This window comes from Sphingomonas sp. GW822-FHT03G08, from assembly GCF_058801135.1.
The window spans coordinates 1530746-1646088 of the sequence record NZ_JBXAMZ010000001.1; the positions used below are offsets into that span (position 1 = coordinate 1530746).

The following is a 115343-nucleotide window of genomic DNA, read 5'->3' on the forward strand; positions in this document are numbered from 1 at the left end:
CTGCCATTCCTGCTCGAGCCCGGCGAGCTCGCCGCGACTGTTGACCCCCGCAACCTCGATCGCATCGGTCTCGATGCCGACCGAGAAGCGGCCCTCGGCACGGGCGAGCTCGACCAGGTCGGTCAGGTAATATTCGCCGGCGGCATTGTCGTTCTTGAGCTGCGCGAGCAAGCGGAACAGGTCCGCCGAGCGCACGGCCATCAGGCCGGAATTGCAGAGGGTTACCGCCCGCTCCTCGGGCGTCGCGTCCTTGAACTCGACGATCTTGTCGAGCCGGCCGTCAGGGCCGACGATCACCCGGCCATAGGCGCCGGGATCGGCCGGGCGGAAGCCGAGCACCACCACGCTCGGATCGCCCTCGCCGTGAAGCGCGTCAATCATCCGGCGCATCGTTCCGGTCGTGACCAGCGGCACGTCGCCATAGAGGATCAGGACATCGCCCTGGAAACCGGCCAGCGCCGCCTCCGCCATGCGCACGGCATGGCCGGTGCCGAGCTGCTCGGCCTGCTCGGCGGTCTCGACACCGAGGGGGTGCACCGCGGCCTCGACCTGCTTCTTGCCCGCGCCGACCACCACGACCTCGCGCTCGGCACCCAGCGCCTTCACGCTGTCGATCAGGTGGAGCAGCATCGGCCGGCCGGCGATGGGATGGAGGACCTTGTGGGTATCGGACTTCATCCGCGTGCCCTTGCCGGCCGCCAGGATGATTGCTGCGATCGGTGCGGTCATTTTCCCTCCATTTACCCGTCCCCTGCCACGTTAGCCTTGCCAATTCCATAGGGCTGCTGGCAGGCAGCACCGCCATGGCTGATTTCCCCTTCGACATCGTCGGTTTCGACCTGGACGGCACCCTGATCGACAGCAGCACCGACCTGGTGGGCGCGACCAACCACGCCCTCGATCTGGCCGGGCGGCCGCTGCTCGACAAGGCTGCGGTGATGACCATGGTCGGGCGCGGCGCCAAGCATATGCTGGAGCAGGCGCTGGAGGCCTCGGGCGGCTATGACGAGGCGCTGATGGCGCGGCTCTATCCGGCGCTGCTCGAATGGTACCGCGACCATGTCTCCGAGCATTCGCGGCCCTTCCCCGGCATGATCGAGGCGCTGGACCTGCTGGCGGCGCGCGGCGCGAAGGTGGCGATCGTCACCAACAAGTTCGAATATCTGGCGGTGAAGCTGATCGACGAGCTGGGGCTGAGCGCACGCTTCGAGACAATCATCGGCGGCGACACGATGGGCAAGGGCAACGCCAAGCCCTCCGCCTTGCCGATCGAGGAGATGATCCGGCGCTGCGGCGGCGGGCGCGCGGCGTTCGTCGGCGACACGATCTTCGACACGCTGGCGGCGAAGAATGCCGGGGTGCCGAGCGTGGCGGTAAGCTTCGGCTTCCTGACCCAGCCGATCGAGGAGCTGGGCGCCGACGCGGTGATCGATTCCTTCGCCGAGCTGGTGCCGGCGCTGGAGCGGCTGGGACAACAGAATTAGGCGTGCACAATTCCCCTCCCTGCAAGGGAGGGGCTAGGGGTGGGTTAGAAAAGGTCGGGCTCGATGCCCGGCCTTTTCTTTTTACCGATGCCGTCTCGCTGGGCGCGCCCGGAAGGCCGGGCGCGCAACCCACCCCCACCCCCTCCCTTGCAGGGAGGGGAGCAAGAAGGAATCAGGTACGATTCTTCAGCTGGTGGAGCAGCACGCCATTGCCTTCGCTGTCCTCGATCACGCGCATCCGGCAGACGGGCGAGTGGATCAGGTCGGTCTTGAAGGTGACGCCCTTGGCCTCGAGATCGGCGCAGAGCGCGTCGAGGTCCTCGACCTCGAAGGCGATGGTGCCGCCGGAATCGGCCGAGGGCTTGTTGCCGGTGACCGTGGTGATGCCGAGGCAGCCGCCGCCGGGCAGGTCATATTCCACCCAGGGAATGCCATAGGCGGCGTTGCTCGCCGGCAGGCCGAGGACGTTCTCGTAGAAATTGCGGGCACGGTCGAGATCGATGACCGGGTACATGGTGAAAGCGACCTTGCGGAACATCGAAACCCCTCCTGCTGAACGCCGCGGAGGATAGGCTGCGATCGCCTACATCACAAGGATTTGTTCCCGTTTCGTTTCAATGCGTTCAGCCGACCGGGCGATAGCCCTTGCGGTATTTGGTCCAGAGATGGCGGGCGAGCATCGCCGGCGGCATGCGGAGCCAGTGGCTGCGGACATAGAAGGCCATGCGCAGCGGCCTGCGGGTCTGGCGGCCCCAGCCGTCACGCGCGGTGAGACGGCGGAGATAGAGGCGATCGGCCAGCCCAAGCCGCTGGTATTCCGAAGGAACTTCGGTGCCGTAGAGGGCATGGCTGAGGCGCAGGGCGCGGGCCATTTCACGGGCCAGGCCGTGGTGGCGGGCGCGCTCCAGCAGGCCTTCGGTGCCACCATCCCGTACCAGACAGTGAAAGTCCCAAAGGTTGCGCATTCCACCCGCCAGATCGCCGTCCGCCAGGAGATGGGCGACGGCGTGGACCAGCACATCCGGACGCGAAAGTATGCGCAGGCCGTTTTCGAGCGGTTCGCTGGCCGCGATCAGGCCGGCCGCGTCCGGGGTTATCTTCGCGGTCAGCGGCAGGATCGTGTGGTGGACGTCGATCATGCGATCCCGTTCATGATGGATCAGCGGGGGCAGCTCGTGCATCCAGCGGCGGTAATAGGCATCGTCATAGGGATCGGGCTTCACCCATTCCCAGCCGGCGGCCATCAGCGCGGCCTCCACCTCGCCAAGGCTCTCGCGCGGCACGAGAATATCGAGATCGCCGATATTGCGGCCCGCGCTCGGCGACAGGCCGGCGGCGGCAAAGGCGGTGCCCTTGAGCAGCACCACCGGCACGCCCAGCGGGGCGAGCGCGCGGCGGGCCATTTCGGCTTCCCAGAGCGCGGCCATGCGGACCTGCTCGGACGAGGCGAGCGCATCCTCGACCAGACGCTTTATCCGGACGGGTAGCACCAGGCCATGCAAACGGTGCGCGAGCGTGCCAGCCATCTGCTCGGCACGGGCCACGGCGAAGAGTTCGGTCCACTCTTTCGCCGAGAAGGCGAGCGAAGCGGAGGGCTCGCGGAGTATGGTCGCAAGGCGCCAGCCGGGGTTCATGCGAGCCCCTCGACCAGGGCAATGCCAGCTTCGGTGTCCGGATAGTCTATTGCGCGCGCCGGGACCGACTGGACGAGCCGGGTGAGCGCATCGAAACCGCGCTCCGCCAGGTGGACGTAATTGGTCGAGGCCTGGGTCAGCCGGACGAATGCTTCGCTGGGCAGCACCGGGCGCTCGGCGGTGTCGAAGCCGAAGCGCGGGAAGAGGATCAGCGTGGGTTGCGCGGGCTCGGCCATCGCGGCGATGGCGCGGGCATCGGGGACGAGATGGCGGATATCGCCCTTGGGCGTGCCGGCGAGCAGCGGCCCGAACCGGCCCTGCGGGTGCGCGGCCTGCGCCACGCCGATCGCTTCGTTCTTCAGGCTGATCAGGCGCGGAAAGGCACGCGCCGCACCGGTTCGCGGATCGATCAGTACGAACTCATCGCCCATCAGCCGCCAGCCCCGCGCCATCAGCAGCGCCGCGAGGGTGGACTTGCCGGCGCCGGAGATGCCGGTCATCAGCACCGCCTTCCCGTCCCTTTCGACTGCGGATGCGTGCAGCAGCAGGTAGCGCCGCTGGGCGAGCGCCATCTGCAGGTTCATCCCCATCTCGGCGGCGAGCAGGCCCTGGGCGAGCGGCAGCGGCGCGGCATCGGGAATGGTGAAGTCGCCGCCGATATGGACGGCCGGGCGAAGGAATCGGCGCCACGGGCGGGCGGCGAAGAGATGGACGTTGAAGTCCGGGATCTCGGGCTTCGGGTAATCGCGGTACAGGTCTTCGAGCGTGGCGATCGGCGCGCGCCAGTGGCTGCCGATGCGGAAGGCGGCGGGGCCGATCCGGAGATGGGCGATATGCCTCACAGCCGCTCGACCAGCCCGGCCTGGACAAGCTCGTCGAGGCGGATCGCCAGCGCGGCGGGATCGGCGTCGAGCAGGTCGTAGCGCTCGGTGAGGTTGGCGAGGAGCTGGTCGAGGGTCCGGGGCTCGGGGGTGAGCGCTTCGAGCAGCTCGGGTACCGGCGCGTCGACGACATGGGTGATGCCCGAGGCGCGGTGGTAGATCAGGGTGAGCGCGTCTAGGGGGACGATGCGGAGCGTCTCGGGCGCGGCGGCGCGGTAGAGGACCGTCATCTCACGCCCCATTCGTCATCCCGGCGAAAGCCGGGATCTCGTGCGGCTCCTTCCCCGCGCCTTCGCCTGAGATCCCGGCTTTCGCCGGGATGACGGGAACCGGGAATGCCACGGCCTCAGCCGCGCGGCATTTGCAGCGAGGCGAAGCAGGTGAAGCCGCTGGTGCCCGATTGCAGGCGGCGGATGTAATTGGTGTAGGCGCGGCTCTGCTCATAGGTGGTGCCGGGCAGAGTGCCGCCGTTGAGCGCGTTCTTGACCTCGGCCGCCTTGAACGGCCGGCCCGCCGCCGGGAAGGCGCCCTGGGTGCCCGCGGGGACCAGCTTGCCGTCGGCCGCGACATATTGGCCGGCGCGGCCCGGATCGGGGACCGGGATCTCGCAGTTCATCACCGAGGCATTGGTCTGCGCCAGCGCGGGGCGGATCGAGACGATCGCGGACGCACTCGCCGCGCCGAGCATCAGTGCGCGTCGGCTTGCCTTCGGACCCTGTGCTTCGTCTGCCATGATGCATTGTCCTGCGCCCGGTGGCGTTTCGCAATCGTAAATTGTGGGACAGGCCGTCCCAACACCCTCGTCATTCCCGCGGAAGGCGGGAATCCATTGCCGCTGCCGTCGCGGCTCCGTTCGAGAAGCCGGCCAGAATGGATCTCCGCCTTCGCGGAGATGACGGTGAAAAGGGGTGGGGATGACGAAGCTGGAGTGCGGGAACGATGGAATAGAGGGCGCATCGGCAATAATCGCGGCAATAATCGCGGGTGACGAATCTTCGCCCCGCCCCTAGTAAGGCGGCTCATGCCCTATTCCTCCGGTATCAAGGCGCTTGTGGCGCTCGGCATCGCTGCCGCGGGCGCGCTGGCGGGGCTGTTGCTCAACGGCGACGTGCAGACCAGCCTGATCATGCTGGTGTGCGGCGTGGCCGCCGTGCTGGTGGCGACGGCCGGTGGCGACCAGGACGGTCCGCCCGATGCCGCCCCGGCGGCGAGCGAGGATCCGGGCATTGCCGAAGTGCTCGATGCGATCGCCGAGCCGGTGCTGCTGATCGCCGAGCGCCGCGTGACCGCCGCCAATCCGCCTGCCCGCACCCTGCTCGGCCAGCATATCCTGGGCGAGGATGTTCGGGTGGCCATTCGCCACCCCGCCGCCGCCGAGCGGCTGATGAACCCGAGCGATCCGGGCAGCGCGGCACCGATCCACCTGGTGGGCCTGGGCACGCGGGACCAGCGCTGGGAGATGCGGGTGACGACGCTCGCCGACGGGCGGCGGATCGTCCATCTGGTCGACCGCACCGGTAGCTATGCCACCGAGCGGATCCGCGTCGACTTCGTCGCCAATGCCAGCCACGAGCTGCGCACCCCGCTCGCCTCGCTGCTCGGCTATGTCGAGACGCTGGAGGATGGCGCGGGCGAGGATCCGGGGCTGCGCGAGCGGTTCCTCAAGATCATGCACGGCGAGGCACGCCGGATGCAGCGGCTGATCGACGACCTGATCTCGCTGAGCCGGATCGAGGCGGAGAAATATCGCGCGCCCGACGATCCCGTCGCGCTGGGCGAGCTGATCGACGAAGTGTGTCTCGAGCTTTCGGGCGTGCCGCGCGCGGGCGATGTGGTGACCGAGATCGCCGAGGTGGCGCCGGTGCGCGGCGATGCCTCGCAGCTCAGCCAGCTGCTCCACAACGTCATCGGCAATGCGATGAAGTACGGCCGCGAGGGAACGCCGATCCTCGTCAGCCTGTTGCCCGAGGGCGATTCGATGGTGCGCCTCAGCGTGACCGACCAGGGCGACGGCATCCCGCCCGAGCACCTGCCCCGCCTCACCGAGCGCTTCTACCGCGTCGATGCCGGCCGCAGCCGGACGATCGGCGGCACGGGCCTGGGCCTCTCGATCGTCAAGCATATCGTCGAGCGGCACCGCGGGCGCTTCGACATCGCCAGCGTGGTCGGCAAGGGAACCACGGTGAGCGTGCTGCTTCCCTTGGCCGCTGTCATAAAGCCGTAACCGTACTGCAACAGAGGCAGGGCGAACCGCAGGGCGATTCTCGCCCCCTTCTTGCCGTTCCCGGGAGACGAGACATTTTCGGCAGGCTTGCACTCGTGGCGACCGCGCTGACGCTGACTGCCTGCAACGGCAACAGCGCGCGGGAGATCCGCGTGGTCGGCTCGTCGACGGTCTATCCCTTCACCACGGCGGTAGCCGAGGCGTTCGTCAACCAGGGCAGCGGGCACCGCGCGCCGGTGGTCGAATCGATCGGCACGGGCGCGGGGCTGAAGCGCTTCTGCGAGGGCGTGGGCTGGCAGTTCCCGGACATCGCCAACGCCTCGCGCCGGATCAAGAAGACCGAATATGCCGATTGCCAGCGCAACGGCGTGGGCGAGATCATCGAGGTGCAGATCGGCATCGACGGAGTCGCGCTGGCCGAGGCGAACAACGGCCCGAAGCTGACGCTCAGCAAGAAGGACGTGTATCTGGCGCTGGCGGCGCATCCGTTCGGCAAGGACAGCAACCCGGCGCGGACCTGGCGCGACGTGAACCCGTCGCTGCCCGCGATCCCGATCCAGGTGATGGGCCCGCCCTCGACCAGCGGCACCCGCGACGCGCTGGTCGAGCTGGTGATGGAGCCGGGCTGCGCCGAGGCCGATCCCGCCGTCCACGCGATGAAGGCGGCGAAGGACACCAGCCCGTACGACAATCGCTGCAAGCGCATCCGCGACGATGGCCCGTACATCGACAAGGGCGAGAACGATAATCTGATCGTCCAGGGGCTGGCGCAGAACCCCAATGCGATCGGCGTGTTCGGCTATTCCTATCTCGAGGAGAATGCCGACCGGCTGCACGGCGTGCCGATCGACGGAGTGGCGCCGAGCTATGCGTCGATCGCCGATGGCAGCTATCCGGGCGCGCGGCCGCTGTTCCTCTATGTGAAGAAGCGCCACCTGCGCGCAGTGCCCGGGCTGGCCGACTTCCTGAAGCTGTACGGCACGATGTGGGCGCCGGGCGGCAAGCTCTCGCGGCGCGGGCTGATCCCGGCGCCGGACGCGGTGCGCGCGCACGCGCTGGCGATCCTCGAGCAGCGCACGCCGCTCGATCCGGCGGGGCTGCACTGATGAACCCGCTCGCCCTCCTTTTCCTGATCGCCGGGCTTGGCCTGATCGGCTGGCTGACCGGCCGCGCCCGCGCCCAGCGGATCGATCGCGGCGGCGCCAAGCGGCTCCATTCGCTGCCCTCGCAGCATGGCTGGTATGTCGCGACCTGGGCGGTGCTGCCCGCCCTGCTGTTCGTCGCGGTCTGGGCCTCGCTCTCGCCGAGCCTGGTGCGCGACGCGGTGCTGGAGCATCCGGCGGCGAAGCAGCTGCCCCAGTTCGAGTTCGAGCGCGACGCGCTGCTCGCCGAGGCAAAGCGCGTGGCCGAGGACCCGGACGCCAAGGCGTTCGATCCGCTGGCCGCCGAGCTCGCCCCGGCGACCCGCGCGGCGGAGAACCGCTACAACTGGATGGGCAGCGCGATGGCGATCCTGCTCGCCTTTGCCGGCGGGCTGTTCGCCTGGTCGCGGATCCGCGCGCAGCTGAAGGCGCGCAGCCAGGTCGAGCGGATCGTGATGCTGCTCCTGCTGGTCGCCTCGCTGATCGCGATCCTGACCACGCTGGGCATCTTCCTGTCGCTGCTGTGGGAATCGCTGCGCTTCTTCGAGCAGGTGCCGATCACCGACTTCCTGTTCGGCACGCATTGGAGCCCGCAGGTGATCGAGGCGTCGAACCCCGGCAAGTCGCTGGGCGCGGTGCCGTTGTTCTGGGGGACCTTCTTCATCGGCGCGGTGATCGCGATGCTGGTCGCGATTCCCTTTGGCTTGATGAGCGCGATCTATCTGACCCAATATGCCGCCCCCCGGGTGCGCGCCTGGATGAAGCCGACGCTGGAGATGCTCGCGGGCGTGCCGACGGTGGTCTACGGCTATTTCGCCGCGCTGACCGTGGCGCCGGCGGTGCGCGACCTGGCGGTGCATCTCGGCATGCCCTTCGCTTCGTCCGAGAGCGCGCTGGCAGCGGGTCTGGTGATGGGCGTGATGATCATCCCGTTCGTCTCCTCGATGGCCGATGACTCGATCGCCGCGGTGCCGACCGCGATGCGCGACGGCAGCCTGGCGATGGGCGCGACGCACAGCGAGACGATCTCGCGGGTGCTGCTGCCCGCCGCGCTGCCCGGCGTGGTCGCGGGCGTGCTGCTCGCCGTATCCCGCGCGATCGGCGAGACGATGATCGTGGTGATGGCCGCCAGCGGCGCGGCGAATATCACGCTCAACCCGTTCGAGAGCGCCACGACGGTGACCAAGCAGATCGTCGACCTGCTGACCGGCGAGGCCGAGTTCGACAGCCCGAAGACGCTGGCGGCGTTCGCGCTGGGCCTGACGCTCTTTGTCATCACGCTGCTGCTCAACATCGTCGCGCTGCGCGTCGTGAAGAAATACCGGGAGGCCTATGAATAAGCCCGCTCCCGAGGCCGCGCCCGCGCGCGCGCCCACCGACTGGAAGACCGAGGCGATGCAGAAGCGCATCCGCCGGCGCTATGCGCGCGAGCGGCGCTTCAAGCTGTTCGGGATGATGGCGGTGATCCTGTCGGCCGCGTTCCTCGCCTTCCTGCTGTTCACCATGGTGACCAATGGCTGGCGCGGCTTCACCCGCACCGAGATCGCGCTGCCGCTCGACTTCCCGGCGATGGCGATGAAGATCGATCCCGCCCAGCTCTCGACGCCGGGCGCCAATCTGGCGCTGGCCGGGGCGGAACTGGAGGACAAGGTCTCCAACGCCGCGCTCGCCGCCTATGGGCCGCAGAGCGTGCCGGTGCTGTCCGATGCCGCCTGGCTCAAGGTGCGCGAGGCGCTCAAGGCCGATCCGTCGCTGCTCCATCAGAAGAAGCTGCTCTGGGTGCCGGCCTCGACCCAGGTCGAGCAGGGGCTGCGCGGCAATGACGCCGCCGCGGCACCGCTGGCACGCAAGCTCAATGCCGCGGGCAAGCTCCACACCGGGTTCAACGCCGGCTTCTTCAGCGAATCGGATTCGACCGATCCGGTGGCGGTGGGCATCTGGGGCGCGTTCAAGGGATCGCTGCTGACCATGGCGGTGACCTTCCTGATCGCCTTCCCGATCGGGGTGCTCTCGGCGATCTATCTCGAGGAATATGCCCCGAAGAACCGCTGGACCGACCTGATCGAGGTTTCGATCAACAACCTGGCGGCGGTGCCCTCGATCATCTTCGGCCTGCTCGGGCTGGCGGTGTTCCTGGGCAGCTGGAGCCTGTTCGGGATGCGGGTGGGGCCGCTGCTGCCGCGCTCGGCCGCCTTGGTGGGCGGCGTGACCTTGGCGCTGATGATCATGCCCGTCATCGTCATCGCCAGCCGCAACGCGATCAAGGGCGTGCCGCCGTCGATCCGCGACGCCGCGCTGGGCATCGGGGCGAGCCGGATCCAGGTGGTGTTCCACCATGTCCTCCCCCTCGCCATGCCCGGCATCCTGACCGGCACGATCATCGGCATGGCGCGCGCGCTGGGCGAGACCGCGCCGCTGCTGCTGATCGGCATGCGCGCCTTCATCGTCACCCCGCCGGGCGGCTTCACCGACCCCGCCACCGTGCTGCCCGTCCAGATCTTCCTGTGGTCCGACGAAGTCAGCCGCGGGTTCGTCGAGAAGACCAGCGCCGCCATCCTTGTCCTGCTGGTGTTCCTGCTCGCCATGAACGGGCTCGCCATCTATCTTCGCAACAAATTCGAGACCCGCTGGTGATGACCGACGCCCACCCTGCCCCGCACAAGATGTCCGCGCGCGGCGTCAGTGTGTCCTATGGCGACAAGCAGGCGATCCGCGACGTCTCGATCGATGTCGACATGGACCATGTCACTGCCTTCATCGGCCCGTCGGGCTGCGGCAAATCGACCTTCCTGCGCACGCTCAACCGGATGAACGACACCATCCCGAGCGCGCGGGTGACGGGCGAGATCACGCTGGACGGCGAGGACATCTATTCGTCGGACATGGACGTGGTGCAGCTGCGCGCCCGCGTGGGCATGGTGTTCCAGAAGCCCAACCCCTTCCCCAAGTCGATCTACGAGAATGTCGCGTACGGCCCGCGCATCCACGGGCTGGCGGCGTCGAAGGGCGCGCTGGACGGGATCGTCGAGCAGTCGCTGCGCCGCGCCGGTCTGTGGGACGAAGTGAAGGACCGGCTCTCCGACAGCGGCACCGCGCTCTCCGGCGGCCAGCAGCAGCGCCTGTGCATCGCTCGCGCCATTGCCGTGGACCCCGAGGTGATCCTGATGGACGAGCCCTGCTCGGCGCTCGACCCGATCGCCACCGCCAAGATCGAGGAGCTGATCCACGAGCTGCGCGGGCGCTACGCCATCGTGATCGTCACGCATAACATGCAGCAGGCGGCGCGCGTCAGCCAGAAGACCGCCTTCTTCCATCTCGGCCAGCTGGTCGAGTACGGCGACACCGACAATATCTTCACCGCGCCCAAGCAGGAGCGGACGAAGGATTACATCACCGGCCGGTACGGCTAGGAGTTAGCGTTATGTCGACCGGCCAGGAACATACGGTAAAGGCGTTCGATCAGGACATCGGGCAGCTGCGCGCGCTGATCTCGCAGATGGGCGGGCTGGCCGAGCAGGCGATCGAGGACGCGATGCTGGCGCTGTCGCGCGGCGATGCCGAGCTGGCCAACGAGGTGCGCAAGAAGGACAAGCAGATCGACGCGATCGAGGCCGAGCTGGAAAAGCTCGTCGTCCGCGTGATCGCGCTGCGCGCCCCGATGGCCGACGATCTGCGCGAAGTGATCGCCGCGCTCAAGATCGCCGCGGTGATCGAGCGGATCGGCGACTATGCCAAGAACATCGCCAAGCGCGTGCCGCTGATCCATGCCGAGGGCGAGGAGCGGATCGAGGTCGTCTCGATCCTGCCGTCGATGGGCCAGCTGGCCGCGGACATGGTGCACGACGTGCTCGACGCCTTTTCGGCCCGCGATGCCGAGGCCGCGGTGCGGATCTGCGCCCGCGACAACGCGCTCGACGATTTCTACGACTCGATCTTCCGGACGCTGGTGACGTTCATGGTCGAGAATTCGAAGACGATCAGCCAGGTGGCGCACCTGCTGTTCGTGGCGAAGAACCTGGAGAGGATCGGCGACCACGCAACCAATGTGGCCGAGATGGTCTATTTCGCGGCGACAGGCGAATACATGGCCGAGCGCGAGACCGGCGCGGCCGGGACGAACTGAGCGGATTGGGGAACATATGGCCCGAGTGAAGATGCTTCTCGTCGAGGACGACGCCGCGATTGCGGAACTGGTCGCCTATCATTTCAAGCGTGAAGATTATGAGGTGAAGCACACGCCCGATGGCGAGGAAGCTTTGCTCCTCGCCAAGGAAGCGACGCCCGACATCGTGCTGCTCGACTGGATGGTCGAGGGGCTGAGCGGGATCGAAGTGTGCCGGCGCCTGCGCCGCATGCCCGAGACGGCGAACGTGCCGATCATCATGCTCACCGCGCGCGGCGAGGAAGAGGATCGCGTGCGCGGGCTCGAGACCGGGGCGGACGATTACGTCACCAAGCCCTTCTCCCCGCGCGAGCTCGTCGCCCGGGTCGGCGCGGTGCTGCGCCGCGTGCGCCCGGCGCTGGCCGGCGAGGCGCTGACCTATTCGGACATCGAGATGGACACGGTGGGCCACAAGGTCCGCCGCGGCGGCGAAGTGGTGCAGCTGGGGCCGACCGAGTTCCGCCTGCTCAAGCACTTCCTCGAGCATCCGGGCTGGGTGTTCTCGCGCGAGCGGCTGCTCGACGCGGTGTGGGGGCATGACAGCGACATCGAGAGCCGCACGGTGGACGTCCACATCCGCCGCCTGCGCAAGGCGATCAACCATGGCAACCGGCCGGACATCATCCGGACGGTGCGCTCGGCCGGGTACGCGCTCGACGCGGGGAATTGAGGAATAGCCGTCATCCCGGCGAAAGCCGGGATCTCGTGCGGCTCTTTTCCCGACTCCTCACTTCGTCATTCCCGCGCAGGCGGGAATCCATTGGCACTGACGCGGCGCTTCTTTCGACAAGCCAGCCAGAATGGATCCCCGCCTGCGCGGGGATGACGGCGGGTGTGCGGAGGAGAGCCCTTCCACATGAACCCGATTTAACGAAACCAACCCCTCCCCCTCGCGTTGCTGGAACCGGGCGTAACGATCTCGCCCGGTTTCAGGAGACGCACCCCATGAAGCTCCTTGTCATGGCAGCCGCGCTGACGCTGGTCGCCGGCGCCGCGCAGGCACAGACTTCGGCGCAGAAGGCCGAATCCCCGACCAACAACGACGCGAGCAAGCTCGGCGGCTATGCGCCGGCCGCGCCGCTGTTCAGCACCGGCACCACGCCGCCGCCGGGCACCCAGGTGGTGTTCGTGCCGAGCACCCAGACGCCAACCCAGGCCTTCCCGCCGCCGGCACCGAAGGAAAGCTACCCGATCTGCAAGCGCGGCCAGTTCGACGGCTGCCGCCAGCGCGGCGGCTGAGCGCGGCCAAATCCCCTTTTTGCGGGATGGAATGTGCCGGGTGCGCAACGTCGCACCCGGCACATGCGTTTCGGGAGGGAAGCGGGTGGGGTGACAGAGAGGAATGCTCACAATGAAGTTCATGCTTTTGGCCTCGGCCGCCCTGGCGCTTGGTGGCACCGCCATCGCGCAGGACATGCCGCAGACCGCCCCGCAGACGGCGCCGGCCCCGACTCCGCCGGCACCGCCCGCCCCGCCGGCCGACGCACCGCCGCCGCCCCCCGACGCGCCTGCGGCGCCTGCCGACCCGGCTGCGCCGCCGCCGCCGGCGACCAACCCGCCGCCCGCCGCTCCGGCCGCGCCCGCTGCTCCGGAAACCACCCCGACGCCTCCGGCTCCGCCCGCGCCTCCGGCAGCTCCCCCCGCACCGTCGTCCCCGCCGGCGGCGGATGCAGCCACCGCCGCGGCGCCGGCACCTTCGGACCCGAAGAGCTATCCGCGCTGCTCGAAGACCATCAAGGATCATTGCCGCCAGTCGCGGTGATCTGTTTAGAACCGGCAGGGGCCTGATGCCTCTGCCGGTTCGTCCCTTGGGGAGAGTTGGACCCAGCAACAAGTTCAGGGTGACGGAGGGTGGGATCGCGGCGCATCCCTCCGCCAGCGGTTGTTGCGGCTTGTCTCCCCCTCCTCGCCCTGCCTAAGCTCTCCGCAAAGGAGAGACCTGCATGACCATCGACTTCAAGGACCGCGTAGCCATCGTCACCGGCGCCGGCGGCGGGCTGGGCCGTGCCTATGCGCTCGAACTGGCGAAGCGCGGCGCGAAGGTGGTGGTGAACGACCTGGGCGGATCGCGCGACGGCACCGGCCATTCGGACGCGGCATTGAAGGTGGTCGAGGAGATCGAGGCGCTGGGCGGCGAGGCGATGTCGAACGGCGGCAGCGTCACCGACTATGCCCACATGGTCGCGATGGTCGAGGCGGCCAAGGCGAAATGGGGCCGGATCGACATCCTGATCAACAATGCCGGCGTGCTGCGCGACAAGAGCTTCGCCAAGATGGAGCCGGAGGACTTCAAGTTCGTCGTCGACGTCCACCTGATCGGCTCGGCCAACTGCACCAAGGCGGTGTGGGAGACGATGCGCGAGGCGAATTACGGCCGCATCCTGATGACCGCGAGCTCGACCGGGCTGTTCGGCAATTTCGGCCAGGCGAATTACGGCGCGGCCAAGCTCGGCCTCGCCGGGCTGACCAAGACGCTGTACCTGGAGGGCGCGAAATACGGGATCAAGGTCAACACCATCGCACCGGTGGCGGGCACGCGGATGACCGAGGACCTGTTCCCCGAGGAAGCATTCAAGGCGTTCGCGCCTGAGAATGTCGCGCCGGCCGCCCTGTTCCTGGTGAGCGAGGACGCGCCGACCAACCAGATCGTCGGTGCCGGCGGCGGGGTAGTCCAGGCCGCCTATGTGACGCTGACCCAGGGCGCCAGGCTGGAAGCGCTGACGCCCGAGGCGGTGCAGGCGCAATGGGCGCAGATCACCGACCGGACGGGCGAGATCGTCCCCGGCTCGGGCAGCGAGCAGACGATGCTGATTTTGAGCCGGTTGCAGAAGGGCTGAGCTTTCCCCTTCCTTCGTCATTCCCGCGCAGGCGGGAATCCATTGGCTCTGACGCGGCGCTTCTTTCGAGAAGCCAGCCAGAATGGATCCCCGCCTGCGCGGGAATGACGAAATAGAGAGGAAGGGCACACCGCCTTACCGTATTGTTTCACTAACACACATATGGTATATCCTCCCCAACAGGAGGAGACTGCCATGTACAGCGAAAGCGATCTGGCCAGTGCCGTGGAAGCGGGGGCGCTTTCCCCCGCAGCCGCCAATGCGCTGCGCAATTACGTCGCCGAGCGCCGGTCGGCGCCCGCGGTGGACGAAGAGCATTTCAAGCTGCTCACCGGGTTCAACGACATCTTCGTGGCGATCGCCGCCGCGCTGATCCTGGTCGCTGCGGCGCGCATTGGCGCGTTCTTCGGCGAGATGCTGATCGGCCCGGGACCGGAGCCGCGGATCATCGGGGGCAACATGATCGGCGGCGGCCTCGCCGTGGCAGCATCGAGCTGGATGCTCGCCGAGTATTTCACCGCCAAGCGCCGGATGGCGCTGCCGTCGATCCTGCTGCTGTTCGGCTTTGTCGGCGGCGTGGGCGCGGCGCTGTCGGGCATCTTCGCCGCGAACCTGCCCTGGATCGAGGAGCAGCTGCACCTGGCCACCGACCTGCAGCGCCAGCAGGTCGGCGCCGGCGTCGCCGCGATCGTCGGCCTGCTGACCGCGCTCGCCACCTGGATCCACTGGAAGCGCTTCATGGTGCCGATCACGGTCGCCGCCGGCGGGCTGGTGATCGTCGGCATGGGCGTGGCGATCGTGCTCGCGCTGGTGCCGAACGCGAAGGACTGGGTGAACGAGATGCTGCTCGTCGCCGGCGTCGCGATGTTCTTCTTCGCGATGCGCTGGGACATGACCGACCGCGAGCGCCGCACGCGCCGCTCGGACGTGGCTTTCTGGCTGCATCTCGCCGCGGCGCCGCTGATCGCGCACCCGGTGTTCCACATGCTCGGCGTGTTCGACGGCGAGGTTACCGGCCCGGTCGCCGCGGTGGTGATCGCGCTCTACATCGCCTTCGCCTTCGTCGCGCTGGCGGTGGACCGGCGGGCGCTGCTCGTCTCCAGCCTGATCTATGTGCTGTGGGCGATGTACGCGCTGTTCCAGGCGACCGGTGCGGTCGAGCTGGCGGCGGCGCTGACCGCGCTGGTGATCGGTTCGGCACTGCTGCTGCTCTCGGCCTTCTGGCAGCCGGTGCGCCGCATCGTCGTCGGCCTGCTCGGCGGGCTGGAGGAGCGGCTGCCGCCGACCCAGCTGGTGACCGCCTGAGTTCCCTGGAGGCCCGGGGTTCGCGCCCCGGGCCGATACTCTCGATCAGGATATTGCATGATGCCCTGTCTGACGCTGGCCCTGTTGCTCACCACCCCCGCCCCGCAGGCGGATGCCCCGCTGGTCGAGCTGGTCGGCAAGTTCGTCGAGGCCGAGCGCGCCTATGACCAGGAGAAGATCGCCGACCTGGTGACCCAGGATTATGCCGAGGTCTCGCCGCTGGGCGATGTCGACACGCATGACGAATTCCTGGGCTTCTATGCCGCGGACAAGAAGCGGCCGGTGCCGGTGACCAGGCTGAGCGATCCGCTGGTGCGCGAATATCGCGATGCGGCCTCGATCATCGTGCGGCTGTCGTTCGACCTGCCGGGGGCCCCGGCGCAACCGCCACGGACCGTGTCGATGCGGGCGAGCTTCCTGGCGGTGCGCGCGGGCGGCACCTGGAAGATCGCATCGGCGCACTACACGCCGATCCGTCCGCCGGCGCCGCCTGCCCCGCCGCAGCCGCCTGCGCCCTGACCTTACTTGGGAGGAAGCGCGGTCCCCAGCCCTGCTTCCGACACCACTCCCCTCCCGTGCCCCCCGGGCGCGGGAGGGGTTTTTCGTTCAGGGCTGCTCGATCGCGGTGCCGGGACGCGCACTCATCGCGGTGCCGACCGAGGAGAGGACGATCAGGCACACCGCCAGCCACTGCACGCCGCTGAGCACTTCGCCGAGCAGCATCAGCCCCATCAGCGCACCGACCGCGGGCTCGGCGCTGAGCAGCGTGCCGAAGGTGTTGGCCGGGAGCCGGGGCAGCGCGATCATCTCGAGCGCATAGGGGATCGCGCTGGAGACGATGCCGACGAGCAGGCCGAGCATCAGCACCTCGGGCCGGAGCAGCGCGGTGCCGGCGTGGAGGATACCGACCGGTGCGGCGAGGCAGGCGGCGATCAGCATGCCCCCGGCCGCGGCGGCGGGCCCGTGCGCGGCGCCGGCATGGCGGCCGGTGAGGATGTACGCCGCCCAGCAGGCACCGGCGACCAGCGCGAGGGCAACGCCACGCCAGTCGAGATGCGCGGCGCCCTTCCAGATCGGCAGCAGCAACGCCAAGCCGAACACCGCCAGCCCGATCCACAGGAAATCGATCCTGCGCCGCGAGGTGAGCACCGCGACCGCGAGCGGCCCGGTGAACTCGACCGCGATGGCGATGCCGAGCGGGATGTAGGACAGCGCCTTGTAGAAGCTGAGGTTCATCACCCCGAGCACCAGGCCGTAGCCGAGCAGCGAGCGCCAGCCGGCGTCGAGCCGAATCCGCCAGGGCCGGAAGATTGCCGAGAGGATCACCGCCGCGAACATCAGGCGCAGCGCGGTGGCGCCTTCGGGGCCGACCAGCGGGAACAGCTTCTTGGCGAAAGTCGCGCCCATCGTCACCGACAGCAGCGACACGAACAAGGCGGACAGCGCGACAAGATCGATGCGCGGCGAAGCGGGCCGCGGGGCAGCGAAAGCGGACATCGGGACACTCGAAAATGCGGGGTGGTGGCTTCAGGATAGGGATTTGCCGCGATAAGGGCGGTTTATTTTGGCACTTATGCGATAAAGTTTATCGACCTAGGCTCGAAAAATGACGAAGATTGAACCGCTCGATTCGTTCGACCGCAAGCTGCTCGAGCTGCTGCAGGTTGATGTGCAGCAGCCGGTGGCGGCGCTGGCCGAGAAGGTCGGGCTTTCCGCCCCCGCCTGTTACCGCCGCATCCGGCGGCTGCGCGAGACCGGGGTGATCGAGCGCGAGATTGCGGTGGTGCATCCGAAGACTTTGGGCTGGCCGCTGTCGATGATCGTGCTGGTAACGCTGGAACGCGAAACCGCCGACACGGTGAGCGAGATGTTCGAGATCTTCCGCCGCGAGCCCGAAGTGATGGAAGCGTGGAACGTCACCGGCGACCATGACTTCGCGGTGCGGATCATCGCACGTGACATGGAGAGCTATGACGATCTGGTACGCCGGCTCTTCTCCGCCGACGAGCGGGTGCGGACGTTCGAGACTTTGGTGGTGATCCGCGAGACCGGGGGGATGAGCCCGGTGCCGGTGGGGTTTGGGGGGTAGCTGAGGCCAAGGCGCTCCGAGCCACATCCCTCGTCACCCTGAACTTGTTTCAGGGTCCAACGCGCCTCTAGCGATATCGCCGGTGGAGCGTTGGATGCTGAAACAAGTTCAGCATGACGGAGTCGCCCTATTCCTCCACGAGCTTCATCAGCCGGCGCTCGACCGGGGCGAGCACCGGGCCGAGCTCATGCCCGCGCTTGAGGATCATGCCGCTTTCGTTGACCAGCGCCCACATGCCCTGGCGGTTGCGCAAGGCGGGGCGCTTCTCGATGCGGAATTCGGGGCGCTCGGCGGCGCGGCGGAAAGCGGCGAAGATCGCGGCGTCGAGATCGAACGACATCGCATAGTCGCGCCAATGGCCGGCGGCGACCATGCGGCCATAGAGGTCGAGGATGCGGGTGAGCTCGGGACGCTCGAAGCCGACCTGGCCGGGGCGTCCAAGGGGGAGCGGGGTTACGGTGCCCATCTACGCGCTGTCGCGCTGCTCCCCTTCCGTCCGGCGCTCGGCGAGCACGGCGTCGAGCCGCTTGCGCATCGCCTCCAGCTCGCAGCGCATGATCTCGAGCTTCTGGGTCTGCGGATCGAACAGCTCGCTGCACGGCGTACCATAGGGCACGAAGCCCTTCTGCCACTTCTCCGCCTCGACCAATGTCGGCTTGGCCGGGATGCCGACCATCACCGCGCCGGGTGCGACATCCTTGGTGACCACGGCATTGGCGCCGATCCGGGCACGCTCGCCCACGGTGATCGGCCCGAGCACCTGCGCGCCCGAACCCAGGATCGCGCCGTCGAGCAAGGTCGGGTGGCGCTTGCCGGCCACGCCATTGTCCGGGCTGGTGCCGCCCAGCGTCACGCACTGGTAGATGGTGACGTCGTCGCCGATCTCCGCGGTCTCGCCGATCACGACAAAGCCGTGATCGATGAAGAAGTTGCGGCCGATCTTCGCGCCCGGATGGATGTCGATCGCGGTCACGAAGCGCGACCAGTGATTGACCACGCGGGCGAGGAAATAGAGGCGATTGCGGAACAATGCGTGCGCGATGCGGTGATAGCCGAGCGCCCACACGCCCGGATAGAGCAGGATTTCCGCGCGCGATCGCGGCGCGGGATCGCGCGCCTTGATCGAATCCAGATACGCCAACAGGCGCTGAAACATGGCCGGTCCCCTTTTATCGGGTGTCCACATAATAGCTAAACCCACGGAATTCCAGAATGGCCCATTCTGCGCTTGGCCGCACTAAAGCCGATGTATCTTGTTGGAACGTTCCGGTGCCGTCATCCATTCCATCCCGGCCCAACCTTCAAGGTGCGAATGATCTTTGGAATCGACCTGAGCCTCCTGCTGCCGTTCATCGCGGTGGGATTCGCCGCCCAGATGGTGGACGGCGCGCTGGGCATGGCCTTTGGCGTGATCTCCAATACCCTGTTGCTGAGCCTGGGGGTGCCGCCCGCGGCGGCCTCTGCCGGCGTGCACACGGTGGAGACCTTCACCACCGCCGTATCGGGCATCAGCCATGCGGTGCACAAGAATGTGAACTGGAAGCTGTTCCTGCGCATCGCCGTGCCCGGGGTGATCGGCGGCGGGCTGGGCGCCTATGTGCTGTCGAACATCGACGCCGGCACCGCCAAGCCCTTCATCCTCGCCTATCTGACCGCGATCGGCTTCTACCTGCTGTGGCGCAGCCGCCATTATCCGCCCAAGGAGAAGTCGCCCAAGATCGTCGAGCCGCTCGGCCTGGCCGGCGGCTTCCTCGACGCGGCGGGCGGCGGCGGCTGGGGGCCGGTGGTGACCAGCAACCTGCTCGTCCAGGGCGCCTCCCCGCGCACGACGATCGGCACGGTCAACACCGCCGAGTTCTTCGTCACCACGACGATCTCGGCGACCTTCATCACCCAGCTCGGCTGGGGCGCCTTCACCCTGGCGACGGTCGGCCTGCTGGTCGGCGGCGTGATCGCGGCGCCGTTCGGCGCGCTGCTCGCCAAGCGGGTGGAGCCCAAGACGCTGATGCTGATGGTCGGCATCGTGCTGACGCTGACCAGCCTGTACAATCTGTACCTGGCGGTGGGGCGGTAGGGTCTTCACTCCCCACCCTGGAAGGGAGGGGTCGGGGGTGGGTCGATGTACGCGATATGGCTGGGTTAAGCCTTAGGCGACAGTATCGCCCGGCTTCCACCCACCCCCAGCCCCTACCTTCCAGGGTGGGGAGCTTGAGACTTTACGCCTTCCTTACGCCCTCCCCCATCTTCCCTCTCGAAGCTTAACGCCGATCCGCCCCACACCCCCGCGCATGTGGGACAGCAGCAGGAACAGCCGCCACGGGCGGATACGGCGCATCGGCGCTCCCGAAACCGGATGGCAGCGGCGCTGGGGCCGGATCGTCGACTGGCTCGGCGCGCGGCGGCCGCTTGACCTGATCCTGGGCTGCATGATCGTGATCACGCTGATCTCGATGATCGCCCGCGCCGTCTGATCGGGTTTCCAGAAATACAGTCGATCAATCGATGCCGCTTGATCGATTAAAGCGATCACCCCGAACGGGCTTTCCAATTTCACATTGCAGTGCAGCGGCCCTATCTCGCCATTGCAACAACAACCCCCGTTCTGGAGGAATACCAAGCAATGGCTCTCATCGGCAGCACCATCAAGCCGTTCACCGCGCAGGCCTATAAGGAAGGCAAGTTCGTCCAGGTCACCGACGCGGACACGAAGGGCAAGTGGGCGGTGTTCTTCTTCTACCCGGCGGACTTCACCTTCGTGTGCCCGACCGAGCTCGAGGACCTGGCGGACATCTATCCGCAGCTCCAGAAGATGGGCGTCGAAGTTTATTCGGTCTCGACCGACACGCACTTCGGCCACAAGGCCTGGCACGACACCTCGCCGGCGATCGGCAAGATCAACTATTACATGCTCGGCGACCAGAACCACGTGCTGTCGACCAACTTCGACGTGCTCCGTGAGGGCCAGGGCCTTGCCGATCGCGGCACCTTCGTCGTCGATCCGGAAGGCGTGATCCAGCTGGTCGAGATCACCAGCGAGGGCGTGGGCCGCAACGCGGCCGAGCTGCTCCGCAAGATCAAGGCTGCGCAGTACATCGCCGCGCATCCGGGCGAAGTCTGCCCCGCCAAGTGGGAAGAGGGTGCCGAGACGCTGGCTCCGTCGCTCGACCTGGTCGGCAAGATCTGATCCCCCAGGCGCCCGTTAGCCCCCTTGCGGGCGCCCATGCGGCCCGGGACGGCAATCAACTTCTGTCCCGGGCCGTTTTGTATCTGAATTAGTGGAGTTTCTGCCATGCTCGACGCAAACCTGACCCAGCAGCTCAAGGGCTATCTCGCGAACATCCGGGAGCCGATCGAGCTGGTCGCCAGCCTCGGTGACGATGCCAAGTCGCGCGAGCTGGAGGAGCTGCTCAACGAAATCGCCGCACTTTCGGACAAGGTCTCGGTCGTCCGCACCGATGACGATAGCCGCAAGCCGAGCTTCCTGATCCACCGCACCGGCACCGATATCGGCGTGCGCTTCGCGGGCCTGCCGATGGGGCATGAGTTCACCTCACTGGTGCTCGCTTTGCTCCAGGTCGGCGGCCATCCGAGCAAGGCGGCGCAGGAGCTGATCGAGCAGGTGAAGAACCTGGACGGCGACTATGTCTTCGAGACCTATTTCTCGCTGACCTGCCAGAACTGCCCGGACGTGGTGCAGGCGCTGAACCTGATGGCGGTGCTCAACCCGCGCATCCGCCATACCTCGATCGACGGCGGGCTGTTCCCGGCCGAAGTCGAAGAGCGCAAGGTGATGGCGGTGCCGACCGTATTCCTGAACGGCGAGCCCTTCGCCAGCGGCCGCATGGAGCTGGAGCAGATCGTCGCCAAGATCGACAGCGGCGCCGAGAAGCGCACTGCCGCCAAGATCGCTGGCAAGGATCCGTTCGAAGTCCTGGTGGTGGGCGGTGGCCCGGCCGGTGCTGCAGCTGCGATCTATTCGGCGCGCAAGGGCATCCGCACCGGCATCGCCGCGGAGCGCTTCGGCGGCCAGGTGCTCGACACGATGAGCATCGAGAACTTCATCTCGGTGAGCCACACCGAAGGCCCGAAGCTCGCCGCGCATCTGGAGCAGCACGTCAAGGAATATGACGTCGACATCATGAACCACCAGCGCGCTGCGAAGCTGGTGCCGGCCCGGCATGAGGGCGGGCTGCATGAGGTCGTGTTGGAGAATGGCGCGAGCCTGAAGGCGCGCACCGTGATCCTTTCCACCGGCGCCCGCTGGCGGACGATGGGCGTGCCCGGCGAGGAGGAATATCGCAACAAGGGCGTGACCTATTGCCCGCACTGCGACGGCCCGCTGTTCAAGGGCAAGCGCGTGGCGGTGATCGGCGGCGGCAATTCCGGCGTCGAGGCCGCGATCGACCTGGCCGGCCTCGTCGCGCACGTCACGCTGATCGAATATGACAGCCAGCTGCGCGCCGACGCGGTGCTCCAGCGCAAGCTGGGCAGCCTGCCCAACGTCAAGGTCATCACCTCGGCGCTGACCACCCAGGTGGACGGCGATGGCGAAAAGCTGACCAGCCTGACCTACAAGGACCGCAACCACGGCACCGTGCATCAGGTCGAGCTTGAAGGCATCTTCGTGCAGATCGGCCTGGTGCCGAACACCGAGTGGCTGAAGGACGCGATCGCGCTGTCCAACCGCGGCGAGATCGAGATCGATGCGCGCGGCGAGACCAGCCAGCCGGGCATCTTCGCGGCAGGCGACTGCACGACCGTGCCGTACAAGCAGATCGTGATCGCGATGGGCGCAGGCTCGACCGCGGCACTCTCGGCATTCGACTATATGATCCGCCTGCCGGACGAGCTCAGCGAGGCGGCGTAACCTCTAAATCCTCCCCGAGCTTGTCTCGGGGAGGGGGACCAGCCGCAGGCTGGTGGAGGGGCGGCGAAGCCGGCGGTGTGCCACCGCCGCCCCTCCACCCCTCGCTTCGCGAGCGGTCCCCCTCCCCCAGCAAGCTGGGGAAGGATTTGTTTTATCGCCTGGCTCACTATATACCCGCCATACAATCGACACAGGCGATCAATGGCGCAGACCACCTACCTCCCCACGCTCAAGCAGCTCCAGTATCTCGTCGCATTGAAGGACCATGGCCATTTCGGCCGGGCGGCGGAGAGCTGCTACGTTACCCAGTCGACACTGTCGGCGGGCATCCGCGAGCTGGAGACGCTGATCGGCGTGGTGCTGGTCGAGCGGACGCGGCGGGTGGTGCGCTTTACGCCGCTGGGCGAGCGCATCGTCGACAAGGCGCGGCGCGTGTTGCGCGAAGCGGACGAGCTGGGCGACCTGGCCCGGGCCGCCGGGCGGCCGCTCTCCGGCGAGATGCGAATGAGCGTGATCCCGACGATCGCGCCCTTCCTGTTGCCGCGCATCCTGCCCAAGCTGCGCAGGGACTATCCCGACCTGAAGCTCTATCTGCGCGAGGAAACCAGCGGCCAGGCGTGCGAAGGGCTGCACCATGGCCGTACCGACTGCGTGCTGCTCGCTTTGCCCTATGCGTGCGGCGACGTGGAAACGGCGCCGCTGTTCGACGACCGGCTGTTCGTCGCCTATCGCGAAGGCGAGATGGATCCGAGCGCCTCGATCCGCCCGGCCGAGATCGACGAGACGCGGCTGCTGATGCTCGAGGACGGGCATTGCCTGAAGGAACATGCGCTCGCCGCCTGCAACCGGCCGGAGATGCGCGCCGAGGCGACGATGATGGGCACCTCGCTGCACACCATGGTGCAGATGGTCGACAATGGCCTTGGCGTGACGATGCTGCCCGAGATGGCGGTGGATTCGGGCATCCTCGACCACACCCAGGTGGCGGCGCGGCCGCTGGAGGCGGACAATGCCTCGCGGCGGATCGCCCTGGTGTGGCGCAAGGCTTCGCCGAGGGAACGGGACTTCCGGCTACTGGCGGACGTGCTGGCGGAGGCCCGGCCCTGACCTCCCTCTCCTTACGGGAGAGGGATTACCACTTGGCCGCAGCCGCCTCGTCGCTTGCCCGCGCTTCGACCCAGCTCGCATCCTCCCCCCGCCATTCCCGCTTCCAGAAGGGGGCGTCGGTCTTGAGCCGGTCGATCAGGTATGCGCAGGCCTCCAGCGCCTCGCGGCGATGCGCGGCGGCGGTGCCGATGAAGACGATACGCTCGCCCACCGTCATCCGGCCGACGCGGTGGAGGATCGTCACGCCGAGCAGGTTCCAGCGGTCCATCGCCGCCTCGGCCAGGGTGCAGAGCGCGTCCTCGGTCATGCCGGGATAGTGTTCGAGTTCGAGCGCGGTGATGCCGTCGCCGCCGCGGACCACGCCGGTGAAGCTCGCCACTCCGCCCGCGCCGCGCTCCTCGAGCGCCGCCAGCTCCAGTGCCAGCTCGATCGGCGCGGGATCGATCGAGACGCGGATCATCCGCCGGTCACCGGGGGGAAGAGCGCGACTTCCTTCGCTCCGTTCAGCGGCGTGGCCAGCGGCACGAAGCGCTGGTCGATCGCGGCGCGCAGCCTGGCCGGATCGGCAAAGGCAGCGGCGTGGCCTAGGCTGCGCGTGGCCAGCCAGCCGACCAGATCGGCAACCGTCTCCACCGCCTCGGGCGGGTCGACCTGCTCCTGCCCCACCCCCACGGCCTCGCGGACCCAGGCGAAGTAGAGCAGGTCCATCACGTGTCCATGTGCCGCAGGCCGACGCGCAGATAATCCCAGCCGGTGATCAGGGTGAGCGCGGCGGAGACCCAGAAGGCCGCCAGCGCCGCCTGCCACAGCCACGCATAGGGCAAGGCGCCGACCAGGATCAGCCCGCCGAGCGAGACCAGCTGCAGCGTCGTCTTCCACTTGGCGAGCCGCGATACGGGAAGCGAGACCTGGATGCCGCCCAGGAACTCGCGCAGGCCGGAAACGGCGATCTCGCGCACCAGGATCACCAGCGCGGGGATCAGGTGCAGGTCGGTGATCACTCCGCGGCCGGCGAGGATCAGCAGCACTGCGGCGACCATGATCTTGTCGGCGATCGGATCGAGGAACACGCCGAGCTTCGACACCGTGCCCTGGGCGCGGGCGAGATAGCCGTCGAAATAATCGGTGACGCCCATCAGGCAGTAGATCGCGAAGGCGATGCCGTAACCCAGCCGCCATTCCGGCCACCAGAGAAACGCCGCGAGCAGCGGCACCGTGATGATACGCGAGAGCGTAAGGATATTGGGCAGCGTCAGCATTTGGCAGGCTCTACCACCGCACTTACCCTTCCGTCATCCCCGCGGAAGCCAGTACCATCGACAGGCAAAGCCGTTCCCCGGCGAAAGCCGGGGCCCAGGGTAACAGAGCGACACGGTAGAGAAACCCTGTTCCCCGGCTTTCGCCGGGGAACAGCATGGCGGGAAGCAGCGTAGCCTACTTCACCAGCCGGAACCGGATCGCCTGGCCGCCGCCCGGCGCCAGCGCGAGGTCGAGCGTGTCGGCGCTCGTCACCATGCGCTTCTCGATCGTGTAGGCGACCGGCTTCTTCACATAGTCCGCATCCGCCGCATCGCGGTAGATCTGCGCCTCGTAGCGCTTGCCCGGCGCGAGGAAGTCGAGCTTCACCGGCAACACACGCGCCGTCTCGTCGGTGATCGCGCCGAGATACCAGTCGCTGCCCCCGCGCGGCTGGCGGGCGACGACGACATAGTCGCCGATCTCCGAAGCCAGCGTCCGCGTCGTTTCCCAGTCGGTCGGCACGTCGCGGATGAACTGGAAGGCGTCGAGATGCTTCTCGTAATTTTCGGGCAGGTCCGCCGCCATGTGGATCGGCGAATAGAGCACGACATATTCGGCGAGCTGTGCAGCGAGCGTCGACTGGTTGCGCTCGGTCAGCAGCGTCTTGCCATGCTCCAGGTCGAAGATGCCGGGCGTGAAGTCCATCGGCCCCGCGAGCATGCGGGTGAAGGGCAGGATCGTGAGATGCTCGGGCGGGTTGGTCGGGCGGCCCCAGGCGTTGAACTCCTGCCCGCGCGCGCCTTCGCGGCTCACCCAGTTGGGCCAGGTGCGGCGCAGGCCCGTGTCCTTGACCGGCTCATGCGTGTCCATGGTGATGTGGCGCTTGGCCGCAGCCTCGATCACCTTCAGGTGATGCTGGACCATGAACTGGCCGGCGAACCATTCCTTGCCACCCTCGCGATCGAGGATATCGCCCGAATGGCGGACATAGCCGGTCTTCACCGACGGCACGCCGACCTTGGCATAGAGGTCGAGCGCGTCCTCGAGCTGGTTCTCGTAATTCACCACCGCGCCGGCAGTCTCGTGATGGCCGATCAGGTGGACGCCCTTCGACCTGGCATAGGCCGAGAGCATCGGCAGGTCGAAATCCGGGTACGACTTGGTGAAGCTGAACTTGTCGCCATTGGCGATCCACTCGCCGTCCCAGCCCTGGTTCCAGCCTTCGACGAGCACGCCGTCGAACCCGTATTTCGCGGCGAAATCGATGTAGCGCTTCACATTGTCGTTATTGGCGCCGTGGGTCGGGCCGCTGCCCCAGGTGGTGCGGTTGAGATGCATCTCCCACCAGACGCCGACATATTTGCCCGGCTTGAACCACTTCTGGATATCCGGAAGCTTGCTCGGCTCGTTGAGGTTGAGCTCGATCCGGCTGTCGGCCAGCGCGCCGGGCGTGGTGCCGATCAGGATCGTGCGCCACGGCGTGGAGAAGGGCCCGGTCTTCTTCGCGCCGACGCCGTCGGGCCAGGGCATCAGCCAGGCGGTAAGCGTGCCGGCGCCATTGCCCTGGAGCAGCATGCTCGGGAAATCGACCAGCGCCGCTTCGTGGAAGGACAAATACAGCCCGTTGCCGCCCTTCAGCGTCAGCGGGGTCTCGGCCAGGGTGATGCGGCGCGCGTCGGTCTGGGTGTAGAGATATTCGTCGCGCTCCTGGCCAAGCCCTTCATACCACCAGGCCTGGTACGCGCCCTTCGTGCGGAACTGGGTGCGATCGGCGGTGACGCCGACCTGCTCGCCCGCCGGAATGCCGGCATAGGAATAGCGGAAACCTACCCCGTCATCGAAGATGCGGAAGGTGACCTGCATCGCCTTGTTGAGCGCGGTGTCCCCCGTGATCGTCACCGCCAGCTCGCTGTGATTGTCGCGGACCAGCCGCTGCTCGCCCCAGGGCTGCTCCCAATTGCTGTCCGAGGCCGAGCGGTGGGCATCGGTGATCGCACTGTAGCGCGCCGCCGGTTCCCCTGCGAAGCTGAGGCCCAGCGCCGAGGGAGCGATCACCACCGTGTCGCCGCGCTTCACTTCGTAGAGCGCCTGCCCGCCTTCGACCGAAACACAGACTTCGAGCGTCTTGCCCGGCGACTGGGCGCATTCCCGATCCGCCGCGAAGGCAGTGCCGGGAAGCGCAAGGGCAAGCAGGGTCACGAGGGTACGAGAGGTCATTCGGGGTCTTTCCTGTCGGGAAGTCATGATTGGGGAGCGGCGAGCCGGGCCAGCCAGGCGTCCTGCATGGGCTGGCGCAGCACCTGCTCGCGAACGAAGCCGAGCATGTGGCGGAACTGCGCCTTCACTTCCTCGGGCGGGACGCGATCGATCGCCGGCGGCCAGCTTTCGGGTTCGACGCCGTGGCCGAGGAACAGCGCGCGCCAGCTGTCGGGCGGGAGGTTCTCCTCCTCGAACGGCGCCAATTCGCCACGGGCGCGGAACAGCGCGATGGCATGGGCGAGATCGGGCGACACCTCGCACGCGCCCTGCCAGAAGGGGCCGGCATAGCGGGCGAGCGCGTAATGCGCGGACTGGAAGTCGCGCAGCCGGTCCAGCGCTTGCGGAGTGGCGTGGTTATAGGCGTCGCGCTCGGCAGCGAAACCGGCACTGGCCGGGAAGTCGGCGAGGAGCTGGACCAGGCTGACCTGCAGGCCGAGCAGGTCGAGGCCGTGAACCGGATCGAAACGTGCGCCGAGGGTGACCTGGTTGCCGGTCCAGGGTTGCGCGGGGCGCCCCGGATCGAGCGTGCGGATCACGGCGCCGGTGAGCGGCAGGCCGGCGGCTGTGGTCGCGGCGGCCAGCGCTTCGTCGTCACTGGCGTGCGCGCTCGACCAGACATGGGTGACGAAGGTCGCCGGGCGGCTCGGGTGGAGCGCGGTCCAGCCGGTGGGACCGGCTCGGTTCTCGGCATAGACCGGGAGATTGGCGAAGGCCGGGCCGGCGGCGGTCAGCACGCGGTCCGCAGGGAAATGCGCACGCCAGCTCAGGAAATCCGTGTCGAGCGCGCCGCCGGCATCGACGAACAGATCGCCCGTGAGCCGCCGTCCCTCGCCGAGATCGAGCGCGGTAATCGTCTCGCCCTGTCGCGCAGGGGTTACCGCGTCGGCGGCATGTACAATGACGCCGTGGCGGATCGCCGTCTCGCGCAGCAGCCGGGCATAGGCGATCGCCGGCAGGTGATAGCCATAGTCGCAGCGGCCGTAGCTCGCGCTCTGGTCGTCAGGCAGCATCAACCGCCCGTGTCGCGCAGCGGCGGCAGTGAGCGAGAAGTCGTCGAGCGGGACGCTCAGGCCATAGGCGCGTGCCTTGACCCAATGGGGGAAGAATTCGTCCTCGCCGATCCGGGTGCCGGCGGAGCCATAGGCGTGGAGGAAGGCGGGTTGCGACTGTGCCCCTACCGCTTCCGAAGCTGATCCCCGGCGAAGGCCGGGGATCTGGTTGGGCTCTATTGCGCTGGGCTCAAGCTCCACCAAATTCTGTCCAAGCGTCAGGCTTCCCCCCGTAGCCCGCAGCACCCCAGCCTCATCGATACGAAGCTGGGCATGCAGCGCCTCCAGCGCCGGGAAGGTGGCGTAGAAATCCACCGGCGCGAGCCCGCTCGGCAGTTCCACCGCCTCCACCCGAACACCCGAAGCCCCAAGCGCCCGCGCCAAGGCAGCCGCCGCCAGCCAGAGCGGCGCATCCCGCCCTACAACGACAACGGTGAACGCCCCGCTCATGCGACCACCGCCACTTCCCCCGCCGGGCAATAGCCGGCCAGGAAATCGGCATGCGCTGGCAACGCCGCGGCGTTGCTGGCGATCCGTTCGCGCAGATCGGAGAGGCGCTCTGCCACCTGATCGAGCGGCGCGCGGTCGGCCTGACGATCCCAGGCCTGGGGCATGATCCCCTGCCCCATCAGCACCGCCAGCCAGCTGTCGCGCGAGAACAGGCCAAGCTTGTAGTCGGGCGCGCGGCCGCTGGAGCGGAAGAGATCGATCTTGTGGGCCAGGCTGTCCGGCAACGCCATGTTCCGCACATGATCCCAGAGCGGTTCGCCGTGGCGCGCGTTGGCGGTGTAATGGAGCACCAGGAAATCGCGGGTCCGGTCGTAATGGATCGCGAACAGCCGGTTGAACTCGGCAGCCAGGCGCGGATCGATCGCGCCGCCGGGCCGGGGCATCAGCTTCGCCAGGTCGGTTACCGCCGCCTGGATCAGGAAGATGCTGGTCGATTCCAGCGGCTCGAGAAAGCCCGAGGACAGCCCGACCGCGACGACATTGCCTTCCCAGCCACGCTCCCGCCGCCCAGCCTGGAAGCGCAGCACACGCGGCTCGGCAAGCGGGGTGCCGTCGATCGCGCCGAGCAGCGTCTCGCGCGCCTGATCTTCCGAGCAGAAAGCGCTGGAGAAGACATAGCCATTACCGATCCGATGCTGGAGCGGGATGCGCCAGGTCCAGCCGCCGGTCTGGGCCGTCGAGCGCGTGAAAGGCGTGATGCCGGCCACGCTGGCGCACGGCACCGCCATGGCGCGGTCGCAGGGCAGCCATTCGCTCCAGTCCTGCCACGCCACGCCCATATTCTGCCCGAGCAGCAGCGAACGGAAGCCGGAGCAGTCGATGAACAGGTCGCCTTCGATCCGCGCACCCGATTCGAGCGAGACGCTCTCGACGAGCCCGGTCTCGGCGCCGCGCAAGACCTCGACGATCTTGCCCTCGATCCGCTGCACGCCGCGCTGCGTCGCCCAGCCACGCAGATACCGGGCGTAGAGCCCCGCATCGAAATGATAGGCGTAGGAGAAGGTCGAGCGGATCGAGCGCGGGTCCGGATCGGGCATGTCGAACACGCCTTCGCGGCACATCGCGGCGGCGAAGCTGTGCTCGGCGAATTCGCCAACCGGCTTGCCCGCCGCTTTCGCCCGCAGCCAGTGGTGCTGGAAGTCGAGCCCGCCCCAGCGTTCGCCGAACGTGCCGAAGGGGTGGACATAGCGCCCCCCGGGCCTGTCCCAGCCGACGAACTCGATGCCCAGCTTGAAGCTGCCCTGGGTGGCGGCCATGAACTCGGCCTCGTCGAGCCCGAGCATCGCGTTGAACTCGCGGATATGCGGCAGCGTCGCTTCGCCGACGCCCACCGTGCCAATCTCGTCGGACTCGATCAGGGTCAGCGCATAATCTGTCTCCGGCAGCAAGCGCGCCAGCCCGGCCGCGCACATCCAGCCCGCGGTCCCGCCGCCGACGATGACGACGCGCAGGGGCGCCGCGGATGTGCTCGAACTGGGCTGCATGCAATTCGCTCCCGAAAGAAATGGCGCCGCCGAATGAAGGAACGGCGGCGCCGAGGGGAGTTAGAACTTGAACCGGGCGCCGAACTGGAAGCGGCGATCGACCCGGCTCCAGTTTGCGTCGCGGTAGACAGGCTTGGCGCCGGGCGTCTTGCTCGTGTCGCCGAAGATCTGCTGCTGGAACACGCTGGTGGTGCCGAGCAGGTTCGATCCTTCGACCGACAGCTCGACCCATTTCGCCAGCGAGAAGCGCAGCGAGCCGTCGAGGAACCCGGCCGCCTTCTGGAACACCGGCAGGCCGATGCAGCAGTCGAGATTGTCGGTGAGGAAGCGCGAGCGCCAGTTATAGGCGACACGCATCGCGACCGGGCCCTTTTCGTAGAGCATCACCGCGTTGAACGTGTGCTTGGAGATGCCCGCCAGCTGGTGCGAGTCCATCACCACGCCGCGCCCGCCCGATGTGTCGAGGCCCGCGCCGAAGCCGCCGGTGCCGCCCGAGTCCAGCGCGCCCGCCGTCACCAGGTTCGAGTTGTTGATGCCCGACTGGTCGACGAACGTGTAGTTCAGCTGCGTACCAAGCCCGCTAAGCGCGCCGGGCAGGAAGTCGAAGAAAGTCTGGAAGGCAACTTCGAATCCCTTGAGCGTCCCCCCATCCTCGCCGTTGCGCGGGCCGCGCATCAGCACGGTCTGGGTCGAGTTGTTGTTGGTGAAGCTGCGATAGAACTCACCGTACGAGATGCTCGAATTGAGCTTCTTGTAGAAGCCGTCGATCGTGAACGAGCTGCTGCGGCCGAAATAATGCTCGAAGGTCAGGTCGAACTGGTCGGCCGTGATCGGCTTGAGCGCCGGGAAGCCCGATTCCGCGCGGAACACGAAGTTGTAGCCGGTGACCGTGCCCGCGCCGTTGCGGACGAGGTAGGGCGAGGTCGCCGAACCGTCGAGGATCGGTCCCTGGATCGATACGAAGTTGCGCAACAGGCCGAAGTCCGGCCGAGACATGCCCCGCGAATAGCCGAAGCGGATGAAGCTCTTGTCGTCGAGGCCCAGCCGCAGATTGAAGCTCGGCAGCCAGTTGTCATAGCTGGCCTCATAGGTGTTCGCCGTGCCGCCGCCGCTGGCGAAGGCCGCCACCGCCGGCGTGACGAAGCACATTGGGTTGACGATCCAGGTGGCTGGCAGCGTCGAGCCGCAGGGCTGGTAGTTGGTGAAGGTGGTGGTCAGCGGATAGCCGACGCTGCCGTCGGAATCGATGCTGGTGCGGACATAGCGCAGGCCGATATTGCCGCGGATATTCACCCCGCCGATATTCGCATTGTCACCGCCGAAGCGCAGCATCGCATAGGCCGCGGTGGTCTTCTCCTTGACGTGCATCACCTCGGACGGGAGGTAGCAGCCCTCGACCGTGGCATCGGCGCGGTCGCAGATCGGCTCCCAGCCCATCGGCGAACCGGTGGTCGAGCCGCTGACGCCCTGCACCAGCCGCGCGCGGTCCATCAGCGTGGCGCGGTTCATGTAGACCAGCGCCGGGTTGTCGTAGACGCCGCCATCGTAGAAGCCGTCGCCGAGCGTGACCGACTCCCACATGCCCGGGCCATAGCCCTTGAACGCCGGGTGGCCGGCGTTGCAGCTCGGATAGGCACCGCCCGTGGTGTTGTCGATATTGAAGCCCGGGCCGTTGCAGTTCCACGACGCCGCGACCGGCGACCAGTTGAAGGTCGAGTAGCGCACCGTCTGCGCGCGATCGGCATAGCGAACGCCTACCTTCAGCGAGTCCAGCCAGCCGCCCTCGTCGAAATCATAGCCGATATCGCCGCGGAACGCGGTCTCCTTGGCGTCATTGTCCTCCATGTGCGCCTGGACGAACGGCATCCAGTAATTGTGCGGGTTGGAGAGGCCGCCGGCGGCGTAGTTCACGTTCGAGCCCGGCAGCAGCTTCACATTGGGCGTGCCGTCCTTGTTCGTGCTGTACTGCACATTGGCCATCGAGCCGACGGCGACGAGGATGTCGTCATTGGTGGTGTTGGCCCAGATATGCTGCACGTCGAGGTTGACGTGGAGCTTCTCGGTCACGTCCCAGCTGATGTTGCCCGACAGGTCCTGGGTTCGCTCGCGGTGATCGAAGTTGCGCGCCTCGTTCTGGAAATAGAGGCCATCCTGCAGCGTCGAGCAGACCGAAGGCGCCGCGCAATTGTTGACGAAGGGCTGGCCCGGCACGGCCGAACCGGTGTTGATCGCTTCCTGGGTGCTGTCCCAGCTGCCGCGCCAGCTGCCATGCGCCTGGGTCAGCGTGCCCGACTGGAGCATGCCGTCCGGCCCGAAGACGAAGGCCGAGGTGCCCGGCGCCCGGCCGAGAACCGTGGTGGCGCGCGGGTTGAACGCCGGGGTGCCGAAGTAATTGCCGTCCAGGATCACGTGGCTGGCCCGCTCGAGCCAGGCATTGTGATACTCGCTGTCGTTATACTGGGCCGACATGCGGAAATTGCCCGCATTGTTCTCGTACTGCGCCGCCGCCGAGATGCCGCGCCGGGTGCGGTCGTAATCGACCTGCGAATAGCGGATGCCGTCGGGGATATAGGCCCAGCCGGTGCCGCCGAACGGATTGGCGGAGCAGTTCACGGTGCCGTTGGTCAGCACACCATTGCCCTGCGCATTGGTCGCGCCGGCCGAGCAATAGGTATCGATCTTGTCCATGATCACGTTTTCGGTGCGCGTCACGACATGGCTGCGGGCGAAATTGGCCATCAGGCCGAAGCGGCCGATCGCGGTGTCCCAGGTGTTCGAGATCAGGCCCGAGAACTCGCCGGTCCACTCCTTCGAACGGGTGCCATAGCTCGCCTTGGCGTTGCCGGCGACGACCAGCCCCTTCTGGTCGAACGGCAGGCGGGTGCGCAGATTGACCGTGCCGGCTAGGCCGCCTTCGATCATCTCGGCCGTCTGGTTCTTGTAGGCATCGACGCCGGCCATCAGCTCGGGCGAGATGTCGTTGAAGTTGAGCCCGCGATTGGCATCGGCCGAGAAGCTGTCGCGCCCGTTGAACTCGGTGCGGACGAAGGTGAGGCCACGGATCAGCACCGCGGTCGGCTCGCCCGAGGGGTGGGTCGAGTCCCCGGCTGCCTGCAGGCGCGAGGTGGTGATGCCCGGCACGCGCTGGAGCGCGCCCGCCACCGAGGTGTCCGGGAAGGCGCCGATATCGGTCGCGGTGATCGAGTCGACCACCGTGTCGGAATCGCGCTTGATCGTCTGCGCGCTTTCCAGTGCCTTGCGGACGCCGACGACGACGATCGCGCCGCTATCGTCCTCCTGGGTGGCTTCGGGTGCCGAGGCGGTCTGCGCCTGGGCAATGCCGGCCAGGCCCATCAGGGCTACGGCCGCCAGCGAGGCGCCGCCCCGCAACAAAGTGATCTGCTTCATCTTTCCTCCCTCCGTCGCGCCTTTGCGGCGCTGTTGCACGCGCGGCACCACGGGGCCCCTGCCCCGCAGCGTCGCTTCAGATTCCAATTCGGTGCTTCAAGGCGCGGATGCGCGAAACGCGCGCAGGGCAAGGCCCGACGCTGTCGCGCATGATCGCAAGCCGGCTATGCCGCGCTTCCCCCAAGACACCCTCCATTGTGCCGCCCCCGCTCTCCGGCGGGACCATCCACTTGCGAGCTGCCCGGCCCGGGAAGCTCTTTGCGTAACTTTGCGTAAATTGAGCAAAGCCGCAAGAGGGAAATTTTGCAGAATATTTCTGCCGATATCTTATTATAAAATAACAGTTTTATGCGGATTATCAGTGGGACGTGCACGAATTTCCGCAGCAGCGAACGAGTCGCGCGATGCAATTTTGTCTTGCAATTAATGCAAATTTTGCACAGCCTCGCGCGGCAATGCGAAGCACTGCAAAGCCTTGCGCCCGTGAGGGGCTGTCACCGGGAGCCGGTATCGGCGCTGCGTGGAAGCGTGAGCGCGAAGCCTGCCGCGACCAGCAGCGCCGCGGCGGCGAGGAGGAGCGCGTATTCGGCCTGCCCGTGGAAGACGCGGCCGACCAGCGGCCCGAGCATCGTCGAGGCGACGAGCTGGGGTATCACCAGGAACATGTTGTGGATGCCCATATAGACGCCGGCCTTGCCCGGCGGCACGCTGCCGGCGAGCATGGCATAGGGCATCGACATGATCGCCGCCCAGGCGAGCCCCACCCCGATCGTCGGCAGCCACAAAGCCACCGGATCGCCGACGAGAAGGAAACCGACCAGCCCCGCCGCGCCGAAGCACAGGCACAGCGCATGCGTCAGCCGCCGGCCGAGCCGCTCACCGATGCCGGGCAGCAGCAACGCGCCCAGCGCCGCGACGCCGTTATAGCCGGCGAACAGCACCCCGACCCAGTCGGCCGCTTCATTGTAGCCCGGCGAGGCCGGATCGGCGGTGCCGTAATGCCGGAGCGCCAGCGCGGGTACGGTGTAGATCCACATCGCGAACAGGCCGTACCAGGTAAAGAACTGGACCACCGCCAGCCGCTTGAGCACCGGCGGCATCGACCGGATGTCCTCGACGATCTCGAGCATCCCGATCGAGCTTCGGCCGAGCCGTCGGAGGCGGACGACCACGGCCTGGAGCAGCCCGAACAGGAAGCAGATGCCGGCGATGACATAGATCTCGCGCTTCCATCCGGCGAGCGCGGCAGCCCCGGCGACCCCCGCCCCGGCCAGCATCCAGCCGATACCGTGGCGCACCAGCGAAGCCGCGCGCTCGGGCGACAGCGTCACCGGCGGCATCGCTTCCTCGGGCAGCCGCGTCGGCGCCGGGCATTCGGGGGTGGTGACGATCGTCCAGCTCACCGCCACCAGCAGGCAGACGCCGCCGATATAGAAGGCGCTTCGCACCGATTGCGGCAGCAGATGCGGCTCGGGCTGGCCGCTCAGCCCTGCCCAATGGACCAGCATCCAGGGCAGTGCGGAAGCGAATACCGCGCCGATGCCGATGAAGAACACCTGCATCGCGAAGCCGGCGGTGCGCTGGCTCTCGGGCACCCGGTCCGCCACCAGCGCGCGGAACGGCTCCATCGCGATGTTGATCGATGCGGTGAGCACCCAGAGCATCAGGCTCGCCGCCCACAGGCTGGTGGCATTGGGCATCAGGAACAGCGCCAGCGCGGTGCAGACCGCACCGGCCAGGATATAGGGGCGCCGCCGGCCGAGCGGGCCGCGGGTGCGATCGCTCAGATGGCCGATGATCGGCTGGACGAGCAGCCCGGTCGCCGGGCCCGCGATCCACAATATCGCAAGGTCGTCGAGCTCGGCGCCGAGCGTCTGGAAGATGCGGCTGGTGTTTACGTTCTGCAGGCCCCAGACAATCTGGATGCCCAGCAGGCCGAAGCACATGTTCCAGATCTGCAACAGGCTGAGCCGCGTGACACGCGGCGCGGCGCCCGCGTCGCCAGCTTGCAATGCTCCCCCCTCACCGTTCTAATCTGGCCGTATTCGGCTCTCCTCAAGCTTGGGCACAATGGGCAGCAGTAGCAACAACAATACGACGCTGGAGGATCTGGCGAAGCTGGCCGGCGTGTCGATCTCGACCGTCTCGCGGGCACTCAACGATCATCCGCTGATCAGCGCGCGCACCAAGCAGAAGATCTGGGCGCTGGCACGCGACCATGATTATCCCTTCCGCCCCTATATGCCGGCCGCGCCGGTGGGGGCCGAGGGGACGATCGTGATCGTCACGCCGTTCATGCGCGGCCGGCCGCTGCCGCTCTCGCACCCGTTCTTCCTCGAGCTGCTCGCCAGCATCGGCGAGGCGGCGCGCGCCCGCGACTGCGACTTCACGGTGAGCCACACCACGCCCGCCAATTATGACGATCTCGTCGCCACCACCACGACCAGCCGGGCGAGCGGGGTGATCTTTCTCGGCCAGTCGATGCTGCACGACGCGTTCAACCAGCTCACCCAGACCAGCGCCAATTTCGTGGTGTGGGGCGCACAGATGGCCGGGCAGCTCTATTGCTCGATCGGATCGGACAACCAGCTGGGCGGCAGGCGGGCGACCGCGCATCTCGCCCGGCTTGGCCGCAAGGCGATCCTGTTCCTGGGCGGCACCGATCCGGAATCGATGCAGCGCAAGCGCGGCTATGACGAGGCGCTGCGCGAAGCCGGGATCGCGGCCGATCCCAAGCTGGTGGTGCCGGTCGATTTCGAGCTCGAATCGGCCGACGCGGCGGTGAGCCGGCTCTTGCGGCGGCACGTCCATTTCGACGGCATCGTCGCTTCGTCGGACCTGATCGCCCTGGGCGCCATCCGCGCGTTGCGCCGCGCCGGCGTATCGGTGCCGGGCGACGTATCGGTGATGGGCTATGACGACATGCTGCTCGCCCGGCTCTCCACCCCGGCGCTCAGCACGATCCGCCAGGACACGTTCGAGGCCGGCCGCCAGCTTGTCTCGCGCATCCTCGACCCTTCCCCCGATCCCAGCGCCGAGCGGCTGCCGACGGACCTGATCGTGCGAGAGTCATGCGGGGCGTAATCCAGTGAATTCCCCTCCCTGGAAGGGAGGGGAGCAGAGGGGAAACCGATTAACCGATTGCCGCCATGCATGCCGCTCGGCTATGCCCGCCCCAGATACAGCGGAAAATCCGCAACCAGAGGTGAAAGTTAGCTTATGCATGGTGCGGCGCTCGGTTTGATGCGGGAGCGCCGGTTCCTGCCGCTCTTCGTCACCCAGTTTCTCGGCGCGTTCAACGACAATCTGTTCAAGAACGCGATGATCTTCTTCGCGACCTATCAGATCTTCAATTCGGTCGAGGACGAGACCCGGTTCAGCGCAATCGCAACGGGCATCTTCATCCTGCCCTTCTTCCTCTTCTCCGCGCTCGCCGGCCAGCTCGCCGACAGCTACGACAAGGCGAAGATCATGCGGATCATCAAGGCCGCCGAGATCGGGATCATGCTGGTCGGCGCCTCGGGCATCTTCCTCAAGAATCTCGAGCTGATGCTGGTCGCGCTGGTCGGCATGGGCGTGCACTCGGCGTTCTTCGGCCCGATCAAGTACGCGATCCTGCCGCAGCATCTGAAGGAAGACGAAGTGCTGGGCGGCACCGGCATGGTCGAGGCCGGCACCTATATCGCGATCCTGTGCGGCACCATTGCCGGCGGCGTGATCAGCGCGAAGGCCGCGGCCTTCGCCGTGATCGGCGTGGCGCTTGTCGGCTGGCTGGCCTCGCAGCGCATCCCCTCCGCCCCGCCGCTGACCAAGCTCAAGATCGACTACAACATCTTCCGCGCCTCGTGGCGGCTGATCTCGGCTACGATGCACATCCGCCGGCTCTATCTCGCGATCATCGCGATCAGCGTGTTCTGGACGATCGCCGCGGTGCTCGGCGTGCTGTTCCCGCCGCTGGTGAAGAACGTGTTCCACGCCCAGAAGGACGTGGCGAGCGTGTTCCTCGGCATCTTCTCGGTGGGCATCGCAATCGGATCGGTGATCATCAACCGGCTGCTCAAGGGCCATGTCTCGGCCAAATATGCCGTGCGCTCGGTCCTCTCGATGATGCTCTTCGTGATCTGCTTCTACCTCACCGCGCGCTTCTGGCCGGTGCATGAGGGTCCGCTGCTCAAGACCGCCGAGTTCCTGTCGATGCCGATCGGCTGGGCAGTGCTGGGCACGCTGCTTGCGATCGCGACCACGGGCGGCATGTTCGTGGTGCCGCTCTACGCCTTCCTCACCACCACCGTCGAGAAGTCGCAGACCGCGCGGACCGTTGCGGCGAACAACATCGTCAATTCGGGCTTCATGGTGTTCGGATCGGTCGGCATCTTCGGGGTGAGCAAGATCCCCGGGGTCGGCGTGGCCGAATGCGTCCTGGTCGTGGTGCTGCTCTGCCTCGCCTCGGCCTGGTGCGCCAATCGCCTCTACAAGGCCGAGGACACACCCCACGCGCCGGACGTGCTGCCCTAAAGGGGCGGACGACCACCCTGCCTTTATCCTTCGTCACCCTGAACTTGTTTCAGGGTCGAACCCTCCACCAAGGATATCCCTCGTGGTGCCCTGGATGCTGAAACAGGTTCAGCATGACGAAGCGTTTCAGGCGATGAACGTGAAGAAGCAGACGAAGAAGGCAGTGAAGCTCAATGCGAAAAGCTTCACGTCGCTGTCGTCGCGCAGCTGGCGTTGCTGGGCCACCGCGCGGCGGACATAGCGGCGGAACGGATGGCGGCGGGGGGCATAGCCCTCAAGGACGAGCTGGCGTTGCATGGCCAGCAGTTAACGACTTCTTAACTTTTGCCGCCAGCGCCGTGTTTGGTTAACCCCTGTCCGGCTGCGGGACAGCTATTGGTTACCGGGACACCGGCCCGGTGCTCGCCCGTATCATCAGCTTGTGCTCCAGCGTCACCCGCGGCTGCGGCGCCGTCCCGGAAAGGATCAGCTCGGCCGCGGCGGCGGCAAGCTCGTGCACCGGCTGGCGGATCGTGGTCAGCGGTGGCCACACCGCGCGCGCCAGGTCCGAATCGTCGAAGCCGGCGATCGACAGCTGGCCCGGCACGTCGATGTCGCTCTCATGCGCCACCGCGAGCGCGCCCGCCGCCATGTCGTCATTGCCGGCGAAGATCGCGGTCGGCCGGTCCTTGAGCGCCAGCAGCTCGCGCGCGGCGGCCGCGCCCGAGGCGAAGTCGTTCTCCGCCGCCACCACCAGCGCCGGATCGAAGGCGATGCCATGCGCCTCGAGCTCGGCCTTGTACCCCGCCAGGCGATCGGCCGACGAGGCGTGGCTCTCGAGGCCGCGGATCATCGCGATCCGGCAATGGCCGAGCCCGATCAGGTGCGCGGTCATCTCGCGCGCGGCGGCGACGTCGTCCATCGCGGTCGACATGCCCGCTTCCTGGCGGATGCCCGGCGCGATCCGCGCATAGGGCAGCCCGCGCCGGTCGAGCTCGTCGAGCAGCGCCATCGCCTCGGTCACCGGCGGCGAGAGGATCAGCCCGTCGAGATGCGTTTCGTCGATCAGCGCCAGCACGTTGGAGACCAGGTCCGGCGACTGGCTGTCGATCGGCTGGAGCAGCAGCCGGTAGCCCAGCTCGGTGCAGCGCTGCTGCGCGCCGGTCTGGACGTGATAGATGTAATAGGGGCTGGGATTGTCGTAGAGCAGCCCGACCTGGAACGACTTGCGCCCGGCCAGCGTGCGCGCCGCATGGCTTGGCCGGAAGTTGAGCCGTGCCACGACTTCCTCGACGCGGCGGCGCGTCTCTTCGCTGACATGCTTCTCGTTGTTGAGCACCCGGCTGACGGTCTTGAACGACACGCCTGCGATCTTCGAGACTTCCTTGATCGTCGGACGACTGGACACAAGTTTTCCCCGCCGGGAAGGGCCCCGGCCCGCACCAGCCTTATTTGACAGCGCTGGCAGAGCGCAAGCACAGATGCAGCCGATGGCCGCGCCCCCGCCCCTTCCCGCCGCCGAGTGGATCGCCGAACGGCTCCGCCCCGGCACACGCCGCCCCTTCGTGCTGGGCATCGCCGGCGCGCAGGGCAGCGGCAAGAGCACGATCGCCCGCGCGCTGGCCGAGCGCTTCGCCTGCCCGGTACTGTCGCTCGACGACCTCTATCTGGACGGCGCCGAGCGCCGACACCTTGCCGAGACCGTCCACCCGCTGCTGCGCACCCGCGGCGTGCCCGGCACGCATGACGTCGCCGCCGGCCTTGCCGCGATCGAGGCGCTGGCGCATGGCCCCGCCCTGCTTCCCCGCTTCGACAAGGCCCGCGACGAGCCCGGCGCGCCCGAGCAGGTCCCCGGTCCGGCCGGGATGCTGATCCTCGAAGGCTGGTGCCTCGGCGCCCGCCCGCAAGGCGAGGCGGAACTTGACGAGCCGGTCAACGATCTCGAGCGCACCCAAGACCCCGACGGACGCTGGCGCCGCTGGGTCAACGCCCGGCTCGCCGGCCCCTATCAGGCACTATGGGCGCGGATCGACCAGCTGGTGTTCCTGCAGGCGCCCGGCTTCGAGATCGTCGCCGACTGGCGGATCGAGCAGGAGCGCAAGGCCGGCGGCCCGATGAGCGATGCCGAAGTCCGCCGCTTCGTCCAATATTATGAGCGGCTGACCCGCCACATGCTGCGCCACGGCGGCGCGTGGGCGGACCTTACGCTACGGCTCGACGCCGACCGCAGGCCCGATTTCGTAACCTAGATCAATCCCAACATGAAATTTGCGTAATATCGGGACTCTTCCCTCAGAATCTGCGTGCGCGTGAATGTTTCCGTCTATATTGGAAGCGGAGCTAACCGTCCGGAATCGAATAGAAACCACGGAAACAAAGAAACTCGGGGGTGTAGTTTGGCGTCGCAACCTGTTCGCGTACACCGTTACACGACCGCCCAGATCGACGCCAAGGATCGCCACGAAGTGTGGCTGAGCCATTGGCCGGGCATGACGCCGCTCTACCATACCGAGCCGCTCGAGCAGTTCCGCATCTCCAGCAGCATCGCCCAGCTCGGCGAGATCGCGCTGGTGTTCACCGACATCTCGGCCCAGCGCTGGCGCCGCGACAAGCGGCTGGTCGACATGGGCAACGACTCCATGGCGCTGACCGTCAACCTCGACGGCAAGGCGGCGGGCGTGGTCGGCAAGCAGGCACAGGACTGGGTGCAGATGCCCGGCTCGGCGGTCATCGTCGATCGCCAGCAGACCTCGATCCATGATTCTGCCGGCGGGCGCAGCATCTCGCTCAGCGTGCCGCGCCATCTGGCGATAGAGGCGGGGCTCGATGTCGCCAGCCTGCACGGTACGGTGCTCAATCCCGCCGAGATCGCGATGTTCACCTCGCACGCGATGCAGATACGCGAAGCCCTGCCCCGCTTCAGCGAGGAAGACGCGCCCAGGCTGGGCAAGTCGATGCTCGACGTGCTGGTGCTCGCGCTGAAGGGCGCCAGCCGCACCGAGGCGCCGGGCTTCCGCGAGGATCCCGCGACCCTGGTGCTGCGCGCACGGAACGAGGTCCAGGCGCATCTCGGTTCGCCCAGCCTGACCGTCAACAATCTCTGCCGCAAGCTGGGCGTGTCGCGCAGCACCCTGCACCGCTTGTTCGAAGCCGGCGGTGGCGTGCAGGCCTATATCCGCGACATGCGGCTGGAGGCCGCGCGCCAGGCACTGCTCAACCCCGAGAACCTCGAGCGGATCGGCGATCTCGCCGAGCGGCTCGGCTTCAGCGACGCCGCGCATCTGAGCCGGCTGTTCAAGGCGCGCTTCGGCGAAACCCCCAGCGATTGCCGTGCAAGGGCCGCGCTAACCCGTTGATGTCCCAAAGCGGGAGTTGTCCTCCCGTGCGACATCGGTCCAAATCGGTGAGACGGCTGTTCAACAGCAAAATCCCCATCTGGGACTAAGGGATTTCCCTATGTCTGCCGTGTGTCGCGTGGAGTCGGGGCGCACGGTCATTTGATTTCGGGGGCTTTTTCGAATGATCGATCGTGGCAATGGCGCGCGTGCGTCCAAGGCGGTTTCGGTGCGCGTGGGTCGTGAGGCGCTGCTCCGCAAGGCGCTGCTCGGCTCGACCGCGCTGATCGGCATCACGCTGGCAACGCCGGCGCTCGCCCAATCGACCAGCCCCGCCGGCGGCGGCACGATCTCGGGCTCGGGCACCTATACCGACGATACCGCGACCAATGGCGGCGTGATGGTGGACAACACCCAGAGCTCCGGCGTCACCATGACCGGCGTCACGATCGACAACACCACCGGCAACCCCAATGGCAGTGCCTACCGGCAGAACGCCGGGAGCGGCCAGAGCGCGGTCCTCTACACCGCGGGCGCCAACTCGCTGCGCAGCGACCAGAACGGCGCGGCGCTGTTCATGCAGGCCGGCGGCGGCAACCTGACCTGGGCGATCGGCCAGTTCGACACCAGCTCGACCACCGACCTGAACGCGACCTTCGGCGCCTATCTGGTCGCCACCGGCTTCATCAACGTCGTCGATTTCGGCACGGTCAGCAGCCTGCGCAACGTCACCGGCATCAGCGGCGACACCGGCATCTATGCGACATCCACCACCGCGACGGTGGACCTGTCGCTCAAGGCGCCGACGATCTCGGGCTTCGCCACCGGAATCAACGCCCTGTCCGCCACGGGCGCCAACGTCACCACCACGGGCGGCACGATTACCACGCTTGCCAACGGCACCGGCATCGCCGCTTCGGCCAGCAACGCCATCGCCGCCGTTAGCGTCACCTCGGGCTCCGCGATCACCACCAGCGGTACCGGCATCGGCATCAACGTCACGTCGAGCAACACGACCAACAGCGTCACGACCACGGCTGGCGGCACGATCAACGGCGGCAGCGTCGGCATCCAGATGAAGTCGGCGCAGTCCGGACAAACGAACACGGTGACGGTCGGCGCCGCGATCGGCAATTCGACCCGCCCGAGCGCGGGCGTCCTGTTCAACACCGCCGGCGCGATCGGTGGGCTCAACACCGTCTACGCGAATGCGGATATCCTGGCGGGCAATGGCAGCTACGCGATCGGATCGGGCTGGACCAACACCGACCTGGTGGTGAACGTCGCATCCGGCGTCACGGTATCGAGCCAGGGCAGCAGCGCGATCGGCGCCGGCCATGACGTCACCATCATCAACAACGGCACGATCAGCGCGACCGCCGCCGGCGGCACCGGCGTGCGCAATTCGCAGGGCCCCTCGACGGTCACCGTGACCAACAACGGCACGATGACCGCCGGCAGCGTCGTGGTCTGGGGCGCGGCGACGACCAACATCACCAATTCCGGCACCCTCACCGCGACGAACAATTCGGCGATCATCTCGGGCCGTGGCGGCACGATCACCAACAACGCCAGCGGCCACATCACCGGTGGCTCGGCCGCCAATGGCTGGGCGATCCGCTTCGACAGCAGCGCCTTCTCGCCGGGCCAGACGGTCAACAGCGACGGCCAGATCACCGGCGGCGGCGCCGGCGCGATCCGGATCGACGCGACCACCGCCTCGACGCTCAACCTCAACGCCACCTCGCAGACGACCGGCCTGATCAGTGTCCTCGGCAGCGGCGCGACCACCGTCAACCTCGCCGGCGCGCTTGTCGGCGACTATGACGGCAGCGGCTCCACCGGCGCCCAGAACTTCCGGCTCGGCGCCAACGGATCGATGCAGAGCGCGGATTTCGGCTCGGGCAACGACACCTTCACCTGGGCCGGCGGCGCCTTCAGCGGCACGATCGACGGCGGCACCGGCACGGACACCTTCGCGGTGGATGTCGGCTCGTCGACCAACAAGACGCTCGATCTCGTCACCGGCTTCGCCAACGTCACCAATTTCGATGCCTACAGCCTGGTCAGCGGCAACCTGACCCTGACCGGCAGCCGCAACGGCGGCGCGGGCTGGACCGTGGCGGGCGGCAACGCGACGACCTTCATCCTCAACGGCTCGCTGACCAACATCACGGGCACCGCCGTCACGCTTACCACCCCCGACCTGATGTTCGTCCAGTCGGGCGCGCAGCTGAGCGCGACCGGCGACGTCATCTATTCGAGCGCCACCGGCAACAACATCCAGAATAGCGGCACGATCACCTCGGGCACCGGCGCCTCCTCGGCGATCGCGATCGGCAGCGGCACGGTCGATAACTATGGCACGATCACCTATGCCGCCGGCGGCTCGATCACGACGCAGGGCAATGGCGTCCTCGCCAGCACCAACCAGCTGTCGCTGGGCAACCACACCGGCGCGACCCTGATCGGCCGCTGGGACGGCGCGCGCGCCAACAATGGCGCCTATATCGTCAATGACGGCCTGATCCAGGGCGACCGCTTCGCCGGCGTCGAGATCAGCGGCACCAGCGTCGTGCAGAACAACGCCACCGGCCGCATCTATGGCGCGACCGGCGAAGGCTCGGGCCTGCTGATCAACAGCGGCGCGGTGCAGGTCACCAATGCCGGCCAGATCGTCGGCGCGGGCACCGCCGGCATCTACAATGCCGGCAGCGGCCTACTCAGCCTCAGCAATTCGGGCACGATCGGCACCGGCACGCTCGACGGCTCGAACAACTATGTCCAGGGCGGCACCACCACGGCGATCCGCACCGGCACCGCCAACATCACCAATACGGGCACGATCCGGGGCGCATCGGGCGGCATCGCTGCCACCGGCGCGCTGACACTCGTCAACATCGGCATGGTCAACGGCGTCGGCACCGGCACGCTGGCCCTCAATGCCGTCGATGTCGGCGGCGTCGCGAGCATCCTCAATGCCGGCACGATCAGCGAAGGGACGAACTTCGCGATCAGCGCCACCGGCGGCGGCACCGTCACCAATGCGGTGGGCGCCTCGCTCGGCGGCGGCAGCGATGCGACCAACGGCTATGCGGTGTTCCTGAACGGCGGCACGACCTTCAACAACTATGGCCAGGCGGGCAGCGGCACCGGCGGCACCGTGCTGACCGGCAGCACCGGCGGCACGATCAATCTGTTCGCCGGCTCGGCCAGCGGCCGGATCACCGGCGGTGCGGGCAACGACACGCTGGCGATCTATACCGGCCAGACCAACGCGAGCGCGGTCACGCAGGGCTATACCAACGCCGTGACCGGCTCGGCCGGCACCGTGACGCTGCAGAGCAGCGGCGCGCTGGCGGCGGCGACCTATGGCGCGATCGACCTGGGCGGCGGCAGCGACACGTTGCAGCTGCGCGGCACCGGCACCGGCGCAGATGCAGGCAGCTTCTCGCTCGCCACCTCGACCGGCGCCGAGACGATCACCAAGCTCGACAGCGGCACCTGGACGCTCACCGGCGCGGCAGTGGTGCCCGGGATCACCGTCAATTCCAATGGCGGCACCCTGCTATTCCAGGGCACCAGCGGCATCGGCACGATCAACGCGAACGGCGGAATCGTGCTCGCCAACGGCGCCGGCGCTTTCGGCAGCGCGGTCGTCCACCTGCTCACGTCGAACGTCCAGTTCGGCGCATCGGGCGTCTATTCGAACAACTTCGTGCTCGACGTTCCCGCAGTGCTGAACGGCCAGCCGGCGGTGTTCGAGAACCTGTTCGGCGGCAACGCCATCCTGAGCGGCAGCATCACCTCGGGCAGCGGCACCAACGCCGCCGGCCAGGCGATCGGCGCGTCGCAGGCAGTTACCTTCGCCGGCATCGGCGGCAGCCTGTTCAACCTGACCGGCACCGGCAACAGCTGGACCGGCATCACGACGATCGGTTCGGGCGTGACCGTGCGCGGCTCGACCAGCGCGATCTCGGGCGGCAGCATCACCAACAACGGCACGCTCACCTATGCCCAGTCGGGCGCCAGCTCGAGCGGCAAGGTGATCTCGGGCACTGGCGCGCTCCGGGTAGAGAGCGGCCAGGTCACGCTGACCGGGTTCAACACCTATACCGGCGGCACCACGGTCGCCGGCGGCACCCTCCAGGTCGGCGATGGCTCCGCCAGCGGGCGCATCACCGGCGCGATCACCGTCGATTCGGGCGGCACGCTGATCTTCAACCGCACCGACAATTACGACTTCACCAGCGCGATCAGCGGCGCCGGCGACGTCCAGGCACTCGGCACCGTCTCGCTGAGCGGCGCGATCACCAACACCGGCAACCTCACCGTGGATTCGGCCACCGGCGGCCAGGTCACGCTGACCGGCGCGCGCAGCGGCGCGGCTGTCTCCGCCGTGACGCTGGCCGGCGTGGGCAACGTCCTGCGCGTCGGCCTCTCCGGCTCGGTCGCGGGCGGCCAGTATGTCGGCGTGCGCCTCGGCGGCACCAATGACGGCGTCGACAATTTCGGCGCGATCACCAACACCGGCACTGGCGGCGACAATGGCTATGGCGCCGCGATCGCCGTGGTCGCGACGAGCGGCACCAGCACGATCAACAATGGCTCGGCGAGCAACTCGACCGCGACGATCAGCGGCCAGAATGCCGGCATCAACCATGTCGCCTCGGGCGGCATCGTCGCCACCGGCGCGTTGAACGTGAACAATTACGGCCTGATCGCCGGCAATCTCTACAACGCGATCGAGAACCAGGGCGGCTCGGGCAACCTCTCGATCAACAACTACGGCACCGGCCGCATCGTCGGCCAGGGCAATGCCGGCGGCGGCAACGGCATCGGCATGGGCGGCGCGGGCACGCTCGGCCTGGACAATGCCGGCCTGATCGTCGGCCGCTCGAACGGCATCGCGACCGGCGGCACCGTCAACATCACCAACCGCGGCACGATCGCCACCGGCACGCTCTCGGGCGGCACCACCGGCACGCTCACCGCCGGCGGCGGTACCGGCATCCAGGCCATGGGCGGCACGATCACCAACCAGGCCGGCGGTGTGATCCAGGGCTCGTTCCTGAACGGCAGCGGCGCCGACACCAACGCGATCTCCTCGTTCGCGGCGACCACCGTCAACAATTCCGGCCAGATCCTCGGCGCGGCGCTCGGCTCGACCTCGACCGTGCGCGCCAATGGCGTCTATATCGCTAGCGGCCTCGGCACGGTGACCAACAATGCCACCGGCCTGATCACCGGCAGCTGGGACGGCGTCTATCTCGCCAGCGGCGGCTCGGTGACCAACACGGGCACGATCTCGGGCTATAGCGTCAACGGCATCGAAGGCGCCGGCACCGTCACCAACAATGCCGGTGGCCGTATCTTCGGCGGCGGCGTGGGCGTGAAGCTGGCCGCAGGCGGCACGGTGAACAACAGCGGCCTGATCGCCGCCGCAACCTATGACTCGCTGGCCAACACCTATACCGCGAGCACCGGCATCGGCGTGTCGCTCATCTCGGGCACGGTGATCAACCAGTATACCGGCACGATCACCGGCGCGACCGGCGTCAGCGCGACTGGCACGCTGAACTTCAACAACAGCGGCGGCACGATCATCGCGTCGACCAATGCCGGCCTGAACGTCGCGGGCACCAGCAACCAGCTCTTCAACTCCGGCACGCTCACCGGCGGCAGCAACGCCACCCAGGGCTATGGCGTGCGCTTCACCAGCACCTCGACCGGCAGCCTCAACAACCAGACCAACGGCCTGATCAGCGGCGGCACCGGCGGTTTCCTGGCGGGCGCCGCCACCGGCGTGAGCGTCGACAATGGCGGCGCCATCGTCGGCCTCGACAGCGGCAGCCGCGGCATCTACTTCTCGAACGGCAGCGCCATCGTCACCAACCAGGCGGACGGCGTGATCGTCGGCCAGGGCTGGGGCATCTCGGTCTCCGGTACCGCGAACATCAACAATAGCGGCTTCATCGGCTCGGGCACGCTGTCGGGCGGCACCACCGGCACCTTCACGGTGAACGGCACCGGCAACGGCGTGGTCTTCAACGGCGGCTATTTCAGCAACAACGTCACCGGCACCGTCACCGGCGGCAATTACGGTGTCGCTTCGGGCGGCACCACCGCGGCGAACATCGCCAACGCCGGCACGATCACCGGCGGCACCTATGCGATCTATCTGACCGGCAACAACGCCGACACGGTCAGCCTCTACGCCGGCTCGACCACCAATGGCGCGATCGCGCTCGGCAACGGCGACGACACGCTCAACTGGTATGGCGGCAGCTTCACCAGCATCAATGGCGAGGGCGGCAACGACCGCTTCGCCGCGACCGTCTCCGCCCCGGCGACGCTCGACCTCTCCACCCTCACCGGCTTCGAACAGCACAGCCTGAACGGCGGCGGCACGCTCACCCTGACCGGCACCCAGGCACCGACCGAAGGCGGCTGGAGCGTGAGTGGCAGCAATCTCGTGCTCGGCGGCACCGCGAAGCTCGAGATGACCGGCACGGGGGTGACGCTCGTCAACGCCGACGCAAGCCTGGCCGTCAACGCCGGCGGCCAGCTGATCGCTCATGACGCCTATGCCGTCGCCTCGTACACCGGCGGCGGCGTGACCAATGCCGGCCTCATCAAGTCGACCGGCAGCGGCTTTGACGGCGTGATCACCAATGGCGGCACCGTCGACAACCAGGCCGGCGGCCGGATCATCGCGGCGGGCAACGGCGTCACGCTGCAGGCCGCGGGCACCACGCTCACCAATGCCGGTGTCATCGCCGGCCAGGCCAATGGCGTGATGGGCAGCGACGACTATCAGACGCTGACCAACACCGGCGTCATCGTCGCGGGCACCGCCGGCGACAACGCCACCGCATATTGGCAGACCAATGCCAACCTCAGCACCGGCGACGGCGTCCGCTTCACTGCGGGCGGCTCGGTCACCAACGTCGGTGGCTATGTCAACGGCAACACCACCGGCATCATCGTGGGCGGCGCCAATGGCGTGACCATCTCGGGCGGCGCGGCCACGATCGAGAACTCGGGCACGCTCCAGGGCAATAGCGGCTACGGCATCTCGATCGACACCGCCGGCGGCGTGACCTCGACGATCACCAACCATAATGGCGGCGCGCTCGTCGGCGGCACCGGCTCCGCGCTGCTCTCGGGCGACGGTACGGTCAACATGACCAACGAGTACGGCTCGTACATGTACGGCAGCATCGTCTCGACCGGCAACGGCACCCGCAACATCGATCTGTCGGGCGTGGTCTATGGCGACTATGACGCCTCGTCGGGCGCGGGCGTCGACAATGTCATCTTCCGCGGCGGCTCGATCTACAACGCCAACCTTGGCGACGGCGACGACAGCTTCACCTATTTCGGCGGCACCATCAGCGGCATGGTCGACGGCGGCGCGGGCAATGACTGGCTGTACGCCGACTTCGGCGACGCCGGGACCAGCGTCTCGGTCAGCCTGGCCAACTTCATCGGCTTCGAGAATCTCGGCCTCGTCTCGGGCGACATGACCCTGACCGGCCCGAGCGCCAATCCGGGCCAGTCGATCAGCGCCGGCGTCCGCGGCATGCCCTCGGGCACCATCACCTTCGACGGCACCAGCGACCTGACCGGCGACATCTGGGTCAATGGCGGCACGATCCGCGCGGCGACCGCGGGCGCCTTCGGCACCGGCACGATCCACATGGTCGATCCGACCGCGGTGTTCGGCATGACCGGCACCTATGCCAACAATATCGACCTGCAGGCGGTGGACACGGTCAACGATCCGGCCGTGCTGCGTGCCGAGACCGGCGTCACCGCGACGCTGACCGGCGCGATCACCGAGAGCCTGGCCGGCCAGAACCTGGTCTTCCAGGGCAGCATGGGCTCGGGCTTCGTCCTCACCAACGCCGCGAACGACTGGACCGGCACCACCACCATCTCGGCTGGCGCCTCGCTCACCGGCACGTCCGACACGATCTCGGGCGGCGATATCGTAAACAACGGCCTGCTGACCTACAATCAGGCCGCCAACGGCACGGTCTGGCAGGACATCACCGGCACCGGCAACTTCGTGAAGACCGGCACCGGCGACCTGACGCTCGCCGGCACCAACAACTGGACCGGCACCACCACCGTCAGCGGCGGCACGCTGATCGGCACCACCGACAGCATCTCGGGCAGCAGCGTCACCATGTCGGGCGGCTCGCTCTACTTCCAGCAGGCGAACAGCGGCACCTTCGCGGCCAATATCTCGGGCAGCGACGGCGGCGTCTTCGTGAAGGGCCTGGCGGCGGGCAACACGCTCACCTTCTCGGGCAACACCAACTATGTGGGCAGCTTCACCGTCGTCGACGGCTCGGCGATCGCCTTCACCGGCTCCGTGAACAGCGGCGCCGGGGTCAGCGTCGCCCTTGCCGGCGCCGGCAGCAGCGTGACCAATTCGGGCACGATCACCGGCGTGCGCGCGATCGACGCGATGGCTGCGGGCACCAGCGTGACCAACCTCGCCGGCGGCACGATCGACGGCACGTCGGACAGCGCCGCGGTGTTCTGGAACGGCGGCACGCTCAGCAACGCCGGCACGCTCACTGCCTCGGGCAGCCTCGCCACGGTCTACATGGCGGGCGCGACGGGCAGCGTCACCAATGCCGCCGGCGGCAGCATCACCAGCACCGCGAGCACCGGCCTCAACATCTACACCGCCAGCTTCACGCTGGACAATGCCGGCCAGATCAGCGGCTTGACCGGCGTCTATGTCGGCACCGGCACCAGCGGCACGCTCACCAACCAGGCGAGCGGCACGATCACCGGCACCACCTATGGCATCCAGACCAACAGCGCGGGCCTGACGATCGACAATTATGGCTCGATCTCGGGCGGTTCGGCGACGAGCGCCTCAGCGGTCCGCGCAGCCGGCGCCAACGTCACCGTCATCAACGAAGCCGGCGCGACGATGAGCGGCTGGCGCGGCATCGTGACCACCGGCGCCGGCGCCACCGTCACCAACTATGGCACCGTCACCGGCATCGCCGACAACGCGCTGAGCCTCGATGGCGGCGGCACCGGCACCAACGCGCTGGGCGGCATCCTCAACGCCACCGCCCCCGGCGGCTGGGGCATCTTCGTCAACAACACCGGCACCGCGATCAACAACGGCACGATCAACGCCGATATCGGCATCGCCTTCGCCGGCAACGGCACCCACACCGCCACCAACACCGGCACGATCAACGGCATCAGCGCCGGCGTCGCGACCTGGACCGGTGCTTCGGCGGCGAGCCTGGTCAACAGTGGCACGATCGCGGCGACCACCGGCGCGGGCGTCAACTATGTCTCGGGCGGCTCGGTCACCAATTCGGGCACGATCACTGGCGGCACCGCCGGCTATGGCATCGCCACCACCGGCGCGACCACGATCACCAACCAGTCGGGCGGCAAGATCGAGGGCGGCCTCGGCGCGCTCTACCTGGACGGCGCCGCGGCGATCACCGTAAACCTCGATGCCGGCTCGACCACGATCGGCACGATCGGCTCGGTCGGCACCGGCGATCGCATCGTCAACATCAGCGGCACGCTGACCGGCAACTATGTCGGCGGCGACGGCGCCGATGCCCTCACCCTCGATACCGGCGCAGTCTTCAACGGCACGCTCAGCGGCGGCGCGGGCAATGACACGCTGGCACTGGTCGGCACCGGTTCGGGCACGCTCGGCGCCGTCACCGGCTTCGAAAGCGCTACCAAGTCGGGCACCGGCACCTGGACGCTGGCCGGCGCCAACGACGTCGCCAGCTGGACCGTCACCGGCGGCACCCTGGCCACTGGCGGCGCGATCGACAACGCCGCCTCGGTCAACCTGGCGGCCGGCGGCACGCTGCAGCTTACCGCCGACGAAGGCATCGGCACGCTCTCGGGCACGGGCACCGTCTCGCTGGGCAGCCACACGCTCGGCCTGCTGGCCGGCACCAGCAGCTTCGCCGGCGCCCTGACCGGTACCGGCAACCTGCTGATCGACGGCGCGAACCTGACCTTCGGCGGCACCGCCGGCTATACCGGCGTCACCCAGGTCAACTCGGGCAGCCTCACCCTGGCAGCCGGCGCGAGCTTCGATCCGGCCTCGACGCTGATCGTCGGCACCGCCGGCACGCTCGATCTGTCCACCATCGGCATGACGGTGTCGCAGGCGACGCTGAACGGTACGCTGAACGGCGCCGGCACGCTCACCGCCACCACGATCGCGCTGAACGGCGCGACCGTGAACGGCAACCTGTCGGGCGCGGTAGGCAACACCGGCGGCGTCTCGCTGCTGAACGGCACCATCAGCGGCGGCAATGTCTCGGTCACCGCAGGCACGCTGCGCCTCGGCGCCGCCAACCGCATCGCCGACACCGCCGAGCTCGGCGTGGCCCAGGGCGCAACCTTCGACCTGCAGGGCTATAACGAGACTGTCGCCGTCGCCGGCATCGCCGGCACGCTGGCGGGCACCGGCACCCTCACCGCCAGCCAGTACAAGCTGAGCGGCGCGACGGTGAACGCCAATCTCGGCGCGGGCACGCTGGTCAACCTGGCCGCCATCTCGACGCTCAACGGCACGCTGGCCGGCGACGCCGTGGTCCAGGCTGGCACGCTCAGCCTCGGCGCCTCGGATCGCATCGCCAATGGCGCCACGGTCTCGGTCGCTTCGCTCGCCACGCTCAACATCGGCGGCTTCAACGATACCATCGGTACGCTGGAGCTGGCCGGAACGCTGAACGGCACCGGCACGCTCACCGCGAGCCAGTACAAGCTGACCGGTGCGACGGTGAACGCCAACCTCGGCGCGGGCACGCTGTTCAACCTGGCCGATACCTCGACGCTCAACGGCATGCTGGCCGGCGACGCCGTGGTCCAGGCGGGCACGCTGAGCCTCGGCGCGGCGGATCGCATCGGCAACGCCAGCACGGTCGCGGTCGCATCGGGCGCCACCTTCAACATCGGCGCCTTCAACGATACCATCGGCACGCTGGCGCTGAGCGGCACCCTGGCCGGCACCGGCACGCTCACCGCGAGCCAGTACCTGCTCAGCAACAACGCCGTAGTGAACGCGAACCTTGGCGCGGGCACCCTGTCGAACCTCGGCGGCACCTCGGTGCTGAACGGCACGACGGCGAGCAACGTCTCGGTCCAGGCCGGCACGCTGCGCCTCGGCGCAGCCAATCGTATCGTTGATACGGCAACGGTGGCGGTGTCCTCGAACGCCATTTTCGACCTTGGCGCGAACAATGAAACGGTCGGATTGCTGGCACTTGGCGGCACCCTGTCGGGCACCGGCACGCTTACCGCGGCCGAGTATCAGCTCAGCACCGCCACGGTGAACGCCAACATCGGCGCCGGAAACGTCTACAACCTTGCCGGTACTTCGACGCTGAACGGAACGGTCGGTGCAGGCACGGTCGTCGTACAGGGCGGCACCCTGCGCCTCGGCGCAAGCGAACGTGTCGCCAACAATGCCACCCTCGGCGTCTCTTCGGGTGCAGTGTTCGACCTGGCGGGCTATACCGAGACCGTCGGCGGCCTGGCCGGCACCGGCACGCTGGCGCTCGGCGCCGGCAAGCTGGTCCTGTCGAACACCTCCGAGCAGAGCTTCGGCGGCGCGATCACCGGCACCGGCTCGATCGACAAGCAGGGCCTTGGCCGCCTCAATCTGGCGGGCACCTTCGCCACCACCGGTCGCTTCGACGTGACGGCCGGCACCCTCGCCTTCTCGGGCTCCACCCAGGGCGGCATCCGCGTTCAGGGCGGCACGCTGATCGGCTCGGGCACCGTGGCGGGCGCGCTGACGATCGCCTCGGGCACCTTCTCGCCGGGCGGCCTCAACGGCGCGCTGGGCACGGTCAACCCGATCGGCAGCTTCACCGTCGGCAGCCTCGTCGCCAGCGGCGGCAGCCTGCTCTTCGACTTCGGCGGGACGAGCTTCAACTTCGCCTCGGACAGCATCAAGGTGAACGGCACCGCGACGCTCTCGGGCGGTACGGTGGCGGTCAACGCGCTGACGTCGACGGCGAGCGACTATCGCTTCAACCAGCTCTACACGATCGTCCAGGCGAACAGCCTCACCGGCACCTTCGCCAATGGCAGCACCTTCGCCACGGTGGCGAGCAACCCGAACCTGAAGTGGCGCCTGCGCTACGATCTGGTTGCCAACTCGGTCATCCTCCAGGTCCAGAAGAACATGGAGTTCAACGACGGCGTGGCAGCGGGCGACACCAACACGCTGGCGGTGGCCAATGCGCTGAGCAACTCGACCACCGGCAATGCCTCGGACGAGTGGGCGGCGACGCTCAACACGATCACCGCACTCGACACCACGCAGCGGGTCGCGGCGTTCAAGAGCCTCAGCGGCGAGGCGCTCGCCGACATCTCGACGGCGACGATCTCGGCGAACAACCTGTTCACCGACCTGCTCCGCCAGCGCGTCGGCGACGGCAGCGATGCCCTGGTCGGCGGTGGCTTCGCCAGCTCGAGCCTGGCCGATGTCCGCACCACCGCCACCTCGGGCAACAGCTTCGCCAGCGCCCTCTCCGGCGCGACCCTGCCGGGCACCGGTGCGGGTGGCGACACCAGCCGCGGCGGCATCTGGGGCCAGGTCTATGGCGGCTACCAGAAGCTGCTTGGCGACAATGTTCATGCCGGAGTGGAGAACACCACCGCGGGCGTCGCCATGGGCGTGGAGACGAAGCTCGACGGCTTTACCCTCGGCGTTGCCGGCGGTGTGGCGCAGATCGACTCCGACATGAACAGCCGGGGTTCGACCGTCAGCGGCAACCAGTATCAGCTGGGCGGCTATGCCAGCTATGATGCCGGCAGCCTGTTCATCGCGGCCTCGGGCAGCTGGTATTCGGGCGACTTCGACAGCCGCCGCACGCTCAGCCTCGGCGGCACCACCAGCCTGGCCACCGGCGACATCAGCTCGAAGGGCTATTCGTTCGGCCTCACCGGCGGCGTCCGCACCGAGCTCGGCAACGGCCTGCGCCTCGCCCTGATCGGCAGCGCGAGCAAGGTCCATGACAAGCGCGACGGCTTCAACGAGAGCGCCGCGGGCGGCCTCGGCCTCCAGGTCGCCTCGGCCAGCCGTGACCTGTTCACGGCCTCGGGCGAGCTCCGTCTCGGCGCCAAGGTCAAGACCGGCGCCGGCGAGGCGATGCCCTGGGTCAGCATGGGCGTGCGCTACAATTCGGGCGATCTCGACACCCTCGGCGCGATGCGCTTCGCGGGTGCTCCGGCCGGCACGGGCAGCTTCGGTGTGAGCGGCGTGCGGATGGCACCGGTGCTCGGCACGCTCGGCGTCGGCATCGATGCCCGGGCCAGCAAGAATGTCCGCCTGGGCATCGCGCTGGAAGGTGCAGCCGGCGAGAACACCCGTGAGGGCCGCGCGTCGGTGCGGGTGAAGATCGGCTTCTAAGGGAGCTTCGGCGCGGCGCGCGGAGGGGTCTGGAATCCCGCTCTTCGCTGCCGTGCCGGCATCCGGCCTCTTTGGGGGGGGGCCGTGGGGGCCCGCGCAGGGGGACTGCGCGGGCCCTCTTTGCTGCCCGCCTTGTAGCCGTCTACGGCAACTGTTCCGTTGCGTAGGGCGCCGCGGTTCCCCCAACCGCAGCGCCCGGCCCTGAGGGGCAGAGAGCCCGCACCGAAAGGTCGTGCGGGCTCTCCCGCTACTTGTCGCCGTCGCCCTCGTCCTCGCCCTGATCGTCGCCCTCGAGATTCCGGGAAGGGTTCTGATCCAGCGAGAAGCCGGGTGCGACGCCGGCCCGCAGCGTCCTGAGGGCGTCGCTTGCATCGGCGCCCGATTGGGTAAGGGTGATCGCCAGCGTGCCGGGGATCACGGTGAGCAGGTAGTTGGCCGACAGCGCCAGCGTCCCCTGCCCGATCGCATAGCGGCCGACCTGCTCGCCCGCAGTCCGCGCCAGCGCACCGCCGAAGCTGTCGCCACTCACCACGGATCCGCCGGTGACGGCATAGGTGAAAGCGGGGTCGGGCTGGCCGAGAAGCTTGGTCATGTCGGCCACGGTCACCGTGACCGCACGGCGGGTGATGTCGGCGGTAACCGGCGTGCTCGACAGGGTGACGGTGTAGTTCGCCGCGTCCGCGCCCGAGAGCGCAAGGCCGCTCACCTGCACCGTGCGGCCGGTGCCGGCATTGGCATCGGCGAAGCGATAGCTCGCCGTACCGGTTACCGTGTCGCCCGAGATCAGCCCGGTCAACGCGATGCGGCCCGTGGCGGTGGTGGTGCCGTCATAGGTCCGGCTGTCCGCCGTGGCGGTGGCGCTGATCGCCTTGGGGGAGATCACGGCGCTGCCGCTGGCGGTGCCGCTGACCGTGTAGTTGGCCGCATCGGCGCCGTTGAGTGCCAGACCCGTGGCGGTTGCGGTGCGGGTGCCGGCATGCTTGCTGTCGAAGGCGATGCCCGCGGCAGTGACGCCAACCGTGTCACCCGCGATAAGACCGCTCAGGCCGAGCGTGCCGGTGGCGGCCGTGGTGCCGTCATAGACCCGCCCGTTCGCCGCCAGCGTGGCGGTGATCGCCTTGGCGAGGATATTGGCCAGCGCGGTCGCGGTAGTGCCGGTCAGCACATAATTGCCCGCGTCGCCGCCCGACAGGCCGATCCCGCTCGCGGTCACCGTGCGGCCCGTGCCCGCGTTCTTGCTGTCGAAGGCCATGCCGGCGCTGATCGCCGAGACCGCGTCACCGGCGACCACGCCGTTCAGCCCAAGCGCGCCGGTGGCGGCCGTGGTGCCGTCATAGGTCTTGCCGTTGGCCGACAGGGTCGCCGTGATCGACTTGGCCAAGATGTCCGCCAATGCCGTCGCACTGGTGCCGGTCAGCACATAATTGCTCGCATCCACGCCCGAGAGGCTGATCCCGCTAGCAGTCACCGTGCGGCCCGCGCCGGCATTCTTGCTGTCAAAGGCATAGCTGCCGGCCGCGCTCACCTGGTCGTTGCCGACCAGACCGCCCAGGCTCAGCGCGCCGGTGGCGGCCGTGGTGCCGTCATAGGTCTTGCCATTGGCCGACAGGGTCGCGGTGATCGCCTTGGCAAGGATGTCCGCCAGCGCCGTCGCGCTGGTACCGGTCAGCACATAGTTGCCCGCGTCCACCCCCGACAGGGTGATCCCGCTTGCAGTGACCGTACGGCCCGTGCCCGCATTCTTGCTGTCAAAGGCATAGCTGCCGGCCGCACTCACCTGGTCGTTGCCGATCAGCCCGCCAAGGCCCAGCGTGCCGGTGGCGGCGGTAGTGCCGTCATAGGTCTTGCCATTAGCCGACAGCGTCGCCGTGATCGCCTTGACCAGGATCTCCGCCAGCGCAGTCGTGCTGCCGGCCGAAAGGACATAGTTGCCCGCATCAGCGCCCGACAGGGTGATGCCGTTCGCCGTGACGAGATGCGTGCCGGCATTCTTGCCGTCAAAGGCCATGCCGGTGCTGTTCGCCGACACCGTGTCGCCCGCGATCAACCCGTTCAGGCTCAGCGTGCCAGTGGCGCCCAGCATGCCGTCATAGGTCTTGTCGTTGGCGGTCAGTATCGCGCTGATCACGCGCGGATCGATCACGACCGTGCCGGGCACGAAGGCGAAGGTGTAACCCATCTCCGAGCTGAGCGTGCCCAGCGAGCTATAGGCGAAATAGGTGCCGGCATCGCTGCCGACGCCGCTGATCGCTGCCGCGCCGCCATAGGCATTGGCGGCACTGTCGCCATTGACCAGACCGGTGATCGTCGTGGTGACGTTCGGCACGGTGCCATCATAGACGAGGTGCAGGCTCGACGGGGTGACCGTCAGCACCGGGCGATAGCCATAGACGAAGCGATTGCCTGCATTCGGCGCGGTAGCGAAGCTGCCGGTGCCGAAATCATAGGCGTCGCCATAATAGCTGGTCCCCGCCAGCCCGCCGAAATCGTTGAGCGGGTCGGAGGCGCCGGGATTGCCGCCCGTCTGGGCATAGACCAGCCAGCGGCCGTTCGAGGCGCTCAGCGCGCCTGCCCCGGCCAGGTTGGTGAACCGGCCGTCCGAGGCGAGCACGATCGCATCGCCCGAAGCGGCGGAGACGATGCTGCCATTGGGGCTGATTTCCAGCCCGCCATGCGAGGCGATCGTCACCGCGCCGCCATTGCCCTGGACGGGGCCGTCGATCACCAGCGAGGTGGCGTTGTTGAGCCTAAGGCCATTTGCCGAGAAGGCGGCAAGCGTGCCGATGCGGTTGTCACCACCCAGCGTCGCCGCGCCGGTCACATTGCCCTGCAGGCGATCGGCGACGATGTACCAGGCATTCTGGGTCAGCCCGCCTGTGACCTGCAGGTCAAGCACGCCGCTCACCTCGATCACGCCGTCGAGGCTGAGGCCCTGAAGGTTGCGCAGTGCGAGGTTGCCGTTGCCGACCGTCACGCTGGCCAGGCTGCCGATGTGCGAACCGGTCCCGCCATTGTCGAGATTGACGTTGCCGCCCATCGCGACCACGCCGAGCGTGCTGGCCGAGATGCCGGCGGCGTCGATGCCGCCCGCCACCGAGAACGACACGTCACCGCCGGTAACGGCGCCGACGCTCAGATTGCCCAGGCTGGCGCCGAGGGTGATCACGAAGTGGCCCGACACATTGCCCAGCGTCGTGTTGCCCTGGCCGCCGACGTTGATGAGGCCGGCGCTGGTGGTCAGGTTACCCAGCGCGAGCGTGCCGCCCGGCCCCTGCACCAAGAGAGCGCCCACCGCATCGATGTCGCCAGCCGAGAAATCGCCGGCCGCCACTGCGATCTGCACCGTGCCGCCCTCGATCGCGCCAAGGCCGTCGGCCTGATGAAGGTTGATCGCGAGATTGCCGTCCGCCTGGATGCTCGTGCCGCTCGCCAGCGACCCCGCGTTGCTGAAGATATTGGTGCCAACGACCGAAGCCGTATTGGCGGCGCCGAACTGCAGGTCCCCGCCCGAGACGAGCGAGAAGCTGTTGGTGCCGGTGGACGTCAGCTTCGCGCTGGCCAGCGTCAGATTGCCGCCGGCGTTCAGCGTGATCGCGTTACCTGCCTGCAGGTTACCGATGTTGAGCAAGCCATGCGACGCGTCGATGTCGATCGCGCCGCCAAAGGCGAAGTCGGTCGTGCCGAAGTCGAAATCGCCGACCGTGTCGGTGATGGCGAGCGAGCCCGTGTTCGCGCCACCGGAGGCCAGAGCATTGCCCGAGAAGTTGCCGGCGGTGACCGTATAGTTTCGGCCGACACTGAGCGTGTTCGAGATCGCGGCCGTGCCGGTGCCGGCATCGATCGTGACGTCGCGGCCCTCTGCCCATTGCAGGGCAACGCCCTGACCAATGGCGGTGACGTCGCCGGCTGCGGTCAGCGCCAGTCCGCCGGTGATAGCGCCGTCCCGCGCTTCAACCCGGATATCGCCCGAGGAATTGAGCGACCCGGTGGAATTGAGATCGCCATCGGTGTCGATGATCGTCACGTCGCCGAGGCGGGTGGCCCCGCCGAACAGCGAGGGGCTGAGCGTGAAGGTGCCGAAGTCCGCCGCGGTCAGCGCATAGCTGCCACCGCTGCTCTGCGCGTCCATGATGCTGAGCTGACCCGGCGTCGAGACGGTGATGTCGTTGCCACGCAGCAGGTTGATCCCGAGATCGCCTGAGGCGTTCGCGATGCTGACATCGCCGGCGTCGGCGGTAACGCGGTCGAAGACGCCGATCGCGCTGGTAAGGTTGACCGACACGTTGCCGCCAAGCGAGATCACCGTCGCGCCGCCGGTGAAGCACCCGCAGCCTCCCAGCGTTCCACCGACCTGGATATCGTTGCCGGCAGCCGCGAGCGTTCCGGCATCGGCGCCTAGCGTGACATTGCCCTGCCCCGTCAGAGTGAAGCCATTGCCTGCGATCACGCCGCGCACCGTGGCTTCGCCGCCTGCCACGAAATCGCTGAGGCCGCCGACCGAGATCTGGTTCATCGCCAGGTCGCCAAACGCACTGACGAACGCCACGCCCGAAGCGGTCAGGTTGTCGAGCGTGATCCCGCCATTGGTGCTCGACAGGTCGGCATCACCGCTCGAGCTGAGCGACGCCGCGCGGATCGTCGATCCCACGATCTCGATATACTGGCCGGAAAGGTTGCTGATCGCAGTAGTGTCGACGGTGCCGTCGGCCACCAGATGGATACCGTTCGCGGTGATCCCGGCGCCGCCCAGCGTCAGGTTGCCGCCACTGGCCTCGAGCAGGAGAACTCCGCCCCGGGCGGAATTCACGAAGATCGAACCCGCCCCGGTGATGGCGGTGGCGTCGCCAGCAAGCCCGGCAAGCGTGTCGATCGACAGGTTGCCATGCTGCACCTCGACCCAGGCCGTGTTGGCCTGAACCAGGTCCAGCGCCGCGGAATGGTCGAGATACACCCGGGCGCCGGTCGATCCGAGGATCGAGACGGTGCCGGTGGAGCCCGCCGCGCGCTCGAAATAATGGTCGCCGGTGATCGAAGCGTCATCGTCCGCGCCAAGTTTCGCCGCGCCGATAACGCTCTGCACGCTAAGGCTACCGGTCGCGCCGGTGAGCTTCGCCTGGCGCAGCGTGGCGTTGCCGAACAGCGAATAGACACTGATATCGCCGCCCGCACTGGCATTGCCGACCGTGGCGGCGCCGAACTGGGCCGACACGCTGGCGTTGGTGCCCGCCTCGATACTGCCGGTCACGTTGAGCGCCTGGCTGCTGCGAAGCGTCGCGCTGCCGCTATCGGCGATAGCCTGGAAGATCGTGAAGCTGCCGCTGGTGGCGGAGACGTCGAGGTCGGTCGCCGCGATCAGCTGGTAGACATCGGCCGAATTGGCGGTGCCCGTCACCGCACCGGACAGCGAGCGGATCGTGCCGTTGCTGAGCAGGCCGGCGACCGAGAAGTCGATGTCGCCGTCATATTCGAGCGTCGCGCCGCCCATGTCGAGCGCGCCCGTGGCGGTCAGCGCCCAGGTGCCGCCGCGCGTGCCGCCCGGCGCAAGCGCCGCGCCCGCGAAATTGCGGCCGGTGAGCGTATAGTCGTTGGCGACGAGCAGGAAATTGCGAACGTCGATCGTGCCTGCATTGGCGACCAGCGTGACATTGTTCCCGCTGAGGCCGCCGATGCCGATATTGGCGGCGCGGATCTCCACATCCCCGTTCGCGCCGAGTTGGACGCCGGTGTCGGCGTCGAGCGCGCCGGCCGCGATCTTGATCAGGATGTTCCCGGTCGCGCCGATCGAGGTCGGCAGGAAGAGGTTGCCGTTGTCCTGGGTGATGGTCAGGTTGACGATGCCGCAGCCACAGGGCGACAGCGCGCCCGCGTTGAAGCCGGCGCCGCTCCACAGCGTGTAGTCGCCGGTGACGGTCACCCCGGTCGCATTGACCGAACCCAGCACCGAGCGCAGCGAGACATTGCCGCCCGAAACGGTGCCCAGCATCAGGTCGCCCGTATTAACCTGGGCCTGGACCGCGCCCGAGACGGCGGCGACCGAGAGCGCATTGTTCATGCGGTAGAGATTGACGGTCGCGCCGCCCGCGCCCGCGTTGATCGCCGCGCTGCCCGTCCAGCCGTTGAACTCCAGGGTATTGTCCGCCGAGATGCTCGCCGGGCTGACCGCGCCGAGGGTCACGCCGCTGCCGCTGAACAGCATGTTGTGGTCATCGGCTTCGTTGTCGACACCGCTCGTGCCGATCGACGCCCCCACGATCGACACCGCCGTCGCCGCGGAGACCGCGATGTCGTCGCCGGCCCGGACGGTGAACAGGCTGACCGCGCCATTGTGGCTGGTCACCGAGACATCGCCGCCCGCGTCGATCGCCGAGGTGATCGAGACGAAGCTGTCCGCCTCGAGCGATAGGTTGCCGGCCGCGGTGACGGTGGGCGAGCCGATCGTCAGGCTGCCGCCTGCCACGGTGACGCTAGCATCGCCCGGGCTGGCGAGCGCGGTAAGGACGAGGTCGCCGACATTCCTGATGCCGATGTCGCCGGTCATGGTGCTCAGCGAGAGCGTGCCGAAACGGTTGTTGCCCAGCAGGCTGATGCCATTCCGCGCCGACAGCGTGGTCGAACTGGCGGTGATCGCCCCGCCCGACTGCGTGATCTGGCCGCCGGTCGAAGTCAGCTGGACGGCGTCGGCGACGATATCCGCGGTTATGTCAAAATCGGCTGCCTGCGAGAAGCTGAACAGCGTCGGGTCGATCAGGCCGAGGCGCAGGATGTCCTGGTTGGTGAGGACGACGTCGCCGATCGCCTGGATGTTGAGCGTGCCGGTGTGCAGCACGCCGGTGCCGCTGTTCTGGATCGCCGGCCCCGACGCCAGCGTGCTGATCAGCGAGATGCTGTGGCTGCGATCGGTCGTGACATCGCCAACGATGGTCAGCGAACGATCGGTTGCGACCGCGATGTCACCGTTCGTGGCGGTGATCGTGCCCAGCGCCGAGATATGGTTGGCGCCGGTCAGCAGGAAGTTGCCGGTGGCCATGCCCTCGATATTGGCGGCGCTGACGATCGAACCGCTGGCCTGGGTGACCGAACCGTTGCCGGCGCTGAGGAATACACCGCCCCCACCGCCCGCCTGGACGACTCCGGTGAGATCCACCGACGCGGCGCCGAGCCCGATATAGCCGCTGCCGGTCAGGATATCGCCGAAATGGCCGACAGTGTCGGTGCCGAAATTCAGGCTGATGTCGCCGGTGATGTTCTGGGCGCTGATCGTGCCGCTGATGGCGCTGTGCGCGCCGGAGGCGGTGATCGCGTTGTACGCGCGAAGGTACAGATCGCCGTCCACCACCGCACTGTTAAGATAGATGCCGCCCATCGAGGTGGTGACGCTGGCATCGCCGTTGAAGTTTAGATTGAGCTCGAGCTGGCTCGACGACGCAATGATGCCGGTCAGCGTCGCGGTGCCGGCACTGCCGGTGTTGCTGAGACTGATCATCTGCGCCCGCAGCGCGCCGTTCAGGCCCATGCCGAGCGCAAAATCGGTCGCCAGGCCCGAACGGACAAAGGCGATGCTGTTGGCGGCGTTGATATAGCCGGTGATCGCGGTCTGGCCGACGCCGACCGAGATATTGTTGCCGAACAGATAGCCGAGGCGGTCGATCAGATTGTCGCCGGTCAGTTCGATATCGTTGCCGGTGGCATCGACGTTGAGCAGGCTGGCCTTGACCGAGTCCGCGGTGATGCGGCCGACGGTGAGGTCGACCGTGCCGTTCACGGCCGAGATCAGGTTGCCGCCCAGGATGTTGGCGGTGGTGATGACCGTAATGCCGCCGTTCTGCGACACCAGCCGATCGATATAGTTGAAGGTGCCGCCGTTCAGATCGATGTTGCCAGCCGCGGTGACATCGACCGTGTTGGCGGTGAACAGAGCGCCGGGGTTGGATACGCTGCCGGTATCCGAATAGAGGCCGAACTTGCCGCCGACGACGCTGTTGCCGCTGGCCCAGAGCTCGATGTCGCCGACGTTGCGGAAGAGGAAATCGCCGCTGGTGGTGACCAGCCCGAGCTGATCGACCACATTGGCCTGACGCAGATCGGCGCTACCCGCATTGACCGCCAGCGACTGGGCGGTGATCCTGCCGCCGGTCTGGGTGATGCCCGCGCCGCCGTTCAGCGAGGCAGTGGTGCCGGCGGTGACGTCGCCGGTCAGCGCATAGGCGGTCGAGCCGTAATAGGTCAGCTCGGTGCCGGCACTGAGCTTGGCGAGAGTGCCGATCACATTGCTCTGGTTGAACGAGATCGAGCCATGCGCCGTCGCGGCGAGCGAGCCCCCGTTCATCACGCCCGACTGCCAGATATTGCCATTGGTCGAAGTCAGGTCGATCGCGCCGGTGGTCCCGGCATCGATCCCGCCGACGGTAAAGGTCCCGTCGTTCACGAAGGTCACGTTGTCGCCGCTCAGCGAGACGGTGCCGCCGGCATCGACAAGATTGGCCGCATCGAGCGTGACGTCGCCAGCAGCGTTGACGTAGAGCCAGCCCGCCTTGATCCGCCCCCCGGTCTGGTCGACCGCGCCGCCGGCATCGAGGCTGAAATAGCCGCTCGCATCGATGTTGCCGGTCAGCGCGACCGCGTCGAGGCTCTTGATCACGACGTCGCCGAAGCTGCTGCTCAGCGTGCCGAGCGCGGCGATATGGTTGGCGGCGCCATCAAGGGTCACACTGCCATAGCCGCTGGCATTAAGCAGATTGGCGGTGATCGAACCGGAGGTCTGGCGCACGAAGCCACCATTCGCGGTGCCGCCCAGCGTGACGGTGTCGCCGCGAATATCGCCCTGGATATCGAGCAGGCCCGACAGGATCGAGACGTCGCCGGTGGTCGTGGTCGCCCCGTAGACATAGCTCAGATTGCCGGTGATCGAGATGCCGGTCGCCGCCTGAAGCGTGACGCCGCCGCTGTTGACCGCACCGCCCGCCATCGAGATAGAGCCGTTCTGGCTGGTCAGGAAGGTCTGGAACATCCCGTTCTGGAGCGCACCCGCTATGGTGAAGCTGCCGTCGTTGACGAACTCGAACTGGTAGCCGTTGAATCCGCCGATCGAACTGACGTGACTGGCGGTGTTCAGGAAGACGCCGCCGCCGATCGGGTTCACGGTCAGGAGGTTGGCAGTGATGTTGCCGCCGCTGATGTCGCCGCCATTGTAGATCGTGACATTGTGGCTGCCGGCATCGATGGCGTCGATCTGCAGCGCCACGTCGTTGCGCAGGCTGAGGTCCGACCCGGTCGAGATCAGGCCGATGCGGCTGATCCGGTTGCCGGTGTTGTCGAGCACGACATTGGTGCCGGTCGCCGAGAAGGTGCCAGCAAGGATCGACGTGCCGGCGAGCTGAGTGACGCTGCCGGTATCCGAGATCATCTCGACGATGTGACCGGCAGCGCTGATGTCGCCGAGCGCAAAGTCGCCGGTGTTGCGGAAGCGCAGGTCCTTGCCGTTCGAGTTCAGCGTCGCATTGCCGACCTGGTTGTGATTGAGCAGGCTGATGCCGTTGGCGGCCCCCACGCCGCTCGTCGCCTCGAGGAAGTCGCTGTGGATCGCTCCGGTGCCGACCTGGGTGATGTCGCCGCCAGCGACAAGCTTCACCAGGTCGTGCGCGGTGATCTCGCCGTCGAGCGCCAGGCCCGTGCTGGTACGCAGCGAGAAGCCGTCGAGCGCGGTGATGGCGTTGAGCGTGCCGATCGAATTGAGCTGATCGAGCACGATGTCGCCGCCGACGGCGCTGGCAGCCAGCCGGTCGGCCGTGATCGCGACCGTCTGGGTGATGTCGCCGCTGTCCGCAGTGAGCGAGAGCAGGCCCGGCGCGTTCACCGTGCCGAGCAGGATCGCGTTCGCCGAGTGGAAGAAGATGTTGCCGACGTTCGAGGAGAAGGAACTGGCCGTGGTGCTGCCGACATTGTTGGCGCTGTCGAGCCGGATCAGGCCATAGGCCGACGAGGCGATGTTGCCGGCGGTGATGATGCCGCCGCTCTGGGTGAGCCCGCCGCTGGTCGAATCGAGCGTTACCTGCTGTCCCGCGGCAGTGACGTTGCCGGTGAGTTCATAGCCCAGGAAATTGTTGAACGAGATGCCGCCCGAAACTGCATTCGACAGCCCGGCGATCTCGCGGATGTTGTTGTTCGCGTGGAGCTGCACGCCGGTCTGGGCGCTGACGCCAAGCGATTGGGCGGAGATCATGCCGGCCGCGGCCTGGCTGACCGCGCCATTGAGCGACGTGAGCGAAACCGCCTGGCCGGTCGCGGTGATGCCGCCGTCGATGCGCAGATCGCCGCTGTTGGTCAGCACGATGCCGCCGCTGGTGCTGTTGGTCGCCTCGGAGATCGAACCGATCGTGTTGCCCGAGTTGCTGAAGTCGATGCCAGTCGCCGCCTGAAGCTTGACGTAACCGACACCCAGGGCAGTGGACTGAGTGATCGATCCGGTATCGGAGATCAGCGTCAGCAAACCCCCGCCGTAATAGAAGCTGAAGTCGCTGTTGGCGACGATGTCGCCCTGGTTACGGAACGCGATCGCGAGCCCGCTCGAGTTGAGATAGTTGCCGGTCGCGCCGACCTGGTTCGCCCCGACCAGGCTGATGTCGCCGCCCGTTGCCGAAATGCGACCGGCAACGATCCGACCGGTACCGCTCTGGGTGATCGCGCCATCGGTGGACAGGCCGATGCCGGTGGCGGCGGTGATCGTGCCGGCGCTCTGGTTGAGCGTGTGGCCGCTGAGCTCGATGCCGCCCGCTGCGGTGACGTCGCCGATGATGGCGAGGTTCGAGTTCGAGCCGTTGATCTGGATATCCTCGCCGCTTGTGACCGCGTCGAGGGTGTTGAGGCTGGTGAAGTCGAGATAGAAATCGCCGTTGGCGCTGCCGGTGAGCCGGTCCGCGCTGAGATAGCCGTTGCTGTAGACGGCGCCGCCCGAATAGAGCGCCAGCGTGCCGCCCACGGTGCCGTTGTTCATCGTGATGTCGGCGGGCGTGTGCACGGTCAGCGAGCCGCCGACCGACAGGCTCTGGGCGATCGTGGTGGCGAGCGCCGAGCGCAACGTCGCGTCGCCGGTGACGTTCAACCCGAAGGTGCCGACCAGATTGGCGTTGTCCAGGATCGCCGAGGCGTTGGTGCCGGTGGTCGTGACGTTGAGCCGGTTGGCGGTGATGACGTTGCCGGTCGCCTGGCTGAGGCCGTCTTCCGCGGTGATCGAGACGGTCTGTCCGGCGGCGGTGATGTCGCCTTCCAGGGTGACGTTGCCGAGCAGGTTGAGCGCGATGCCGCCGCTGCCGCTGTTGGTGATCGTGCCGAGATGGTTGGCGGCGATCTGCCCACCGGCGCCCGCCGCCGAGTAGATGCCGTTGGCAGCGGAGAGGGTCAGCGTGCCGGCCGAGGACGAGCCCGCGCCGGTGAAATTGATGTTGCCGCCCGAGGTGATCGTCGCCGCGCCGGTGGCGTTCAGCCGGAGGTTGAGGTCGCCATAGGACAGGAAGCTGCCGCTCCCCATCGTGATATTGGCCTGGCCGCCGACGATGTTGATGACATTGCCCATGTCGAGCGTGCCGGCGGTGTTCAGGTTCAGATTATAGGTGTTGATCACCCCGCCCGGGCCCTGGGTAATGCCGGCGGCATTGGTGATCGTGGTGGTGCCGCTGACCACGATGTTGCCGTTCAGGCCAAGCACCCCGGTCGACAGGTTTGAATTGGCGGCGAAGTCGCCGCCGTCGATCTGGATGGAATCGAGATTGTCGAGCGCGTTGGCGCCCAGCGTGGCGCTGCCGTTCATCAGGCGGAGCCGCAGATATCCACCGGTGATCGTGCCGCTGTCCTGCGTGAGGTCGCCGTCGCCGACGAAGAAATAGACATACTGGCCCGGCGCGGTCACATCGCCGGCGATGTGCATGTCGACATCGGAGGCGATGGCGATCCCGACATTGGCGGCGCTGCTGCTGTTGGTCAGGCCGTCGACGGTGTGGATCTGGTTGCCGATCTGGCTGAGCACCAGCCCATCGACCGCCGAGGCGGTGAGATGGTTGGCGATAACGGTCCCGCTGTTCTCACGGATCTCGCCGGCATCCGCGATGAGCGTGACATGGTCGCCGCGCACATTGCCGGCGATCTGGAAGCCGTTGATGTCGTGGAAGCGCACATCGCCATCGGCGGTGAGCGCGCCCAGCGTACCGACGTCGTTGGCAGCACCCAGCGTGATCGCGCCGGTAGCGCCGCCGGCGGTGGCATAGAGCGACGCGGCGGTTAGCGTGCCGCTGGTCTGGATGATCGCACCCTGCGCACCGAGCGTAAGCCTGCCGCCGACAGCGACGTTGTTGAGCAGGCTGAGCGACGTGCTGCTCGTCGTGATCGTGGCATCGCCCGAGGCGCTGAGAGCGCCGAGATAGGTGAAGCTGTTGGCGGCGTTGCCGAAGCTGATGGTGCCACGCTCCGCAATCGCGGACAGCGCGGTGGCGCTTATGGCGCCCGTCGAAGTGATCGAGCCATTGTCCGAGGTCAGCGCCAGGTTGCCGCCCGAGGTGAAGCCGCCGAGTGCGTCGAGATCGATCGATCCTGCGTTGCGCAGGATCAGGCCGCCATTCGTGGCGACGGAAACCGAGCTGCCGGCGCTGTTGAAGCTGTTCGCACCGTTGAAGATGATCGCGTAACTGCTCAGCGCGATGGTGTTGGCCACGACCCGGCTGGTGGTGCCGATCTGGCTCAGGTTGCCCACGCTGGTGAGGTGGACGTCGTCGCCGGTGATCGTGCCGCCGAACTGCGAGATTCCGCCCGTATTCGCCCGCAGGTCCACGGTGCCCAGCGTGCTCGTACCGGCGGTGACGTCGCCGAGGATCTGGAAGCTGTTGGCGTCGGTGAGCAGCACATTCCCCGACGTCGTGATCAGCTTGCTGACGCTGGTCACGTCCGTATTGAACGTGAGGTCGATCGCCCCGCCTGCGGTGAGCGACAGGTCGCCCGCCCGAATATAGGCTCCGAGCACGCCGCCCGCGGTGGTGACGACCGCGTTGCCCGTGGTGCTGACGGTGAGGTCGAGCGTGGAGGCGCCGGCATTGTTGAAGGTGACGGTGCCGCCGCCCTGCGACGTGCCACCGAAGCTGCTGAGGCTGTTGGCCTTGTCGAGCGTGATGCTGCCGGCCGCGCCGGTGAGCACGGTGTTGCCGGTCACGATGCCGGCGCTCTGGGTGATCGAGCCGATATTGGCGATCAGGCTGGCGGCGAAGAAGTTGCTGGTCGCGGTCAGGTCGATGCTGCCATCGGCGACCAGCGTGAAGCCGCTGTTGACCGAGGACGCGCCCAAATTGATGTCGCCGGCGGTGTAGACCGTGGCGTTGACTGCGGAAACGGTGAGCGTGTCGGCATCGACCTTGCCATGCGGCGTCGTGACGACGCCGACCGTGGTGGTGCCGGTGGTGATATTGCCACCGCTGGCGAGCGCGACGGTGCCGGGCGCGGTGATGTTGCCCTCGATGGCGAAGCCGTTGGTGTCCGCGATCCGGATGTCGCCGGTGGCGGTGGTCAGTCCGGTGAGCGTCGTGAAGTTGTTGGCCTGGGTCAGATTGATGCCGGTGGCGGCGTTCGCGATCAGCGTAGCGACCGCGATAGCACTCGTCTGGCCGATGCTGCCGGTATCCGACGTCAGCGTGAGCGTGCCGAAGCTGTTGGCGGTGCCCGGCAGCGTGATGCTGCCAAGGTTGCGGATCGTGACGTTCTTGCCGTTGCCGTGGCCGAAATCGAGCAGCTGACCGAAATTGTTCGCGCCGCCGAGCAGCAGGTCGCCGCTCGTGCCGGTGAACAGCCGGTCCGCGGTGATCGCGCCGGCGGTCTGGCTGATCCCCTGCGTGGCGTAGATATTGACGCCACCGCCGGTGATGTTGCCCGTCAGGGCGAGCAGCGAGTCACTGAAGATGTCGATATCGGTGCCGCCGGTGTTCTTGGCGGTCAGGGCGCCGAGCGAACCGATGTGATTGTTGCCATAGTTGAAGACGAGCTTGCCGTTGGCGGCAGTGGCGCTCAGCCTGTCGGCGTTGATCGGGCCGCCGATGATGTCGCCGGTATCGGAAATCAGCGTGGTGTAGTGGTTGCTGCCGGCCTGGTTGGCGGATCCGCTCATGTTGATCGTGCCGACCGCGCGCAGCGTCAGGTCATGGGTGACCGTATACGTGCTGATCGCGCTGATCTCGTTGGCGCCGATCAGCGACACATCGGTGGCGCGGAGGCTCAGGCCGTAATCGCCGGTCACCACCTTCGCGCGGGCGTCCTGGAGGACCGACTGGGCGGCATCGAGCTCGACGCTGTAACCGCTGATCGTGCCGCTGTACTGCTGGAGCGAGCCACCACTCGAGTTCAGGCGGACATAGTTGGAGCCGGTCCCGCCGCTTGCGGTGACATCGCCGTCGAGGTTGATGTCACCCTGGTTCTCGACGTCGATCGCACCGGCCGACGAGGTCAGATAACGATAGCTGCCGACATTGATGGTGACGGTCTGGTCGCTCAGATAGACACCACCGTCCGCGTTGATCCCCACCGAATTGGCGATCACGCTGTCGTTGTTGCCGGCGATGCCGCCGGCATCGACCGTCAGGTCGCCGGCCGTGTCGATCTTGAAGAAGATATCGGCATTGCCGGTGAGATTGATGGCGCCGCCGTTGCTCGAACTCGCCCAGACGATCGCATTGCCGGTGCTGTCGAGCGTGATGCTGTCGCGCGCGGTGGCGGTGACCTTGTTGGCCGTGATCGTGCCGCTGGCGCCGTGCCCGATCGTGCCGAAATTCGCCTTCAGCGTCGCGTCGCCGCCATTGGTGTTGAGCAGGCCGGCGACGGTGAGATTGCCGTCGGTATCGATCGCGAAATTGCCGTTGGTGGTGACGGTGCCGAGCTGGATGTTGTTACCCGCGACCAGATTGGCGCTGGTCGCCGAGACGTTGAGCAGGCCGCCCGCGACGACCAGACCGCCATTGGTGGTGATCGCCCCGCCCGAGGTGAGCGAAAGCGCACCGGCGGCACGCACCTGGCCCGTCAGGTCGAAGGCATTCGCATCGACGATGGTGACGCCGCCGCCCTGGCTGCGGATCGCGCCCAGATGGCTGATAGCGTTCCCTGCATAGTCGAGCACGATGTCGCCGGCTGCATCGGCCTTGAGCGTGCCGGCGATGAAGCGGTCGCTGAAGCTGGTCTGGCTGATCCCGCCCGTGTCCGAGATGAGCGAGACGGTGCCGCCGGGCGCTTCGATCTGATAGTCGAGCACGATCGCGCCGACATTGCGCAGCGTGATGTCGTGGCCGGTGCCGCTGTCGTATTGGTCGGTGTCGAGCCGCCCGACTACATCGATCTGGTTCGCCCCGGTCAGCGAGATGTCGCCATTGGTGATGACGTTGAGCCGGTCGGCATCGATGATGCCGCCGGTCTGGCTGAGCCCGGTATTGCCGTAGAGGCTGACGTTCCGGCCGGTGACATTGCCGGTCAGCACCATGCTGCCGTTGTTGGTGGTCAGCAGGATGGACTGGCCGGCAGTGATGGTACCGAGCGAGGCGATCGTGCCGGCGAGGCTGATCGAACCCGCCGCGCTCACGGTCAGGCGCGAGGTGTCGATACCGGAGTTGGTGCTGAGGATGTTCCCGGTATCGGAGATCAGGGTGAGCGCGCCACCCGTCCGATATCCGCCGGTCCCCCCGAGGATCGGACTGAGATCGATGTTGCCGAGATTGCGCAGCGTCAGGTCGCCGCCCACCGCAAGGTCGGTGAGGGTGGTGAAGTCGTTGGCCTCGCCCAGCGTCGTATTGCCGCCGCTGGTCAGCGACAGATTGGTGCCGTGCAGCGTGGCGCCGCTGCCCTGAGTGAGAGTGGTACCAGCCTGCAGCCCGATGCTGCCGCCGGTGAGCGTGGTGCCCGCGTTCTGGGTGAGGGCGCCGAATAGCGACGTCAGCGCAAGGGTATTGGAGCCCGCATTGATCGACTGGGTGACATTGAAACTGCCGGCATTGGTGAAGACGATCGGCCCCATCGTCGAAGCGAATGTGCCGAGATTGCCGACCTGGTTGTTGCGCCCGACGCTGATACCATTGGTCGCGGAGAGGCTCAGCGTATCGGCCGTGACAATGCCGCCGCCCTGGAAGATGTTACCTGAAAGATCGGTGATCGACACCGTCTGGCCCGCAGCATTGATGTTGCCGGCGAGCGTGAGCTGCGACGCGCTATAGCTGACAATGTTGATGCCGCCGCTGGTCGTGTTGGTAATCGTGCCGAGATTGAGGATGCCGTTGTTGCCGACAAGGGATGCGCCCGGCAGGTTGATCCCGGTGACCGCGCTCAGATTGGCCGTGCCCGCCGAGAATGAGCCGTTAATGCTCTGGGTGATCGCCCCGCCCGAACTCAGCGAGATCGTAGCGAAATAGACGGATTGGTCGATCAGGAGATCGGTGGTGGTGTTGAGCGAAAGCGCGCCGTTGCCCGAGGTGGCGATGAGCCTGTGGATCCGGTTCGCCTGGTTGAGCGTGACCGTGCTGGCGCCGGTGGTGATCACGCCGAGATAGTCGACGTCGATGATGCCGCCGCTCTGAGTGATCGACCCCGCACCGGCCGTGCGCAGCGAAACGCCCCCGGTGACAGCTGTGGTCGCGGTGATGTTGCCCGCGATGTCGAAGCCATTGGCGTCGCGATAGAGGATGCCGCCATTGGTGCTCGTCGCGCCGCCAAGCGTGGCGATGTCGTTGCTGGTGCTGCTGAGCAACAGGTCGCTGGCGCCGCTCAGGAAGAGCTGGTTCGCGCGGACATAGATGCCGGCGCCGGTGTTCTGGGTGATGCCGCCGGTGTTCGAAGTCAGCCGGAGCGCGCCGCCCGTGGCGTCGATCCGGCCGTTGAGAATGATGTTGCCATCGTTGCGGAAGGTGATGCTGTGGCCGCTGGTGAACAGATTGGCGTTGAGCCCGCTCACCGTGGTGACCGCGTTCGCCTGGTCAAGCGTGATGTTGTTGTTGGCGGTCGCGTTCAGCGTGTCCGCAGTGATCTTGGTGCCGGCGTTCTGGGTGATCCCGCCATTCATCGCGAGCAGAGTCACATTCGTGGCGGTGATGTCGCCGGTGAGGGCGAAGCCGGGGAGATCGGTGCCGATCTCGATGTCGCCGCCCGCGGTCATCGCACCGAGCGAGCCGATCAGATGACCGCCGCCGCCAAGCAGGATCGACCCGTTCAGCGCCGTGGCGGTCAGCTTCGTGGTGGTGACGACATTGCCGGCGCTGATGTCGCCGATGTCCGAGGTCACGGTCAGCGCACCGCCCAGGGTGGCGCCGCCGCCGACCGTAGGATCGAGATCGATGCTGCCCAGGTTGCGCAGCGTCAGGTCGCCGCCGATCGAGAGATCGGCGATGCTGGTGAAGTCGTTGGCCTGGCCCAGCGCCACATTGCCGCTGCTGGTGAGCGACAGCGCGCCGCCGTGCAGCGCCGCGCCGCTCGCCTGGGTGATCGCGGAGGCGCCGCTCAGCTTGATGATGTCGCCGGTGATCGTGCCCGAATTCTGCAGGATGCTCCCGCCCGAGGTCAGGCTGACGGTATTACCCGCGCCGCCTGCGGTGACGTCGCCATCGAGCTTGATGTCACCGTTGAGGTCGATGCTGATCAGGCCGTCATCGGTGCCGAGATGGCTGAAGCTGCCGATATCGACCGTGAAACCCGTGTTGACCAGGCCAATCCCGGTGCCCGCGGTGATCGACACCGAACTCGCGATCACGTCACCGGTGTTGCTCGCCTGCCCGCTGGTCTCGACGGTGAGGGTGCCGGTGGTGTTGGCCGCGAAGCCGAGATCGTTGTCGCTGCTGAGATGGATGGCGCCGCCACCGCTCGAGGTTGCCCAGAAATTGGCGAAGCCGGAGCCGACGAGCGTGATCGCGCCGGTGGCGTCCGCCGTCGTCGAAAAGGCCTTGATCGAGCCGCCATTGCTGGTGATCGCGCCGTTGGTGGTGGACAGCGTCAGGTTGCTGGTGCCGGTGTCGACCAGGCCGGTCAGCTCGATATTGCCGTTGCTGCCCAGGTAGAAATTGCCGCCGGAAACGGTCACCGCCCCCAGTTTGATGTTGCCCAGCACATCGAAGCCGGCACCGCCGCCCGCAGTCACTTCCAGCGTGCCGGCGGAAAGGTGGCCGGAGTTGGTGTTGATCGCCCCGCTAGTGCCAAGCTGGACCAAGCCAGGCGCACTGATGTCGCCGGCGATATCGAAGCCATTGCCTTCGACGAACATGATGTCGCCGCTGGCGGTGCTGAGCCCGCCCACGGTGGTGACGGTGTTGCCGACGCCGCCGCCATCGAGCCGCAGCCCGGTCGCCGCCTGCGCGATCAGCGTGTCGGCATAGATGCCGCTGCCCTGGCGGATGCTGCCGGCGTCGGAGATCAGCGTCAGCGTGCCGACGGTGATACCGTAGCTGTTATAGCGGAAGTCGCCGATCGCGCGGATCGTGACGTCCTTGCCGGTGCCCGCGGTGAGGTACGGGTCCTGGTAGCCCAGGTTGTTCGCACCACGCAGCAGCAGGTCGGTGGTCGCATGCGCTTCGAGATAATTGCTGGTGCTGACGCTGCCGCTGGCATGCTGGTCGATCGCTCCAGCCGTGGCATTGAGCGTGACGTCGTTGCCGGAGATCGTCGTGCCGGCACCCTGGCCGATCGACGTCCCGGACAGGCTGACATTGGTTCCGGCGACGACGTCGCCCGTCACCGAGAGCGCGCGGTTGGACGTGATTCCAATCATGCCGCCGGCGGCCACGGCGCCCAGCGAGTCGATCGCGCCCGAAAGGCCTATCGATCCCCAGGCCGAAGCGGTGATGCGCGATGCGGCGATGGCATTGGGGCTGATGATATCGCCGTTATCGGACGTCAGGTTGAGCTGGCCACCCGCGGTGTAGCCACCGCTCGACACTGGGGTGAGGTTGATCGTGCCGGCATTGCGCAGCGTCAGGTCGCCGCCGACGTGCAGGTCCTGGAGGCTGGTGAAGCTGTTCGCGCTGCCCAGCGTCGCGGTACCGCCGCTGGTGAGCGACAGGCCACCCGTCTGGACGAAGGCGCCGTTGGTCTGGGTGATCGTGCTGTCGGCGTCGAATATGATCGCGCTTGCGGTAATGCTGCCGGAGGACTGCTGGATCGCGCCGCTCCGCGAAGTGAAGCTCGCGGTGCCGCCATTCGCCTGCACGACGCCGCCGAGCCGGAGCACGCCGTCCATCGCGAGCATGATGTTGCCGTTGGCCTGCAGGTCCCCGAACGCGGCGTCACCGCCGTCGGAGCTGAGGTTGATCGCGCCGCCCGCGGTCACGTGCAGACCTCCGGCGATCAGAGCGTTCGTGCCCGAAGACGTCGCATCGCCCCCGACGGTGAACCGCGCGCTCGAGAAGGTGTTCACCTTGAAGTCGAGATTGCCGGTCGCGTTGACCGTGATGTTCTCGCCATCGGCGGAATTGGCCGTAAGGCTGGTGAAGCTGTTGGCCCCACGCAGGTCGATCTCACCAGCGGCATTGGCGACGACGGCGCCCCCGCCCGAGATGAAGCCACCGGTCTCGCGGATCGCGCCGGTGTCCGCAGTCAGCGAGAGCTGGTTGCCGAGCAGCATCCCGAACTCGTTCGACAGCGTGATGCCGCCGGTCGCGTGGACCGTCACCGCCCCTTGGGACTGGCCGTAGCCGATATTGGCGTCGCCATTGACCTTGAACGACCCGCCGCCGCCCAGGGACAGCTCCAGGCTGCCGGCGGTGATCGAGCCAGTCGTAGTATCCATGAAACCGCGCGCGCCGAGCGTGACCTTGCCGGGCGCGCTGATCGCGCCGGTGAGGATGACCCCGTCCTCATCGCCGATATAGGCGAGATCGCCCGTGACGGTGCTGAGCGCGCCGAGCTTGTCGACCCGGTTTGCACTGAACGAATTGAAGTTGATGCCCGTCTGCGCGCTGGCGGTGAGCGTGTCCGCCGTGATCACACCGGCGAACTGCCGGACATCACCATTGTCGCTGCGCAGATCGACAGTGCCGCCCGTCGCAGTCACATCGCCGCGCAACAGGACGCCGTCAGTGCCGAGCACGCTGACCGACGGCGCGACGAGCGCGCCGCCAGAGATCCCGACGAAGCCCGAGCCGGTGCCGGAAACCGGGGCCGCCACCGCGGCGGCGCCCACGATATTGTGGTTCGCGCTAAGCACGATCGCACCGGTTTCGTCGGTTACGGCAGTCGTGGCGGTGATTGTGCCGGTGCTGAGAATATTGGCTTGCAGCCCGGACTTCGAGACCGCCGCGACGAACACGCGGTTGCCGCTGATGTCGCCGGCCAGCGAGATTGCATCGGTGCTCGAAGTGCCGGCGCCGTCCGCCACTTCGAAGCTCAGCAGGTCCATGTCGTCGGTCGAGGTCGGCCGGAAGCTGATCTGGTATTTGGACGCCGAGCCGACGAGCACGTTGCCGCCATCCTGCGCCGAGATGCTCGATCCGGCCTCGGCGGTGACCACCGGCGCCACCAGCGCGATCGCACCACCGTGGCTGGTGATCTGCGCGCCGTTCTGCACGGTGATGTTGCCGGTCCCCGCCCCGGTGAAGCCGAAGCTGGTCGAGCTGCCGTCGAGGAAGCCGCCCGCGCTGCTGTCGGTCGCACGGTCCAGCCCCGCCGTCGTGACGAGCAGGCCGCCGGTGCTCACCCGGGCATTGGCACCGATCACCACGCCATTGGCGTTGTAGATCCAGATATTGCCGCCCACCGCCCCGCCGGTGGAGCCGATCGTACCGTTCAGATTGCCATTGATCGTGCTGCCCGCGCCGCCCACGCGGTTGAGCACGATGTCGCTGCGATTGGCAAAGACGAAGTTGGCGGTGTCGCCCGAATTGATGTCGAACTTGTCCCAGTCGATCACCGTGCGCGATCCGCCCAGCGTCACCGTGGTGGTGTTGGGCACCGACTGGTCGATCGTCGGCGTCGTGCCGTTGCTCTGCGCGGGCGTGGCCCCCTGGACGAGCTGCGCTTGCGCGGGTGCCGCCCAGACCGCGGCGAGCGCGAGCGCGCCGAATGCCGAGGTGGTGAACAGGCGGCGATTGGAGCGGCGGCGGGGAGCGGACATCTATCTATTCCTCAGAAGATCGAGGCGGTGAGGCTGACGAGGAAGCGGTCGCCGGGCTTGGGCGCGCCGGGGGCCACCCGGTCGAAGGGATGCGCCCAGGCGGCATCGACCGAGAACCACGGGCCGATCTGGGCGCGGACGCCGTAGCCGGCGGAACGCAGCGTCACCTGATCGGCGCCCGGCCCGATATTGGTCAGGCGCACGGCGTCGAGGAACGCATAGGGCCGGAACACCGATCGCTTGGCGAACTGTAAGGGCGCGGTACTGATTTCGAGCGAGGAGCCCAGCGCCCGGTCGCCCGAGGCGGCCGAGGGGTCATAGCCCCGGCCGATCGAAAGCCCGCCGGCGGCGAACTCCTCATAGGAGAGCAACGGCGTGTCGGTGTACTGCCAGCTGGTCGAGAGGCTGGCGGTGATCGGGCCGAACAGCCGGGCGCCGACCGACAGGTCCGCGCGTACCACCGTCGCATCCGGACGCCCGCCGAAGCGCGAGGCGACCTTGTTGCCGAACGGCGTCGCGCCCAGGCCGTTTATGCCCTTGCGGATTTCGAGGGAGCCGGTCGCCGCTACCGAGTGCGACGCCAACTCACGCGGGGCGAGATGGCCGTCGAGCTTGGCGAAGAACACGCGCAGCTTGTCGTCGGTCAGCGTGGCGACGCCCCCCCCGAACTCGACCTTCTGGTCGATCCATTCCAAGCCGCCCGACAGGCTCAAATTGTAGCGGCGATGGCGCAGCAGCGGATAGGTCAGCCTGGCATTGCCGGCGAAGCTGTTGCCGAGCAGGTTCAGCGGCTTGAGCGCCGCACCGGGACGGGTCCGCGCGAACGAGCCTGACAGGTCGAGCTGCAGCCCCTCCCCGCCCAGCTTCACGCTCTCGGTCAGCTGGATGACGCGCTGCTCGGGGCTGGTGATCGTGCCATAGCCGACGATGGTCGTGCGCTCGCCGAACGGCGTGAAGCTGTTGTAATCCACCCGCGCGGTGGCGAGGTCGCGCCCGATCGATTCCGAGCCGCCATTGTTCACCGAGAAGCTGGCGGTAACCGGCGTGCGCGAGATCGCGATGTCGAGGTCGACCGCCCCCTTGCCGCCCGGCGCCTGCTTGAGCGAGGCCTGGACGATCACACCGGGAATGTCGGAGGCGAGCAGCAGGTAGCGCTGGGCGACGTTGAGATCGAAGGGCGTCATCCCCTTCAGCTTGTCGAGATAGCGCTCGACCTGGCGCTGCGCCGGGCCGACATCGCCGTGATAGCTGACCGAGGAGACATGCGCCTCGGTGACCAGCAGGACCAGCTTACCGTCGGCGATCCGCTGCTCGGGGATCTCGACCGACGCGAGCACGCCGCGGCGCAGGTAGAGCGAGGCCACCCGGTCGCGGATCGTGCAGATCGTCGCCAGCGGCACTTCGCGCCCGATCAGATCGGCATAGGCCAGCCGCAGCCGATCGCCGGACAGTGCGAGCTTGCCGTTATTGCCCTGGAACACGACGTCGGTCAGCGTCACCTTGAGGTCGCTGCCGGCAAAGGGACAAGGCCCCGCTTCCATGTCGCGGAACAACTCGCCGCGCGGCGCCGCCGGGATCGGCGTCTGCTGGGCGGGGTTGAGCTGCTGGCGGTTGGGCAGCACCTGCGCGGCCGCCGGCATGGCGAGGACCGCCGCGCCAAGTAGCAGGGATGTGGCGAGCGCCTTCCGCCCGTAAGGGAGATGCTGCACGGCAACCTTCGGCATCGCTCGGCCTTTTTTTGTCTTGAACTGGAGAACCGGGAGGCCGCTCCACCCCACGACCCGGGCGAGCGATCCTGCGCGTGAATGGTACCGCAGGGCGGATTCTGCGTCTGTCGCTACAACTAGTGACAGCAGCGGAACGACGTCGCGGAACGTCAGACTCCGCGGCCTGGACCTGCGCATCGGCTGCGGTTCCGGGCCTAAGCCACGGTGAAGAAACTCCAATTCCATCGACGCCATCCCCCCGACGCGGTCCCGCGCGCACGATCCCGAGGGTGGTTGGGTAAGGAGGCCGATAGGGAGCGAATAGCTCCCATATGGGAGTATCCCTCAGACGAGTCGGAGAGTGGGGACCGACATGGCGAGGCGCACCAGATCCATCTGGCGGTGGCAGTCCGTCTTGGCCTGGATCGTCTTCAGGCGGGTGCGGGCGGTGGAGAGCTGGATGCCCAGTCGTTCCGCCGCTTCGCTCAGCGGCACGCCCGCGATGACCGCCTCGGCCAGCCTCTCTTCCGATGGCGACAAGCCGAAACGGCGCGCGATCCAGGCGACCGCGCCCGGCGGGGTATCGTCCGGATCGGAGACCACGAGGAGAACCTGCCCGGGAAGGCTGGGCAGGTTGAATTCGGCCGCACTGGAAATCGGCCACAGCATCGCGTGCAGCGCGCTTGCCCCGGCGCGGCGCGGCAACATCACCCCGCCTGGATCGTCCACCGCTCGAATCGGCGCATCCGCGCTCGCCCGGCAGGCAGCAAAGGCGGTTTCGAGCGCCCGGCTGCACTTGTCGTCGAAGCTGCGCGGTTGGCCGAACCGGTTGAGCACCAGGCAGTCGCCCCGAATGACCAACGCATCGGCGCGGCGGTTCATCGTCATCACCCGGCCGTCACGATCGAGCACGAAGGCGGCATGCATCCAGCCATCGAATACCGCCTGCTGGGCCTGGCCGGCCATGCGGCTGTCCATCAGCGTGCGCCGCAGCTTGAACGCGCGACCGAAATGCGGCGCGAGCAGGCGGAGCAGCTGCATCTGGTGGTCGCGCCGGTCCACATCATTCCGGCGGTCGGCGAGGGAAAGCGAAGCCCAGCCGCCGGGGTCCCGCTCCAGCACCATGCCGGTGCCATATCGGCCAACGCCATGCGGCAGCATGAAGTCGTTATAGTGCTCGGTCCGGAACAGCTCCTCGTCGCTGATGATCGCCTCGGTCCGCACCGGCTGGCCCACGCCGTTGCGGGGCACGAAGTCGACATAGGGGCTGGTCGAGAAATGATAGGCCGAATAGTCGCGCAGCGCCGCTTCGGAGAAGTTCGCCCGGATGTTCAGCGCCGCCGAGGGAACATGGCTCTCATGGCTGAACAGCGCGACCGTGATTTCGGGATAGATCGCCTCGATACGATCGACGAGGCTCTGCCACAGGCACGGGTCGAGCGCGGCCTCGTAGATACCGCCTACCAGTTCCGCGACGAGCATCGGCGTCAGAGGGGCCGGGCTTGGCATGGACGACTCATTCTCTTGCCTGACCTGGGAAACGGAAGGTTAACCCAGCCAGGGTTCCGGAACAAATTGTAACGAGCCCGAAATATTGAGTATGTCGCTATTTATAGGGACAAGGTCGGGGCGTATCCGATGATACAATCGCGAAAGCCGGGCGTGGCGACACGCCCATCCGATCGCCGCTCTGGCCGCGCCGCTGGAGGCGGGCCGCTTCAGGACGCCCGAATGGCCGATTCCACTCCGCCGCTGCTCAAGGTCGCGCTGGTGGAGGACGACATCGCCTTCCAGAACAGCTTCGCGGCAGCGGTGCGCAGCTCCGGTGACATGCATCTGGTCGGCATGGCGCATAATGTCGCCCAGGCGCGCAGGATGATTGCCGGCGATCCGCTCGACGTGCTGGTCGTCGATCTCGGCCTGCCCGACGGGTCCGGGATCGAGGTGATCCGTGCCGCGCATGATGCCTGGCCCGATTGCGGGATCATGGTCAGCACCACCTTCGCCGACGAGAAGCACGTCATTGCCTCGATCGAGGCGGGCGCGGCCGGCTACCTGCTCAAGGACAGCTCGGCCGAGAAGATCGCCGACGAGATCCGCGCGCTCCATGCCGGCGGCAGCCCGATCAGCCCGCGCATCGCCCGCCAGATCCTGCTGCGCTTCCGCCCCGCCGAGCCGGTACCGGCGGCTGCGGCACTGGCGGAAGTCACGCCGATCGCCAACCCGCTTTCTCCGCGCGAGCGCGAGGCCCTGGAACTGATCACCAAGGGCTTCAGCTATGACGAGATCGCCGAACTGATGCAGGTCTCGCGCAACACGGTGATGACCTTCGTCCGGCGCATCTATCAGAAGCTGGAGGTCACCTCGAAGGCCGAAGCCATCTTCGAGGCCCGCAACCATGGTATCCTCTAGGACCCTGCGCGCTATCCTCGTCTATACCGGGATAGCGCTGCTGGTGCTGCTCGCCTGTTACTACGGATCGCGCCCCCGGGGGATCCACCTGACCAGTGCCGATCTGCTGGTGCAGGACACGCTGGGCTATCCGCCACCCTCGCGCACTCAGGACTGGCGCGCGCTGCCCGGCCAGTGGCAACAGGTCCCCCTCCCCCATGCCCCGCGCCCGAGGATGGTGCCGGGCTCGGGCGATGCCGGCCTGCTGCCCACCCAGACGAGCTGGTATCACTTTACCCTCGGCCCGGAGCAGGCCGCACCGGCCGGCGCCTATATCTATGTCCCACGCTGGAAGACCGATGGCGAGCTGGCCATCTATATCGACGGACGGCTCTTCTATCAGACCCACGCCAATCTCCAGTGGAACGGCTCGAATCGCCCGCTGTGGATCCCCCTCGAGGAAGCGGCCGAGAGCACGCCGCCCAAGGACATATTGATCCGCATCCGCCATGTCCGCGGCATCGGCGGAGCACTCTCCACCCTGTGGATCGGCGACTATCGCCAGCTCGGCGCCGCTTACTACATGCGCGCCTTCTTTCAGGCCGAGCTGCCCTATATCAGCTCGGCGCTGTTCCTTGCGACTGGGGTGTTCGCCTTCCTGATCTGGCTGCGTTCGCGGCGCGAAACGCTCTACCTGCTCTATGCGGTGATGACGGTCGCGACCTTCCTGCGCGTGATGCACGCCTATATGGGGGCGGACCGCCTGCCGGTGTCCGACGCGTGGTTCGGCTGGATCACGGTCAACTCCGTGGGCTGGACGGTGCTGATCACCCACCTCTTCCTGACGGCCCTCCATCACCACCATGTCCGCGTGCTGACCTGGATCATCGCCCTGATGTGCGTGGGCTTCGGCGCAATCACCCTGCCGCTGTTCGAAGGCACGACCGACGCCACGATCATCTCGCCGCTTATGTACATCACCATGGTGGCGGTCGGCTCCGTCACCTTCGCCCTTCACATCCTCTGGAGCCGCCGGGCCGGTACGCTTGAGGGTGCCGGGCTGGCGATCTGCGGCCTGCTCTCGTTCATCCTCGGCGCGCGCGACATGCTGCTCCAGAACAACATCATCAACATCGAGAGCCTGTTCGTCTCCTTCTACGCCCAGATCTCGCTGATCATCGTCTTCTGCCAGATCATGCTGAGCCGCTATCTCAAGGCGATGAAGGCGGTGGGGGAAGCGAATGTCGTGCTCGTCCGCAGCCTGGCCGAGCGCGAGGCGGAGCTCACCGCCAGCCACCAGAAACTGCGCGAGGTCGAGCGCCGCGAAGTGCTGTTCCAGGAGCGCCAGCGGCTGATGCAGGACATGCACGACGGGCTGGGCTCGTCGCTCGTCAGCACGCTGCGCATGGTCGAGCATGGCCATATCGACGAGGCCGACATCGCCCAGCTGCTCAAGGGCTGCATCGACGACCTCAAGCTCACCATCGACTCGATGGAGCCGGTGGAGACCGATCTTCTCCTCCTGCTCGGCACGCTGCGCTTCCGCCTCCAGCCTCGTCTGGAATCGACCGGCATCCGCCTGCGCTGGGACGTACGTGACGTGCCGCCTCTCGGCTGGCTCGACCAGCGCCACTCGCTCCACATCCTGCGCATCCTGCAGGAGGCCTTCACCAACGTAATCAAGCATGCCGGGGCCAGCGAGATCATCGTCACCACCGGCGTACGGGACGGATGGGTATGCGTGGGCGTGGCCGACAATGGCCAGGGCTTCGACGTGGCGGCAACGGGCGCGGGCCGCGGCCTGGGTAACCAGGCGCGCCGCGCCGAGGTGATCGGCGGCCGGGTGGAGCTGCTGTCCGGACCGCAGGGTACCCGCTTTACGCTGCTGCTGCCGGTAGAGGGAGCGGCGCCGCAGCAAAGTGCCGCCCACTAAACGGAAGAAGGGGTTCCGGGCCGCAACCGCCGCTGATACCTCTGCCCCATGACCCAGACGGGATATGAAAGCCGATCGCTCCTGCGTATCGCCCGCGCCGGCGAACAGGGCCCGGCGGACCGGGACATCGCGGAGGAATGCCCGGTCGCGCTCGAATATCAGGGCATCGGCTATGCCGTGCTGATGGCGACGCCGGCCGACCTGATCGACCTTGCCTATGGCTTCTCCCTCTCGGAGCGGCTGATCGACCGGGCCGAGCAGATCCTCGATGTCGACAGCTTCCGGGCCGAGAAAGGCTTCATCCTGCGCATCCAGCTGGCGCCAGAAGTGGCGGGCCGGATCACCGATCGCGTCCGCCACCGCGCGAGCGATTCCTCCTGCGGGCTCTGCGGAATCGAGAATCTCGAACAGGCGCTGCGCCCGCTCCCACAGGTGTCGCAGCCCTGCCTGGCGGAAGACGCCGCATGCTTCGCCGCGCTTGCGGCGCTGCCCAAGCATCAGGTGCTCAACCACGCCACCGGCTCGGCCCATGCCGCGGCCGCCTGCTCGGCGGACGGAGAGCCCTGGCTGGTCCGCGAGGATGTCGGGCGCCATAATGCCTTCGACAAGCTGATCGGCGCGATGGCCCGCGCCGGGCGCGGCTGGGACGGCGGCTTCGCCTTGCTCAGTTCACGCTGCTCCTATGAGCTGGTCGAGAAGGCTGCGCTGGCGAACTGCCCGATGCTGGCGACCATATCCGCCCCCACGACTCTGGCGATCGATCGCGCCGCCGGGGCGAGGCTGCGCCTGCGGGTGCTGGTCCGCAGCGACGCCCTGCTGGCGGCCCATCCCTAGAGTAGCGGCAGCTTGGGATAGACCAGGAAGCGCGGCGCATCCGGCGAGACGCGGAGCCAGTGATCGGCATGCACCACACTGCTCAGGACATGCGAGCGCTGGTCGAGGCCGGTATCGATCCGCACGCGCCCTTCCGCATCGAGCATGCGCCGGCCGCGCAGGAACAGGGTGGTGCCTTCGCGCGGTTCCGCATTCGCCGAGACCAACTCAGCCGCCTCACGCGGCAAGCCGAGCATCCGCCGGACCGCCGCCATCACAAAGAAGCGGAAAGCGACGAATGCCGCCACCGGATTGCCTGGCAGGCCGAAATAGGGCCGCCCGTCAGGCAGTTTCGCGAACAGCAGCGGCTTGCCCGGGCGCATCTGGACACCGTGGAAGCATAGGGTCGCGCCCCGCGCCTCCAGTCCGGCGCGGACCAGGTCGACGTCTCCAACGGACACCCCGCCTGTCGAGATCACGATGTCCGCGTCGCCGGATGCGAAGACCGTGTCGAGCATCGCCGTCACCGCCTCATGCGTATCTGCCATCCGCCCCTGGAATCGCACCGGCAGGCCTAGGCTTCTCGCGGTCGCAAGGATCATCGGCGCGTTGCTGTCGATGACCTTGGCCTCGCCGGAGAGCGCCGCGGAGCTTGTGGCCAATTCGCTGCCGGAGGAGACAAGCACGATCCGGGGCATGCGCCGGACCGCGAGCCGTTCGATCCCACAGGCTGCCAGCGCGCCAATCGCGTCGGCGGTAATCAGATGGCCGGCACCGATCAGTTGGCCTCCGCGTGCCATGTCCTCGCCCCGGGTACGTACGTTGCGCCATTTGTCGATCGCCCCGCGAACCCGAAGGCGCGCACCTTCTTCGCTTCGTACAATCTCGCCGAGCTCCCGCACGAGGACTGCATCGGCCCCTTCCGGAAGCGGCGCACCGGTGCTGATCGGCACCGCGTGTCCCGCCGCCAAGGCATCCGCCGCGCTGCCGGCGGGCACGGGCGCTCCCAGCGGGAGATCGACGGGGAACTCCCGGGTCGCGGCCAGGACATCGACGCTGCGTACCGCAAACCCGTCCATCGCAGAGGCTGCGAACCGGGGTACGTCCAGCGCGGCAATCACGGGCTCGGCGGTGATACGGCCCAACGCGTCCGCTGCCGCGACGGTCTCCGAACCAAGCGGCGATACCATGCCCTCTATCATGTCCAGCGCGGCATCGACACTCGGCCGCGGGCGCCGTTCAGCCATTGCGCCCGGCCAGTCGCGCCAGGTCTTCCGGCGTGTTCACGTTGAGGATCGGCCGCTCGAGGCTGATGCCCCGCGCGCCGAGCCGCCGCGCCCAGCCGCGCATCGAGCGATCCTCGCCGGTCAGGTGTTCGTCCAGCATCTCGGCCATCGCGACCGGCCACAGCCCGATCACCGGCGCATCCTCGACAAAGGCAGGCGCGCCCGCCGCTTCCAGCCGCGCGCGCAAGTCGGGCGGCAGCAACGGCGCATCGCACGGCACACTAAGGACTGCGTCGAAGCCCTGCGCCGCGTGCAGTGCCGCGTTGATCCCCGCCAGCGGCCCAAGCCGACCGAGGGGGCGGTCCGCCAATCCCTCCGGCCCGCACAGCAGCAGGGCATCGACCTGCGGGGCCAGCGCCTCCCGCACCCAGTCGATCAGCGCGCGCCCCTCCAGCACTGCCGCTGCCTTGTTCGATCCAAAGCGCCGCGATTCGCCCCCGGCCAGGATGGCACCCGATATCCGCACGGCTAACCCGTAACGACGCGAACCGGGATCGACTTGGCGGCGGGCGTGCCGCTGATCCTGTCGTAATGATCCAGCGGCAGCAGCGGGTTGAGCTCGGGATAATAGCCCGCCACCGCACCACGCGGCATCGCATAGTCGAGCACGGTCAGCCCCTCCACGCGCCGGGCCAAGCCGTCGCTGCTGATCGTCTCCAGCGCGATCTTCGCGCCCGCCTCGAGCCCGCGCGCGGCACGATCCTCGGCGTTCATGAACAGCACCATCCGGTCGTTGTAGACCCCGCGATAGCGGTCGGAATAGCTGTAGATCGTCGTGTTGAACTGGTCGTGCGAACGCACCGTCGCCAGCCGCAGCATCTCCGGATCGTCGACCGGCGTGTCGACGTCCAGTCCCGGCAGGACGAGCATGTTCGCCTTGCCGTTCGGCGTCTTCCAGACGAGCCGGCGCGGCGCGACGTCGAGGTGGAAGCCCTTGGGATTGCGGATCTTCTCCGAGAAGGCCGCATAGATCTCCGGATAGACCTCGGCGATCTTGTCGCGGATCGCTCCATAGTCATGGATATAGCTCGCCCAATCGACCTTCGAGGCCGGCAGCGTCGCCATCGCCATGCGGCAGACGATCTCCACCTCGGGCATGCAGTCCGGGCTCGCCGGATCGAGCACCCCGCGCGACGCGGTGACGTTCGACATCGAATCCTCGATCGTCACGAACTGCTCGCCGGCCTCGGTCTCGATGCGCTCGGAACGCGCAACCACCGGCAGAATCAGCGCATCCTTGCCGTGGATCAGGTGCCCGCGATTGAGCTTGGTCGCGATCCCCACGGTCAGGTCGAGCTTGCGCATCGCGGCATAGGCGCGGTCGGTATCGGGCACCGCGCGGACGAAGTTGCCGCCCAGCCCGATGAACACACGGGCGGTGCCGTCCAGCATCGCCTCCATCGTCTCGACGGTGTGATGGCCATGCTCGCGCGGCGGCTCGAAGCCGAACACCTCGCGCACCCGGTCGAGATAGGCCTGGCTCGGCTTCTCGTCGATGCCGACGGTGCGATCGCCCTGGACGTTGGAATGGCCGCGAATCGGAGAGATACCGGCGCCGGGCTTGCCGAAATTGCCCTTGAGCAGCAGGATATTGGCGACCTGCTGGAGCAGGCGCGACGACAGCTGATGCTGGGTCAGCCCCATGCCGTAGCAGATCATCGTCGCCTTCGACCGGATATAGACCTCGGCGCAGCGCCGAATCTGCGCCTCCTCGATCCCCGAGACGCGGACAATCTCCTCCCAGTCCTGCGCCATCACATCGGCGCGCAGTTCGTCGAGCCCGACCACATGCTCGGCCAGGAAGGCGCGGTCGAGGATCGGTTCGCCCGCATCCTCGCGCTCGAACATCACCTTCATCATGCCCTTGAGGAAGGCGAGGTCACCGCCGATGCGGATATGGACGAACTCGCTGGCGATCGGCGTCGAGCCGAAGGTCGCCATCTGCACCACGTCCTGCGGCTCGGTGAACTTGATCAGCGCGCGCTCGGGCATCGGGTTGACCACCACGATCGGCACACCGCGCTTCCGCGCCTCGACCAGGTTGGTCATCATCCGCGGCGAATTGGTGCCGGTATTCTGCCCGATGATGAAGATCGCCTCGGTATGCTCGAAATCCTCGAGGATCACCGTGCCCTTGCCCACCCCGATCGCCGGCGGCAGGCCGCGGCTGGTCGGCTCGTGGCACATGTTCGAGCAGTCCGGGAAATTGTTGGTTCCGAATTCGCGCACGAAGATCGAATAGAGGAACGCCGCCTCGTTCGGGGTGCGGCCCGAGGTGTAGAATTCCGCGTGGTGCGGGCTGTCGAGCCGGCGCAGGTGATCGCCGATCAGCGCGAAGGCATCGTCCCACGATACCGGCACATAATGATCCGTCGCCGAATCATAGCGCATCGGCTCGGTCAGCCGGCCCTGCATCTCCAGCCAGTAATCGGACTGTTCGTTGAGCGCGGTGACGCTGTGCTGCGCGAAGAAATCGCGGGTGACCCGGAATTTGGTCGCCTCGTGGGCCAGCGCCTTGGCGCCGTTCTCGCAGAATTCGAGCGTCTTCTTGCACTCGGGATCGGGAAAGGCGCAGCTCGGGCATTTGAAGCCCCCGGGCTGGTTCATCGAGAGCAGCGCACGCGATCCCTTGGTGACGACACTCTGTTCGAGCAGCACCTTGGCGGTGGCCGCCGCCGCGCCCCAGCCGCCCGCGGGATGGTCGTAGCGCTTGTACCGTGGCTTGCTCTCGCCCATTCGCTTCACTCCGTCCCGCCCGGCATCGATGCTCTAGCACAGCTAGCCGATCGTGCGCGACCGAGCAGGAGAAACAAAGGTATGGGAATGTCGCGAGGAAGGAACGCGAGCCCAGCATCGCTGCGCCGGCCGCCCGGCACGGGGCGCCTCGCGGCGCGATCACATCATGCTGGAAAACAAGGAGGGAATGGTGGAGCCGAGGGGGATCGAACCCCTGACCTTCGCAATGCCATTGCGACGCTCTCCCAGCTGAGCTACGGCCCCATTTCCTCGGGAGACGGGCCCTCTAGATGGGCCCTTCGGGTCTGGCAAGGGCCTTTTTTCGACCCTTGCCATTTTCCCGGAAATTACTGCTCTTCGTCGTCGCCGCCGGTCTCGACGCCCAGGTCGTCGTCGCCGCCCAGATCAACGTCGTCGTCCGCCGAGGGCTCCTCGTCGTCGTCGCCGATGTCCAGATCCTCGTCGCCGAGATCACCGTCCTCGGTCTCGGGCTTCTCGCCGTCCTTCTTGACCATCTCGAAGGGAAGCGGCTGCTTCGACTTCAGGATGGGCTCCGGATCCCATGCAAAGCCGCAGTTGATGCAGGTGACGGGTTCGTCCTTGGTCAGATCATAGAAGCGCGTACCGCACTTCGGGCACGCGCGCTTGGTGCCCCATTCCGGCTTCACCATGTGTTGCCTCTTCGCCTTTCAAAATCTCGGATTTCGGGATGTTGTCCCGGAAAGTGGGGCGCGCCTTGCCATGCCGCAAGGGCGCTGTCAAAGCCGCGCGTTATGTCTACCGCCACGCCCCGCCCGCTCGCCGTCTCCTCCCGTGGTCCGCTGAAGGGCCGAGTCACCGTTCCCGGCGATAAATCGATCAGCCACCGCTCGCTGATGTTCTCGGCGCTCGCGGTCGGCGAAAGCAGGGTCGAAGGGCTGCTCGAGGGCGAGGATGTGCTGGCCACCGCGGCGGCGATGCGCGCGATGGGCGCGACGATCACGCGCGGCGAAGACGGCGTGTGGACGGTCAACGGAGTCGGAGTCGGCGGACTGCTCCAGCCCGAGGGTGCGCTCGACATGGGCAATTCGGGCACCTCGACGCGCCTGCTGATGGGGCTCGTGGCCAGCCATCCGATCACCGTGACCTTCACCGGCGACGCATCGCTCTCCAGCCGCCCGATGGGTCGCGCGATCGAGCCGCTCAGCCAGATGGGCGCCGAGATCACGGCCAGCCCGGGCGGCCGGCTCCCCTTGATGTTGCGGGGCATCAATCCCGCGGTGCCGATCACCTACACCCTTCCCGTCGCCTCCGCCCAGGTGAAGTCGGCCGTGCTGCTCGCCGGCCTCAACACCCCGGGCATCACCCGCGTCATCGAGCCGGTGCCGACTCGCGACCATAGCGAGCGCATGCTCAAGGGCTTCGGCGCCGAGCTGACCGTCGAGGACAGCCCCGAGGGCAAGATCATCTCGATTCGCGGCGAGGCGGAACTCAAGCCGCAGCACATCGTCGTGCCGGGGGATCCTTCCTCGGCAGGCTTCTGGATGGTCGCCGCCTCGATCGTGCCGGGCTCGGACATCACCATCGCCAATGTCTGCATGAACCCGACGCGCACCGGCCTGATCCAGGCCCTGCGCATGATGGGCGCGTCGATCGAGGCGGTCGATTCGCGCGAAGTCGGCGGCGAGCCGGTCGCCGACCTGCGTGTCCGCCATGCCCCGCTCAAGGCCATCGAGGTCCCGCCCGAGCTCGCCCCGAGCATGATCGACGAATATCCGATCCTGTTCGTCGCCGCCTCGGTCGCGGAGGGCCGCACCGTGGCGCGCGGCGCGCATGAGCTGCGCGTCAAGGAATCGGACCGGATCGCGACGATGCGCGCCGCGCTCGAAGCCAATGGCGTGGTGCTCGAGGAGTTTGACGACGGCCTGGCGATCACCGGCACCGGCGGCGCGCCGATCCCGGGTGGCGGCGCGGCGGTCTCGAAGCTCGACCACCGCATCGCGATGAGCATGACCGTCGCTGGCCTGGCCGCCGCCGCGCCGATCGCCATCGACGATGTCGCGCCGGTCCAGACCAGCTATCCCGCATTCTTCGACGTGCTGGACAGCCTGACCGCATGACCCCGATCGGCCGCCGCGCTTTCCTCGGCGGCCTCGCCGCCGGCGCGATCACCCTGCCCGCCTGGGCACGGATTGCCGGCAGCGATATCCGGTTCACGCCGGACCGGGAGCTGATGGTCCCGGTCGAGGGCGGCAGCGTCTATGTCCGGATCAACGGCGACCTCAAGGGCCCGCGCCCGCCGCTGATCTACGCGCATGGCGGCCCCGGCGGCGACCATTCGGGGCTCCTGCCCCTCACCGCGCTCGCCGGCGAGCGTGCGGTGATCCTGTGGGACCAGCTCGACAGCGGCCGCTCGGACGCCCCGCTCGATCCGAAGAACTGGCGGGTCGAGCGCTTCGTCGACGAGATCGACCGGATCCGCGACGCGCTCGGCATCACCCGCTGGCATGTCGGCGGCGGCAGCTGGGGCGGCACGCTCGCGATCGAATATGGCGCCCGCCGGCGGCCCGGCACCGCCAGCCTGATCGTCCAGTCCCCACTGGTCTCGACAAGAAGCTGGATCGCCGACGCCAATCTGCTCCGCGCGCGGATGCCGGCCGAAGTCCGCTCCACGCTGGAGAAGTGCGACACCGCCGCCCCGCCCCCGGAAGCGACCTGCGAGGCCGCGACCTGGGACTTCTACCGCCGCCACGTGATCCGCTCGAAGCGCGCCGACGGCATCGCCGAATACCGTGCCAGGGCACCGCGCGACGCCGGCGATACGCTCTACAACCGGATGTGGGGCAAGGCCGAGTTCGTCTCGACCGGCACGCTGCGCGACTATGACGGCGAGCCGCTGCTCGGGAAGCTGGATGGCCCCAGGACATTGTTCGTCTGCGGCGAATATGACGAGGCCCGGCCCGAGACCGTCGCGAAGTTCGCCGCGCGGGTGCCCGGCGCCACCTTCAAGGAAGTGATGGGGTCGGCCCATTCGATCCTGTCGGATCAACCCGAGGCCTATCTTGCCCTGCTGCGCGACTGGATGGCGCGTCACGACGGTATTTGATGCCGATTCATGTCCGAATCGCTTGACGCCGCGCCCGCGTGCCGCGAACGCTCGGGCATATGATCATCGCAGTCGACGGACCGGCAGCCTCTGGTAAGGGCACCATCGCGCGCGCCCTCGCGCAGCATTACGGGCTGCCGCATCTCGATACCGGGCTGCTCTATCGCGCCGTCGCCGCCACCGTGCTGCGCGAGGATCTCGATCCGTCGAAGGAAGCCGATGCCGTCTCGGCCTGCAGCTTCGAGGATTATCTGCTCGACGATCCCTGGCTGCGCACCGACGAGGTGGGCAAGGTCGCCTCGGTCGTGTCGGCGCACCCGCTGGTCCGCGCCGCGCTGCTCAATCGCCAGAAGAAATTCGCCCGCCAGCCCGGCGGCGCGGTGCTCGACGGGCGCGACATCGGCACGGTGATCGCACCGGACGCCAATGTGAAGCTGTTCGTCAAGGCGACCCCGATGATCCGCGCCCAGCGCCGCCATCTCGAGCTGCGCAAGAACGGCGTGCTCACCAGCCTCGACAAGGTGCTCAGCGACATCCGCGCCCGTGACGAGCGCGATTCCAAGCGTAGCGAGGCGCCGATGCTCCAGGCGCCCGACGCGGCCCTGCTCGACACCAGCTTCCTCTCGATCGACGCCGCCGTGCAGCGCGCGATCGCGATCGTCGAGAGCAAGACCAACTCGGCCGCCTGAGACCGCGCGATTCTGGTTAACGCCTTTATAACCATGACTGCTCAGTATTGTCCCGGAGGAACCCCGGGGGATTACCATGCAGATGACGGTGCGCGCGTTCGAGATCGCAGAGCTGCTCGACCAGGCGCCTGACGGGATCGAAGTCCTGTCGCTCGATTGCTTCGACACGCTGATCTGGCGCAACACCCATGCGCCGACCGACGTGTTCGCCGATATCGAGTTCACCGGCGGCGGCGTCGAGCCGCGCATGTGGGCCGAATCGCATGCCCGCAAGCGCGCCTATCTGCGTACCGGCGCCCGCGAAGTGGGCCTCACCGACATCTATCGCGAGATGCTGGGCAATGCCGACGACGCCGAGATCGAGGCCGCGATCGGCCGCGAGCTGGCGATCGAGGCGAATCACGCCTTCGCCTTCGCTCCCACCGTCGCGCTGATGCGCGAGGCCAAGCGCCGCGGGCTCAAGCTGATCCTCGTCTCCGACATGTACCTGACCGAGGCCCAGCTGCGCGCGCACGTCGCCGGTGCCGCGGGCGACGACGTGCTGGCGCTGGTCGATCAGGTTTTCGTCTCCAATGCCTATGGCGAGGGCAAGCGCGACGGGCTGTTCCCGCACGTGCTCGAGGCGCTCGGCGTCTCGCCCGACAAGATCCTGCATGTCGGCGACAATCGCGCCGCCGATTATGATTCCGCGATCGAGCATGGCCTGCATGCCGCGCATCTCGTCCAGTTCGACGCCGATGCCGCCGCGCGGCTGCGCATGGAGGCGGCGACCGCGCTGATGCTCGATCCGCAATGCGGCATCACTCGCCCCGTCGCCCAGCCCCACCGCGCCCAGATCGCGATGCGCCGCTCGGACGATCCTGCCTATATGCTCGGGCACGACATTGTCGGCCCGGGCCTCGCCACCTTCGCGCACTGGCTCAAGAACGAACTGGACGAAGCCAGCGCCAAGGCCGGCAAGCCCGTCCGCCCGCTGTTCGTGATGCGCGACGGCTATCTGCCCTGGAAGGTATTCGACGCGCTCTATCCGGAGATGGGCGCCAGCACGGTCGAGATCAGCCGCTTCGTCGCGCTGCGCGGCAGCATCGCCGACGAGAAGTTCCTCGACCATTATCTCGAGGAATGGACCGAGCGCCTGCCGGTCCGCTCGCTGGCGCGCCAGCTGATGCTGTTCAGCCACGAATATGCCAAATACGACAAGGCGACGGATGCCGACGCGGCCAAGGTGGAGCGCGAGGCGTTCGTGAAGTGGGTGCGCAAGGATCGCGACATCCAGCGCAAGATCTTCACCCGCCGCAACGCCTTCCTCAAGAAGATCGTCGCGCATCTCTCCGCCGCCGGCGTCGAGCGGGGCGATGCGGTGATGCTGGTCGATATCGGCTATAACGGCACGGTCCAGAACCTGCTGACCCCGATCCTCGCCGAGGCGATGAACGTCAGCGTCAGTGGCCGCTACATCTTCCTGCGCGAGAAGCGCCAGTCGGGCCTCGACAAGCGCGGCATGATCGATGTCCGCAACTTCGACTATCGCACGCTGCATGCGCTGTCGCGCTCGATCGTGGTGCTCGAGCAGCTCTGCAATGTCGAACAGGGCTCGACGATCGACTTCGATGCCGATGGCACGCCGGTGCGCGAGAAGACCGATGCCAAGGCCGCGAGCAACGCCACCCGCGGCGTGGTCCAGGCCGCGTGTCTCGACTTCGTCTCGGAAGCCGCCGGCCCCAGCCGCGTGCGCGCGCCCCGCGCCGACGACCTGGACAGCCGCTGCCGCGCCGCCGCCGCCAGCTTCGCGCGCCTGTTCTTCCTGCCCAATGCCGGCGAAGTCGGCGTCTTCGAGAGCTTCGATTTCGACTATAACATGGGCAGCGCCGCGTCGGTGACCCTGGTCGACAAGGGGCGCGGCCGGCATGGCCTGCGCCGTCGCGGCCTCACCTTCTACAACGATCAGCTGCCCCAGTTCATGTCGGCGGAGCTTCAGGCCCAGGGCCTGCCGGTCAGCCTCGCCAACTTCACCGCCTCGCGCTTCAAGCTCGATCTGCGCTCCACCGATTTCGAGGTCGGCGGCATCAAGGTGCCGGTGATCCTGGCCGGTGCCGCGCAGCAGGGGGTGATGGACTTCACGGCCTGGCCGACGGCCGAAGGCTATTATCACGTCCGCGTGCCGGTCGGCCCGCAGCGGCCGGTGGTCGCGGTGCAGCTCGGCCAGATCTGCGAATGGGTCCAGGTCGAGGAGTTCGGCTTCATGCCGCTCGAGGACATGTGGGACGGCAAGACCGCGTCCACCGTTCCCGCCCAGGCGACCGCGGACGCGATGGAGCAGATGAGCCCGGGCCTGTTCCGCGCTGGTCCCACCGGCGTGCTGATCGCAGCCCCGCCGGCGGGCACCGAGCCCATGGTATTGTCGCTGGTGTTCCGCCCCGTCGTCGCCCGCAAGGCAGCAGCGGAGCTGCGCGTGGCGGCCTGACCGGCCGCCCTCGCACTAGCGCCGGAGTTCCACCTCGCCTTCGCCCGGCTCGGTGAAGCCGCGCAGGATCTGCAGCATGCCTTCGGTGCCGAACAGCTGGTAGAGCGTGTTCAATCCCTGGGCGAGATCGCCGCCGAACTGGAAGGAGAAGCGGTCCATCCCGCACTCCGCCATTTCCACCGGTCCGCCGGAATAGTGCAGCCGAACGTCCTTGAAGCTGCAATTCCGGTAGGTATTGCCGTCCAGCGTTACCGTAACCCCTTCAAAATGCTCGTTCTCGTATACCATCTCGAATCCTTGCAACCTGGCCCCAAAGCCCGCACGTCGCATCCCGGCCGCTTCTCCGCAATGCTTGCGGATAAGGGCTGTTTCCGCTAAGGCGCGCGCGTCCGGCGGGCAGTGCCCGCGGAGGAAGGCGCGGAGAGTTGACTCTCACGCGCCCTTTTCGCTTTCACCGGCGGCTAGTCCTTCCTCCGCTTGCTCCTGCGCGACGGATGCCGCGATCGGCGATCGGCCGCCGCGGCGACTCTGGCCCAAAGACCGCCGGATCCAACCGGCTGGCCGGAAAAACATTGTTAGGAACTGAAACCCTTATGGCCACTACGGCAAATCCGAGCCGCGACGATTTCGCGGCTCTCCTCGAACAGACCCTCGGTCAGGCAGACGGCTTCGAAGGCCGCGTCGTGATCGGCACCGTCACCGGCATCGAGAACGACCTCGCGGTCATCGACGTCGGCCTCAAGTCCGAAGGCCGCGTGCCGCTGCGCGAATTCGCCGCGCCGGGCCAGAAGGCTGACCTCAAGGTCGGCGACGAAGTCGAAGTCTATGTCGATCGCGTCGAGAACGCGAACGGCGAAGCGATGCTCAGCCGCGACCGCGCCCGCCGCGAAGCCGCCTGGGACAAGCTGGAAGCCGAGTTCGCCAAGTCGGCTCGCGTCGAGGGCGTGATCTTCGGCCGCGTCAAGGGCGGCTTCACCGTCGACCTCTCGGGCGCGGTGGCCTTCCTCCCCGGCTCGCAGGTCGACATCCGCCCGGTGCGCGACGTCACCCCGCTGATGGACATCCCGCAGCCTTTCCAGATTCTCAAGATGGACCGCAAGCGCGGCAACATCGTCGTGTCGCGCCGCGCCGTGCTCGAAGAGACCCGCGCCGAGCAGCGTTCGGGCCTCATCCAGAGCCTGGCCGAAGGCCAGATCATCGACGGCGTCGTCAAGAACATCACCGATTACGGTGCGTTCGTTGACCTGGGCGGCATCGACGGCCTGCTGCACGTCACCGACCTGAGCTACAAGCGCGTCAACCACCCGTCGGAGATGCTGAACATCGGCGACACGGTGAAGGTGCAGATCATCCGCATCAACCGCGACACCCAGCGCATCTCGCTCGGCATGAAGCAGCTCGAGAGCGATCCGTGGGATGGCGCCGGCGCCAAGTACCCGGTCGGCGCGAAGCTGTCGGGCCGCGTGACCAACATCACCGAATATGGTGCGTTCGTCGAGCTGGAGCCGGGCATCGAAGGCCTGGTCCACGTCTCGGAGATGAGCTGGACCAAGAAGAACGTGCACCCGGGCAAGATCGTCTCGACCTCGCAGGAAGTCGAAGTCGTGGTGCTCGAGGTGGACGCCGAGAAGCGCCGCATCTCGCTCGGCCTCAAGCAGGCCCAGGGCAATCCGTGGGAAGCCTTCGCCGCTGCCCACCCGGTCGGCACCGAAGTCGAGGGCGAAGTCAAGAACGCCACCGAGTTCGGCCTGTTCATCGGCCTGGACAACGACGTCGACGGCATGGTCCACATGTCGGACATCGCCTGGGGCATCTCGGGTGAGGACGCGCTCAACCTGCACCGCAAGGGCGAGGTCGTTAAGGCCATCGTTCTCGCCGTGGAGCCGGACAAGGAGCGCATCTCGCTCGGCATGAAGCAGCTCGAGCGTGGTGGCGTTGCCGCTGCCGGTTCGACCGCCTCGGCCGATCGCCTCAACAAGAACCAGGTCGTCACCGTGGTCATCCTCGAAGTCCGCGACGCGGGCCTCGAAGTGCAGGTTGGCGAAGACGGCGCGACCGGCTTCATCAAGCGCACCGACCTCGGCCGCGACCGCGACGAGCAGCGTCCGGAGCGTTTCGCTGTCGGCCAGAAGCTCGACGCGATGGTCACCGGCTTCGATCGTTCGAAGAAGCCGACCTTCTCGGTCAAGGCGATGCAGATCGCCGAAGAGAAGCAGGCTGTTGCGCAGTACGGCTCGTCCGATTCGGGCGCGTCGCTGGGCGACATTCTCGGCGAGGCCCTCAAGGCCCGCAACGAGAAGAACTAAGACCTTTCGGAACGGGGAGCGGCAAAACCGCTCCCCGTTCTCGATTATTCCCGATTATCATAGGTTAATAAGCAATCTTCGCCTTGATGAAGATTGCTGAACGGGGCTAGAGAGTCCGTAAGGGATTGGTGTTCGCACGGAATCCGCATGTCCGTGTGCGCAAAGGGAGGGTTGCGGATGATCCGCTCGGAACTGGTTCAGTTGCTGGTGCAGGACAATCCGGGCCTCTCGGTCCGTGAGGTCGAGAAGATCGTGTCCGTCTTTTTCGATGAGATCGTCGGCCGCCTCCAGCAGGACGGCCGGGTCGAGCTCCGCGGCTTCGGCGCCTTTTCCACCCGCGCACGCGATGCGCGTACCGGCCGTAACCCGCGCACGGGCGAGACGGTCGAAGTCGACGCCAAGCGCGTCCCCTATTTCAAGCCTGGCAAGGAAATGCGCATCAAGCTGAACGTCTGACGCCGGGCGCCGGATGGCGCGCGTGCTTGACGATGCTTTGCGCATGCGCTTCGTGCGCCTGCACGATGCGGACGTGGCGGAACCGGTAGACGCCGGAGACTTAAAATCTTCTGCCCTTCGGGGCGTGCGGGTTCGAGTCCCGCCGTCCGCACCAGCGCTGAGCCAGCGTTCCCGCTACCCTAAGCGGGCCCCAAGGCCGGATTACCCCGACCGTCGCCTCGGCGACCATGATCGCATCGCCGGATCGGCGGGGGTTGGCAGCCCATGCGCGGCGCCATACACCAAGCATACCCCAGCCGGATCCATTCCCCGATGCGCCCAAGCTTCCTTGCCCTGCTGCCCCTGCTCGCGCTTGCGGCGTGTGGCGGCGGTGCGGGTCAGCGGCGCGACAACACCGTCGTGGTGGTGAGCGCCATCGGCAGCGGCAGCACGTTCGCCGATCCCGATACCGGCCCACTGGATCCCGCGCACCGCGTGCTGATGGGCGCGGCTGCGCAGGGACTGGTCCGCTTCGACGCCACCGGCCAGATCGAGCCCGGCCTGGCCGAGCGTTGGATCGTGATCGACGACGGCCGCAGCTACATCTTCCGGCTGCGTGACGACGCGACCTGGCCCGATGGCGAGGCCGTCACCGCCGGCGAAGTCGTCCGTGTCCTGCGCCGCGCCATTCAGCCGCGTTCGCGCAATCCGCTCGCCCCCTTCCTCGCGGTGATCGACGAGATCGTCGAGATGACTCCGCAGGTAATCGAAGTGCGGCTGAAGCGCCCGCGCCCGGACCTGCTCAAGCTGTTCGCCCAGCCGGAGATGGCCGTGTTCCGGCTCGACAAGCTCGATGGCAGCGGCCCGTTCCGCGCCACCCAGAACCGCGCGGGCGTGCTGCTCAGGCCCGTCCCCGAACCCGGAGATCCGGACGAGGCAGCGGCACCGCGCCCCCAGGAGACCCTGCAGTTCCGCGGCGAGCGCGCCTCGATGGCGCTCGCCCGTTTCCGGGAAGGACAGTCCGACCTGGTGCTGGGCGGCAGCTTTGTCGATTGGCCCCTGGTCGGCGTGGTCGGCATCGCTGGCCCGAATGTGAAGCTCGACAACGCACTCGGGTTGTTCGGCCTGGCCGTCGCCTCGCGCGAGGGCTTCTTCGCAGATCAGGCCAACCGCGCGGCAATCGCCATGGCGATCGACCGTCCCACGCTCACCCGTCAGATCCACCCCGATTGGGCCCCGGTCGAGACGCTGCTGCCCAGCCAGCTCGATTCCGCCAGTGCCCCCGCCCAACCGGCCTGGGCATCGCTCGATCTCGACGCGCGCCGGCAGAATGCCCGCAATACCGTAGCCAACTGGCGCCGAAGCCACCCGGGACCGGTCACCATACGGGTAGCCCTGCCCTCGGGCCCCGGCGCCAATCTTGTCTGGTCGCGAATCGCCGAAGCGCTCTACGCTATCCGGCTGACCCCGGTCCGCGTCGCGCAGGACGCCCCCGCCGACCTGCGGCTGATCGATGCCGTCGCGCCCTATGACAGCGCCCGCTGGTTTGTCGCCACCGCGTGCGAGGCCTGCTCGCCCCAGGCCCAGGCGCTGATCGAAGCGGGCCGTGACGCGCCCGACCTCGACGCCCGCGCCGCACGCATCGCCGATGCCGACGCCGCGCTCACCGCCGACATCGCATACATCCCTATCGCCCAGCCCTTCCGATGGTCTATCGTCGCGCTGCGGCTGCAGGCCTGGCAGGGGAACGCCCGGGCGTGGCACCCGTTGAACCACCTGCGCAACGAGACGAGGTGAACGTGGCGAAGACGACGCGGATGGCTTCGGGGGCAAGGGCGGCGGCGAGTGCGCTGCCGCTGGGAACGCATGCGGCCGACGTCCGCAAGCGGATCGAGGCGATGGAGCATCTGCTCGAGCGCAGCGTGCCCATCCCCGGCACCAAGGCCAAGGTCGGCCTCGACGCGATCCTGGGGCTCGTCCCCATCGGCGGCGACGTGATCGCGGCGCTGCTCGGACTCTACATCGTCTGGGAAGCCCGCAACCTGAAGATGCCGAAGACGACGATGATCCGCATGCTCGGCAATGTCGGCTTCGACTGGGCGATCGGCCTGGTGCCCGTGGTGGGCGACGCAGCCGACTTCCTGTTCAAGTCGAACAGCCGCAACCTGAAGCTGATCAAGCGCCACCTCGACCGGCACCACCCGGGCACCTCGACGATCGACCACCGTTAACGGCGGCCGCCACCCCGCCAGATCTTGAGCGCGGCGCCGTCCGCGGCCCCGCCGCTGTTCGGCTTGCAGCGCTCATAGCGCAGCCCGGTGTCGAGGCAGAGCCACAGCTCGTCGAGCCAGTTCTCCTTGGTCACCGTCACGCGGATCGCCTCGGCCGGAATGTTCGGATTGGCGGCAGCGAAGCGCGCCTTGAACTGGCCGACGGTCAGGTTGCCGCGCGACAGCTGGTCCATGTCCGGATAGCGCACCAGGTCATAGAGCCGCCTGGCCGTGGCGAAATAGGTGGCGGGCGACATGGTCGTGCAGGTGCCGTGCTTGGCCCATTCGTGCTGGATCAGCTGGGCCGAGGGGGTGGCGCACAGCATCTGCTTGATCTGCGCCGGCGGCAGGATGCGCGTATCGGCGCAATATTGCGGCCAGGTCTTGCCCGTCCCGTCGGGCCACAGGCCGTGCAGGGTGAAGCCGAAACGCGCGCTCCGGCTGCAGCGGAAGCGGTTCTCCGGATTGGCAGCATCGGCGCGGCACAGGCCGGGGTTCCAGGTCAGTGCCAGCGTATAGCTGCCGATCGGCAGGATGCGGCGCGGCTGCCTTGCATCGGGCAGGTCCGGACGCGGCCGCTCGACACCCGCGGCGGTGCGGCACATCAGCGCCTGGGCCGATGCCATGCCCGGCAGCAGCGCGAGCCCGGTGCCGGCGATCCCGAGAAGCAGCTTGCGCATCCCCATCTTCCTCATCCTTGGGTGAAATCCAGGCCGATATCGGCGGCGGGAGCCGACTGGGTCAGGCGACCGACGCTGACATAGGTGACGCCGCTTTCGGCAAGCGAACGGATCGTATCGAGCCGCACCCCGCCCGAAGCCTCGGTCGGCACCCGCCCGGAGACCAGCGCCACCGCCTCGCGCAGTGTCTCCGGCCCCATATTGTCGAGCAGCAGGTGAGTGGCGCCGGCTTCCAGCGCCGGCTCGATCTGGTCGATCCGATCGACCTCGACGATGATGTGCTCGATGCCCGCGGCCACCGCGCGGCGCGCCGCCTCGCCCACCGAACCGGCGACGGCGACATGATTGTCCTTGATCATCGCCGCGTCCCACAGGCCCATGCGGTGATTGGTCGCCCCGCCCATGCGCGTGGCATATTTCTCGAGCACGCGGAGACCCGGCAGCGTCTTGCGGGTGTCGAGCAAGGTCGTGCCGGTGCCGGCGATCGCAGCGACATAGGCGCGCGCCATCGTCGCGATGCCGGACAGGTGCTGCACCGTGTTGAGCGCCGATCGCTCGGCGGTGAGCAGCGCGCGGGCCTTGCCGCGCAGCCGCATGAGATCGGTACCGGCAGGCACCTGCTGCCCGTCCTCGACCAGCCGCTCGATCTCCACCTCGGGATCGAGCGCGCGGAAGAACGCCTCGGCGATCGGCAGCCCCGCGACGGTGATCGCGTCGCGGCTGTCCATCACCCCGGTGAACACGGCATCCGCCGGAATCACGGCGGCGGAAGTGATGTCTCCCTTGTCGCCCAGATCCTCGGCAAGGGTGGCGGCGACGAAGGCGTCGAGATCGAAGCGGTCGAGCGTAAAGGCCATGCGCTGCCCTTAGGAGCCATGCCCCGTGGCGGCAATGGCGACCTGCCGAACGGATGCCATTGACCGAAGCCAGCCCGCCGGGTCATCGATAGCCCATGGCCGATGTCGAACCCGCCCTGTTCCCGGATATCCGTGGTCTGCACACATATTGGGAGCGCAAGGCCTGCCATCTCGCCGCGCCGCCCGAAGACTGGCTGGCGGACAAGCTGCTGCTCGATCTGCTGGGGCTGGGGACAGAGCAGGCCATACAATATCTTGCCGTAGAGAGACCGGACTTTGACGGTTTCCGCCGCTGGATCCTCGCCACCGCCGGTTCGCCCGAGCCGCTGGAAATCGCCCGGTTCCACGCCGCGCTGGATGGCGCCCCGCCCCCGCCGGCCGTTGCCGCACGGCTAGCGGCGATCGATGCGATGCCCGACACGCTGGACTCCACCGACCTCGCCCATTGGGAAGAGCACGGCTATGTGGTGATGCACGACGCAGTCACGCCCGAGGGAGCGGAAGCGGCCGCGACCCTGCTCTGGGAAACCGTCGGCGCCGACCCGTCCGATCCTGCAACCTGGTATTCGGCGCGCGGCCAGGGGATGATGGTCCAGCTGTTCCAGCATCCGGCGCTCGAAGCGGTGCGGCGGTCGGCCCGGGTGCACAAGGCCTTTGCCCAGCTCTGGGGCACCAGCGACCTGTGGCGCCGCGTCGACCGGATGAGCTTCAACGCGCCGCTGCACCCCAGGCATAGCTTCGCCGCGCCAAGGCTGCACTGGGATGTAAGCCTGGTGCCGCCGATCGCCTTCGCCACCCAGGGGGTGCTGTATCTATCGGACACCAGCGAGGACCAGGGCGCGTTCGAGCTGGTGCCCGGCTTCCATCACGAGTTGCTCGAATGGCTCGACGGATTGGGGGATGCCGATCCACGCAAGGTGGACCTGAGCGATCGCGCGGTGCGCATCCCGGGTCGCGCAGGCGACCTGATCATCTGGCGGCACGACCTGCCGCACGGCGCCAGCCCGAACACGACCGACCGGCCAAGGCTGGCGCAATATGTGAACTTCTATTCGGCGACGATGGGCATCCAGCCGGAATGGCGCTGAGCCACCGCGGCGGCCAGCTTGCAATGTAGGATTTCGTCTGCTGGGCTCGCGCCGCCGGCTCCATGGCCGGCCGCTCTTTGAAGCCGCTGGAAAAATAGGATCACGCGCACGCAATCATGTTGCGGGACGCACGACTTCCCCGGGAAAACAGGGAAGACAAGCACCGGCGAAACCCGTTCCAGGCGTGTACTTTGTGTACTTTCGCGAGTCGCAGCCGGACGCGTGTTGGAGCGCGTCGATCGCGCCTTAGTCGCCCTTGGTGGGGTCGCCGCCGATCGCGCCGAGATCGCCCTGCCCGACCGTGCTCGACGCCATCTCCAGCATCCGGTCGAGGCTCTTCTTGGCCTGGAGGCGCAGCCCCTCCTCGATCTCGATGCGCGGAGTGAGATCGCGCAGCGCGAGGTAGAGCTTCTCCATGTTGTTGAGCGCCATGTACGGGCAGATATTGCAGTTGCAGTTGCCGTCGGCACCCGGCGCGCCGATGAAGGTCTTCTCCGGCATCGCCTTCTGCATCTGGTGGATGATGTGCGGCTCGGTGGCGACGATCAGGATATCGCCGTCCATTGCCTGCGAGAATTCCAGGATGCCGCGGGTCGAGCCGACATAATCGGCGTGATCGAGGACATGCGGCGGGCATTCGGGGTGCGCGGCAACCGGAGCGCCGGGATACTGCGCCTTGAGCTTCAGCAGCTCGGTTTCGCTGAACGCCTCGTGCACAATGCATACGCCCGGCCAGAGCAGCATGTCGCGGCCGATCTTGCGCTTGAGATAGCCGCCCAGGTTGCGGTCCGGCCCGAAGATGATCTTCTGGCTCTCGGGAATCTGGGCAAGGATCTTCTCGGCCGAGCTCGAGGTGACGATGATGTCGCTGAGCGCCTTCACCTCGGTCGAGCAGTTGATATAGGTCAGCGCGATATGATCCGGGTGCGCGGCACGGAAGGCGGCGAACTGCTCGGGCGGGCAGCTGTCCTCGAGGGAGCAGCCGGCGTTCATGTCGGGCAGCACCACGATCTTCTCGGGGCTCAGGATCTTCGCCGTCTCGGCCATGAAGCGCACACCGCAGAAGGCGATCACATCCGCATCGGTCTCCGCCGCCTTGCGGCTGAGGTCGAGGCTGTCGCCGACGAAGTCCGCCAGGTCCTGCAGCTCGGGCTTCTGGTAATAATGGGCGAGAATGACGGCGTTGCGCTCCTTGCGCAGCCGATCGATCTCGGCGCGGAGATCGAGCCCGCTCAAGCTGCCGCCAATGCCGTTGCGCGCGTCCATGCCAACCATACTCCCTTGCCCGCGCCGCACATGGCCCGGCGCGAGCCCGGGTTCAAGGCCGTTCGGGCTCACCACTTGTTGTTGATGACATCCTCGGGCCGGCGCGAGACGTCCCATTGCTCGCTCGGGCGGTTCAGCTCGTCGGGGAACAGCACCTCGACGCTGCCGTCGATCCCGGCGGCCTTGAGCGGCATGGTGAAGCTGCGCTCGATCGCGCGGCGCGTCGCGTCGCGGGCCATGCGCATGTACGGGCCCGAGCGCGCCTGGTTGAGCAGTTCCTGCTGCCCGGCCTTGCGGTTCGCCTCGTCGAGCTTGCCCCCGACATTGGTGACCGAAAGCAGAATGCCGCCATTGTCATACTGGCGGATGGCGTTGAGATCGACCGCGGGATCGGTCGCCTCGACCGCAGGCAGCTTGATGGTGAGCCGCTTGTTCGCCGCATCCCAGGTGACGTCGTCCTGGCCGAGCTTCGACAGATCGACTTCGTAGCGGACGCTGCCCGGCATGATCATGGTCTTCTGCGCGGTAAGACCCAGCTGGCTCTGCTTCGAGGTCACCACCGCGACGAACTTGGCGGCGAAAGCGGACAGGCGGTTCTGCTCGCGCAGCCCCTGCAGGCTGGCCTGGGCAACCGTCTCGGGCGTGGGGCCCTGGAACTGGCGCTTGATCGTGTCGCCGATGAACCAGAATCCGGCGCCAAGCATCAGGGCGATTGCCAGCAAGATCGCCAGCGTCACGCCCAGCAGCTTCAGGCAGCCGCTCCCCTGCTTCACGCTGCCATCTTCCAACTATCGCCCTCCTCGATCACCAGCCCCCGATCGCGCAGGTCGATCAGATGCGCGAGCACAGACCGGCCCGCCGCGCCGTTGAGACGCGGGTCGAGGCCTACATACATGCGCTCGACCATGGCGGGAACCGCGCCGACATCCGCCTTGAGCAGGCGCAGGATCTGGCCCTCGCGCTGCTTGCGGTGGCCGATCAGCCCGCGCACGAACCGGTGCGGCCGCTCGATCGGCTCGCCATGCGCGGGGAAGTAGATGCGGTCCTGCGCGCGCGCCATCAGCACCTCGAGGCTGCGCATATAGGACGCCATGTCGCCATCGGGCGGCGCGACCACGGTGGTCGACCAGCCCATGACATGATCACCGCTGAACAGCGCGCCGCTCTCCGTCAGCGCGAAGCAGAGGTGGTTGGAAGTATGGCCGGGCGTGGCGACGGCGGTGAGCGTCCAGTCGGGGCCGGTGACGGACTCGCCGTCCGCCAGCACCCGATCGGGTGCATAGCCGGTGTCGAAGGCGGCATCGGCGCGCGGGCCGGCATCGGCGAGCGACAGCGGGGCACAACCGATGATCGGCGCCCCGGTCAACGCCTTGAGCGGCGCGGCGGCGGGGCTGTGGTCGCGGTGCGTGTGCGTGCAGAGGATCGCCACCACCTTGCGCCCGGCGATCGCGCCGATCAGTGCGGCGATATGCTCGGGATCGTCGGGGCCCGGATCGATCACGGCAAGCGCGGTCGTGCCGACCAGATAGGTCTGCGTGCCGGTATAGGTGAAGGGCGACGGGTTGGGCGCCAGCACCCGGTTGACCAGCGGATCGAGCGCCATGGCCCGGCCGGTCGGAGCGTCCGTGGGGATGTCCATGCGCCCGAGATGGCCTTTGCGGCGGCGCAGCGCAAGACTGGCCTCGAAAACGAAACGGGGCCGGCTGCGAAGGAGTGGCAGCCGGCCCCGTCGAAGGGCGTTCGTGAAAGGGGCAACAATCCGAACGCCCTTCCCCTCGCGGGTTACTTGTCGGCGTTGGCGCCGCCCTTTTCGAGCTCGGCGATCGCCTCATCGATGCCCTTCAGTGCCTTGGCACGCTGCTCGGGGCTGAGGTCGGGCTGGCTCTCGATCGAGCGGCGGGCAACCTGCAAGCCGATCGTAGCCGAACGCATGCCGACCCGCTTCGCCTCGAACGCGGCCTTCTCGGCCTGGACAGTGATCTTTTCGATCCGGTTCGAGCAGATGATCATGATCTTCTTGCCGTTCCGCTCGAAATTCTCGACGACCGGCTTGCCGTCCGTGGTGTCGGTGCACTTGCTGTTGCGGACTTCCGGAACGCGGGAGCGAAGCTCGTCGATGTCCGGCATGTCCTTCTCGGTCTTGCTGCCGTCAGCGTGGACCATCACGATCTTGGTGACGCGCTTGCCGTCCTTCTTGTCCTTGCCGTCCCCGGTGACCGTATAGCTGTAGGTGCGGACCTTGACCGGGCCTTCCGGCGCTTCCGGGGCCTCGGGTACGGCAGGAACGGCCTGGGGCGAGACCGGCGCGGGCGGTGCCGGCGGCGCGGGCACGTCCTGGTCGAGCTTGATGCCGGTTACCTTCTCCACCTTCACCTTGATGGTCTCGGCAGCCTGGGTACCGGAAGCGGTGAGGCCGAGCGCGGCGAGGCCCAGCGCCGTGGTGCCGACCAGGCCGGCGGCCAGGCGGGCGGGGGAATTCTTGTGGGTCTTCGAAAGCATGCGGAGCCTCCCTTTGACTTCGTTGATTGTGTGCAAGTGACATGCCGCCGAGACCGCACCCCCATGCGCGGACTTGACGATCGCACGGCCATAAGCATGGCGCAGTGCCTGGGCGCGGCCGGCGAGCACCAGGGCGTCGCAGGCCATTTCCTGGTCGGCGCGGAAGGCACGGAATGCCCGCCAGGCGACCGGATTGAACCAGTGGAGCGCGAGGACGATGAGCGCGACCCAGTTGGCGATCAGATCGCCGCGGACATGGTGGCCCAGCTCATGGGCGAGCGCGAGATCGCGCTCCTGCTCATCGTAACGCTCGTTGAAGTCGCACGGGAAGGCGACATATTTGCGCATCACCCCGAAGGCGAGTGGCCCGTGAACCGCGTCGGTCTCGATCACCCGCACCTTGCCCTGGGCGATGGTGCGGTCGATGCGCGCCGCCCGGAGCAGCTTGGCGCAGTGCCGACGGTGCGCGATCAGGTGATAGGCGAGGAACGCCAGCGCGCCGAGCGCCCACAGGCCGATGGCAAGGATCAGCAGGCTGGGCCCGCTCGCACTATAGGTGGGCGCGACCAGCGCCGCCGTGGCGGGATGGCTGCCGCTGCCGATCTCCACGATCGTCACCGCGCTCCTGTCGATCGTGGCGGGCAGTGCCTCGGGCTTGATGATCCCCGTGACGATCCCCGGTACGTCCGCCTCGCGGACGAAGGGAGCGATCAGGCTGGTGAGGGTCCAGTCGCCGGGCAGCGGCGGCATCAGCAGCCGGAGTACCGGCATGGCCCACAGCGCATAGGCCATTTGCGGGCCGAAGGCGCGGCGGACCGGTGCCCGGATGACGAGCACCAGCAGCATCAGCAGCGTGCTCGCGATGAAGGTCTCGACGATCCAGCCGGTCATTGCTTGAGATCCTTCAGCAGTGCCTCGATCTCGGCGATGTCCTGGTCGGTAAGCTCATCGCGCTCGGCGAGATGGGCGACCAGCGGAGTCAGCTTGCCGCCGAACAGCCGGTCCATCAGCTTGCGCGATTCTCCCGCGACATAGTCGCCACGGACGACCAGCGGACGATAGAGGTAGCGACGGCCCTCTTCCTGGTGCCCGATGATGTTCTTGGCGAGCAGGCGGCCGAGCAGGGTCTTGACCGTATTGGCGCTCCAGCCGCGCTCGGTGGGCACGCGCTCGGCAACTTCCTGGGCAGTGAGCGGCGACTCCTCCCAGAGCACTTCCATCACGGCATGCTCTGCATCGCTGATCCGTTCCGTCATCACGTCCCTCTTTTGCTGACTACGCCTGTAATCGTCACGATTACGCTTGTAGTCAAGCGGGTGAACGCTGGCTGAACGGAAACTGACGGCTTTGCTGCTGGATGGTCGGCGCAACCTGCCGAAACTGTCGGAATCGCTTACAAGTCCAACAACAGGTTAACCCTCGCTAACCAGTGAAACCCGCGCAAATCCGGGGTTCGTGAAAACTGGCACGCGGACTGCAAAGTATAGGGCACCCCAAGCGTTCAACGCTTCATTTCAGGGTGGGTCGACCGCTACTTTCCCCGGTCTCGCGTCGACCCACCCGACCCGGGTTCCCCAGAACGAATCGAGCAAGTGGCGTCACGACGTCGCATCATGGCGGCGTGCAGCCATGACGTCACGAAAAGGCCGCCACCCGCGAAGGAGTGACGGCCCGATATTCCAGACGCGTGCCGCGAGATCAGGCGGCGGCGTTGTCGGCGAGAAGCTGGGCGAGTTCGCCGCTCTCGTACATTTCCATCATGATGTCCGAACCGCCGACGAACTCGCCGTTCACATAGAGCTGCGGGATGGTCGGCCAGTCGGAGAATTCCTTGATCCCCTGGCGGACACCCTGGTCCTGGAGCACGTCGACGCTCTCGAACTCGGCGCCGAGATGGTTGAGGATCGCCACCGCGCGGCTGGAGAAGCCGCACTGCGGGAAGAGCGGACTGCCCTTCATGAACAGCAGCACCTTGTTGCTGTCGACCAGCTGCTGGATGCGGGCCTGGGTATCGTCGGTCACTTGGTCTTACTCCTCGACAGGCGCTTCGGTGGTGAGCTGGAGCGCGTGGAGCACGCCACCCATCCGCCCGCCGAGCGCGGCATAGACCGCCTGGTGCTGGCGCACCCGCGGCATGCCCTTGAACATCGGCGCGACAACCCGCGCCGCATAATGGTCGCCGTCCCCGGCGAGATCGGTGATCTCGACCCGGGCATCGGGGATGCCGGCCTTGATGAGATCCTCGATCTCGCTGGCCGCCATCGGCATCAGATCTCGCCCATCAGCTGGCGACGTGCCTCGACGGTCTGCTCGTCGAGCGCGCGGCGCACCGCGGCGTCATCGGCCTCGACCCCGGCGGCGAGCAGGTCGCCCAGCACCTTGCGGATCACGTCCTCGTCACCGGCTTCCTCGAAATCGGCTTGGACGACGGCCTTGGCATAGGCGTCGGTCTCTTCCGGGGTGAGCTTCATCTGGGCCGCAGCCCACTGGCCGACCAGCTTGTTGCGGCGGGCCGTGACGCGGAAGGCCATGTCCTCGTCGCGGGCGAACTTCGCCTCGAATGCCTTTTCGCGATCGTCGAACGTGGTCATTGCAGTCCCCTATATGGCGTTTGGTGCGGAGATAGGGGGGCGATGGGCGCTAGGCAAGCGAGTGGGCGCCGAACTCGGCGGGCCGGGGCCACTCCCTCGTCCATGCGCCCACCCCGGCAGGCGCCGCAACGCTTGACGGTCAGCCCGGGAATAATAATAAACAGAGTACTCGCTCTTTTATTGGATTCGCATGCGCACCGTCGATCCCGTCAAACATGCCTTCCAGCGACAGGCCGTCCTCGCCGCGGCGCGGGCCTGCTTCATGCGCGATGGCTTCCATAGAACCAGCACCGAGGCCATCCGCATCGAGGCCGGCACGAGCTCGGGCAAGCTGTTCCACTATTTCCCGAACAAGAAGGCGATCATCCTCGCCGTCGTGGAGGATCAGAGCCGGCAAACCGCAAGCTGGATGGAATCCCTGCGCCGGCAACCGCAATTCCCCGCGGCATTGGCCGCTTTCCTCGACGGGATCCTGCACCTCGCCAGCGACCCGGGCGAGCGACGGCTCATCCTGGAGATTGCAGCGGAGGGCGCGCGCGACGCGGATGTCGCCGCAGCGAGCATGGCCGGTGATCGGCTGCTGGAGGAAGGGCTTGCGGCACTCCTCCGGGACGCAACCGCCCGGGGCCAGGCGCATCCGTTGATCCCGACCGATCATGCCGTCCGCTTCCTCATGGTGCTGGTCGACGGGATCTTCAGCCGCGTCGCCGTCGATGGGAACTTCGATCCCATGGCGGAGCGCGCCGCGCTGACAACCGTGATCCGAGCCATTTTCGGCATCGACGCGACCGATCGCGATGCATGATCGCATCACCAATATCGATGCGGTCCGGGGAAGCGCCCTGTTCGGCATTCTGGTGGTCAACGCCATGGTCTTCTCCTCGCCATGGTACGGGACCGGGCTCATGCCGCCGGGCGGAAGGACCCCGCTGGACGGCGCCCTCGCCTTCGCGATCTCCACGGTCTTCGAGCTGAAATTCTACCTGCTGTTTTCCTTCCTGTTCGGCTACAGCGTCACCCTTCAAATGCAGTCGGCGGAAAGGGCGGAGGCCGCGTTCCTGCCGCGCATGCTGCGCCGTCAGGCCGGGCTGTTTCTGATCGGGGCCTGCCACGCCGTCCTGCTGTTTCATGGCGACATCCTCGCCACCTATGCAGTGCTGGGCCTCCTGCTCCTGATGGCACGACGTTGGCGCGATGCAACCAGGCTATGGCTCGCCGCCGCCATCATCCTGGCGACAGCGGCCTTCTGGTTGCTGCTGGCCCTCCTCCAGGCGAGCGAGCCGATGCGGCAGGATTCCTTGGCACTCCAGCAGCACGCCGAAGCAGTCGCCGCTGCCTTTCGGGGGTTGATGCCGTCGATCGTGGGCCAGCGCCTGGAAGAGCTGCAGTCCTTCCTGCCGATGCTGCTCCTGCTCCAGGCACCCTGTGCACTGGCGATGTTCCTGCTCGGTTTCGTCGCCGGCCGCCGCCGATTCTTCGAGGCGCGCGAAACCTATGGGCCATATCTCGGCCGGGCATCCCGTTGGGGGTTGCTGGTCGGTTTGCCGGGAGGCCTTGCCTATGCGGCGGCGACGCAGCTCGCGCCCGGCTCTCCGCTTGAAACGGCCGCACTGGCCCTCTCCATCGTCACATCGCCATTCCTGACGATGGCGCTGATGGCCGCGATGCTCACGATATTCGATTCCGGCCGGACCGAGCCCTGGCGCGACTATCTGGCAAGCGCCGGCCGCATGGCGCTCTCCAACTACCTCCTGCAATCGCTGGTCTGCGCCTTCATCTTCTACGGCTATGGCCTGGGCCTGATCGGGCGACTGTCCACCGCGCAGACGCTCGGCACGGTCATCCTGATCTTCGGCGCCCAGCTGCTCGCGAGCCAATGGTGGCTTCGGCGCTTCCGTTATGGCCCCGCCGAGTGGCTGTTACGCGCAATGACCATCGGTCAATGGCCGCAATGGCGTGCCGACCGGCATGCCGGCGGGTGAGAAGGCCCGAACCCACCACATCGCCCTGACGTGAAGCAGGGGAAGGGAAAGCTCAGACCCGCACCACGACCTTCCCGATCACCTGGCGCGCGGCCATCTTGGCAATCGCCTTGCCGCCATCGGCGAGCGGGAACGTCTCGGTGACCTTCGGCGCGATCTTGCCCTCGGCCCAGAGGCGGAAGAGATGCTCGACATGGGCCTGGTTCGCCTTGGGATCGCGCGCCGCGAAGGCGCCCCAGAAAACGCCGCACACGTCGCAGCTCTTGAGCAGGGTCAGGTTGAGCGGCAGCTTGGGAATGCCCGCAGGGAAGCCGACCACCAGGTAGCGCCCTTCCCAGCCGATCGCACGCAGTGCCGGCTCGGCATAATCGCCGCCCACGGGATCGTAGACCACGTCCGCACCCTGCGGCCCCAGCGCCGCCTTGAACTGCTCGGCCAGCACCTTGGACTGGTCCCTGTCGAACGGCGCACGGCCGTAGACCAGCGTCTCGTCGGCGCCCGCCGCCTTGGCCGCCGCCGCCTTCTCCTCGGAGGAAACCGCCGCGATCACCCGCGCGCCGAACGCCTTGCCGAGCTCGACCGCCGCCAGGCCGACGCCGCCGGCCGCACCGAGCACGAGCAGGTTATGCCCCTCGCGCAGATGGCCGCGATCGAGCAGCGCGTGGATCGTCGTCGCATAGGTGAGCAGCAGCGCCGCGCCTTCCTCGAAGCTGCGGCCCTCGGGCAGCCTGAACAGGCGGAAGGATTCGATCGCTATCCTTTCGACCAGGCCACCATGGCCCGTCACGGCGATTACCCGGTCGCCAACCGCCCAATCGGTCACGCCCTCGCCGACGCTTTCGATCACGCCGGCGATCTCGCCGCCCGGCGCGAAGGGCCTGGGCGGCTTGAACTGGTACTTGTCCTCGATGATCAGGAAGTCGGGATAGTTGATCGCGCAGGCCTTCACCGCGACCACCACCTGCCCCTTGCCGGCGACCGGATCGGCGACTTCCTCGAGGATTAGAGTGTCAGGTCCGCCCGGCTCCTTCGAGAGCAATGCCTTCATGTCCGCCTCCTACAGCGATCCACGGGCGCTCTGCGGCCACCGCGGATTCGAATTTCGAAATCGCGGTATCCTTTGCCAGCGTCATGCCGATCTCGTCCAGCCCTTCCATCAGGCACTGGCGGCGGAACGCGTCCAGCTCGAAGGCGAAGCGATCCTGGAACGGCGTGGTGACGGTCATCGTCTCGAGGTCGACGGTAATCTCGTCGGTCTTCGCCACTTCGACCAGCCGGTCGACGGCTTCCTGCGGCAGCACCACCGGCACGATGCCGTTCTTGAAGGCATTGCCCGAGAAGATGTCCGAGAAGCTCGGCGCGATCACCGCCTTGATGCCGAGATCGGCGAGCGCCCAGGCCGCATGCTCGCGGCTGGAGCCGCAGCCGAAATTGTCGCCGGCGACGAGCACAGGGGCGCCGGCATAGCGCTCGTCGTCGAACACATTGCCCGGCTGCGCGCGCACGCTTTCGAACGCGCCCTTGCCCAGCCCTTCGCGCGTGGTGGTCTTCAGCCAGTGCGCGGGAATGATGATGTCGGTGTCGATATTCTTGGCGCCCCACGGATAGGCGCGCCCCTCGACCTTGCGAACGGCTTCCACTTATTCTGCCTCCCGGTTCAGCGGGCGGCTGCGGTCTCCGCCTTCGCTTCCATGACCCTGCCGGTCGTTGCATAGGCTGCTGCCAGCCCGCTCAGCACCGTTGCTGCGATCAATGCGACAAGCGCACGCTTCATACTTCATCCCCTTACGCATCCTCCGACATCAGCTCCCTGACATCGGTGAGGCGCCCCCGTATCGCTGCCGCCGCCGCCATTGCGGGTGAAAGCAGGTGCGTCCGCGCCCCAGGACCTTGTCTTCCTACGAAATTTCGATTCGAGGTGGAAGCACAACGTTCGCCGGCGGGGACCTTGTCGGGGTTCATGGCGAGACACATCGAGCAACCCGGCTCGCGCCACTCGAAACCTGCCTCGCGGAAGATGCGGTCCAGCCCCTCGGCCTCGGCCTGGCGCTTGACCAGCCCGGAACCCGGCACGATCAGCGCCTGGCGGATGCGATCGGCGACGTGATGGCCCTTCACCACCGCGGCGGCGGCGCGCAGATCCTCGATTCGGCTGTTGGTGCACGAGCCGATGAAGACATGCTCGATCGACACGTCTTCCATCCGCATGCCGGGGGTGAGCCCCATATAGTCGAGCGACTTCTGCGCGGCGACGCGCTTGGCCGGATCCTCGAAGCTCTCCGGATCGGGCACGGCGCCGGTGATCGGCACCACGTCCTCGGGGCTGGTACCCCAGGTGAGCGAGGGCGCGATGTCGCTGGCCTGCAGGATCACGCTCTTGTCGTAACGCGCGCCGGCATCGGTCGGCAGCGTCTTCCAATAGGCGACGGCTCTGTCCCAGGCCTCGCCCGTCGGTGCCAGCGGCCGGCCCTTGATATAGTCGAAGGTCGTCTGGTCCGGTGCGATCAGGCCCGAGCGGGCGCCGCCCTCGATCGACATGTTCGAGACGGTCAGCCGCCCCTCGATCGACATGGCGCGGATAACCTCGCCGGTGAACTCGATGACATAGCCGGTGCCGCCGGCGGCGCCGATCTTGCCGATGATCGCCAGCACGACGTCCTTGGGGCTCACCCCGAAGCCGAGCGTGCCATCGACGCGGATCTCCAGCGTCTTGCTCTGCTTCAGCAGCAGCGTCTGGGTCGCAAGGACATGCTCGACCTCGCTGGTGCCGATCCCGAAGGCAAGCGCGCCCAACGCGCCATGCGCCGACGTATGACTGTCACCACAAACCAGCGTCGTGCCCGGCAGCGTGAAGCCCTGCTCGGGACCGACGACATGGACGATGCCCTGCCGCGCATCGAGCGCGTCGATATAGGGTACGCCGAACTCGGCGACGTTCGCGCGCAGGGCGGAGAGCTGGCCGGCGCTGGCCGCGTCGGCGATCGGCAGCTCACGGCCGGCGGCATCGACGCGCGCAGTGGTCGGCAAATTATGGTCGGGAACCGCAAGCGTAAGGTCCGGACGGCGCACCGGCCGCCCCGCCGCGCGCAGGCCGGCAAAGGCCTGGGGGCTGGTCACCTCATGGACGAGGTGGCGGTCGATATAGATCAGGCAGGTTCCATCATCCCGGCGCTCGACCACATGGTCGGCCCAGATCTTTTCGTACAGAGTGCGAGGTTGAACGGTCATGCGGGCGCTTTAGTCGATTCTTGCGCACAGGCAAGCGTTCGTGCAACTTTCCATCGCATAGTTGAACTATTCTCCGGTCCGGCAACCGCGCGGTGCCATTGGACCGGAGATAGGAATTGCCGACCGCGACCGCCACTGCGGCCAGGTTCTGCATCACTCCGTTTCGGCATATCTCGTCACCCCGGCCTTGTGCCGGGGTGACGGTAGGGGGAGAGCGATGGCAACCTTCAATCCTGAATGCTGATACGCTCCAGGGTCACGAGCGAGACGGTAGAGAAACCCCGGGCCCTGATGGCGCGCCCTAGCGCCCGCCCTTCGCGGCCTCCGCCTTGAGATAGGCCTGCAGCGCGACGATCTCCTGGTCGGTGAAGGCCGAGAAACCGGCACGGGCGACGACTCCCATCAGCCCCAGGTCACGCTTGCTCATCCCCTGCCCCGTGCGCATCAGCTTGTCGAACGCGGCGGGATCGTAGGAAGCCACCATCGGCGCCAGCGCCGGCACCTTGGTCTTGCCGTCTTCCATCGTGCCGTCCTCGTGCAGCTTGTGGCAGGCCTGGCAGGCGACGCTCGAATAATAGCGGCCGACATCGGCGGGGCGCTTCGCCGCCGAGACATTGGCCGGCGTCGCCATCGCCGGCAGCGCACCGGTGAGCAGCAGGAAACGGCCGATCGGCCCGAACCGGTTCTGCGCCTTGCTGTCCTGCGGGCCAGGCTTGAGCGTGCGGATCCAGGCGATGATCCTGCCGAGATCGTCGTCGGAGATATGCCCCAGCGAGTGGCTGGGCATGATGAAGGTCGAGCTGCCGTCCTTCTTCACGCCGTGGCGGATCAGCCGGGCAAGCTCGGCATCGCTGAGCTGCGCCGCCATCTTGGCGATCGGCGGCGGTGCCACCGTGCCGAACATCGGATCGGAGAAAATCTGCTGCCCCTGCCCCTCTGCCGCATGACAATCGCGGCACATGACGATCTTGGCGAGGCGGCCGCCCTCGGCCACCGACGCGGCATCCTTCGGCACGGCGATCGCGACTTCCGGCACGGCATGGCTGCGGCGGAGCACCCATTCGGAACCCGCAAAGACGATGATGGCAAACAGCACGGCAAGGCCGGCCAGAACGGCCAGTCCACGAAATATCCAGCGCATGTATAATTCCCAAGGCTCAAAAGTGTATCAAGCCACTAATACACAGCCAGCCCCAGCGGATTATGCCGCGGCCGGACCTTCCTTAGGGGAGACGTAAGACGGATCATGCGCGAAAGGCAGTGGCCTCCCGCCGCGCAGCGTATCCAGAACTTCTGCGAACCCGGTCTCACACCGAAAGCCGAGTCTTTGCTCGGCGCGGGCTGCGTCATAGATGCGGCCGATGCTGCTGGGAAGTTCCCATCCCTTCGCACGATATAACTCCGGTGCATCGGGGAAATGACGGGCAATTACCGTAGCGGCATCGTGCTTGAGTTCCGAGCAATCCGCGCGCGAGAAGGGTGTCGGCGCAGAAACGATGCAAGTATCGAAGCCGATTTCCGGCGCCTTCTCCAGCGCAACCAGATGCGCCCGCGCCGCGTCCTCTACCGTGAGACGGCGATTAAGCAGTTCATTCGCCTTCATATTCTCGCCGGACAGCGCATGGTGGGTATCATCATCTTCCGGGAAGAAACGGCTGGTGCGCAGCACGACGCAGTTGAGCCCGTCGTTCAGCCAGGCGAGCCGGCAGAGCTGCTCGGCGGCAAGCTTGGTGACGCCGTAGATGTTGCGCGGCTCGAGCGGGCCCGAAGCCTCATCGAGCCACACCGCCGCGTCGCCGGCCTCGTCGCGGATCGCCTGGCTGATCATCAGCGAGGTGGTGGATGTGAACACGAACCGGTCATGCCCGGCCTTCGCGGCCGCCTCGAGCAGATTGAGCGTGCCGGCGACATTGACGTCGATGAACGCCTGGGCGGGATAGCGGGCGATGTCGGGCTTGTGCAGCGCGCCGCCATGGATCACCGCCTCGATCCCCCGCTCGGCGAAGGTGCGATCGACAAGTGCGCGATCAGCGACCGATCCGGCCACATCGGTATCCACGCCCGGGGCGACATCAAGCCCGGTCACCTGGTGGCCATTCGCACGCAGCAAAGGCGCAAGGAAACGGCCGAGCCAGCCGGACGAGCCTGTCAGCAGGATATGCATCGAGGTGGATATGCCCGAGGCATCGCAGTGTCGAAAGCCCCTCCCCTTCGGGAGAGGGGCTTTAGGTCAGGAGAGCACCGGCACCGGCGAAGCCTTGGCCTCGGCCGGCTCCCGCGCGTCCTGCCATTCCGTCCGCCGCTTCACCCGGAAGTTCAGGAACAGCACCGGCAGCTTGAGAAACAGCAGCTCGGAATGAATGAAGGTGTCGATCCCCCGCTCCCACCAACGGGACTCGCGCTTGCCGTTCGCCTTGAGCCAGCCTTCATAGGGGGCCCAGTGGCTCGGCTCATCCTTCTCGATGATCCGGAAGATCTTCATCAGCACCTTGTCGCCGGTCACCAGCGGATGCCTGAGCAGGATCTCCACCTGCTTGTGCCCGCGCTGCTCGGTGAGCGAGATCACCCGGCAGAGCTTCTCGAACTGGTCATCCTCGGCGATGATCCGCCTGGTATCGAGCTCGTCGATCGTCCGGCGGAACATGATCTCGACGAAGCGGTCGATATGGCCGCAGGTCCGATCGACCTGGAGCGGCATCTTGCCCCGCAGCTCGAACCAGCGCTTGAACATGACATAATGCTTGCGCTCGTCGGCGCGGTGCTTCTCGATCGCGGCGATCAGGGCGTGGTCATCGGGCGCACGCGCCTTCACGGCCTCGAGCACCCGGTCGATGCTCGTATAGCCCCGATGCTCGTTATAGATGTAGATCGAACCGAGCAGGTCGAGGTAGCGGCGGCGGAACCAGTCGATCATGGGCGGAGGCTACGCCCTTGCGCAGCCCCCGGCCAATTAATTCGCGTCCATGCGGCGCTGCAGCAACTTATGC

At 67.2% G+C, this 115343-nt stretch carries 82 protein-coding genes and 2 tRNA genes (2 of these 84 running past the window's edge); 39 read left to right on the forward strand and 45 right to left on the reverse strand.

Annotated elements, in window-relative coordinates:
• Nucleotides 1–729 carry the 5' portion of a bifunctional UDP-N-acetylglucosamine diphosphorylase/glucosamine-1-phosphate N-acetyltransferase GlmU gene (gene glmU, locus AC1RJ5_RS06850; RefSeq protein ID WP_493112428.1) on the reverse strand. 630 nt of this gene lie to the left of the window's left edge, so 729 of the gene's 1359 nt are visible here — the first part of the coding sequence; its start codon is at nt 727–729; the stop codon falls past the left edge of the window.
• Nucleotides 730–803: 74 nt separating this feature from the next.
• Here glmU and AC1RJ5_RS06855 point away from each other — a divergent pair, with 74 nt between their 5' ends.
• A complete protein-coding gene (locus AC1RJ5_RS06855) occupies nt 804–1484 on the forward strand; it encodes an HAD hydrolase-like protein (protein ID WP_342251187.1) in 681 nt (226 codons plus the stop codon).
• A 172-nt stretch (nt 1485–1656) separates the two neighbouring features.
• On the opposite strand, the gene AC1RJ5_RS06860 is transcribed toward AC1RJ5_RS06855, so the two are convergent.
• The 5 genes from AC1RJ5_RS06860 to AC1RJ5_RS06880 form a co-directional block, all read right to left on the reverse strand.
• Nucleotides 1657–2022 carry a VOC family protein gene (locus tag AC1RJ5_RS06860; protein ID WP_269574542.1) on the reverse strand — a complete coding sequence of 122 codons (366 nt, stop codon included), beginning with the start codon at nt 2020–2022 and terminating at the stop codon, nt 1657–1659.
• Nucleotides 2023–2107: 85 nt separating this feature from the next.
• The gene (locus AC1RJ5_RS06865; protein WP_493112430.1) at nt 2108–3118 is read right to left on the reverse strand and encodes a nucleotidyltransferase domain-containing protein; all 1011 of its coding nucleotides are present in this window, start codon (nt 3116–3118) and stop codon (nt 2108–2110) included.
• Nucleotides 3115–3960 carry an HprK-related kinase A gene (locus AC1RJ5_RS06870; protein WP_493112432.1) on the reverse strand — a complete coding sequence of 282 codons (846 nt, stop codon included), beginning with the start codon at nt 3958–3960 and terminating at the stop codon, nt 3115–3117. The genes AC1RJ5_RS06865 and AC1RJ5_RS06870 overlap by 4 nt, the downstream gene beginning before the upstream one ends.
• On the reverse strand, nt 3957–4229 hold the full coding sequence (locus tag AC1RJ5_RS06875; protein ID WP_342251523.1) for an HPr-rel-A system PqqD family peptide chaperone: 273 nt from the start codon (nt 4227–4229) through the stop codon (nt 3957–3959). The genes AC1RJ5_RS06870 and AC1RJ5_RS06875 overlap by 4 nt, the downstream gene beginning before the upstream one ends.
• Nucleotides 4230–4345: 116 nt before the next feature.
• The gene (locus AC1RJ5_RS06880) at nt 4346–4732 is read right to left on the reverse strand and encodes a hypothetical protein (RefSeq protein WP_269574538.1); all 387 of its coding nucleotides are present in this window, start codon (nt 4730–4732) and stop codon (nt 4346–4348) included.
• Nucleotides 4733–5020: 288 nt separating this feature from the next.
• Here AC1RJ5_RS06880 and AC1RJ5_RS06885 point away from each other — a divergent pair, with 288 nt between their 5' ends.
• The 12 genes from AC1RJ5_RS06885 to AC1RJ5_RS06940 all read left to right on the forward strand — a co-directional run bounded on the left by AC1RJ5_RS06885 (nt 5021) and on the right by AC1RJ5_RS06940 (nt 16188).
• Nucleotides 5021–6223 carry an ATP-binding protein gene (locus AC1RJ5_RS06885; protein WP_269574537.1) on the forward strand — a complete coding sequence of 401 codons (1203 nt, stop codon included), beginning with the start codon at nt 5021–5023 and terminating at the stop codon, nt 6221–6223.
• Between the two features lie 95 nt (nt 6224–6318).
• Nucleotides 6319–7329 (forward strand): PstS family phosphate ABC transporter substrate-binding protein, encoded by a 1011-nt coding sequence (locus AC1RJ5_RS06890; protein ID WP_493112435.1) that lies wholly within the window; start codon nt 6319–6321, stop codon nt 7327–7329.
• Nucleotides 7329–8705 carry a phosphate ABC transporter permease subunit PstC gene (gene pstC / locus AC1RJ5_RS06895; RefSeq protein ID WP_342251520.1) on the forward strand — a complete coding sequence of 459 codons (1377 nt, stop codon included), beginning with the start codon at nt 7329–7331 and terminating at the stop codon, nt 8703–8705. Before AC1RJ5_RS06890 ends, pstC begins: the two co-directional genes overlap by 1 nt.
• A complete protein-coding gene (gene pstA, locus AC1RJ5_RS06900; RefSeq protein ID WP_493112437.1) occupies nt 8698–9999 on the forward strand; it encodes a phosphate ABC transporter permease PstA in 1302 nt (433 codons plus the stop codon). The genes pstC and pstA overlap by 8 nt, the downstream gene beginning before the upstream one ends.
• Complete coding sequence (gene pstB, locus AC1RJ5_RS06905) at nt 9999–10775, forward strand: phosphate ABC transporter ATP-binding protein PstB (protein WP_493112439.1); 777 nt, start codon at nt 9999–10001, stop codon at nt 10773–10775. The genes pstA and pstB overlap by 1 nt, the downstream gene beginning before the upstream one ends.
• Before the next feature lie 11 nt (nt 10776–10786).
• Nucleotides 10787–11488: a phosphate signaling complex protein PhoU gene (gene phoU / locus AC1RJ5_RS06910; RefSeq protein ID WP_493112441.1), complete on the forward strand. Its 702-nt coding sequence runs from the start codon at nt 10787–10789 to the stop codon at nt 11486–11488.
• Between the two features lie 16 nt (nt 11489–11504).
• Nucleotides 11505–12197, forward strand: a complete 693-nt coding sequence (gene phoB / locus AC1RJ5_RS06915; protein ID WP_184169365.1) for a phosphate regulon transcriptional regulator PhoB — start codon at nt 11505–11507, stop codon at nt 12195–12197.
• A gap of 275 nt (nt 12198–12472) precedes the next feature.
• The gene (locus tag AC1RJ5_RS06920) at nt 12473–12766 is read left to right on the forward strand and encodes a hypothetical protein (protein WP_269574533.1); all 294 of its coding nucleotides are present in this window, start codon (nt 12473–12475) and stop codon (nt 12764–12766) included.
• Nucleotides 12767–12878: 112 nt separating this feature from the next.
• Complete coding sequence (locus tag AC1RJ5_RS06925) at nt 12879–13289, forward strand: hypothetical protein (RefSeq protein ID WP_493112444.1); 411 nt, start codon at nt 12879–12881, stop codon at nt 13287–13289.
• A gap of 181 nt (nt 13290–13470) precedes the next feature.
• Nucleotides 13471–14364, forward strand: coding sequence for an SDR family NAD(P)-dependent oxidoreductase (locus tag AC1RJ5_RS06930; RefSeq protein ID WP_269574531.1), 894 nt, complete (start codon nt 13471–13473; stop codon nt 14362–14364).
• A 195-nt stretch (nt 14365–14559) separates the two neighbouring features.
• A complete protein-coding gene (locus AC1RJ5_RS06935) occupies nt 14560–15669 on the forward strand; it encodes a hypothetical protein (RefSeq protein ID WP_342251502.1) in 1110 nt (369 codons plus the stop codon).
• A 57-nt stretch (nt 15670–15726) separates the two neighbouring features.
• On the forward strand, nt 15727–16188 hold the full coding sequence (locus AC1RJ5_RS06940; RefSeq protein WP_342251501.1) for a nuclear transport factor 2 family protein: 462 nt from the start codon (nt 15727–15729) through the stop codon (nt 16186–16188).
• A gap of 87 nt (nt 16189–16275) precedes the next feature.
• Here the strand turns inward: AC1RJ5_RS06940 and AC1RJ5_RS06945 are convergent, their stop codons facing one another.
• Nucleotides 16276–17166, reverse strand: a complete 891-nt coding sequence (locus AC1RJ5_RS06945) for an EamA family transporter (RefSeq protein WP_269574528.1) — start codon at nt 17164–17166, stop codon at nt 16276–16278.
• Between the two features lie 109 nt (nt 17167–17275).
• On the opposite strand from AC1RJ5_RS06945, the gene AC1RJ5_RS06950 reads away from it, so the two are divergent.
• Nucleotides 17276–17758: an Lrp/AsnC family transcriptional regulator gene (locus AC1RJ5_RS06950; RefSeq protein WP_493112447.1), complete on the forward strand. Its 483-nt coding sequence runs from the start codon at nt 17276–17278 to the stop codon at nt 17756–17758.
• A gap of 127 nt (nt 17759–17885) precedes the next feature.
• Here AC1RJ5_RS06950 and AC1RJ5_RS06955 read toward each other — a convergent pair whose 3' ends face one another.
• Nucleotides 17886–18224, reverse strand: coding sequence for a DUF2794 domain-containing protein (locus tag AC1RJ5_RS06955; protein WP_342251500.1), 339 nt, complete (start codon nt 18222–18224; stop codon nt 17886–17888).
• Nucleotides 18225–18914 carry a serine O-acetyltransferase EpsC gene (gene epsC / locus AC1RJ5_RS06960; protein ID WP_184169383.1) on the reverse strand — a complete coding sequence of 230 codons (690 nt, stop codon included), beginning with the start codon at nt 18912–18914 and terminating at the stop codon, nt 18225–18227.
• Nucleotides 18915–19070: 156 nt separating this feature from the next.
• Between epsC and AC1RJ5_RS06965 the strand changes: the two genes are divergently transcribed.
• The 5 genes from AC1RJ5_RS06965 (at nt 19071) to AC1RJ5_RS06985 (ending at nt 23732) form a co-directional block, all read left to right on the forward strand.
• Nucleotides 19071–19832 (forward strand): sulfite exporter TauE/SafE family protein, encoded by a 762-nt coding sequence (locus AC1RJ5_RS06965; protein WP_269574524.1) that lies wholly within the window; start codon nt 19071–19073, stop codon nt 19830–19832.
• A gap of 214 nt (nt 19833–20046) precedes the next feature.
• Nucleotides 20047–20229, forward strand: coding sequence for a hypothetical protein (locus tag AC1RJ5_RS06970; protein WP_269574523.1), 183 nt, complete (start codon nt 20047–20049; stop codon nt 20227–20229).
• 149 nt (nt 20230–20378) lie between these two features.
• Nucleotides 20379–20942, forward strand: a complete 564-nt coding sequence (ahpC, locus tag AC1RJ5_RS06975; protein ID WP_493112450.1) for an alkyl hydroperoxide reductase subunit C — start codon at nt 20379–20381, stop codon at nt 20940–20942.
• Nucleotides 20943–21047: 105 nt separating this feature from the next.
• Nucleotides 21048–22625, forward strand: coding sequence for an alkyl hydroperoxide reductase subunit F (ahpF, locus tag AC1RJ5_RS06980; RefSeq protein ID WP_493112452.1), 1578 nt, complete (start codon nt 21048–21050; stop codon nt 22623–22625).
• Between the two features lie 201 nt (nt 22626–22826).
• Complete coding sequence (locus tag AC1RJ5_RS06985) at nt 22827–23732, forward strand: hydrogen peroxide-inducible genes activator (RefSeq protein WP_184169395.1); 906 nt, start codon at nt 22827–22829, stop codon at nt 23730–23732.
• A gap of 25 nt (nt 23733–23757) precedes the next feature.
• Here the strand turns inward: AC1RJ5_RS06985 and AC1RJ5_RS06990 are convergent, their stop codons facing one another.
• From AC1RJ5_RS06990 to AC1RJ5_RS07025, 8 genes are all read right to left on the reverse strand, one after another.
• Nucleotides 23758–24192 carry a molybdenum cofactor biosynthesis protein MoaE gene (locus AC1RJ5_RS06990; protein WP_269574520.1) on the reverse strand — a complete coding sequence of 145 codons (435 nt, stop codon included), beginning with the start codon at nt 24190–24192 and terminating at the stop codon, nt 23758–23760.
• Nucleotides 24189–24440 (reverse strand): molybdopterin converting factor subunit 1, encoded by a 252-nt coding sequence (moaD, locus tag AC1RJ5_RS06995; RefSeq protein WP_493112455.1) that lies wholly within the window; start codon nt 24438–24440, stop codon nt 24189–24191. Before moaD ends, AC1RJ5_RS06990 begins: the two co-directional genes overlap by 4 nt.
• On the reverse strand, nt 24440–24991 hold the full coding sequence (gene pgsA / locus AC1RJ5_RS07000; RefSeq protein ID WP_184169400.1) for a CDP-diacylglycerol--glycerol-3-phosphate 3-phosphatidyltransferase: 552 nt from the start codon (nt 24989–24991) through the stop codon (nt 24440–24442). Before pgsA ends, moaD begins: the two co-directional genes overlap by 1 nt.
• A gap of 175 nt (nt 24992–25166) precedes the next feature.
• Nucleotides 25167–27188, reverse strand: coding sequence for a glycoside hydrolase family 97 protein (locus tag AC1RJ5_RS07005; RefSeq protein WP_493112457.1), 2022 nt, complete (start codon nt 27186–27188; stop codon nt 25167–25169).
• Nucleotides 27189–27211: 23 nt separating this feature from the next.
• Complete coding sequence (locus AC1RJ5_RS07010) at nt 27212–28729, reverse strand: tryptophan 7-halogenase (RefSeq protein ID WP_493112459.1); 1518 nt, start codon at nt 28727–28729, stop codon at nt 27212–27214.
• Nucleotides 28726–30273 carry a tryptophan halogenase family protein gene (locus AC1RJ5_RS07015; protein WP_269574516.1) on the reverse strand — a complete coding sequence of 516 codons (1548 nt, stop codon included), beginning with the start codon at nt 30271–30273 and terminating at the stop codon, nt 28726–28728. The genes AC1RJ5_RS07010 and AC1RJ5_RS07015 overlap by 4 nt, the downstream gene beginning before the upstream one ends.
• A gap of 60 nt (nt 30274–30333) precedes the next feature.
• Nucleotides 30334–33681, reverse strand: a complete 3348-nt coding sequence (locus AC1RJ5_RS07020) for a TonB-dependent receptor (RefSeq protein WP_493112461.1) — start codon at nt 33679–33681, stop codon at nt 30334–30336.
• Between the two features lie 494 nt (nt 33682–34175).
• Complete coding sequence (locus AC1RJ5_RS07025; protein ID WP_269574514.1) at nt 34176–35693, reverse strand: MFS transporter; 1518 nt, start codon at nt 35691–35693, stop codon at nt 34176–34178.
• A gap of 58 nt (nt 35694–35751) precedes the next feature.
• On the opposite strand from AC1RJ5_RS07025, the gene AC1RJ5_RS07030 reads away from it, so the two are divergent.
• Entirely contained in the window at nt 35752–36765 is a 1014-nt protein-coding gene (locus AC1RJ5_RS07030; RefSeq protein WP_269574513.1) for a LacI family DNA-binding transcriptional regulator, read from the forward strand.
• A gap of 159 nt (nt 36766–36924) precedes the next feature.
• Nucleotides 36925–38196 carry an MFS transporter gene (locus AC1RJ5_RS07035; protein WP_446746012.1) on the forward strand — a complete coding sequence of 424 codons (1272 nt, stop codon included), beginning with the start codon at nt 36925–36927 and terminating at the stop codon, nt 38194–38196.
• A gap of 126 nt (nt 38197–38322) precedes the next feature.
• Here the strand turns inward: AC1RJ5_RS07035 and AC1RJ5_RS07040 are convergent, their stop codons facing one another.
• Together AC1RJ5_RS07040 and AC1RJ5_RS07045 are read right to left on the reverse strand one after the other, a co-directional pair.
• Nucleotides 38323–38493 carry a hypothetical protein gene (locus tag AC1RJ5_RS07040; RefSeq protein WP_184169414.1) on the reverse strand — a complete coding sequence of 57 codons (171 nt, stop codon included), beginning with the start codon at nt 38491–38493 and terminating at the stop codon, nt 38323–38325.
• Between the two features lie 82 nt (nt 38494–38575).
• Nucleotides 38576–39583 carry a LacI family DNA-binding transcriptional regulator gene (locus AC1RJ5_RS07045; RefSeq protein WP_493112465.1) on the reverse strand — a complete coding sequence of 336 codons (1008 nt, stop codon included), beginning with the start codon at nt 39581–39583 and terminating at the stop codon, nt 38576–38578.
• An 82-nt stretch (nt 39584–39665) separates the two neighbouring features.
• On the opposite strand from AC1RJ5_RS07045, the gene AC1RJ5_RS07050 reads away from it, so the two are divergent.
• The 3 genes from AC1RJ5_RS07050 (at nt 39666) to AC1RJ5_RS07060 (ending at nt 54951) form a co-directional block, all read left to right on the forward strand.
• Nucleotides 39666–40424: a kinase gene (locus AC1RJ5_RS07050; protein ID WP_493112467.1), complete on the forward strand. Its 759-nt coding sequence runs from the start codon at nt 39666–39668 to the stop codon at nt 40422–40424.
• 147 nt (nt 40425–40571) lie between these two features.
• Nucleotides 40572–41531 carry a helix-turn-helix transcriptional regulator gene (locus tag AC1RJ5_RS07055; RefSeq protein ID WP_269574510.1) on the forward strand — a complete coding sequence of 320 codons (960 nt, stop codon included), beginning with the start codon at nt 40572–40574 and terminating at the stop codon, nt 41529–41531.
• 163 nt (nt 41532–41694) lie between these two features.
• Nucleotides 41695–54951, forward strand: coding sequence for a hypothetical protein (locus AC1RJ5_RS07060; RefSeq protein WP_493112470.1), 13257 nt, complete (start codon nt 41695–41697; stop codon nt 54949–54951).
• Nucleotides 54952–55198: 247 nt separating this feature from the next.
• On the opposite strand, the gene AC1RJ5_RS07065 is transcribed toward AC1RJ5_RS07060, so the two are convergent.
• The 3 genes from AC1RJ5_RS07065 to AC1RJ5_RS07075 form a co-directional block, all read right to left on the reverse strand.
• On the reverse strand, nt 55199–76051 hold the full coding sequence (locus AC1RJ5_RS07065) for a YDG domain-containing protein (RefSeq protein ID WP_493112472.1): 20853 nt from the start codon (nt 76049–76051) through the stop codon (nt 55199–55201).
• A gap of 11 nt (nt 76052–76062) precedes the next feature.
• The gene (locus AC1RJ5_RS07070) at nt 76063–77775 is read right to left on the reverse strand and encodes a ShlB/FhaC/HecB family hemolysin secretion/activation protein (protein WP_493112474.1); all 1713 of its coding nucleotides are present in this window, start codon (nt 77773–77775) and stop codon (nt 76063–76065) included.
• Nucleotides 77776–78102: 327 nt separating this feature from the next.
• Nucleotides 78103–79266 (reverse strand): helix-turn-helix transcriptional regulator, encoded by a 1164-nt coding sequence (locus AC1RJ5_RS07075; protein WP_342250416.1) that lies wholly within the window; start codon nt 79264–79266, stop codon nt 78103–78105.
• 222 nt (nt 79267–79488) lie between these two features.
• Here AC1RJ5_RS07075 and AC1RJ5_RS07080 point away from each other — a divergent pair, with 222 nt between their 5' ends.
• From AC1RJ5_RS07080 to fdhD, 3 genes are read left to right on the forward strand one after another with little or no spacing between them, the layout of a single operon-like run.
• On the forward strand, nt 79489–80169 hold the full coding sequence (locus AC1RJ5_RS07080; protein WP_269574505.1) for a response regulator transcription factor: 681 nt from the start codon (nt 79489–79491) through the stop codon (nt 80167–80169).
• A complete protein-coding gene (locus AC1RJ5_RS07085) occupies nt 80156–82081 on the forward strand; it encodes a sensor histidine kinase (protein WP_493112476.1) in 1926 nt (641 codons plus the stop codon). Before AC1RJ5_RS07080 ends, AC1RJ5_RS07085 begins: the two co-directional genes overlap by 14 nt.
• A gap of 48 nt (nt 82082–82129) precedes the next feature.
• Nucleotides 82130–82915, forward strand: a complete 786-nt coding sequence (fdhD, locus tag AC1RJ5_RS07090) for a formate dehydrogenase accessory sulfurtransferase FdhD (RefSeq protein WP_493112478.1) — start codon at nt 82130–82132, stop codon at nt 82913–82915.
• On the opposite strand, the gene AC1RJ5_RS07095 is transcribed toward fdhD, so the two are convergent.
• The 5 genes from AC1RJ5_RS07095 to AC1RJ5_RS07115 form a co-directional block, all read right to left on the reverse strand.
• Nucleotides 82912–84141, reverse strand: a complete 1230-nt coding sequence (locus tag AC1RJ5_RS07095) for a molybdopterin molybdotransferase MoeA (RefSeq protein WP_493112480.1) — start codon at nt 84139–84141, stop codon at nt 82912–82914. The two genes, fdhD and AC1RJ5_RS07095, sit on opposite strands and share 4 nt — an antisense overlap.
• On the reverse strand, nt 84134–84646 hold the full coding sequence (gene mobA, locus AC1RJ5_RS07100) for a molybdenum cofactor guanylyltransferase (protein WP_493112482.1): 513 nt from the start codon (nt 84644–84646) through the stop codon (nt 84134–84136). Before mobA ends, AC1RJ5_RS07095 begins: the two co-directional genes overlap by 8 nt.
• Nucleotides 84647–84648: 2 nt before the next feature.
• On the reverse strand, nt 84649–86916 hold the full coding sequence (locus AC1RJ5_RS07105) for an FdhF/YdeP family oxidoreductase (RefSeq protein WP_493112484.1): 2268 nt from the start codon (nt 86914–86916) through the stop codon (nt 84649–84651).
• A gap of 188 nt (nt 86917–87104) precedes the next feature.
• Nucleotides 87105–87180: transfer RNA gene (locus tag AC1RJ5_RS07110), tRNA-Ala, on the reverse strand.
• 83 nt (nt 87181–87263) lie between these two features.
• Entirely contained in the window at nt 87264–87587 is a 324-nt protein-coding gene (locus tag AC1RJ5_RS07115) for a TIGR02300 family protein (protein ID WP_184169439.1), read from the reverse strand.
• A 102-nt stretch (nt 87588–87689) separates the two neighbouring features.
• Here AC1RJ5_RS07115 and aroA point away from each other — a divergent pair, with 102 nt between their 5' ends.
• The 4 genes from aroA (at nt 87690) to AC1RJ5_RS07135 (ending at nt 93154) form a co-directional block, all read left to right on the forward strand.
• Nucleotides 87690–89015: a 3-phosphoshikimate 1-carboxyvinyltransferase gene (gene aroA / locus AC1RJ5_RS07120; RefSeq protein ID WP_269574499.1), complete on the forward strand. Its 1326-nt coding sequence runs from the start codon at nt 87690–87692 to the stop codon at nt 89013–89015.
• Entirely contained in the window at nt 89012–90001 is a 990-nt protein-coding gene (locus AC1RJ5_RS07125; protein WP_493112487.1) for a proline iminopeptidase-family hydrolase, read from the forward strand. The genes aroA and AC1RJ5_RS07125 overlap by 4 nt, the downstream gene beginning before the upstream one ends.
• 59 nt (nt 90002–90060) lie before the next feature.
• A complete protein-coding gene (locus AC1RJ5_RS07130; RefSeq protein ID WP_269574497.1) occupies nt 90061–90690 on the forward strand; it encodes a (d)CMP kinase in 630 nt (209 codons plus the stop codon).
• A gap of 76 nt (nt 90691–90766) precedes the next feature.
• Nucleotides 90767–93154, forward strand: coding sequence for an HAD family hydrolase (locus tag AC1RJ5_RS07135; RefSeq protein WP_493112489.1), 2388 nt, complete (start codon nt 90767–90769; stop codon nt 93152–93154).
• 15 nt (nt 93155–93169) lie between these two features.
• Here the strand turns inward: AC1RJ5_RS07135 and AC1RJ5_RS07140 are convergent, their stop codons facing one another.
• A complete protein-coding gene (locus tag AC1RJ5_RS07140; protein ID WP_184169449.1) occupies nt 93170–93442 on the reverse strand; it encodes a hypothetical protein in 273 nt (90 codons plus the stop codon).
• A gap of 305 nt (nt 93443–93747) precedes the next feature.
• Between AC1RJ5_RS07140 and rpsA the strand changes: the two genes are divergently transcribed.
• From rpsA to AC1RJ5_RS07165, 5 genes are all read left to right on the forward strand, one after another.
• Entirely contained in the window at nt 93748–95460 is a 1713-nt protein-coding gene (gene rpsA / locus AC1RJ5_RS07145; RefSeq protein ID WP_184169451.1) for a 30S ribosomal protein S1, read from the forward strand.
• A 177-nt stretch (nt 95461–95637) separates the two neighbouring features.
• On the forward strand, nt 95638–95916 hold the full coding sequence (locus AC1RJ5_RS07150; RefSeq protein WP_184169453.1) for an integration host factor subunit beta: 279 nt from the start codon (nt 95638–95640) through the stop codon (nt 95914–95916).
• 67 nt (nt 95917–95983) lie between these two features.
• Nucleotides 95984–96070 (forward strand) — tRNA-Leu (locus AC1RJ5_RS07155).
• A 158-nt stretch (nt 96071–96228) separates the two neighbouring features.
• Complete coding sequence (locus tag AC1RJ5_RS07160; protein WP_342250408.1) at nt 96229–97692, forward strand: ABC transporter substrate-binding protein; 1464 nt, start codon at nt 96229–96231, stop codon at nt 97690–97692.
• 2 nt (nt 97693–97694) lie between these two features.
• Nucleotides 97695–98126: a DUF4112 domain-containing protein gene (locus AC1RJ5_RS07165; RefSeq protein ID WP_446745991.1), complete on the forward strand. Its 432-nt coding sequence runs from the start codon at nt 97695–97697 to the stop codon at nt 98124–98126.
• Here the strand turns inward: AC1RJ5_RS07165 and AC1RJ5_RS07170 are convergent.
• Nucleotides 98123–98845, reverse strand: a complete 723-nt coding sequence (locus tag AC1RJ5_RS07170; protein ID WP_493112493.1) for a ribonuclease T2 — start codon at nt 98843–98845, stop codon at nt 98123–98125. The genes AC1RJ5_RS07165 and AC1RJ5_RS07170 overlap by 4 nt on opposite strands.
• 11 nt (nt 98846–98856) lie before the next feature.
• Nucleotides 98857–99702: a carboxylating nicotinate-nucleotide diphosphorylase gene (gene nadC, locus AC1RJ5_RS07175; protein ID WP_493112495.1), complete on the reverse strand. Its 846-nt coding sequence runs from the start codon at nt 99700–99702 to the stop codon at nt 98857–98859.
• Between the two features lie 95 nt (nt 99703–99797).
• Between nadC and AC1RJ5_RS07180 the strand changes: the two genes are divergently transcribed.
• Nucleotides 99798–100790: a phytanoyl-CoA dioxygenase family protein gene (locus tag AC1RJ5_RS07180; protein WP_493112497.1), complete on the forward strand. Its 993-nt coding sequence runs from the start codon at nt 99798–99800 to the stop codon at nt 100788–100790.
• Between the two features lie 246 nt (nt 100791–101036).
• Here the strand turns inward: AC1RJ5_RS07180 and nadA are convergent, their stop codons facing one another.
• The 8 genes from nadA to AC1RJ5_RS07220 all read right to left on the reverse strand — a co-directional run bounded on the left by nadA (nt 101037) and on the right by AC1RJ5_RS07220 (nt 107146).
• Nucleotides 101037–102056 (reverse strand): quinolinate synthase NadA, encoded by a 1020-nt coding sequence (gene nadA / locus AC1RJ5_RS07185; RefSeq protein WP_184170664.1) that lies wholly within the window; start codon nt 102054–102056, stop codon nt 101037–101039.
• Between the two features lie 68 nt (nt 102057–102124).
• A complete protein-coding gene (locus AC1RJ5_RS07190; RefSeq protein WP_269574490.1) occupies nt 102125–102844 on the reverse strand; it encodes a DUF4230 domain-containing protein in 720 nt (239 codons plus the stop codon).
• On the reverse strand, nt 102826–103695 hold the full coding sequence (locus AC1RJ5_RS07195) for an MBL fold metallo-hydrolase (RefSeq protein WP_342250405.1): 870 nt from the start codon (nt 103693–103695) through the stop codon (nt 102826–102828). Before AC1RJ5_RS07195 ends, AC1RJ5_RS07190 begins: the two co-directional genes overlap by 19 nt.
• A 143-nt stretch (nt 103696–103838) precedes the next feature.
• Nucleotides 103839–105446 carry a M56 family metallopeptidase gene (locus tag AC1RJ5_RS07200; protein WP_493112500.1) on the reverse strand — a complete coding sequence of 536 codons (1608 nt, stop codon included), beginning with the start codon at nt 105444–105446 and terminating at the stop codon, nt 103839–103841.
• Nucleotides 105443–105811, reverse strand: a complete 369-nt coding sequence (locus AC1RJ5_RS07205) for a BlaI/MecI/CopY family transcriptional regulator (RefSeq protein WP_184169467.1) — start codon at nt 105809–105811, stop codon at nt 105443–105445. Before AC1RJ5_RS07205 ends, AC1RJ5_RS07200 begins: the two co-directional genes overlap by 4 nt.
• A 442-nt stretch (nt 105812–106253) precedes the next feature.
• On the reverse strand, nt 106254–106577 hold the full coding sequence (gene grxD / locus AC1RJ5_RS07210) for a Grx4 family monothiol glutaredoxin (RefSeq protein WP_269574487.1): 324 nt from the start codon (nt 106575–106577) through the stop codon (nt 106254–106256).
• A gap of 6 nt (nt 106578–106583) precedes the next feature.
• Entirely contained in the window at nt 106584–106823 is a 240-nt protein-coding gene (locus AC1RJ5_RS07215) for a BolA family protein (RefSeq protein ID WP_184169471.1), read from the reverse strand.
• Entirely contained in the window at nt 106823–107146 is a 324-nt protein-coding gene (locus AC1RJ5_RS07220; protein ID WP_184169473.1) for a DUF1476 domain-containing protein, read from the reverse strand. The genes AC1RJ5_RS07215 and AC1RJ5_RS07220 overlap by 1 nt, the downstream gene beginning before the upstream one ends.
• A gap of 190 nt (nt 107147–107336) precedes the next feature.
• Here AC1RJ5_RS07220 and AC1RJ5_RS07225 point away from each other — a divergent pair, with 190 nt between their 5' ends.
• Nucleotides 107337–107951 (forward strand): TetR/AcrR family transcriptional regulator, encoded by a 615-nt coding sequence (locus tag AC1RJ5_RS07225; protein ID WP_342250403.1) that lies wholly within the window; start codon nt 107337–107339, stop codon nt 107949–107951.
• A complete protein-coding gene (locus AC1RJ5_RS07230) occupies nt 107944–109128 on the forward strand; it encodes a DUF418 domain-containing protein (protein ID WP_342250402.1) in 1185 nt (394 codons plus the stop codon). Before AC1RJ5_RS07225 ends, AC1RJ5_RS07230 begins: the two co-directional genes overlap by 8 nt.
• 52 nt (nt 109129–109180) lie before the next feature.
• Here AC1RJ5_RS07230 and AC1RJ5_RS07235 read toward each other — a convergent pair whose 3' ends face one another.
• From AC1RJ5_RS07235 to AC1RJ5_RS07265, 7 genes are all read right to left on the reverse strand, one after another.
• The gene (locus tag AC1RJ5_RS07235) at nt 109181–110176 is read right to left on the reverse strand and encodes an NADPH:quinone oxidoreductase family protein (RefSeq protein ID WP_342250401.1); all 996 of its coding nucleotides are present in this window, start codon (nt 110174–110176) and stop codon (nt 109181–109183) included.
• A complete protein-coding gene (gene leuD, locus AC1RJ5_RS07240; RefSeq protein WP_269574483.1) occupies nt 110139–110768 on the reverse strand; it encodes a 3-isopropylmalate dehydratase small subunit in 630 nt (209 codons plus the stop codon). Before leuD ends, AC1RJ5_RS07235 begins: the two co-directional genes overlap by 38 nt.
• Before the next feature lie 145 nt (nt 110769–110913).
• Nucleotides 110914–112356: a 3-isopropylmalate dehydratase large subunit gene (gene leuC / locus AC1RJ5_RS07245; RefSeq protein WP_493112505.1), complete on the reverse strand. Its 1443-nt coding sequence runs from the start codon at nt 112354–112356 to the stop codon at nt 110914–110916.
• Nucleotides 112357–112657: 301 nt separating this feature from the next.
• Complete coding sequence (locus AC1RJ5_RS07250) at nt 112658–113497, reverse strand: c-type cytochrome (protein WP_493112507.1); 840 nt, start codon at nt 113495–113497, stop codon at nt 112658–112660.
• A gap of 60 nt (nt 113498–113557) precedes the next feature.
• The gene (locus tag AC1RJ5_RS07255; protein ID WP_493112509.1) at nt 113558–114520 is read right to left on the reverse strand and encodes an NAD-dependent epimerase/dehydratase family protein; all 963 of its coding nucleotides are present in this window, start codon (nt 114518–114520) and stop codon (nt 113558–113560) included.
• 66 nt (nt 114521–114586) lie between these two features.
• On the reverse strand, nt 114587–115270 hold the full coding sequence (locus AC1RJ5_RS07260) for a ferritin-like domain-containing protein (RefSeq protein WP_269574479.1): 684 nt from the start codon (nt 115268–115270) through the stop codon (nt 114587–114589).
• Nucleotides 115271–115337: 67 nt separating this feature from the next.
• A protein-coding gene (locus tag AC1RJ5_RS07265; protein ID WP_184169491.1) for a 3-oxoacid CoA-transferase subunit B crosses the window boundary here: on the reverse strand, nt 115338–115343 show its end. The gene runs 645 nt beyond the window's last position; only the last 6 of its 651 coding nucleotides appear in the window; its start codon lies beyond the right edge, outside the window; the stop codon is at nt 115338–115340.

Excerpts from the sequence above, each read along its gene's own strand:
- AC1RJ5_RS06855 (WP_342251187.1), top strand. The coding sequence starts at position 804 with ATGGCTGATTTCCCCTTCGACATCGTCGGTTTCGACCTGGACGGCACC.
- AC1RJ5_RS06860 (WP_269574542.1), bottom strand. The coding sequence starts at position 2,022 with ATGTTCCGCAAGGTCGCTTTCACCATGTACCCGGTCATCGATCTCGAC.
- AC1RJ5_RS06865 (WP_493112430.1), bottom strand. The coding sequence starts at position 3,118 with ATGAACCCCGGCTGGCGCCTTGCGACCATACTCCGCGAGCCCTCCGCT.
- AC1RJ5_RS06875 (WP_342251523.1), bottom strand. The coding sequence starts at position 4,229 with ATGACGGTCCTCTACCGCGCCGCCGCGCCCGAGACGCTCCGCATCGTC.
- AC1RJ5_RS06880 (WP_269574538.1), bottom strand. The coding sequence starts at position 4,732 with ATGGCAGACGAAGCACAGGGTCCGAAGGCAAGCCGACGCGCACTGATG.
- AC1RJ5_RS06885 (WP_269574537.1), top strand. The coding sequence starts at position 5,021 with ATGCCCTATTCCTCCGGTATCAAGGCGCTTGTGGCGCTCGGCATCGCT.
- pstC (WP_342251520.1), top strand. The coding sequence starts at position 7,329 with ATGAACCCGCTCGCCCTCCTTTTCCTGATCGCCGGGCTTGGCCTGATC.
- pstA (WP_493112437.1), top strand. The coding sequence starts at position 8,698 with ATGAATAAGCCCGCTCCCGAGGCCGCGCCCGCGCGCGCGCCCACCGAC.
- pstB (WP_493112439.1), top strand. The coding sequence starts at position 9,999 with ATGACCGACGCCCACCCTGCCCCGCACAAGATGTCCGCGCGCGGCGTC.
- phoU (WP_493112441.1), top strand. The coding sequence starts at position 10,787 with ATGTCGACCGGCCAGGAACATACGGTAAAGGCGTTCGATCAGGACATC.
- phoB (WP_184169365.1), top strand. The coding sequence starts at position 11,505 with ATGGCCCGAGTGAAGATGCTTCTCGTCGAGGACGACGCCGCGATTGCG.
- AC1RJ5_RS06920 (WP_269574533.1), top strand. The coding sequence starts at position 12,473 with ATGAAGCTCCTTGTCATGGCAGCCGCGCTGACGCTGGTCGCCGGCGCC.
- AC1RJ5_RS06925 (WP_493112444.1), top strand. The coding sequence starts at position 12,879 with ATGAAGTTCATGCTTTTGGCCTCGGCCGCCCTGGCGCTTGGTGGCACC.
- AC1RJ5_RS06930 (WP_269574531.1), top strand. The coding sequence starts at position 13,471 with ATGACCATCGACTTCAAGGACCGCGTAGCCATCGTCACCGGCGCCGGC.
- AC1RJ5_RS06935 (WP_342251502.1), top strand. The coding sequence starts at position 14,560 with ATGTACAGCGAAAGCGATCTGGCCAGTGCCGTGGAAGCGGGGGCGCTT.
- AC1RJ5_RS06940 (WP_342251501.1), top strand. The coding sequence starts at position 15,727 with ATGATGCCCTGTCTGACGCTGGCCCTGTTGCTCACCACCCCCGCCCCG.
- AC1RJ5_RS06945 (WP_269574528.1), bottom strand. The coding sequence starts at position 17,166 with ATGTCCGCTTTCGCTGCCCCGCGGCCCGCTTCGCCGCGCATCGATCTT.
- AC1RJ5_RS06950 (WP_493112447.1), top strand. The coding sequence starts at position 17,276 with ATGACGAAGATTGAACCGCTCGATTCGTTCGACCGCAAGCTGCTCGAG.
- AC1RJ5_RS06955 (WP_342251500.1), bottom strand. The coding sequence starts at position 18,224 with ATGGGCACCGTAACCCCGCTCCCCCTTGGACGCCCCGGCCAGGTCGGC.
- epsC (WP_184169383.1), bottom strand. The coding sequence starts at position 18,914 with ATGTTTCAGCGCCTGTTGGCGTATCTGGATTCGATCAAGGCGCGCGAT.
- AC1RJ5_RS06965 (WP_269574524.1), top strand. The coding sequence starts at position 19,071 with ATGATCTTTGGAATCGACCTGAGCCTCCTGCTGCCGTTCATCGCGGTG.
- AC1RJ5_RS06970 (WP_269574523.1), top strand. The coding sequence starts at position 20,047 with ATGTGGGACAGCAGCAGGAACAGCCGCCACGGGCGGATACGGCGCATC.
- ahpC (WP_493112450.1), top strand. The coding sequence starts at position 20,379 with ATGGCTCTCATCGGCAGCACCATCAAGCCGTTCACCGCGCAGGCCTAT.
- ahpF (WP_493112452.1), top strand. The coding sequence starts at position 21,048 with ATGCTCGACGCAAACCTGACCCAGCAGCTCAAGGGCTATCTCGCGAAC.
- AC1RJ5_RS06985 (WP_184169395.1), top strand. The coding sequence starts at position 22,827 with ATGGCGCAGACCACCTACCTCCCCACGCTCAAGCAGCTCCAGTATCTC.
- AC1RJ5_RS06990 (WP_269574520.1), bottom strand. The coding sequence starts at position 24,192 with ATGATCCGCGTCTCGATCGATCCCGCGCCGATCGAGCTGGCACTGGAG.
- moaD (WP_493112455.1), bottom strand. The coding sequence starts at position 24,440 with ATGGACCTGCTCTACTTCGCCTGGGTCCGCGAGGCCGTGGGGGTGGGG.
- pgsA (WP_184169400.1), bottom strand. The coding sequence starts at position 24,991 with ATGCTGACGCTGCCCAATATCCTTACGCTCTCGCGTATCATCACGGTG.
- AC1RJ5_RS07005 (WP_493112457.1), bottom strand. The coding sequence starts at position 27,188 with ATGACCTCTCGTACCCTCGTGACCCTGCTTGCCCTTGCGCTTCCCGGC.
- AC1RJ5_RS07010 (WP_493112459.1), bottom strand. The coding sequence starts at position 28,729 with ATGAGCGGGGCGTTCACCGTTGTCGTTGTAGGGCGGGATGCGCCGCTC.
- AC1RJ5_RS07015 (WP_269574516.1), bottom strand. The coding sequence starts at position 30,273 with ATGCAGCCCAGTTCGAGCACATCCGCGGCGCCCCTGCGCGTCGTCATC.
- AC1RJ5_RS07020 (WP_493112461.1), bottom strand. The coding sequence starts at position 33,681 with ATGAAGCAGATCACTTTGTTGCGGGGCGGCGCCTCGCTGGCGGCCGTA.
- AC1RJ5_RS07030 (WP_269574513.1), top strand. The coding sequence starts at position 35,752 with ATGGGCAGCAGTAGCAACAACAATACGACGCTGGAGGATCTGGCGAAG.
- AC1RJ5_RS07035 (WP_446746012.1), top strand. The coding sequence starts at position 36,925 with ATGCGGGAGCGCCGGTTCCTGCCGCTCTTCGTCACCCAGTTTCTCGGC.
- AC1RJ5_RS07040 (WP_184169414.1), bottom strand. The coding sequence starts at position 38,493 with ATGCAACGCCAGCTCGTCCTTGAGGGCTATGCCCCCCGCCGCCATCCG.
- AC1RJ5_RS07050 (WP_493112467.1), top strand. The coding sequence starts at position 39,666 with ATGGCCGCGCCCCCGCCCCTTCCCGCCGCCGAGTGGATCGCCGAACGG.
- AC1RJ5_RS07060 (WP_493112470.1), top strand. The coding sequence starts at position 41,695 with ATGATCGATCGTGGCAATGGCGCGCGTGCGTCCAAGGCGGTTTCGGTG.
- AC1RJ5_RS07065 (WP_493112472.1), bottom strand. The coding sequence starts at position 76,051 with ATGTCCGCTCCCCGCCGCCGCTCCAATCGCCGCCTGTTCACCACCTCG.
- AC1RJ5_RS07070 (WP_493112474.1), bottom strand. The coding sequence starts at position 77,775 with ATGCCGAAGGTTGCCGTGCAGCATCTCCCTTACGGGCGGAAGGCGCTC.
- AC1RJ5_RS07075 (WP_342250416.1), bottom strand. The coding sequence starts at position 79,266 with ATGCCAAGCCCGGCCCCTCTGACGCCGATGCTCGTCGCGGAACTGGTA.
- AC1RJ5_RS07080 (WP_269574505.1), top strand. The coding sequence starts at position 79,489 with ATGGCCGATTCCACTCCGCCGCTGCTCAAGGTCGCGCTGGTGGAGGAC.
- AC1RJ5_RS07085 (WP_493112476.1), top strand. The coding sequence starts at position 80,156 with ATGGTATCCTCTAGGACCCTGCGCGCTATCCTCGTCTATACCGGGATA.
- fdhD (WP_493112478.1), top strand. The coding sequence starts at position 82,130 with ATGACCCAGACGGGATATGAAAGCCGATCGCTCCTGCGTATCGCCCGC.
- AC1RJ5_RS07095 (WP_493112480.1), bottom strand. The coding sequence starts at position 84,141 with ATGGCTGAACGGCGCCCGCGGCCGAGTGTCGATGCCGCGCTGGACATG.
- AC1RJ5_RS07105 (WP_493112484.1), bottom strand. The coding sequence starts at position 86,916 with ATGGGCGAGAGCAAGCCACGGTACAAGCGCTACGACCATCCCGCGGGC.
- AC1RJ5_RS07115 (WP_184169439.1), bottom strand. The coding sequence starts at position 87,587 with ATGGTGAAGCCGGAATGGGGCACCAAGCGCGCGTGCCCGAAGTGCGGT.
- aroA (WP_269574499.1), top strand. The coding sequence starts at position 87,690 with ATGTCTACCGCCACGCCCCGCCCGCTCGCCGTCTCCTCCCGTGGTCCG.
- AC1RJ5_RS07125 (WP_493112487.1), top strand. The coding sequence starts at position 89,012 with ATGACCCCGATCGGCCGCCGCGCTTTCCTCGGCGGCCTCGCCGCCGGC.
- AC1RJ5_RS07130 (WP_269574497.1), top strand. The coding sequence starts at position 90,061 with ATGATCATCGCAGTCGACGGACCGGCAGCCTCTGGTAAGGGCACCATC.
- AC1RJ5_RS07135 (WP_493112489.1), top strand. The coding sequence starts at position 90,767 with ATGCAGATGACGGTGCGCGCGTTCGAGATCGCAGAGCTGCTCGACCAG.
- AC1RJ5_RS07140 (WP_184169449.1), bottom strand. The coding sequence starts at position 93,442 with ATGGTATACGAGAACGAGCATTTTGAAGGGGTTACGGTAACGCTGGAC.
- rpsA (WP_184169451.1), top strand. The coding sequence starts at position 93,748 with ATGGCCACTACGGCAAATCCGAGCCGCGACGATTTCGCGGCTCTCCTC.
- AC1RJ5_RS07150 (WP_184169453.1), top strand. The coding sequence starts at position 95,638 with ATGATCCGCTCGGAACTGGTTCAGTTGCTGGTGCAGGACAATCCGGGC.
- AC1RJ5_RS07160 (WP_342250408.1), top strand. The coding sequence starts at position 96,229 with ATGCGCCCAAGCTTCCTTGCCCTGCTGCCCCTGCTCGCGCTTGCGGCG.
- AC1RJ5_RS07170 (WP_493112493.1), bottom strand. The coding sequence starts at position 98,845 with ATGCGCAAGCTGCTTCTCGGGATCGCCGGCACCGGGCTCGCGCTGCTG.
- nadC (WP_493112495.1), bottom strand. The coding sequence starts at position 99,702 with ATGGCCTTTACGCTCGACCGCTTCGATCTCGACGCCTTCGTCGCCGCC.
- AC1RJ5_RS07180 (WP_493112497.1), top strand. The coding sequence starts at position 99,798 with ATGGCCGATGTCGAACCCGCCCTGTTCCCGGATATCCGTGGTCTGCAC.
- nadA (WP_184170664.1), bottom strand. The coding sequence starts at position 102,056 with ATGGACGCGCGCAACGGCATTGGCGGCAGCTTGAGCGGGCTCGATCTC.
- AC1RJ5_RS07195 (WP_342250405.1), bottom strand. The coding sequence starts at position 103,695 with ATGGACATCCCCACGGACGCTCCGACCGGCCGGGCCATGGCGCTCGAT.
- AC1RJ5_RS07200 (WP_493112500.1), bottom strand. The coding sequence starts at position 105,446 with ATGACCGGCTGGATCGTCGAGACCTTCATCGCGAGCACGCTGCTGATG.
- AC1RJ5_RS07205 (WP_184169467.1), bottom strand. The coding sequence starts at position 105,811 with ATGACGGAACGGATCAGCGATGCAGAGCATGCCGTGATGGAAGTGCTC.
- AC1RJ5_RS07215 (WP_184169471.1), bottom strand. The coding sequence starts at position 106,823 with ATGCCGATGGCGGCCAGCGAGATCGAGGATCTCATCAAGGCCGGCATC.
- AC1RJ5_RS07220 (WP_184169473.1), bottom strand. The coding sequence starts at position 107,146 with ATGACCACGTTCGACGATCGCGAAAAGGCATTCGAGGCGAAGTTCGCC.
- AC1RJ5_RS07225 (WP_342250403.1), top strand. The coding sequence starts at position 107,337 with ATGCGCACCGTCGATCCCGTCAAACATGCCTTCCAGCGACAGGCCGTC.
- AC1RJ5_RS07230 (WP_342250402.1), top strand. The coding sequence starts at position 107,944 with ATGCATGATCGCATCACCAATATCGATGCGGTCCGGGGAAGCGCCCTG.
- AC1RJ5_RS07235 (WP_342250401.1), bottom strand. The coding sequence starts at position 110,176 with ATGAAGGCATTGCTCTCGAAGGAGCCGGGCGGACCTGACACTCTAATC.
- leuC (WP_493112505.1), bottom strand. The coding sequence starts at position 112,356 with ATGACCGTTCAACCTCGCACTCTGTACGAAAAGATCTGGGCCGACCAT.
- AC1RJ5_RS07250 (WP_493112507.1), bottom strand. The coding sequence starts at position 113,497 with ATGCGCTGGATATTTCGTGGACTGGCCGTTCTGGCCGGCCTTGCCGTG.
- AC1RJ5_RS07255 (WP_493112509.1), bottom strand. The coding sequence starts at position 114,520 with ATGCATATCCTGCTGACAGGCTCGTCCGGCTGGCTCGGCCGTTTCCTT.
- AC1RJ5_RS07260 (WP_269574479.1), bottom strand. The coding sequence starts at position 115,270 with ATGATCGACTGGTTCCGCCGCCGCTACCTCGACCTGCTCGGTTCGATC.